We start from the raw sequence: 114116 nt of genomic DNA on the forward strand, positions 1-114116 counted from the left end.
CCTGGCCACCGGCCAGCCCGTGCCCGGCAAGGCGGACGCCGGCGACGGCTACACGCTGTACCCGCTGCGCATGGACGGCAACAACGTCATCGCGTACAAGGACGCCCCGTACAACAAGGGCACCCAGGTCGTCAGCATCGACGGCGGCAGCCTCCAGTCGACGCTGCTCCTGGAGAACCCGGCCGACCGGGCGGTCCGCGACGCGATCACCTCGTTCTCGGCGAAGTACTCCGACATCCTCTACGGCCAGGGCCGGCTGTACCTGGGCGCGCAGCTGCTGAGCAAGCCGTACTCGGCGAGCGACGCCGCGAGGAAGTTCCTGTTCATGGCGACCGGCACCGGCTGAGCCGCCCGGACAGCGGGGCCCCGGTGGCGCGTTCGTACGCGCCGCCGGGGCCTTCGTCGTTGGCCGCATACCTCCCCGCGTACTTCCTCAACCGGGCCTGAATAGCGGAGAATTCGGCATTCTGGGGGCTTCTCGCCGGTAAGGGGCGCGCGGCGTCGAACAAGCGTGTAGCTTGCCGGGGCAAGAGGGCCGGGGGCCGGGGGGTCCGCGTGGGGTGCCCTTGGCCCGGGAAGAGCTTGGGGAAGGGCCCAGGGGGATGGGGGGTAGCTCGATGGGCGTGCGGCTCATGGTGGTCGACGACCACCGGCTCCTCGCCGAGGCACTGGCCTCGGCGCTGAAACTGCGCGGGCACCGGGTGCTCGCGGCGACCGCTCCGGTGGCCGGGGCCGCCGAGCTCGTGGTGAGCCGGGCACCCGAGGTGTGCCTGCTCGGCACCGCCGCACCGGCCGAACCGGGGGTCTTCGACCCGATCGTACGGATCAAACGGGAGCGGCCGCAGGTCGCCGTGGTGGTGCTCGGGCCGGTGCCCAGCCCGCGCGGGATCGCCGCGGCGTTCGCGGCCGGGGCGTCCGGATACGTACGCCACGACGAGCGCATAGAAGGCGTGGAGCGGGCCATGGTCAAGGCCAGGGCGGGCGAGGCGGCGGTCGCCCCGCAGCTGCTCCAGGGCGCTTTCGCCGAACTCCTCAACCCGGCGGCCCAGCCCGACGACGAGGGCCAGCGGCTGCTGCAGATGCTGACCCCGCGCGAGGTGGAGGTCCTGGTCCGGGTCGCCGACGGCGAGGACACCCGGCTGATCGCGGCGGGCATGGGCATCGCCCCGTCCACCGCGCGCACCCACGTCCAGCGGGTCCTGATGAAGCTCGGCGTGGGATCGCGCCTGGAGGCGGCCGCGCTCGCCGCGCGGACCGGGCTGCTGGACCGGGCCGCCCAGCCCGTCGGCCTGCCGCCCCAGCGGGCCGCACCGCCGGCGGGCGAGGACTGAGCGCCGGTGGCTACTCGTCCGGGGTGGGCGGCGCGGTCGGCCGCAACTTCAGCCAGACCAGGAAGAACAGGCCGAGGGCCAGCATGCCCAGGCCCGTCCACAGGTTGATGTTGATGCCCTGGGCCTTTTTCAGGTCGGCGTCGGAGGCCATGATTCCGGCGCCGGTGACGATCACCCCGTACAGGGTGAACAGGCCGCCGATGATCCGGCGGATGTCGAAGAGCCGGGCCGCGGTGGCCGACTTCCGCTCCAACTCGGAGACTTCTCGCTGCAGTTCGGACATGTGAGGGCCTCCGGTCAGAGGGAGTAGGGAAGGTAGCAGAGCGCGGCCAGGACGATCGCGGCCCAGCCGAGCAGGGCGGGCCTGCGGTACCAGGCGCCGTCGCCCTCGGCGGGCGGCTCCTCGATGCCGGGCGACTTCGTCCCGTACACCAGGCCCGCGAGTTCGGCGGCCGGCTTGGGCGCGGTGAACAGCGTGACCGCGACCATCACCACGGCGCCGGCGACGAAGCCGACGATCGCGGAGACGAAGTTGGCGCCCTGGTCGGTGGGGATGGACACGACGCCCTGCTTGTAGATCCAGAAGTAGTTGACCATCGCGGCCGTGGTGCCCGCGAGCAGCCCCCAGACCCCGGACTTCACCGAGGCCCGCTTCCAGAACATGCCGATGACGAAGACCACGAACATCGGGACGTTGAAGAAGGAGAACAGGGTCTGGAGGTAGCCCATGATGTTGGAGAACGAGGAGGCGATGAACGCCGTGCCGATCGAGGCGAGCACGCCGATCGCGGTGATCAGCCGCCCGAACCGCAGGTAGTACCCGTCCGGCTGGTCCTTCTTCACGTACTTGGCCCAGATGTCGTACGTGAACACGGTGTTGAAGGACGACACGTTGGCCGCCATGCCCGCCATGAACGCGGCGAGCAGACCGGTCACCGCGATGCCGAGCACGCCGTTGGGCAGCAGCTCCTGCATGAGCATCGGGATCGCGTCGTTGTACGTCAGGTCCGAGCCCGGGGTGCCGATCTTCGGCACGAGCACGGCCGCGACCAGGCCCGGGATCATCACCAGGAAGACGATGAACATCTTCGGGAACGCGGCGATCAGCGGGGTGCGCCGGGCAGCGCTCAGGTTCTTCGCGGACAGCGCGCGCTGGACCTCGGCGAAGTTGGTCGTCCAGTAGCCGAAGGAGAGCACGAAGCCGAGGCCGAGGACGATGGTCAGCCAGTTGGCGCCCAGCGGGTTGGCCTCGCCGATGCCGGTGCCGCCCCACGCGGACAGGAAGTTGTCGCCGTGGCTCGCGCGCAGCGAGCCGGTCAGCCCGTCCCAGCCGCCGACCCGCTTCAGGCCGAGCAGGGTCAGCGGGATGAGGGCGGCCAGGATCACGAAGAACTGGAGCACCTCGTTGTAGATCGCCGAGGAGAGCCCGCCGATGGTGATGTAGGCGAGCACGAAGAGCCCGGCGACGACGATCGCCACCCACTGCGGCCAGCCGAGCAGCGCCTCCACGACGATGGAGAGCGCGTACAGGTTGACGCCCGCGATCAGCACGGCGGCGAGGGCGAACAGCACCGAGGCGAGCAGGTGCGCCGACCTGTCGAAGCGCTGGAGCAGGAACTCCGGTACGGAGCGGACCTTCGAGCCGTAGTAGAAGGGCATCATCACCAGGCCCAGGAAGACCATGGCCGGGATCGCGCCGATCCAGTACCAGTGGACGACCGCGACGCCGTACTGGGCGCCGGTGGCGGACATGCCGAGGATCTCGGTGGCGCCGAGGTTGGCGGCGACGAAGGCGAGCCCGGTGACCCAGGCGGGCAGCGAGCGGCCCGACAGGAAGAAGTCGAGGCTGGTCCTCACGCTGGCGCGGGCGGCGAAGCCGATGCCCAGGACGACGATGAAGTAGATCGCCAGAATCGTGTAGTCGAGCCCGTTGGTGGGGAGCCGGAGCCCCGCGGCCAGGTATTGCATGCGTACTCGCTTCGTCGCGCTTACTGATCCGGACCGGAACCTACGCCTCGATGTTCAGAAACTGAACAGTTTTGATGAGATTGTTTGTTTGATTGTGATCGAGCGCGGGCTTCCACCGGGCCGGGCCGTCCGTAGTAACCGCTTGCAGGCCCATTGACGGCGCCTGTTGGCTTGTGGTTTGTTGTGTTTGGTTCTGTTGGATGGTGGAGGTTGCAGGTGAAGAAGACGTCGACCCGGCTCGCCGACGGTCGTGAGCTGCTCTACTACGACGCCCGCGACGACCGCGTACGGGACGAGGTGGACCCGCGCCCGCTCGACCTCGTGTCGACCGCCTCCGAGATCCGCCGCGACCCGCTGCTCGGCGACGCGGTCGCCATCGCCTCCCACCGCCAGGGCCGCACCTACCATCCGCCCGCCGACGAGTGCCCGCTGTGCCCGTCGCGCGAGGGGCGCCACAGCGAGATCCCGGCCGCCGACTACGACGTCGTCGTCTTCGAGAACCGCTTCCCCTCGCTCGCCGGGCAGTCCGGGCGCTGCGAGGTCGTCTGCTTCACCTCCGACCACGACGCGTCCTTCGCCGACCTCACCGAGGAGCAGGCCGCGCTCGTCCTGGAGGCCTGGACCGACCGCACCGCCGAACTCGCCGAACTCCCGCAGGTTCAGCAGGTGTTCTGCTTCGAGAACCGGGGCGCCGAGATCGGTGTCACCCTCGGCCACCCGCACGGCCAGATCTACGGCTACCCCTTCACCACCCCCCGCACTGCCCTCATGCTCCGCTCGCTGGCCGAACACCGCGAGCGCACCGGCGGCCGCAACCTCTTCGAGGACGTCGTCGCCGGGGAACTCGCGGACGGCGACCGAGTGGTCCTCGAAGGCGAGCACTGGGTGGCGTTCGTGCCGTACGCCGCGCACTGGCCCTACGAGGTCCACCTGCACCCCAAGCGGCGCGTCCCGGACCTGCGGGCCCTCGGTGACGAGGCCCGCGCCGAGTTCCCGCGGATCTACCTGGAACTCCTGAGGCGCTTCGACCGGATCTTCGGCCCCGGCGAGCCGCCCACCCCGTACATCGCCGCCTGGCACCAGGCGCCGTTCCGGGGCGAGGGGGCTGCCGACCGGGCGGACTTCGGGCTCCATCTTGAGCTTTTCACCATCCGACGCACTTCCGGCAAGCTGAAGTTCCTCGCGGGCTCCGAATCCGGTATGAGCGTGTTCATCAACGACGTGCCGCCGGAGGCCGCGGCCGAGCGACTGCGAGAGGTGGCCAGCGAGTGAGCAAGTACCTGGTGACGGGCGGTGCCGGATATGTCGGCAGCGTGGTGGCGGCCCATCTGGTGGAGGCCGGGCACGACGTGACCGTCCTGGACGACCTCTCCACCGGCTTCCGCGAGGCCGTCCCGGCCGGCGCCGCGTTCATCGAGGGCCGCATCCAGGACGCCGCGACGTGGCTGTCCGCCGACTACGACGCCGTGCTCCACTTCGCCGCGTTCTCGCAGGTCGGCGAGTCGGTGTCGAAGCCGGAGAAGTACTGGTCGAACAACGTCGGCGGCACGATGGCGCTGCTCGCGGCGATGCGCGAGGCGGGAGTGCGCACCCTGGTCTTCTCCTCCACGGCCGCCACCTACGGCGAACCGGTCGCGACCCCGATCACCGAGACCGACCCGACGGCCCCGACCAGCCCGTACGGCGCCTCGAAACTCGCCGTGGACCACATGATCGCGGGGGAGTGCGCGGCCCACGGCCTGGCGGCGGTGTCGCTGCGCTACTTCAACGTGGCGGGCGCGTACGGCAGTTGCGGCGAACGCCACGCCCCCGAATCGCACCTGATCCCCCTGGTCCTGCAAGTGGCGCTGGGCGAGCGGGAGTTCATCTCCGTCTACGGGGACGACTACCCCACCCCCGACGGCACCTGTGTACGGGACTACATCCACGTGGCCGACCTGGCAGAGGCCCATCTGCTCGCCCTGGCGGCCGCGGCGGCGGGCGAGCACCTGGTCTGCAACCTGGGCAACGGCAACGGCTTCTCGGTCCGCGAGGTCATCGAGACCGTACGCAAGGTGACCGGCCACCCCGTCCCCGAGGTGGTCACCGGCCGCCGTGCCGGTGACCCGGCGGTCCTGGTGGCCTCCGCGTCGCGCGCCCACGAACGCCTGGGCTGGCAGCCGTCCCGCGCGGACCTCGCGGGGATCGTGGCGGACGCGTGGGCGTTCGCGAGGGGAGCCGGGCATGCGGGTGCGTGAAGTGACGTCTGCCTTCCGGGAGTTGTACGGATCCGAGCCGGACGGGGTGTGGGCCGCGCCCGGCCGGGTCAACCTGATCGGCGAGTACACCGACTTCAACGAGGGCTTCGTCATGCCGCTCGCGCTGCCGCACACGGCGCTCGCGGCGGTGTCCCGGCGCACGGACGGGGTGCTGAGGCTCCACTCCGCGGACATCGGGGGACCCGTGGTGGAACTGCGGGTGGACGAGCTGGAGCCGCGGTCCGGGACGGGCTGGGCGGCGTACCCGGCGGGCGTGGTGTGGGCGCTGCGCGAATCCGGCCACGAGGTGACCGGCGCCGACATCCACCTGACGTCGACGGTGCCGACGGGCGCGGGCCTGTCGTCCTCGGCGGCCCTTGAAGTGGTGACGGCGCTGGCCCTGCGCGACCTGTACCGACTCCCGCTGTCGATGGCGGAGTTGGCGGGCCTGTCCCAGCAGGCCGAGAACTCCTTCGTGGGCGTCCCCTGCGGAATCATGGACCAGACGGCGTCGGCGTGCTGCACCGAGGGCCATGTGCTGCACCTGGACGCCCGCGACCTGACCCAGCGTCAGATTCCCTTCGACCTGCCCGCGCACGGGCTGCGGCTGCTGGTCGTCGACACCCGGGTGAAGCACGCGCTGGGAGACGGCGCGTATGCCGAGCGGCGCGCCGGCTGCGAGCGGGGCGCGCGGGAGCTGGGTGTACGCACCCTGCGCGACATCTCTGGTGCGCAACTCCCGGACGCGCTGCGCGAGCTGTCCTCCCCGACGGTGCGGGACTACGTCCGGCACGTGGTGAGCGACAACGAGCGGGTCGCGCGGGTCGCGGCGCTGCTGGCGGCGGGCGACGTCCGCGCGGTGGGCCCCGTCCTCACCGAGGGCCACGCCTCCCTGCGGGACGACCTGCGGGTGTCCTGCCCGGAACTCGACGCGGCGGTGGACACGGCGGTGTCGGCGGGGGCGCTCGGGGCGCGGATGACGGGCGGCGGGTTCGGAGGATCGGCGATCGTGCTGGTGGAGGCGGGGGTTGCGGGTGTGGTCGAGAAGGCGCTGAACGGGGTGTTCGACCGGGCGGGGTGGGCGCCGCCAAGGATCTTCGAAGCGAGCCCATCGCCCGGCGCGAGCCGCCTGTCCTGACGGGGTTCCCCACCCACCCGCCCACAACGCGGGGTCGAACCCCACGGCCCCTTCCGGGGGCTGCGCCCCCAGGCCCCCAACGCCTTCGTCCGCGGACCGTGCCGGTTGTGCGTTCCGCCCCGCGGAATGCCTGCCCACAACCGAAGGGGCGAAAAAATCAAGCCCCTCCGGCGCTTGAGGAGCGGGGTCCGGGGCGGAGCCCCGAGGGGGTGCAGGGGCGCAGCCCCGAGGGGGGCCGGGGGCGGAGCCCCCGAAGGGGGTGCAGGGGCGGAGCCCCGAGGGGGTCTGGGGGCGGAGCCCCCGAAGGGGGTGCAGGGGGCAAAGCCCCCGCCGGGGTCGAGGGGCGGAGCCCCTCAGGGGGTCTGGGGCGCAGCCCCAGGGCTCAGCCTTCTCAACTCCGGGTCACGGGCGGGCGGGTGGGCAAACCCCCGGGGGTCTGGGGCGGAGCCCCAGGAGGCCCGAGCCATTCAACCCCGCGCAACGGGATGGGGGTCCCCCCTGCTCCTCAAGAGCTTGGGGGAGGGTGGGAAAACGCCCCCCCGCTCACCCCAGCCGCTTCGTCAGGGTGAACTCCGTAACCCCCGGAGGATAGTCCGGCACCACCCCCACCACTTCGTACCCCCGCTTGCGGTAGAAGCCCGGCGCCTGGAAGTCCCACGTTTCGAGGCGGGCGTGCCCGCAGCCCCGCTCGGCGCGGGCCAACTCCTCGGCGCGGGTGAGCAGCCGGGTGCCGAGCCCCGCCGTGCGCAGCGCGCCCAAGACCCACAGCAGGTCGATGTGGAGCCACCCTGCCCAGGTGCGCCCGGTCAGCCCCCCGACCAGCTCGCCGGCGTCGTCCAACGCCCAGACGTGCAGCGGGACTTCCCTCTCGCCCGGCCCGCGCAGGGCACGCAGCACGGGCGAGCGCTCGGTGTTGGTGTCGCGCAGCCGCCGCGTGAGCAGCGCCTGGCGGTCCTTGTCCACTTCCGTCTCGATACGAACCATGGAACTCACCCTAAACATCCGCACACGCCCCGTAGCGGTCCGGATGCCATCAGTTCTGCAAAGTGCCTTCCGCTCGCGGCCCACGGCCCTACGCTGATGCACAGCACCGGTGGGGGCCGGTGTTGATCAGGGGGCGAGACAGTCGGGTACGTCGCCCGGGGTGGGGTAGTACTCAGTGCACGGCGGCGGCCGTGCGACTGCGGTGACCCGGCTCCGGGCGCCGTACCCGTACCGGTCCGTCCCCCGACCCTGGGGGTGTCACTTGGTACGTGTCCGAGTTCTCGTGGTGGACGACCATCGCATCTTCGCCGAGTCGCTCGCCGCGGCCCTGGCCGCCGAGCCCGACGTGGATGTCGCCGCGGCCGGCAGCGGTCCCGCCGCGCTGCGCTGCCTGGAGCGGGGCGCCGCCGACGGCCGCAGATTCGATGTGATGCTCGTGGACGCGGACTTGGGGACATCGGCGGCGGTGCCGGTGGCCCGCGCGGTGCCCGATGGCGGCGGCGCGGAGGGCCTGGTGGACGGCATCTCGCTGGTCGCGGGCGTGCGTTCGGGCCAGCCCGCGGTGCGTACCGTCGTACTCGCCGAGAAGGACGACCCGCGCCGCGCAGCCCTCGCCCTGCAGGCCGGGGCGTGCGGCTGGGTCGCCAAGGACTGCTCGCTGCAACGGCTGCTCGCCGTCATCCGGGGCGTACTGCGCGACGAGACGCATCTGCCGCCCGCGCTGCTCACGGGCGTACTGCGGGAGCTGACCGCCGCGCGCAAGCACCGTACAGAGTCCGAGCGGCTGGTGGAGTCGCTGACGCCGCGCGAGCGCGAGGTGCTGCGCTGCATGGTGGCCGGGCTCGGCCGCAAGGCGGTCGCCGAGCGGCTGTTCCTGTCGCCGCACACGGTGCGCACCCACATGCAGAACGTGCTGGGCAAGCTGGGTGTGCACTCCACGCTCGCGGCCGTCGCGCTGGCCCGCCGGGCCGGGGTGGGGCCGGTCGACCTAGCCGGGGATGTTGTCGAACGGGGCGGTCAACTGGCGTAGCAGCGCGGCCAGTTCGCCGCGCTGGTGGCGGCTGAGCTGGGCGAGGATGGCGCGTTCCTGCTCCAGGAGCCCGGCGAGCGCCTGGTCGGCCCGGTCGCGCCCCTCGGGCGTGAGCCGGACCAGCACCCCGCGCCGGTCGCTGGGGTCGGGCAGCCGCTCGACCAGGCCCTTCTTGGCGAGCCGGTCGATGCGGTTGGTCATCGTGCCCGAGGTGACCAGGGTCTGGGTCAGGAGCTGCCCGGGGGAGAGCTGATAGGGGGCGCCCGCGCGCCGCAGCGACGTCAGTACGTCGAACTCCCAGGGCTCCAGGTTGTGCTCGGCGAACGCGATCCTGCGGGCCCGGTCGAGATGGCGGGCGAGCCTGCTGACACGGCTGAGCACCTCGAGCGGTTCCACGTCGAGGTCCGGGCGCTCGCGGCGCCATGCTGCGACCAGTCGGTCGACCTCGTCCTCCATGACGATCAGTGTAGAGGGTCTGTCGACATGAAGTCTCTTGACGTCAAGATATATATCGAGCCACCATTGGGCAGGGAGGGGCCGGGACCCTGTTCCGATTCGGCCAGCCGTACCTGCAAGGGGGCTCGAACATGTATTCCGAACCACTGTCGCCCGCACCGTCACCGGGGCCGCCGGTCTGGGACCCGCAGCAGTACCTGCGGCACGCCGGCCACCGCACCCGGCCGTTTCTCGACCTGCTCACCCGCGTACCCGAACTCCCCGCGGCCGGCGGCCTCTCGCCCCGGATCGCCGACCTCGGCTGCGGCCCCGGCAACGTCACCGTCCACCTCGCCGACCGCTGGCCCGACGCCCGCATCACCGGCTTCGACCTGTCTCCGCAGATGCTCGCCCAGGCCGAAAAGGACCACGGCGGCACCACCACGGGCGGCGGCTGGCTCGACTTCCAACTCGCCGACGCCGCGCACTGGGTGCCCACCGAGCCGTACGACCTGATCGTCTCGAACGCGGCCCTGCAATGGGTCCCCAACCATCCCGAGTCGTTCCCCGCCTGGATCGACGGCCTCGCCCCCGGCGGCACCTTCGCCTTCCAGGTGCCCGGGAATTTCACTTCGCCCAGCCACGCCATCCTCGCCGAGATCTGCGAATCCCCGCGCTGGCGCACCCGCCTCACTGACCACGGCCGCCGCTATGTCCACATCCTCGAACCCGCCGACTACCTCACCCGGCTCTCCGACCTCGGCTGCGAGACCGATGTCTGGGAGACCGTCTACTGCCAGTTGCTCACCGGCCAGGACCCGGTCCTCGACTGGGTGAAGGGCACGGCCCTGCGCCCCGTGCTCACCGCCCTCGACGGGGACCAGCCGGCCATCGCCGCCTTCCTCGCCGAATACCGCGACCGGCTCCGCGAGGCCTATCCGCCGGGCCCGCACGGCACCGTCTTCCCGTTCCGCCGCATCTTCGCCGTAGCCAGAAAGAAGGACTGACCCCATGCTCGCCACCGTCGACCATGTCCAGCTCGCCGCCCCGCCGGGCAGCGAACCGCAGTTGAGGACGTACTACGAGGACGTGCTCGGCATGACCGAGATCCCCAAGCCCCCGGCCCTCGCGGCCCGCGGCGGCTGCTGGTTCCAGTACGGTCCGGTCCAGCTCCACCTGGGCATCGAGGCCGACTTCCGCCCGGCGAAGAAGGCCCACCCGGGGCTGCGCGTCACCGAGATCGAGGCCTACGCCCGCCGCCTGGAGGAGCGCGGCGCGAAGGTCGTCTGGGACGACAACCTGCCGGGGCACCTGCGGTTCTACTCCGAGGACCCGGTCGGAAACCGGCTGGAGTTCCTGGCGCCGGTGGCGTGAAACGGCAGTGCCCTGCCCCCGCTGAGGCGGGGACAGGGCACTGGGTGCTGCCGGTGGCGGCCTAGTAGATGCCGTACTTGTACGTGTCCCAGCCGAAGCCGATCTTCACCCGGCTCTTGAAGCCGCCGTAGCCGTCGGCGTCGTAGCGCCAGAGGTCGCCGGAGGAGTCCACCGCGACCAGGTCGGAGCGGCCGTCGCCGGTCAGGTCACCGGGAGCCGCGATCTTGCCGGCGTCGTACATGTCCCAGCCGGTGCCGATCTTCACCCGGCTCTTGAACGGGGCCTTCGCGTCGCCGGTGCCGGCGTAGAGGTACAGCTCGCCGCTCGGCGTACGGGCCAGCAGGTCGGGCACGCCGTCGCCGTTGACGTCCCCGGCGCCGAAGAGCTTGTCGTAGATGTTCCAGCCACCGCCGACGTCGATGCGCGAAGCGACGCCGGTGGCCCGGCCGTCGCCCGGGTACAGGTACAGGTGGCTGTTGCCGCCCTGGCGGGCCAGCAGGTCGCCGTTGCCGTCACCGGTCAGGTCGCCGACGCCGATGACGGTGTTGTAGATGTTCCAGCCGCCGCCCAGGTCGTTCTGGTTGACGTACAGCTCACCGCCGGAGGTGACCTCCAGCATGCTGCCCCAGCGGGACGACTGGCTCAGCGAGGACGGCAGGGAGATGTAGTGCGCCCCGTCCCAGCCGCCCGGGATGCCGGCGTGGGCGGGCGACAGATAGCCGTCGCCCTGGCCCCAGTAGGACGACAGCGTCCCCGTCGCGTCAAGGCCCACCAGGTCGTTCTTGCCGTACGACGGGTTGCCGCCGGAGGGGAACAGCTGGGCGCCCTGCCAGCCCTTGCCCACCGGGGTACGGGGCTTCAGACCGCCGTGGCCGTCCGAGGCGTAGAACCAGAGCTTGCCGGAGGCGTCGCGGCCGGCGAGGTCGCCGAAGCCGTCGCCGTTCTGGTCGTCCAGCGCGACGATCTGGTTGTAGATGTTCCAGTCGGTGCCGACCTTCACACCGGCGGCCAGCGGGGCGGCGGGGTTGCCGGTGCTCGCGTAGAAGTACAGGTCGCCGTTGGGCGTACGGCCGTAGACATCGCCCAGGCCGTCGCCGTTCACGTCGTTCGCGCCGACAATCTGGTCGAACATGTTCCAGTTGGTGCCGATCTTCCGGCCCGGCGCGAACGGCGCGGACAGGTCCCCGGTGCCCGCGTACAGGTAGAGGTCGCCGCTCGGCGTACGGGCCATCAGGTCGGGCTTGCCGTCGCCGGTGACGTCGCCGACCGCGATGACCTTGTTGTACATGTTCCAGCCGGAGCCGGACCAGCTGCCGGGGCCGATGCCGGCGCTGGTGACGTCGGCGTGCAGCGTCAGAACCCCGGCCGGGGACAGGTCGAGCACCTCGGGAGCGGAGCCGCCGCCCAGGTCGCCGGGGAGGATGAGGTCCTTGTAGGCGCCCAGGCTGTTCGCGAACTCCGGGTTCTTCGTGCCGCTCCAGTCCTCCGCGTACAGCTTGTCGTTGGGCTCGCGGGCGAGCAGGTAGGAGTAGCCCTTGCCGCCCACGTCGAAGCGGGGCTTCGCCCGGACGGTGCCGCCTGCGGCCAGGGCGCGCGGCGCCTTGCGGGTGGCCGTCTGGTGCGGCAGGGTCGCCGACGCGGAGGCGGCGGGCTGGGGCGCGGCCGGGGCCGGCGCGTGCGGGGCGGGGCCGGCCGCCACGGCCGGAGCGGCGAGCAGCACGCCCGCCGACAGGACCAGGGCGGCGCAGGCCGCGAGGCGGCTCGCGCGCTGGGTGCGCACAGCGGACAAAATTCCCCCCATGGGAATGAAGCGGATGGCGCCGGAGGGAATGGGTTCGCTGCGTATTCGTCGTCGCATGGGCGCGCAGAAATAAGGCGCGGCACAGGCCGTGGCGGCACAACGGGCCGACGCGGACTCAGGCACGCGAGGAATGGCGAAAATCCCCCCCGGGATTGCCTGTGAAGACTACAGGCGATTCTTGTGCAGTTGAAGTGAAAATTAAGCCGGTGCGCGGCGGCGGTCAGCTTTTGCGATGGCCTATCAAGCGCGGTTTCGCCTCAAGACCGTCCAAACCGTGCCAGGCCAGATTCACCAGGTGCGCCGCGACTTCCGCCTTCTTGGGCTTGCGTACGTCCAGCCACCACTGGCCGGTCAGCGCCACCATGCCGACCAGCGCCTGCGCGTACAGCGGTGCCAGTTTCGCGTCGAAGCCGCGGGCCTTGAACTCCAGGCCCAGAATGTCCTCGACCTGCGTGGCGATGTCGGAGATGAGCGAGGCGAAGGTGCCGGTCGACTGGGCGACGGGGGAGTCCCGCACCAGAATGCGGAACCCGTCCGTATTCGTCTCGATGTAGTCGAGCAGGGCGAATGCCGCCTGCTCCAGGAGTTCCCGCGGATGGCCCGCGGTCAGCGCGCCCGTCACGAGGTCCAGCAGCGACCGCATTTCCCGGTCCACCACCACCGCGTACAGGCCCTCCTTGCCGCCGAAGTGCTCGTACACCACCGGCTTGGAGACGCCTGCCTTCGCCGCGATCTCCTCGACCGACGTCCCCTCGAAACCCCGCTCCGCGAACAGCGTGCGACCGATGTCCAGCAATTGCTCCCGCCGCTCGGCCCCGGTCATCCGGGTCCGGCGGGTACGCCTCGGCTTCTCGGCGGGGCCGGGCGTGCCGGCCGCGCCTGCGGAGCGGGAGGAACCAGTGGTGCTGGTGGTACGGGTGGTGCTGGAGTCGGTCGCCACGTCGTCCATCATGCCGCCTCGGCGGCCTTCTCCTTGCGCCGGGACCGGGGCCCCTCGTTCCGCTTGGATTCCAGCCGGGCCGCGCTCGGCCAGCGCACGTCGTACGCCAGACCCAGCTGCTCGCACCAGCGGATGATGCGGGCACTGGAGTCGATCTGCCCCCGCATCACACCGTGCCGGGCCGACGTCGGGTCCGCGTGGTGCAGGTTGTGCCAGGATTCCCCGCACGACAGCACCGCCAGCCACCACACATTGCCGCTGCGGTCACGGGACTTGAAGGGGCGCTTGCCCACCGCGTGGCAGATCGAGTTGATCGACCACGTCACGTGGTGCAGCAGCGCCACCCGCACCAGCGAGCCCCAGAAGAACGCCGTGAACGCCCCCCACCACGTCCAGGTCACCAGACCGCCCACCAGCGGCGGGATCGCCAGCGACAGCGCCGTCCAGTAGACGAAGTCGCGCGAGACGCGGCGGATCGCCGGATCGGCCAGGAGATCGGGCGCGTACTTCTCCTGCGAGGTCTGCTCCTCGTCGAACATCCAGGCGATGTGCGCCCACCACAGGCCCTTCATCAGGGCGGGCAGCGTCTCGCCGAAACGCCACGGCGAATGCGGATCGCCCTCGGCGTCCGAGAACTTGTGGTGCCGGCGGTGATCGGCCACCCAGCGCACCAGCGGGCCCTCCACCGCCATCGAACCCGCCACCGCGAGCGCGATCCGCAGCGGGCGCTTCGCCTTGAACGAACCATGCGTGAAATAGCGGTGGAAACCGATCGTGACGCCGTGGCAGCCCAGGTAGTACATGAAGACGAGCAGACCCAGGTCGAGCCAGCTCACCCCCCAGCCCCAGGCGAGCGGCACCGCCGCGAGCAGAGCGAGGAACGGCACGGTGATGAAGAGCAGCAGGGCGATCTGTTCGATGGAGCGTTTGCTCTCGCCGCCCAGCGTCGCGGACGGCTGGGGAGGTCCGTCCGGCGACTTGAGCAGATCGGGAGGGGTGGTCATGGGGAGTACCCCCGGCAGGGTGAGGAAAAGGAGCGGAGACGCCAGGCTACGGGTGCGTAACCTACGGCAACGTAAGTATGGCAGCGCCGTCGCGCGGGACAAGAGCCCGTGGACGGCGGGGCGTGGGCGGACACCTATCCTGGGTCTCGTCGGACAGCGCGGTCCGCAGCCTCCAGTACCCCTCCAGACGTGCTCAAACACTGCAAGGAGCCGCACCTGTGAGCAGTGCCGACCAGACTCCCGCCGCCAGCAACGAGCTGCGCGCCGACATCCGCCGACTGGGTGACCTCCTGGGCGAGACCCTCGTCCGACAGGAGGGCCCCGAGCTCCTGGAGCTCGTCGAGCGGGTCCGCGCCCTCACCCGGACCGACGGCGAAGCCGCCGCCGAACTGCTCGGCGGCACCGAAGTGGAGACCGCCGCCAAGCTGGTGCGCGCCTTCTCCACCTACTTCCACCTCGCGAACGTCACCGAGCAGGTCCACCGGGGCCGCGAACTGCGCGCCCACCGCGCCGCCGAGGGCGGGCTGCTCGCCCGCACCGCCGACATGCTCAAGGACGGCGACCCCGAACACGTCCGCCAGAGCGTCAAGAACCTCAACGTCCGGCCGGTCTTCACCGCCCACCCCACCGAGGCCGCCCGCCGCTCCGTACTCAACAAGCTGCGCCGCATCGCCGAGCTCCTGGAAACCCCGGTCATCGAGTCCGACCGGCGCCGCCACGACCTGCGGCTCGCCGAGAACATCGACCTGATCTGGCAGACCGACGAGCTGCGCGTCGTACGCCCCGAACCGGCCGACGAGGCCCGCAACGCCATCTACTACCTCGACGAGCTCCACGCGGGCGCCGTCGGCGACGTCCTCGAAGACCTCGCCGCCGAACTGGAGCGGGTCGGCATCGACCTGCCCGCCGGCACCCGCCCGCTCACCTTCGGCACCTGGATCGGCGGCGACCGCGACGGCAACCCCAACGTGACCCCGGCGGTCACCTGGGAGGTGCTGATCCTCCAGCACGAGCACGGCATCAACGACGCGCTCGAAATGATCGACTTCCTGCGCGGACTGCTCTCCAACTCCATCCGCTACGCGGGCGCCACCGACGAGCTGCTCGCCTCGCTCCAGGCCGACCTCGAAGCGCTGCCCGAGATCAGCCCCCGCTACAAGCGCCTCAACGCGGAGGAGCCCTACCGCCTCAAGGCGACCGCGATCCGCCAGAAGCTCGTCCACACCAAGGACCGCCTTGCCAGGGGCACCGGTCACCAGGTGGGCCGCGACTACCTCGGCACCGCCGAGCTCATCGCCGACCTCACCCTCATCCAGACCTCGCTGCGCGAACACCGCGGCGCGCTGTTCGCCGACGGCCGCATGGACCGCACCATTCGGACCCTGTCCGCGTTCGGCCTCCAGCTCGCCACCATGGACGTACGCGAACACGCGGACGCCCACCACCACGCGCTCGGCCAGCTCTTCGACCGGCTCGGCGAGGAGTCCTGGCGGTACACGGACATGCCGCGCGACTACCGGCAGAAGCTCCTCGCCAAGGAGCTCCGCTCCCGCCGCCCGCTCGCCCCCACCCCCGCCCCGCTGGACGCGGCCGGACACAAGACCCTCGGCGTGTTCGCCACCGTCAAGGAAGCCTTCGAGCGGTTCGGCCCCGAGGTCATCGAGTCGTACATCATCTCCATGTGCCAGGGCGCCGACGACGTCTTCGCGGCGGCCGTGCTGGCCCGCGAGGCCGGACTCGTCGACCTGCACGGCGGCTGGGCCAAGATCGGCATCGTGCCGCTCCTGGAGACCACCGACGAACTCCGCGCCGCCGACGTCATCCTCGACGACATGCTGGCCGACCCGTCCTACCGGCGCCTGGTCTCGCTGCGCGGCGACGTCCAGGAGGTCATGCTCGGCTACTCCGACTCCTCCAAGTTCGGCGGCATCACCACCAGCCAGTGGGAGATCCACCGGGCGCAGCGCCGGCTGCGCGACGTCGCCCACCGCTACGGCGTGCGCCTGCGCCTCTTCCACGGCCGCGGCGGCACCGTCGGCCGCGGCGGCGGCCCCTCCCACGACGCCATCCTCGCCCAGCCCTGGGGCACCCTGGAGGGCGAGATCAAGGTGACCGAGCAGGGCGAGGTCATCTCCGACAAGTACCTCATCCCGTCGCTGGCCAGGGAGAACCTGGAACTCACCGTCGCGGCCACCCTCCAGGCCTCCGCCCTGCACACCGCGCCCCGCCAGTCCGACGAGGCGCTGGCCCGCTGGGACGCCGCGATGGACACCGTGTCCGAGGCGGCACACGGGGCGTACCGCAAGCTGGTCGAGGACCCCGACCTGCCCGCGTACTTCTTCGCCTCCACGCCCGTCGACCAGCTCGCCGAACTGCACCTCGGCTCGCGGCCCTCGCGCCGCCCCGACTCGGGCGCGGGCCTCGACGGGCTGCGCGCGATCCCCTGGGTGTTCGGCTGGACCCAGTCCCGCCAGATCGTGCCCGGCTGGTACGGAGTCGGCTCCGGGCTTCGCGCACTGCGCGAGGCCGGGCTCGACACCGTGCTCGACGAGATGAGCGAGCACTGGCACTTCTTCCAGAACTTCATCTCCAACGTCGAGATGACGCTCGCGAAGACCGATCTGCGGATCGCCCGCCACTACGTCGACACGCTCGTCCCCGCCGAACTCCAGCACGTCTTCGCCGACATCGAGGCGGAGCACGAGCTGACGGTGCGGGAGGTCCTGCGGGTCACGGGGCGCTCCGAACTGCTCGGCGCGCATCCGGTGCTCCAGCAGACCTTCGCGATCCGCGACGCGTACCTGGACCCCATCTCCTACCTCCAGGTCGCCCTGCTGGCCCGGCAGCGCTCGGCCGCCGAGCGGGGTGAGGATCCGGATCCGCTGCTGTCGCGGGCGCTGCTCCTCACGGTGAACGGGGTGGCGGCGGGGCTGCGCAACACGGGCTGAGTCCCCGGTGCGGGCCGGTGGGTCCGGGGCTGAGCCCCGGACCCCGCTCCTCACATTCCCCCAAGGCCTCAAGGGCCAGGGAGGGACCCCCGTGAGAGGCCGGGTCTTCGCTGCCTACAGCGCGATGAACGTCGCCGCCATCAGCGCCGCGCCCGCGAACCCCACCGCCCACGCCGTGCGGGTCAGGCGCAGGCCGCCGCCGATGATCAGGGCCGCGAGCAGCAGCGCGCCGGCCAGCGGGAGCCAGGCGTACAGGATGCCCGCCGTGTCGCTGCGTACCGCCTCGTCGGTGCCCGGTTTGACGACCACCGCCAGGTGCTCGCCCCGCCGGGCCGCGACCGACTCGGTGATCGTCATGCGCGGGTGCGGCGGCGAGCCCGCCGAGGGCTGGTAGCGGCCGGTGCACACGTCGCCCGCGCACTGCGCCACCGCCAGCGTCCCGTGGTCGCGGCCCTTCGCGAGGACCACGTGCTGGGCGGTGCCCCACGACGACCAGACCCCGGCGACCAGGAGCAGCGCGGCGACCAGGGCCATCGCGGCCCGCCGCACATAGAGAAGGAAGGTTCGGCTCCGCTTCGTCATGGGGTGCGATCCTGACGCGTACGGACGCGCTCGGTCAACCTCTCCCCAGTGGTTGGGGGGGGTGTCAGGAGTTGTACGTCGACTGCGCCCGCTCCAGGCCCTCGATGACCAGAGCCTCGGCCGCATCGGCCGCCCGGTCCACGAAGTAGCCGAGCTCCTTGCGCTCCGTCGAGGAGAAATCCTTCAGGACGAAGTCCGCCACCTGCATCCGCCCCGGCGGCCGCCCGATCCCGAACCGCACCCGGTGGTAGTCCGCCCCCAGCGACTTGGTGATCGACTTCAGGCCGTTGTGCCCGTTGTCCCCACCGCCCAGCTTCAGCCTCAACACCCCGTAGTCGATGTCCAGTTCGTCGTGGACGGCCACGATGTTGGCCACCGGCACCTTGTAGAAGTCCCGCAGCGCCGTCACCGGACCGCCCGACAGGTTCATGTACGACATCGGCTTCGCCAGGACCACCCGCCGGTTGAACGGACCCGGCGGACCGATCCGCCCCTCCACCACCTGCGCCCGCGCCTTGTGCGCCTTGAACTTCCCGCCGATCCGCTCCGCGAGCAGGTCGGCCACCATGAACCCGACGTTGTGCCGGTTCGCGGCGTACTCCGGGCCGGGGTTGCCCAGGCCCACGATCAGCCAGGGTGCGTTCGCGTCGGTCGTCATGGGGGCTGCGTCTCCTCGGTCACGTACACAGTCGGTCACGTACGAAGGTCGGTTGCGTACACAGGAAAAAACGGGGCGGCGGGCCAAGTGTGGCCCGCCGCCCCGTCAAAGTCCGTGCCCGGCACGGAACTCAGGCAGAGCGCGCGGCTCAGGCCTCGGCGCCCTCGGCACCCTCGGCCTCGGCAGCCGGCTCCTCGGCCTGCGCGGCCAGGATCTGGATGACGACGGCCTCGGGGTCGGTGACCAGGGTGGTACCGGCCGGCAGCTTGACGTCCTTGGCGTGGATGGCGGCACCGGCCTCCAGGCCCGCGATGGACACGGTCACCGAGGTCGGGATGTGGGTGGCCTCGGCCTCGACGGACAGCGTGTTCAGCACGTTCTCGACCAGGAAGCTGCCCGGGGCCAGCTCGCCCTCGGTCTCCACGACAACCTCGACCGTGACCTTCTCGCCCTTCTTGACGAGCAGCAGGTCGACGTGGACCAGGTAACCCTTGATCGCGTCACGCTGGACGGCCTTCGGGATGGCGAGCTCGGTCTTGCCGTCGATGTCCAGGGACAGCAGGACGTTCGGCGTACGCAGCGCGAGCAGCAGGTCGTGGCCCGGCAGGGTCACGTGGACCGGCTCGGTGCCGTGACCGTAGATGACACCGGGAACCTTGTTCTCACGGCGGATGCTGCGGGCGGCGCCCTTGCCGAAGCTGGTACGGACGTCGGCGGCGAGCTTGACCTCGGACATGTGCACTCCTCGTAGAAAGTGATCCAGAAAACGTCGGTCACCCGGCCACGACTGGCCTGCTACGAAGAGCGCGTCGATAACGGACCGCCGTACCCCAGGTACGGCCTCCCTCGCCGAGCAACCTCCCCAGACTACCCGGCGAGCCCCCGACGGCCCAATTGGATCAACCACCGTCACCCGGGTATCGGATCCACCGCCATAGTCATTCGCCTATCCTTGCCGCTCATGGACCTGCTGCTGCACCTCAGGTACTTCCGCACCGTCGCCGAGGAACAGCACTTCGGCCGCGCCGCCGAACGCCTGCGCGTCGCCCAGCCCTCCCTCTCCCAGCGCATCCAGCGCCTGGAACGCGAACTCGGCGTCCGCCTCTTCGACCGGGGCCGCACCGGCGCCACCCTCACCCCCGCAGGCCGCCTCGTCCTCGCCGAGACCGACCCCCTCCTCGACGCCGCCGACCGGCTCCGCACCCTCGTCACCCGCGTCCAGGGCGGCGCCGCCGGCACCCTGCGCGCAGCCGTCCCGCCCCAGCTCGGCGGCGCCACCGTCGCCGCCCTCCTCACCGCCTACCGCCGGCGCAGCCCCGGCGGCGCACTCGACCTCCGCGAACTCACCACCGCCGACCAGAGAGCCGAACTCACCGCAGGCACCCTCGACGCCGGCATCGTCCGCCACCCTTGCCCCACCACCGGACTCGGCTTCGGGCCCCAACTCCACCAGCCACTCGGCGCCCTCCTCGCCGACGAAGACCCCCTCGCCCAGCACACCGAGATCGACGTACGCCAACTCGACGGCCGCGAACTCGTCCTCTTCCCCCGCCACACCGCCCCCGCCCTCCACGACGAAACCCTCACCGCCTGCGCCCGCCACGGCTGCACCCCCGCCGCCGTACGCGAAGTCGCCGGCCTCGAATTCACCCGCGCCCTCGTCCTGTCCGGCACCCACGTCGCAGCCCTCGTACCCGAGCCCCCACCCGAACCCGGCACCGTCTGGCGCCCCCTGCGCGCCAACCCCCTCACCTGGCGCACCTCCACCGCCTGGCCCGCCGGACGCGACGGACCCGCCGTCCGCCTGTTCACCGAAGCCGCCCACGAAGTACTGCGCGACCACGCAGGACTCATCCCCACCGCCACCCAGCGGCGCCTGTTCCCCCGCCCCGCATCGGAGTTCCCGCTGTGAACACCCACGTACGCAGCCGCATCACCGCAGCCTTCACCGACGCCGGAACCACCGGAGCGCTCTGCGCCACCGACATCGACACCGGCGCCCACATCACCCTCGCCGCCGACACCCCCGTCTCCACCGCCAGCGTCCACAAGCTCTGCCTCATCACCACGCTCTACCGCGAAGCCGCCGCCGGCCGCATCGACCCCACCACCCCCGTCGACATCCCCGCAGCAGCCCGCGCCCCCGGACCCACCGGCCTCGCCGTCATGCGCGACGCCGCCCGCCTCTCCCTGCGCGACCTCGCCTCCCTCGCCGTCGCCGTCAGCGACAACGCCGCCGCCGACATCCTCTGGGCCCACCTCGGCCTCGACACCGTCAACGCCACCATGACCGCCCTCGGACTGCGCCGCACCATCGCCGTCCACAACCAGGCCACCCTGTACGCCACCATGGTCACCGACACCGGCGAAACCGGCCCCGCGGCCCTCGTCGACCCCGCCGCCGTCGCCCGCCTCACCGCCCTCGACCCCGCCCGCACCAACCGCTCCACCCCCAGAGAGATCGCCGCACTGCTCACCGCCGTCTGGCGCGACGAAGCCTGCGGCGGCGCCTGGGGCGAGGAACTGCGCGCCGTCCTCGGCGTCCAGGCCTGGAGCCACCGCCTCGCCTCCGGATTCCCCTACGACGACGTACGCGTCTGCGGCAAGACCGGCACCCTGCCCACCCTGCGCCACGAAGCCGGAGTGGTCGAATACCCCGACGGCGGGCGCTACGCCGTCGCCGTGTTCACCCGCGCCGCATCCACCGCCGCCACCCTGCCCGCAGCCGACGCCGCGATCGGCCGGGCCGCCAGAATCGCCGTCGACGCACTGCGCGCACCGGCACGAACCCGGACCCGGACATGAAGAAGGGGCCGCGCCCGGTGAACACCGGACGCGGCCCCAACTCCCTGCAACTACAAGCTAGTTCTCCTCGAAGAGACTCGTCACCGAGCCGTCCTCGAAGACCTCGCGCACCGCACGCGCGATCGACGGAGCGATCGACAGCACCGTGATCTTGTCGAGCTCCAGGTCCGACGGGTCCGGCAGCGTGTTCGTGAACACGAACTCGCTCACCTTGGAGTTCTTCAGACGGTCCGCAGCAGGACCCGACAGGATGCCGTGCGTGGCCGTCACGATGACGTCCTCCGCGCCGTGCGCGAACAGCGCGTCGGCGGCGGCGCAGATCGTGCCACCCGTGTCGATCATGTCGTCGACCAGTACGCAGACGCGGCCCTTCACATCACCGACGACCTCGTGGACCGTCACCGTGTTCGCGACGTCCTTGTCACGGCGCTTGTGGACGATCGCCAGCGGCGCGTCGAGCCGGTCGCACCAGCGGTCGGCGACCCGCACCCGGCCCGCGTCCGGAGACACGATCGTCAGCTTCGAGCGGTCGACCTTCGCACCCACGTAGTCCGCCAGGACCGGCAGCGCCGTCAGGTGGTCCACCGGACCGTCGAAGAAGCCCTGGATCTGGTCCGTGTGCAGATCGACGGTCAGGATCCGGTCCGCACCCGCCGTCTTCAGCAGATCGGCCACAAGCCGCGCCGAGATCGGCTCACGGCCCTTGTGCTTCTTGTCCTGACGGGCATAGCCGTACGACGGAACGATCACAGTGATCGATCGCGCCGACGCCCGCTTCAGAGCGTCGATCATGATCAACTGCTCCATGATCCACTTATTGATCGGAGCCGTGTGGCTCTGGATCAGGAAGCAGTCCGCACCACGGGCCGACTCCTGGAAACGAACGTAGATCTCACCGTTCGCAAAGTCGAAGGCCTTCGTCGGCACGAGGCCCACACCCAACTGGTGCGCAACCTCCTCGGCCAGCTCGGGGTGGGCGCGGCCGGAGAAGAGCATCAGCTTCTTCTCGCCGGTCGTCTTGATCCCGGTCACAGCACAGTCTCCTCAGACGTGTTCGATGCTGCTGCGCCCGCGCGGTCCCTTTCGCGGCGAGCCAGCCGAATATGTGCACCTATCACGGTACGCCGTGAAAGACGCACCCGAATCCGGTCAGTTCCCGCCACCCGACTGCTCGGCCGCAGCCTGAGCAGCCTGCGCGGCAGCACTCCCCGGACGCTTGCGCTCCACCCAACCCTCAATATTCCGCTGCTGGCCACGGGCAACAGCCAGCGAACCCGGCGGCACATCCTTCGTGATCACCGACCCCGCAGCGGTGTACGCACCGTCCCCCACTGTGACAGGAGCAACAAACATGTTGTCCGAACCCGTCTTGCAGTGCGAACCGATCGTCGTGTGGTGCTTGGCCTCACCGTCATAATTCACGAACACGCTGGCCGCACCGATATTGGTGTACTCACCGATCGTCGCGTCCCCGACATACGAGAGATGCGGAACCTTCGTCCCCTCCCCGATCGTCGCGTTCTTCGTCTCCACATACGTACCGATCTTGGCCTTCACACCCAGCCGCGTACCCGGCCGCAGATAGGCGTACGGACCGACCGTCGCACCCTCACCCACCTCCGAGTCGTACGACACCGCATTGTCGACACGCGCACCCCTACCGACAACAGTGTTCGTCAGACGCGAATTGGGACCCACCTCCGCACCCGAACCCACATGCGTGGAACCCAGCAACTGCGTCCCCGGATGCACCACCGCATCCTGCTCGAACGTCACCTGCACATCCACAAACGTCGTCGCCGGGTCGACCACCGTCACACCCGCCAACATCGCCCGCTCCAGCAGCCGGTCATTCAACAACCGACGCGCCTCCGCCAACTGCACCCGGTTGTTGATCCCCAGAATCTCCCGGAAATCCCCCGCCAGCGACGCCCCGACCCGATGCCCCGCCTCCCGCAGAATCCCCAGCACATCAGTCAGATACTCCTCACCCTGACTGTTGTCCGTCCGCACCTTGCCCAGCGCATCCGCAAGCAGCGCACCATCGAACGCGAACACCCCGGAATTGATCTCCCGGATCGCCCGCTGCGCCTCGCTCGCGTCCTTGTGCTCGACGATCGCGGTCACCGCACCGGAGACGTCGTCCCGCACGATGCGGCCGTAACCCGTCGAGTCGGCCACCTCGGCGGTCAGCACGGTGACGGCGTTGCCGTCCTCGTTGTGCGCCCGGGTCAGCTCGGCCAGCGTCGCACCCGTCAGCAGCGGCGTGTCACCGCACACCACCACGACCGTGCCCTCGATGGACTGGCCCAGCTCCTCCAGCGCCATCCGGACGGCGTGCCCCGTGCCGTTCTGCTCGTACTGGACCGCGGTACGCACCCCGGCGTCGATCGCGCCGAGGTGGGCGGAGACCTGCTCGCGGGCGTGGCCCACGACCACGACGAGGTGCTCGGGGTCCAGCTCACGAGAGGCTGCCACGACGTGGCCGACGAGCGAGCGCCCGCAGATCTCGTGCAGAACCTTGGGAGTGGCCGACTTCATGCGGGTGCCCTCACCCGCGGCGAGGACGACGACGGCGGCCGGGCGGGTTGCGCTCACGGAGGTGCCCTTCGGCTTCGGGGGGTGGACAACCGAAGGATACCGGGGGGTTTCGCGGATGAAATCGGGGTGGGGGCGGGGGAAATGCGGCGGGTCCTGACTGGGACAGTCAGGACCCGAACTTTGGAGCTCCCAGGGAAGGAATCGAACCCTCATTCAATGGACCAAAACCATTTGTCCTACCATTAGACGACCTGGGATGGTCTGCCCTCTATGTCCGTTTCGCTTCTGCGGGTGAGAGGGCAGCCCCTACTATGCCGTACCAGGCGCCCTCCATGCGACGGTACAGATCGACGCTATCCCGCACATAGATCGCGAGACAGCCTCGGTATGCGTCGCCGGTGTTCTTCCGGTGCGTTTTCGGGTTGTGCCGTTTCAGTACTGGCTTGTTGAAGCTGGCCGGGCCGAGTCCTGTGAGCTCCGCCCAGAACCGCGTGGCTTCCTCGACGTCGGCGGACTCATGGATGCTGACGTGGAGGCGGAGTCGGTCCGGCGTGACATCCAGGAGCTTCAGCCACTTCAGGTAGACCTTGATGACGTTCGGGTCGCTGTTGATGAACTTCAGGGACTCTCGGCGGTCCCAGGGCTTGTCCTTGGCGCCTTCCGCCCAATAGAGCACGACGCCGGCAAGGAACAGCTCCCTGTCCGACAGCTCGCCGACCTCGCTCGCCGCATCCCGCTTGGTCTGCTGGCGCTCGGCCTCGCGGCGCTTCAGTGCCGCCTCCCAGCCGCGTTTGGCGATGGCCGAGGCCTCCTCCGGGGTGCGGGTGCGGTCCGGCTTCGGGAGGTCTCGTACCCAGAGCGATATCGAGCTCTTCGAGCAGCCGAGCTCGACCTGGATCTGGTCGTACGTCATGCCCCGCGTGCGGAGCTCTCTCGCTCGGTCGCGGAGGTCGTCCTTGGCGTTGGGGCGCTTGGTCCACTCGGGGGCGGGTTCACCGTTGAGGAGGCGGTTGAGGAGGTCGTTGTTGTCGACGAACAGGCGGTCGCGGATCTGGCGGCGGCTGAGCCCCTCGCGGCGCAAAGCGATGGCCTGCTGGCGGAGGTTTTCGAAGTCGGCGTATTTGCCGGGTGTGGTGGATGTCATACGGACACGCTCGTCCGGCATGCGGACGAGCGCTCGAATATCCGCTCGATTCACCAGATCGTGGGATCTCCGTCCATTTCTGGCGTGTTCGATGAGATTTCGTGCAGCGGAAGCCGACGGAAAATCGTTCGCGGCCGCCCGTAGTCTGGGAGCCATGACCGCAACGGGGGCTTACCAGGAAGCCACGGGGTTGACCTCCCGTGGCTGGTGGTGGTGGGAGCGCAGGCGCAGCGTGGTGCTGGATGTCTCGCTCGGGGTGATCTCCGCGCTGGAGTGCGCGGCGGAGGGCGTGAGTTTCGCGCGGGATGCGGGGTTGCCCGTGCCGGCCGGGGTGTTGCTCGGGCTGGTTTCGGGGGCTTCGCTGGTGCTGCGGCGGCGGTGGCCGATTGCCGTGGTGCTGATCTCGGTGGCGGTGACGCCCGCCAGCATGGGGTTCATTCTGAGCGTGGTGGGGCTGTACACGCTGGCCGCGTCGGAGGTGCCGCGCCGGATCACGGGTGCGCTGGCGGGGATGTCGGTGGCGGGGACGTTCATCGTGACGTTCGTGCGGATGCATCAGGGCTTGGCGCGGGGTGAGTACGCCCCGGGGCAGTGGTACGTGCCGCTGGTGTCGTCGGTGATGGCGCTGGGGATCACGGGTCCGCCGCTTCTGTACGGGCTGTATATAGGGGCGCGGCGGCGGTTGATGGAGTCGTTGCGGGAGCGGGCGGATTCGTTGGAGCGGGAGCTTTCGCTGCTCGCGGACCGGGCTGAGGAGCGGGCGGAGTGGGCGCGTACGGAGGAGCGGACGCGGATTGCCCGGGAGATGCACGATGTGGTGGCGCATCGGGTGTCGTTGATGGTGGTGCATGCTGCGGCGTTGCAGGCGGTGGCGCGCAAGGATCCGGAGAAGGCCGTCAAGAACGCGGCGCTGGTCGGTGACATGGGGCGGCAGGCGTTGACGGAGCTGCGGGAGATGCTCGGGGTGTTGCGGGCGGCGGATCAGCAGCCGGTCGCGGTTTCGGTGGTTCCGGTGCCGTTGGCGGCGGTGGGTGTTGCTGCGGCCGCGGCTGCGGCGGCTGCGGAGGAGGGTCCGTGTCTGGCGGACATCGAGGCGTTGGTGGGGCAGTCCCGGGAGGCCGGGATGGTGGTGGAGCTGTTGGTGCAGGGGGAGGCGCGGGGGTATGACGCGCTGGTGGAGCAGACGGCGTACCGGGTGGTTCAGGAGGCGCTGACCAATGTGCACAAGCATGCGGCGGGCGCGAAGGTGATGGTGCGTCTGGCGCATCGGGAGGCCGAGGTGGCGATGCAGGTGGAGAACGGGCCTGCGGACGGTGTGACGGCGGATGCGGGGTTGCCGAGTGGGGGCAATGGTCTGGTGGGGATGCGGGAGCGGGTGACGGCGTTGGGCGGGGTGTTCGTGTCGGGGGTGACGGACGCGGGTGGGTTCCGGGTGTCGGCGGTGCTGCCGGATCGGGCGTCGGTGGTTTCGTAGTCGGGCGGGGGGTTCGGGCTTACGGGGTCACCGGGGGGGGGTGTTCAGCCCGAGGTGAGGCGGATGGGCTGGGTGCCGGTGATGAGGGTGTTGAGGGCGTGGTCGATGTCGGGGCCGAGGTACCAGTCGCCGGTGTGGTCGAGGGAGTAGACGCGGCCGTGGGTGTCGATGGCGAGGACGGCTTGCTGGTCGCCTTCTTCGCCGAGGGGGGCGATGTCGGTTTCGAGGGCTCGGCCGAGGTCGGCGAGGGTGCGGGCGAGGTGGAGGCCGGCGAGGGGGTCGAAGCGGAGGGTGGCGGGGGCGTTGCGGCGGCCGGGGCCGGGGGCGGTGAGGCGCAGGCCGCCGAATTCGGCCCAGGCTTCGACGGCGGCGGGGAAGACGGTGTGGCGGTGGCCGGCGGGTGAGGTGTGGCCGCGCAGGACGTCGGCCCAGGCTTCGGCTTGTCGGATGTCCCAGCGTCCGGGTTGCCAGCCGGCGGTGCGCAGGGCGGCGTCGACGGGGACGGGGAACCGGGTGGTGGAGATGTCCGGCATCGGCGGCCTTTCCGTGCAGAGGGTGTGGGGGTTTTAGGGTTCGACGCTGCGTACGCCGAAGTGGGCGAGCAGTGCGGTGCAGGAGCGGCAGGGTGGTGCGTAGCTGCCGTGGAGGGGGTCGCCGTCTTCGCGTATGCGGCGGGCGGTGAGTTTGGCGTGTTTGAGGGCGCGGCGGGCTTCGCCGTGGGTGAGGGGTTTGCGCTGGGCGCGTTTGGAGCGGTTGGTCTCGACGCTGGTCAGGTGTCGGGAGAGCAGGATCGCTTCGGGGCAGCGGCCGGTGAAGCGTTCGCGTTGGCTGCTGGTGAGGGTGTCGAGGTAGTCCTGGACGAGGGCGTGCAGGACGGGGGGTTGTCCGCCTCTGCCTGCGGTGCAGGTGAGGGTTTCGCCGCGGACGGAGAGTGCGGCGGCGACGGCGGGGAGGATGCCGTCGCGGCGGTGGCGCAGTAAGGGCGCGGCTGTGGTGGTGGCGCTCCAGTTGAGGCGTGGATCGCCGGGTGTCGCATTTATCGCGTTTGTAGCGGATGTTTCGCCTGGTGCGGTGTGCATGGTGCTGTGTCCCTCCCACTGCCCGCGGCTTCCGTCGCGAGTGTCAGCGCCCCCGAGTTGCGGGGACAGCCTGCCAAATGCGGCCGCTGGTACGGAAGCTGGGGCGTGGAAACCCGCGCGTCGGGGGCGCAGGGTGATGCGGCTGTGACGGGTGGTGATGGATGTGCGGGGCCGGTACTCGGTATTGCCCCACCGCATAGTCTGGTCCTCACCAGCCAGACGCCAGCACGCAGCAGGGGGCAACCGCCATGACGACAGGTCGGCTCGGGCAGCATGCCGCGCCACCGAACGAGGCCTATGCCGGTCAGGTCGTGCACTTCCCGGATCCGGTCCGGGCCTCCCGGCATCCCAGAGGGGTGCGGGTGGATGAGCACGGCTTCCCGGATTTCTCGCCGTACGCCCGCGCGGCGGCGGAGATCGCGGAGCCGCCGGAGGGTTTCGGGGTGGACGAGCTCCGGTTGACCGACTACGTGTCGGCGAACGCGGCGCTGGCCGCCGCGGGCCATGAGCTGTGGGACACGATTGCGGCGGTGGCGACGCCGCACGGCTGGACCTGGCACCACGTGCCGGGTGGCCGGCGGCTGGAGTTGGTGCCGGTCGAGGTGAAGGCGCTGTTGCGTCATTACGGCGGTCTGGCGACGGCGCGGGTCGAGCACGACAAGCGCGGTACGCGTCCGTTGCAGGAGACGCGGCCGGCGCACTTCGGTCTGCCGAAGGGCTCGGTGTCGGTGTCGGAGTCCCAACTCCTGGGTGTGGAGGAGGACTTGGGGTACCGGCTGCCGGGTGCCTACCGTTCGTTCCTGAAGGCGGCGGGTGGGTGTGCCCCGGTCGGGGCGGCGCTCGACGCCGAGCTGGGGCTCCTGGTCGACCAGCCGTTCTTCACGGTGCGCGACGAGGCCGCGGTCAATGACCTGGTGTATGTCAACAAGTGTCTGCGCGACCATCTCACCAAGGACTATCTGGGGGTCGCCTTCGTGCAGGGCGGTCTGCTCGCGGTGAAGGTGAAGGGCTCGGCGGTCGGTTCGGTGTGGTTCTGCGCGTACGACGACGCGCGGGACCGGGACGGGCTGAGTGTGAACGAGCGGGTGGAGCGGCTGCTGCTGCCCTGCGGGGACGACTTCGACGGGTTCCTGGCCCGGCTTGCGGGCAATCCGCCGGAGTTGGAGACCGTGGCGAATCTGATGGTGGACGGCGGCTTCGCGCGCGCCGTCGGGACGACCTCGGTAGGGGAGTGAGCCGGCCGATGGTGACTTTCGCTCAGGCGCAGGAGCGCGCGGAAGAGTGGATCAATGGCGATGTGCCCGCGTATCAGCACCGGGAGGTGCGGGTGCGGGAGTTCGAGCTGGGTTTCGTGGTGTGGGCCGAGGACCGCGAGAACGGTCCTTCGGGCGCGGGCGGTGCGCAGCGTCTGGTGATCGCCCGGGACAGCGGTGAGGCGACGCTGTGGCCGGGGCTGCCGGTGGGTGAGGTGATCCGCCGGTACGAGGAGGAGTACGGGGTGCCGGAGGATGTGCCGCCGGTGGCCGAGGCTCCGGCGCGGATCGATCTGAATCAGACGTCGTTCCTGCTGAGTCCGCCGGAGTGGCTTCAGGAGGCGGCGGACAAGCTGGGGATTCCGGACCGGCGGGGCGAGAGCGCCGCCGGGTCCGGTGGGCCGGGGGTCGGGGCGCCGGCTGCGCCTTCCGCTCCCGCTCCCGCTCCCGCTCCCGCTCCCGCTCCCGCTTCCGGTGGGGGTGGGGCGGCGTGGCCCGCGCCCGCCGCTGCCGCGCAGGGGACGCCCGCTGGGGGTACGCCCTGGGCGGGTACGGACACCAACGCCGGTTCGGAGGACGGTTCGGTGCCGCTGCCCGCGACGGTGTTCGCGCCGTCGCTGTCCGGTTCGGACGATGACGATGCCGCGCCGCCGAAGGCGCCGCCGGAGGCCAAGACCGCGTTGATCGCGGGCGGCAGTCAGCTTCCGCCGACGGCGCTCGCGCCCGCGATCGACCCGGACGCGCCGGTGCCGGGTGTGCCGGCGGTGGCTCCGGGTGCTCCGGCCGCTGCTGTTCCGCCCGCCCGGCCGGCGGGTCCTGGTGCGCCTTCGGCTGCGGGGGACATCGCGGATGCCGCGACCAGGAAGGCGGTCGGGCCGCCGCAGGGTGTGCGGGCGGCGCGGGGCGAGGGTTCTGCGACTCCGCCGCCGCCGGGCGCGCCGGGTACGCCCGGTGCGCGGCCGCCCGCCGCGCCGGTGCCGGGTTCGACTCCGCCGCCGGGTGCGCCGGCCGGTGGTTATCTGCCGACGCAGCTGGTGTCGCAGCTCGGTCCCGAGGGCCCGCAGCCGCCCGGCCCGCCGACGCCGCCTCCGCCCTCGCAGGGCGGTGTGCACCAGGCGGCGACGATGCTGGCGGACCCGAGCCAGCTGGGCCCGGGTGGCCCCGGTGGTCCGGGTGCGCCGATGCCTCCGGGTCCGCCCGGTCCTCCTGGTGTGCCCGGTACGCCCCCTGGCGGGGTGCACCATGCCGCGACGATGCTGGCCGACCCGAGCCAGCTGGGCCCCGGTGGTCCGGGTGCGCCGATGCCTCCGGGTCCGCCCGGTGCTCCGGGTGCGCCGGGGGCTCCGCTGCCGCCCGGTCGTCCCGGTGTGCCCGGTACGCCTCCCGGCGGGGTGCACCAGGCGGCCACGATGCTGGCGGGGCCCGCGCAGATGGGTCCCGGTGGCCCGGGTGCGCCGATGCCTCCTGGCCCGCCCGGAGCTCCTGGTGCGCCCGGCGCCCCGATGCCGCCCGGTCCGCCCGGGATGCCGCCGGGTGGGCCCGTACCGCAGACGCCGCCGCCCGCGTACGGCTATCCGCAGCAGCCCCCGACCGGGCTGCCGACGGTCGGCCCCGGCTATCAGGCCGTGCTGCGCTACCGCGCGCCCGACGGTTCCGAGCAGCAGCTCATCCGCCGTTCGGCGCCCGGCATTCCGCATCCGGAGTGGCAGATCTTCCATGAGCTGCGGGCGATGAACGTGCCCGCGGACCATGTGCTCGAACTGCACACCGAGCTGGAGTCGTGCGAGCTGCCGGGCGGTTACTGCGCGCGGATGATCCGCGAGCAGTGGCCGCAGGTGCGGATCACGAACGTGGCTCCGTACGGCAAGGACCATGCCTCGCGCCGTCAGGGTGTCCAGCATCTGCTCACCCACCAGGGCGAGTTGGCGCAGGTCGCGGACGGTCCGGCCAGGCCGCAGCCGGTGCGGGCGCCGTTGGTGCCGGTGCAGCCGCTGCCGCCGCTGCCGCCGGAGGGCGTGGCGCACGAGCTGGCGGGTGCGTTCGGCCCGCAGGGTGTCTTCCGCTTCGACCAGCGGGCGGTGTCGCGGCAGGGTGTGCCGGAGGCCGTGGCGGTGACGCTGGTGTGGGCGGGTCTGCCGGTGGACTTCGGGCCGTTCTTCTGGGCGCAGGCCGTGCCCGGTCAGCCGGTGCCGACGCTGGCCGAGCTGGCGCAGCAGCGCGGAGTGCAGCCGGCCGCGGACGCGGGTTCGTACCTGGTGATGGGTTCGGACTTCGGGCGGGCGATCTGTGTCCAGTACGGGACCGCGAACATCGTGGCGGTGCCGGTGGAGGCGGGATCCCCAACGGGAGGGCACAGCCAGTCGGTGCCGCCGCAGTTCGTGAACTCGGGGCTGCCCGAGTTCGTACGGTGTCTGGCGCTGCTCGGCCGGATGTGGCGGCTGCGGTTCGGGCTCAACCCCGAGCAGGCGGGCCGCTGGACGGTCGACTTCCAGGCGCAGCTGGCGGCGCTCGACCCGGCGGCGCTCGCTTCGCCGGAGAGCTGGTGGTCGGTGCTGCTTGAGCAGATGTGGGACGGGCTGCTCTGACCGTGCCGTGTTGAGGTGCCGAGGCGCTCGCCGTGTGGTCGCGGTGGGCGCCTCGGTCGTGCGGGCCGCCCGCGATTGCGCCTTCTGTCGCCCTGGGGCGCATCCTTGTGCGGGGGGTGCGGGTGGAGTGTCGCGTTATGACCACTTCGCTTCGGTCGCCGGAACGTCAGTGGGTGCGGGAGAGGAGCGTCAGGGATGAGCGCAGCATCGATGCCGCCGTCGGCGCAGCCGTTCGGGGCCGGCCGGGGCCGCGGTTACCGTCCCGAGCAGGTCGACCGGGCGCTGGCCGGGCTCGCCGGGGAGCGGGCGGCGGCGCGGGAGCGGGCGGACCGGCTCGCCGCGCTCGCCGAGGAACTGGAGGCGCGGGCGGCCGCGCTGCGCGAGCAGGTCGCCGTGCTCGCCCCGCAGACGTACGAGGCGCTCGGCGGCCGCGCCGGGACGCTGTTCGCGCTGGCCGTCGAGGAGGGCGACGAGGTGCGGGCCGCGGCCGTGGAGGCGGCGGCCGCCGGGGCGCAGGCCGCTGAGGAGGCGGGGCGGGCGGCCAGGGACGCGGCGCGGGCGCACGCGGATGAGGTGCTCGCGGCCGCCGAGGCGCGGGCCGAGCGGATCCTGCTCGCGGCCCGCACCGAGGCGGACGACACCCGGGGCGCGGCGCGTGCCGAGGCCGAGCAGCGGCGGGCCGACGCGGCGGCCGTGCTGGCCGATACGCGGCGGCGCTGCGCGGCGACGCTGGCCGGGCAGGACCGGGAGCAGGCGGAGGTGCTGGAGGCGGCCGAGCGTGAACTGGCCGCCGCCGAGGCCGAGTTGAGCGCCCGCCACACCGAGCTGACCGCCGCCGCGCAGGCCCGCCTGGACGAGGCGCGTCGCGCGTATGCGCGGACCGAGGAGAGCGCCCGGCACGGCCAGGAGGACGCCGAGGCGCGCGGCGCGGAACTGGTGGCCCAGGCGCGGGCCGGCGAGGAGCGGATCGTACGGGAGACGGAGCGGGTGCTGCGGGAGCATGCCGAGACCGGCGAGGAGGTGCGGGCGCATCTGGCGCACGTACGCGTCGGCTTGGCGGCGCTGACGGGGCGGGGTGTGGCCGAGGACTGAGTGGTTCGGGGGCGGAGCGCGGCCCGTCGATTCGCGGAGTCCGGCCGCGGGCTGGGCGGCGCTTTCACGCTCGCCTCCTCAGCCGCGCGCTCGGCCCCCTCAGTCGTCGGTCTGGTCCGGTGTCAGGACGGGGAAGCGGCGCGGGGCCAGGAAGAGCAGGACCAGCAGGGCCAGTACGGCCGCGATGGCGGCGCCGATGTAGACGTGGTCCACGGCGCTCGCCACCGCCCGGCGCAGATAGTCGGCGGCCCCGGCCGTCAGGTCCGCCGGGTGTTGCAGGGCGCGCGAGGCCGAGTCGAGGTCGCCGGGCAGTCCGGGCAGGGGGGCGTGGGCGAGGCGGGCGGCGATGGTGGTGTTGGCGACCGCGCCGAACAGGGCCGCGCCGAGCGACTGGCCGACCTGGCGGCAGAACAGTACGGACGCGGTCGTGGTGCCGCGCTCGGACCAGCCGACCGTCGACTGCACGCCGACGATCAGGGGGAGTTGGAACAGGCCGAGCGCTGCGCCGAGCAGCAGCATGATCAGCGCGGGCTGCCAGGCCCGGCCGGGGAAGGGCAGCAGCGGGAAGGCCAGCAGGATCAGCGCGGCCAGCGCGATGCCGGTGATCGCGGAGTTGCGGAAGCCGATGCGGGTGTAGACGCGGCTGGAGAGCGCGGCGGAGATGGGCCAGCTCAGGGTCATCACGGACAGGACGAAGCCGGCGGCGGTCGGGTTGAGGCCGAGGACGGACTGGGCGTAGGTGGGCAGGAAGACGGTCGGGGCGACCATGAGCAGGCCGAGCGCGCCGAGTGCCAGGTTGACGGCGGCGATGGTGCGCCGGCGCCAGACCCAGCCGGGTATGACGGGTTCGGCGGCCCGGCGCTCCACGTACACGGTCAGCGCGGCGAGCGCGGCGCTGGCGGCGAGCAGCGCGAGTGAGGGGGCCGACAGCCAGGGCCAGGCGACTGAGCCCTGGACCAGTGCGGTGAGCAGCAGGGCGCCGGTGGCGAAGACGCACAGGGCGCCGGCCCAGTCGATGCGGGGCCGGGTGGCGGGTCTTGGGCGGGCGGGCTCGACGAGGTGCCGGGCGACCAGCCACAGGGCGGCCGCGCCCACCGGCACGTTGACGAGGAAGATCCAGCGCCAGTCGGCGTAGGTGGCCAGCAGCCCGCCGAGTGCGGGCCCGGCGACCGCGGAGACGGCCCAGACCGTCGACAACTTGGCCTGGATCTTGGGGCGTTCCTTGAGCGGGTACAGGTCGGCGGCGATCGTCTGGACGGTGCCCTGGAGGGCGCCGCCGCCGAGGCCCTGCACGATGCGGAAGGCGATGAGCGCGGCCATGTTCCAGGCGATGGCGCACAGGACGGATCCGGCGAGGAAGACGATGATGCCGACGATCAGTACGGGTTTGCGGCCGAAGGTGTCGGAGAGCTTGCCGTAGACGGGCAGGGTGACGGTCACGGCGAGCAGATAGCCGGAGAACAGCCAGGAGAAGACGGCGAATCCGCCGAGGTCGCCGACGATCTGGGGGACGGCGGTCGACACGATGGTGCCGTCGAGGGCGGCCAGTGCCATGCCCATCATGAGGGCCGCGACGACCGGGCCGCGCCCGCGTGCGGGTGCCGCGTCCGGTGCCGCGCCGGGTATCGCTTCGGTGCCGGGGCTGTGGTCGGAGACGCTCACCAAGATCCTTTCACTGTGCACGCATCTGCTCGGGCACACCTTCTCACTCCTCCCCCGAGCTCTGAAGGAGCAGGGGGGACCCCCATCCCCCCGACGGCAGGGGTGGAGGCTGCCCTGAGACGGGCTCGTCCCGCAGACGTAGACCCCTAAGGGGTGCTCCCTACTTCGGGGCAGGGGCCTGTCGTCCCGGCGGAGGACGTGGAGGCGGGGGCTTGTTCCTTACGGTGGTCTTACGTCGCAACCGCGGCCGCGGGGTGGGGATAACCCCACCTCGAAGACGGTGCCGGGCACCAATGCGCCCGCGCCGTCCGGCCCGGACACTCAAGACGTACGTCGGCACGACTGGCTGAAACACGACCAAGGAGAATTACCGTGACAACGGCTGTGACCATTCCCAGGCACGGGGACACTGGAGGGCGTACGGCGGTCGCGGCACGGGCGCGCCAGGTCGTGAAGGCGTACGGGTCGGGTGAGACCCGGGTGGTGGCCCTCGACCACGTCGATGTCGACATAGCCCGCGGCCAGTTCACCGCGATCATGGGCCCGTCCGGTTCCGGCAAGTCCACCCTGATGCACTGCCTGGCCGGGCTCGACACGGTGACCAGCGGCCAGATCTACCTGGACGAGACCGAGATCACCGGTCTGAAGGACAAGAAGCTCACGCAGCTGCGCCGGGACCGGATCGGGTTCATCTTCCAGGCGTTCAACCTGCTGCCGACGCTGAACGCGCTGGAGAACATCACGCTGCCGATGGACATCGCCGGGCGCAGGCCCGATGCCCAGTGGCTGGAGCGCGTGGTGGAGACCGTGGGTCTGGCCGGGCGGCTCAAGCACCGGCCGACCCAGCTGTCGGGCGGTCAGCAGCAGCGCGTCGCCGTGGCGCGGGCGCTGGCGGCCCGGCCGGAGATCATCTTCGGTGACGAGCCGACCGGAAACCTGGACTCGCGGGCGGGCGCCGAAGTCCTCGGCTTCCTGCGCCAGTCCGTGGACGAGCTGGGCCAGACCATCGTGATGGTCACCCACGACCCGGTGGCCGCCTCCTACGCGGACCGGGTGCTCTACCTCGCCGACGGCCGGATCGTGGACGAGATGTTCCGGCCGACCGCGGACGCCGTGCTCGACCGCATGAAGGACTTCGACGCGCGGGGGCGGACGTCGTGACCGTGCTCAAGACCTCGATGCGCAACTTCCTCGCGCACAAGGGACGGATGGCGCTCTCCGCCGTCGCGGTCCTGCTGTCGGTGGCGTTCGTGTGCGGCACGCTCGTCTTCACCGACACCATGAACACCACCTTCGACAAGCTGTTCGCGGCGACCGCCTCCAACGTGACCGTCAGCCCCAAGTCGGGCGACGCGAGCCAGGGCGCCCGCTCCCAGACCGGCCGGCCCGAGGCGCTGCCCGCCTCGGTGGTCGAGCGGGTCAAGAAGGCGTCCGGCGTGCAGAAGGCCGAGGGCGCCGTCAGCAGCCCCAACGTCACGGTCGTCAACGCCAAGAACGAGAACATGGGCTCCTCCACCGGCGCCCCCACCATCGCCGGCAACTGGACCGACAACGACCTCAAGGCGATGGAGATCACCTCCGGCCGCGCCCCGCGCGGGCCGACCGAGATGATGGTCGACGCCGACACCGCCGCCAAGCACCACCTGAAGCTCGGTGACGAACTGCGCACCATCGCCGTCACCGGCGACTTCACCGCGAAGATCACCGGCATCACCACCTTCAAGGTCACCAACCCCGGTGCCGCGATCGTCTACTTCGACACCGCGACCGCGCAGCGCGAACTCCTGGGCACCACCGGCCAGTTCACCGACGTCAACGTCACCGCCGCGAGCGGGGTGAGCGACGAGCAGCTCAAGCAGAACGTGGCGGCCGCGCTCGGCGCCGGCCCGTACAAGCTGCAGACCGCGAAGGAGGCCGCGGACGCCAACCGCTCCGACGTCGGCTCCTTCCTCGACGTGATGAAGTACGCGATGCTCGGCTTCGCCGGGATCGCCTTCCTCGTCGGCATCTTCCTGATCATCAACACGTTCTCGATGCTGGTCGCCCAGCGCACCCGCGAGATCGGCCTGATGCGGGCCATCGGCTCCAGCCGCAAGCAGGTCAACCGCTCGGTCCTGCTGGAGGCGCTGCTGCTCGGCGTGTTCGGCTCGATCCTCGGGGTGGGCGCGGGAGTCGGTCTCGCGGTCGGCCTGATGAAGCTGATGGGCTCCATGGGGATGGAGCTGTCCACCCGTGACCTCACGGTCGCGTGGACGACGCCCGTGATCGGCCTGGTGCTCGGCGTCGTGGTGACGGTCGTCGCCGCCTATGTGCCGGCCCGGCGGGCCGGGAAGATCTCCCCGATGGCCGCGCTGCGCGACGCGGGCACCCCGGCCGACGGCAAGGCCGGTGTGGTCCGGGCCGTCATCGGTCTGGTCCTGACCGGTGCGGGCGGCGCGGCACTGCTCGGCGCCGCCAACTCCTCAAAGGCGTCGGCCGGTTCGGGCCTGCTCGGCCTCGGCGTCGTCCTCACCCTGATCGGTTTCGTGGTCATCGGGCCGCTGCTCGCGGGCGGTGTGGTCCGGGTCATCGGCGCGCTGGTGCTGCGGATCTTCGGCCCGGTCGGGCGGATGGCCGAGCGCAACGCGCTGCGCAACCCGCGGCGCACCGGCGCGACCGGCGCGGCCCTGATGATCGGTCTCGCGCTGGTGGCCTGCCTCTCGGTGGTCGGCTCCTCGATGGTCGCCTCCGCCACCGACGAGCTCGACAAGTCGGTCGGCGCGGACTTCATCGTGTCCTCCGGCACCGGCCAGCCCATCGTGCCGCAGGCCGCCGACGCGCTGAAGCGGACCCCGGGCATCGAGCACGTCACCAACTACAAGTCGCTCGAAGCCAAGCTGACCACCCCCGACGGCAAGACCGAGGACAAGCACGTCACCGCCGCCGACCCGACGTACCAGCAGGACCTGCGGCGCAAGACCGTCGACGGCGACCTCGCGGCGGCGTACGGCACGAACGCCATGTCGGTCGGTGACACCTACGCCAAGGCGCACGGCGTCAAGGTCGGCGACTCGCTGAGCGTCGCCTTCAAGGACGGCCGCACGGCGAAGCTGAAGGTCGCGGCGATCACCTCGGACGACACCAATGTCGACAAGGGCGCGATGTACACCGACGTCACGACCGCCGCCCAGTACATGCCGGCCGACAAGATGCCCAAGAACATGCTGATGTTCGCCAAGGCGCAGAACGGCAAGGCGAAGGACGCCTACGCCGCGCTGAAGGAGTCGCTGAAGGCGTATCCGCAGTACAAGGTGCAGAACCAGGCCGACTTCAAGCAGACGCTGAAGGACCAGATCGGCCAGCTCCTGAACATCGTGTACGGACTGCTCGCCCTCGCGATCATCGTCGCGGTGCTCGGTGTGGTGAACACCCTGGCCCTGTCGGTGGTCGAGCGGACCAGGGAGATCGGCCTGATGCGCGCGATCGGCCTCTCGCGCCGCCAGCTGCGCCGGATGATCCGTCTGGAGTCGGTGGTGATCGCCCTGTTCGGCGCGCTGCTCGGCCTCGGGCTCGGCATGGGCTGGGGCACCACCGCCCAGAAGCTGCTCGCGCTTCAGGGCATGGGAGTCCTGGAGATTCCCTGGCCGACCATCCTCACCGTGTTCGTCGCCTCGGCGTTCGTGGGCCTGTTCGCCGCGCTGATACCCGCCTTCCGGGCGGGGCGGATGAACGTCCTGAACGCGATCGCCAGCGACTAGTCAGGCCTCCAGGCGCAGCACCACATATCCCGCTGCCACCCCGGTGACCGTGTAACGGGCACCGGGGTGCAGCGTTTTGGCGTACTCCACGGGGTCGCCCGCCCAGTTGTCGCCGTTGTCGATCGCGATGTAGCGCGGGGTCACCGGGCGGGCGTCGCCCACCCAGAAGACCCGGCAGCGGGAGGTGAGCCTGGCGATCGGCCCGACGTTCGCCTCCACCGTCGCCCCGTCCGGTATCCGCTCCAACAGGCGCTCCACGGCGGCCACTTGGGGGCTCTTGCGGTACGTGTCCGGCTCGGTCAGCTCCGCCAGCGGCAGCGAGGGCGTCAGGGCCAGGGCCGCGGCCGCCGCGCAGAACGGCAGGTTGCGGGCGTACGAGCGCAGCCAGGGGCGCGGGCTGTGGCGGGCGGTGGCCGCCGCGTCGGCGAGGGCGAGCGCGAGAACGGGCATCAGGACCGCGCTGTAGTGCCAGTCGGTGGACCAGTAGTGGTCGTCCGACGACACGAAGCGCCAGCCGATGGTGGGCAGCGCGGCGAGCAGCAGCGGGGAGCGCAGCGCGAGCAGGCCGGTGGTGGGGAGCAGGATCCAGATCAGGGTGCGCAGCTTGGTGTCCCCGGCGGCCAGCGGCCCCGCGCCGCCCATCTTGCTCCAGTAGTCGTACGCGTCCGAGGAGTTGAAGGCGGGGATGACGGCGGTGAAGGTGACCAGGGCGGCCACCGTGCCGAAGGCGGCCACGGCGGCGGCCCACCGCACGGCGCGCGGCGAGACGCGGCGGGCCCGCACCGCGACGACGACGGCGAGCGCGCTGGTCGTCAGACCCAGGTCCTCCTTCACCAGGACCAGCGGCAGCGCGTACAGGAGCGCGGCGCGCCAGCGTTCGCGCAGCAGCGCCTCCAGGGAGAAGGCGATCAGCGGGACGGCGAAGCAGATCTCGTGGAAGTCGAAGTCGGCCGCGCGCTGCATCCCCCACGACAGGCCGAACGCGGCCCCGACCGCGAGCCCGGGGCCTCGGCCCAGCAGCCGGGCCGAGGCGCGGGCCACCGGGACGGCGGCCAGCGCGAACAGCGCGGACTGGGCGACGAGCAGGGTGACGGGGGTGGGGAACAGCCGGTAGGCGGGGGCGAGCAGCGCGGTCACCGGACTGAAGTGGTCGCCGAGGATGTTGGTGCCGGGCCCCTTCAGATCGGCGACCGGCGCCTGGAAGTGGGCGTAGGCGCGGACCACCTGCTCGAAGATGCCCAGGTCCCAGGAGAGCGTCTCCATCCGCCGGTAGCGGAGCACGGAGAGCGCGGTGTACGCGGTGAAGAGCACGGCGGCGAGCAGATACGGGTCGGCTGCCCGCCGCTGGAGTATTCGGCCGGGCAGCCGGGCCCGCCGCGAGGCCTCCCCGCTGGTCTGCTGCGTGGATGGGGGCGCGGCGAGCAGCACTCCGGACAACGTGGGGCTCCTTGGCTTCAATGGCTGGGGGTGGTCGGGGTGGCGGTGAGGGTGCCGGAGGGGGACGGGTCCGCGAAGGAGGGGTCGGGGAACGGGGAGGCGGGGTCGGGGGACGAGGAGGAGGGGACCGGCGAGGGGGAGCCGAAGGACGGCACGGAGCTCCGCGGGGCGGGCGAGCCGCCGGTCGGGGTGGACGCGGGCAGCGCCGGCGCGCCCTGCTGGAGGCGCAGCCCGGCGGCGGCGCCGGACCCGGCGAGCAGGCACACCGCGCACGCGGCGAGGGCGGCGAGGTTGCGGCGGCGGCGCCGCAGCCCGCGCGCCGCGACCCGCTCGGCGGGTTCGGGCACGATGCACCGGCCGCCCGCGTCGGCGGCCCGCTTCAGCGCGCGGGCCAGGGACTCCTCGTCCGGGTGGAAGTCAGACACCGTGTTCCTCCTCCAAGAGGCGGGGCGCGAGGGCGGCCCGTGCGCGCGAAAGGTGGGTCTTGACGGTGCCGGCGGAGATGCCCGTCTCGTGGGCGACCTGGTCCACGCTCAGATCGCACACGTAGTGCAGTACGGCGACGCGGCGCTGGCGGTCGGAGAGGCCGCGCAGGGCGTCGACCAGGGCGACGGTGCCCGGGTCCGGTTCGGGGGCGGCGGGGGCTGCCTCGCTGTGCCTGCGCCAGGCCTCGGCGGCCCTGCGGCCGCGCCGCCACCGGCTCACGGCGAGCCGCCACGCCACGGTGCGCACCCATGCCTCGGGCCCGGCCCCCGCGTCGAGCCGGCCCCGGCGGCCCCAGGCCCGCACGAATGCCTCCTGGACCACGTCCTGGGCCTCGTGCAGGTCGCCGGTCATCAGGTACACCTGGCCGACCAGCGGTTTCACGGAGTGAGCGTAGAACTCCTCGAACTCCTCGTCGGTCAATGCGGCTCCCGTGACTGGACAGATCTCACGGGGTATACGCCCCCGCGGCCGCATCCGGTTGACACCGCACGTCAAGTTTTAACGTTGATCGGCGAAAACCAGCCTCTCCGGCGTGTGGGGAGCGGGGTTCGGGGCGGAGCCCCGAGGGGGTGCGGGCGATCAGGACGGCGGGTGTCGGCGGGGCGTCGTACGCTGGAAGCCCCCCGGCCCGTCAGACGTGTCGGGCGGTTCGCGTTGCCCACTTCCCGGGATGGATGCCCTTCATGAGCCTGCACGGTCTGCTGGACGCCGTTGTACGAGACCCCGCGCTCGCCGAAGCGGTGAAGGCCGCCACCGACGGACACCGGATGCACGTCGACCTGGTCGGCCCGCCCGCCGCCCGCCCCTTCGCGGTGGCGGCCCTGGCGCGCGGGGCCGGGCGCCCGGTGCTCGCGGTGACCGCGACGGGCCGGGAGGCCGAGGACCTCGCCGCCGCGCTGCGGTCCCTGCTCCCCCCGGACGCCGTGGCCGAGTACCCCTCGTGGGAGACGCTGCCGCACGAACGGCTCTCGCCGCGCAGCGACACCGTGGGCCGCAGGCTCGCCGTGCTGCGCCGTCTCGCGCACCCGAGCACGGACGACCCGTCGGCGGGCCCGGTCAACGTGGTGGTCGCGCCGATCCGTTCGGTGCTGCAACCGCAGGTGAAGGGGCTCGGCGACCTGGAGCCGGTGGCGCTGCGCACCGGGCAGTCCGCCGATCTGAACGACATCGTGGAGGGGCTCGCGGCAGCGGCGTACGCGCGGGTCGAACTCGTCGAGAAGCGCGGCGAGTTCGCGGTCCGCGGCGGCATCCTGGACGTGTTCCCGCCGACCGAGGAGCACCCGCTGCGCGTGGAGTTCTGGGGCGACGACGTCGAGGAGATCCGGTACTTCAAGGTCGCCGACCAGCGCTCCCTGGAGGTCGCCGAGCACGGCCTGTGGGCGCCGCCCTGCCGCGAGCTGCTGCTCACCGAGGACGTGCGCACCCGGGCCGCGGCCCTCGCCGAGGAGCACCCGGAGCTCGGCGAGCTCCTCGGCAAGATCGCCGAGGGGATCGCGGTGGAGGGCATGGAGTCCCTCGCGCCGGTCCTGGTGGACGACATGGAGCTTCTGATCGACGTGCTGCCGAAGGGTTCGATGGCCGTCGTCTGCGACCCGGAGCGGGTGCGGACCAGAGCCGCCGACCTGGTGGCGACCAGCCAGGAGTTCCTGCAGGCGTCGTGGGCGGCGAGCGCCGGCGGGGGCCAGGCGCCCATCGACGTGGACGCGGCCTCCCTGTGGGGCATCGCGGACGTCCGCGACCGGGCCCGCGAGCTCGGCATGATGTGGTGGTCGGTGTCGCCGTTCGCCGCCGATGACGCCGACCTGGACGACGACACCGTCAAGCTCGGCATGCACGCCCCCGAGACGTACCGCGGCGACACCCAGCGCGCGCTCGCCGACACCAAGCAGTGGCTCGCCGACGGCTGGCGCACGGTGTACGTGACGGAGGGCCACGGCCCGGCGTCCCGCACGGTCGAGGTCCTCGGCGGCGAAGGCATCCCGGCTCGACTGGACGTGGAACTGGCCCAGTTGACGCCCTCCGTCGTCCAAGTGGCCTGCGGGGCCATCGACTTCGGGTTCATCGACCCGGCGCTCAAGCTCGCGGTCCTGACCGAGACCGACCTCACCGGCCAGCGCACCGCCAGCAAGGACCTGGGCCGCATGCCGGCCCGGCGCCGCAAGACCATCGACCCGCTCACCCTGGAGGTGGGTGACTACATCGTGCACGAGCAGCACGGTGTGGGCCGCTATCTGGAGATGGTGCAGCGCACCGTGCAGGGCGCGACCCGCGAGTACCTCCTGGTCGAGTACGCGCCCGCCAAGCGCGGCCAGCCCGGCGACCGGCTGTACATCCCGACCGACCAGCTGGAGCAGGTCACCAAGTACGTCGGCGGCGAGGCCCCCACTCTGCACCGGCTCGGCGGCGCCGACTGGACCAAGACCAAGGCGCGGGCGAAGAAGGCCGTCAAGGAGATCGCCGCCGACCTCATCAAGCTGTACAGCGCGCGCATGGCGGCGCCCGGCCACGCCTTCGGCGCGGACACCCCCTGGCAGCGCGAGCTGGAGGACGCCTTCCCGTACGCGGAGACCCCCGACCAGCTCTCCACGATCGCCGAGGTCAAGGAGGACATGGAGAAGACGGTCCCGATGGACCGGCTGATCTGCGGCGACGTCGGCTACGGAAAGACGGAGATCGCGGTGCGGGCCGCGTTCAAGGCCGTCCAGGACGGCAAGCAGGTCGCCGTGCTCGTCCCGACCACGCTCCTCGTCCAGCAGCACTTCGGCACGTTCACCGAGCGGTACGCCCAATTCCCGGTCGTGGTACGGGCGTTGAGCCGGTTCCAGTCCGACAGCGAGGCGAAGGCGACCCTGGAAGGGCTCCGGGACGGCTCTGTCGACCTGGTCATCGGCACGCACCGGCTGTTCTCCTCCGAGACCAAGTTCAAGGACCTGGGCCTGGTCATCGTCGACGAGGAGCAGCGCTTCGGCGTCGAGCACAAGGAGCAGCTGAAGAAGCTCCGTGCCAATGTGGACGTGCTGACGATGTCGGCGACGCCCATTCCCCGCACGCTCGAAATGGCCGTGACCGGCATCCGCGAGATGTCCACGATCACCACCCCGCCGGAGGAGCGCCACCCGGTGCTCACCTTCGTCGGACCGTACGAGCAGAAGCAGATCGGCGCCGCGATCCGGCGTGAACTGCTGCGCGAGGGCCAGGTCTTCTACATCCACAACCGGGTCGAGTCCATCGACCGGGCGGCCGCCCGGCTGCGCGAGATCGTGCCCGAGGCGCGCATCCAGACCGCGCACGGGCAGATGGGCGAGAGTGCCCTGGAGCAGGTCGTGGTCGACTTCTGGGAGAAGAAGTTCGACGTGCTCGTCTCGACCACGATCGTGGAGTCGGGCATCGACATCTCGAACGCGAACACGCTGATCGTGGAGCGCGGCGACAACTTCGGCCTGTCCCAGCTCCACCAGCTGCGCGGCCGGGTCGGCCGTGGCCGCGAGCGGGGGTACTCCTACTTCCTGTATCCGCCGGAGAAGCCGCTGACCGAGACCGCGCACGAGCGGCTCGCCACCATCGCCCAGCACACCGAGATGGGCGCGGGCATGTACGTGGCGATGAAGGACCTGGAGATCCGCGGCGCGGGCAATCTGCTCGGCGGCGAGCAGTCCGGGCACATCGCGGGCGTCGGCTTCGACCTGTACGTCCGCATGGTCGGCGAGGCCGTCGCCGACTACCGGGCGCAGATGGAGGGCGGCGAGCAGGAGGAGGCGCCGCTGGAGGTCAAGATCGAGCTGCCGGTCGACGCGCACGTCCCGCACGACTACGCGCCGGGCGAGCGGCTGCGCCTCCAGGCCTACCGGGCGATCGCCTCGGCCAACTCCGAGGACGACGTCAAGGCCGTACGCGAAGAGCTCACCGACCGGTACGGCAAGCTGCCCGAGCCGGTCGAGAACCTGCTCCTGGTGGCGGGCCTTCGCATGCTGGCCCGCGCCTGCGGGGTCGGTGAGATCGTGCTCCAGGGCGCCAACATCCGTTTTGCCCTCCCGTCACCCGACCGCCACCCCTCAACGAGCGCTGACGCGCGCCCCTCTCCATTGGAGTTGAGGGAGTCGCAGGAGCTGCGCCTCAAGCGCCTCTACCCGCGTACGGTCATCAAGGCGCCCACCCGGCAGATCCTGGTGCCCCGGCCGACCGCCGGGAAGATCGGCGGGAAGCCGGTGGTGGGGCGGGAACTGCTCGCGTGGACGGGCGAGTTCCTGACCACGATCCTGGGGTCCTGAGAGCCTGCCGCTGACACGGCGGGAAAGGGCGGGCGGTGCCACCGGGCGCCGCCCGCCCTTTTTGGTGCCGGGCCGACACGGGCGCCTCCTGGAGCGCGGCCCGCGCCCGGCGGCGGGGGCCGCGCCCGGTCCCGTACGCCGGTCGCGCCGTGGTGATCAAGGCCGGACGGCTGTCCCTTTCGGGACCATTGGTCCATGGCCCGCCGGGTAGGACTGTCTAGGATTGCGAGGTTCCGCCAACTCCTGCCAGGACGGCCCGCCTTGATGCGTACCTACCGAATCGCCCTCCCCGCAACCGTCCTCGCGGCGTCGCTCGTCCTCGCCGGATGCGGTGGTGACGATGCCAAAAAGGGGGCGGGCGCCGCTCCCGGACCCAAGGGCGCGGCGGGCTCCGCGCTCGCCGCCGTCGACTCGCTCACCGTCAAGGGGCGGGCGCCGAAGACCGGTTACAGCCGCGACCAGTTCGGCAAGGGCTGGACCGACACCGACCACAACGGCTGCGCGACCCGCGAGGACATACTCAAGCGGGACCTCAAGGACGTGACGTTCAAGGACAAGTGCGACGTGGCGTCCGGGACGCTCGTCCGCGACCCGTACACCGGGGAGTCCATCCAGTTCCAGCGCGGCGCCAGCAAGATCGACATCGATCATGTGGTGGCGCTGTCGGACGCCTGGCAGAAGGGCGCCCAGCAGTGGGACAAGCAGAAGCGGACCGAGTTCGCCAACGATCCGCTCAATCTGATCGCCGTGGACGCGAGCGCCAACCGCCGCAAGAGCGACGGTGACGCGGCGACCTGGCTGCCGCCCTACCAGGCGTACCGCTGTACATATGTGGCGGACCAGGTGGCCGTGAAGAAGAAGTACGGGGTGTGGGTGACGGACGCCGAGAAGACCGCCATGAAGACGGTCCTGGACGCCTGCCCCGCCCAGCGGCTCCCGACGGGCTGATCCGCCCACCCGTTCCCGCTCAGACCGCCGTCCGGCGGGCGCGCACCCTGCGCCGCAGCGGCCCCCACGACGCCACCCCCACCAGCGCGAGCAGCGCGCCCCCTCCCACCATGGAGCCCGAACGCAGGCCCGGTGGGCGGAAGGCGCAGTCCACCGACTGCGCCGCGCCGGTCAGCGGGACGGCCACCAGGCCCAGGTAGTCGCCCGCCGGGGCAGCGGCGGAACCGTTCACGCGGCAGGTCCAGCCCGCGATGCGAGGCATCGCGAACACCGCCGTGCCCTTCGCTCCGGCGGGGAGTTCGGCGCGTACGCCGCTGTCCGAGACGTCGACCTTCGTGGCGCCCGTCGTGCGCAGCCGGTCCACCGCCCGGTTCAGGGCCGCCCGGTCCAGGCAGCCGAGTTCCGTGTTGCGGTCGGCGGGGGTCAGGGTGATGTGCGAGGCGCGGCCCGGTCCCGCCGAGGTGCCGAAGGGGATCAGCGGGGCCCGGCGGCTGGGGGCGCCGCCGCGCATCTCGACGGCCGGCCCGTCGCCCAGGCGGGCGCTGCCGAAGTGCTCCGGGGCCCACAGGAAGATGTCGGTCCCGGCGGGGCAGCCCTGCGCGAGGGTGCGCGTCGTGTACACCCGGGCGCCGAGCAGGAGTTCCTGGTTGCGGAACGGGTTGGTGCCGTACGCCGGTTGGGGTGCGGGCGGCCGGACCGTGACGAGCGGCGGGGTCGCGGCGGCCCGGATCAGCGAGGGGGCGCCGCCCTTCTCCGTCACCCGCACCCGCGCGCCCACCGAGAAGATCGCGTCGGTCACCGGGTTGTCCAGGCTCTGCACCGCCCGCCCGCGCGAGGTCCAGCCGCCGCCGAGCGCGGTCATCGTACGGTTCAGCACCTCGGGGGTGAGGCTGGAGTAGTAGGCGCCGCCCTCGCCGCCGAGCAGCAGCGGGTCGTTGTTGGTGATCTGCCGCTGCCCCGGATCGGTGCGGTGGCCGGGCCAGCCGGACGCGTCCGCCTCCAGGGCGGCCCGCGCCGCGTGCTCGGCGCCCCAGGCGGGGTAGCCGTCCATCCGGGCCGCCCGCTGCTGGTCCCCGTACGCCGCCGTCACGCCCGCCTGCGCGATCTGCGCGCCCGCCAGCAGGGCGAGCGCCGTGATCACCAGCCCGCGCCGGCCCCGGCGCATCAGGAGCAGGGCGCCGGCCACTGCCGCCAGGCCCAGCGCGAACAGCGGGTACGTCCACGCCGAGATCAGCTCGCTGAAGGCCGCGCCCGCCGCGATCAGGGCCAGCACGCCGCCGCCGCCGAGCAGCGCGCGGCGCCCGGGGATCCCGTACGACAGGGAGATCCAGGCGGCGATCACGAGGATGCCGCACAGCACGAAGGTCTGCCGGTAGGGGCTGCCGTTGGGGGTGACGAAGGCGTGCCAGGCCAGGTGGGTGGGCTTCCACTGGAAGGACACCGCGACGGCCAGGGCGAGGCCGCTCCAGGCGTAGCGCTCGCGGCGCGGGACGGCGCGGTGGAAGCCGAGGGTGCAGGCGAGCAGGAGCGCGCCGGTGCCGAGGAAGACGGCGGGGGAGGAGAAGGAGTACGTGCCGGGCAGGGTGCGGGCCAGGTAGTCCGGCCAGGAGACCGGCTGGAACTCCCGCACCCAGCCCGGATGCGCGTGCCGGGTGCCCAGATAGATGGTGAACAGTACGGGCGCCGAGAGCCCGATGCCGATCGCGACCGACCGCGCGGCCCGCAGCACGGCCCGCACCCGGCCCCGCGCATCCGTCCCGCGGTCCACGAACAGCAGCAGGAGCAGGACGAGACCCGCGCCGATCGTCGCCATGTACGCGGTGTAGAAGTTGGCGATCCAGGCGAGCGCCACGACCAGCGCTCCGGCCACCGGCCGCCGCCCCGCCCTCGCCCACTCGACGACCAGACACAGCAGCGGGAAGGCGATCAGGCCGTCCAGCCACATCGGGTTGTACGTCGACTCCAGGATCGACCAGCCGCACAGCGCGTACGAGGCGCCGAGCACCCCCGCCGCCCAGCAGTGCCGGGCCGCCGGGCGCAGCGCGAGCAGCAGCACCGTCATGGCGACGGCCGCCGCCGCCATCTTCAGCACGGTGATCACATACACCGCGAGGTCGATCCGGTCGCGCGGGAAGACCCCGACGAGCAGCGCGAAGGGGCTGCTCAGATACGTACCGAGGTCGGGCAGGAACGAAGTGCCGTACCCGGACTGCCAGTTGAGGAGCAGACCGCCGTCGGCGCGGCCGTGCAGCAGGTCCCACAGGTGCTCGTGGAAGGGGATGAACTGGTTGCCCAGGTCGTTGATGCTGCGGGTGTGGCGCTGGAGGGGGCCGAGCGGGATCACCCCGGCGACCGCGTCCGCGCCGCACACCGCCAGGAACGTGATCAGTGCGGAGAGGGCGGCGGCCCGGGTGCGGGGCCGGCGGGCGGCTGCGATCCGCACCGGGGCCACCGGCGGGGCGGGGGCGGCTTCGAGGGTCGGCATCGAGGTCCTTTGCTGTGCGCTGCCGTCGAATATGCCGGACCCCCGGGAACAGCGCAGCGGGCCGGGGCTTCAGTTCACGCAATGGACGGCGCGGCTTCATCCCGCTTCACCCCCGCGACCGACAAGGGTCGCGAATCGTTGGGCGAATCAGTGGCCCCGGCCACGGCGACTGCCTACCATCGATCACCGCAAGGTCTTAAGCAAGGTTCGTCGCTCAGTCGCACGCATCTGCTCCGCCGGGAGGCTCCTTTGCACCGCCGCCGTCGCACCGCGCTCTCCGTCTCTGTCGCCCTGCTCGCCGCGGGCCCGCTGCTCACCGCCTGCGGCAGTACGGCCCACCCGGGGGCCGCGGCCGTCGTCGGGGGCCACCGGATCGAGGTCTCCGCGCTCCAGGCCGAGGTCAAGGACGTACGGACGGCGCAGCAGGGCTCGCCGCAGTCCGCCCAGCTCATCAAGGACTCGGGGCAGCTCGGCCGTGTGAAGCTCAGCAACATGATCTTCGACAGGGTGCTCGCGCACGCGGCCGAGCAGGCCGGGGTGAGCGTCAGCCGCAAGGAGATCCAGGACGCGCGGGACGCGATGGTCCGCCAGGCCGGCGGCGAGGACCAGCTGCGCCAGCAGGCGCTCAGCAACGGCGGGCTCGCCCCCGACCAGATCGACGGCTACGTCCAGCGCCAGGTCACCGAGCAGAAGCTGGCCGCCGCGATCGGCGCCCGCACCCAGCAGGACCTGCTGCCCGCCCTGGTCAAGGCCTCCAAGGACCTCGCCGTGGACGTGAACCCGCGCTACGGCAGCTGGAACGCGAGCCAGATCCAGCTCGCCGACTACCAGGCCCCCTGGATCGCGAAGACCAAACAGGCCGCCGCGCCGCAGGCCGCCCCCGAGGACCAGCAGGGCGCCCCGCAGGACTCGGCGTCGACGGGCTGAGCCGGTGGCGCCTCGGGGCCCGCGGCCGGTGGGCCAGCGGGTAGGTTCGACGGGTGACTGCTGCCCAAGAACCCGGCCGAATCGTTTTGCTCACCGCGAGCCACCGGGTCGCCCCCGGACTCCTGTCGTGGCCCGCGTGGCAGACCCTGCGCGCCGCCGACCTCGTGCTGTGCCCCGACGCCGGGCACCCGCAGCTGCCGTATCTGCGCGAGGCCGGCATCGAGGCCGAGCTCCTGGCGCCGGACGCGCAGGAACTGGTGGCGGCCTGCGCGGGGGGCCGCACCGTCGTCGTGCTGCCCTCCGGCGAGGGCGACCGGCGGCTGACCGACGGGCTCGCCCGGCTGGCCGGCTCCGGGCGGGTGCAGATGCCGGACCTGGAGCTGCTGCCCGGCTCGTACGATCTGCCGGGCGCCCGCCTGCTCGACCTCGTCCAGGTCATGGACCGCATCCGCCGCGAATGCCCCTGGTCCTCGCAGCAGACCCACAAGGGACTCGCCAAGTACGCCCTTGAGGAGGCGTACGAACTGGTCGAGGCGGTGGAGGAGGGCGACCGCGACGAGTTGCGCGAGGAGCTCGGCGACGTGCTGCTCCAGGTCGTCTTCCACGCGCGGATCGCCGAGGAGGACGGCGAGGCGCCGTTCTCCATCGACGATGTCGCGGGCGGCATCGTGGAGAAGCTGATCCACCGGCATCCGCACGTCTTCGGCGACGAGAGCGCCGAGACGCCCCAGGAGGTCAAGGAGCACTGGCTGCGGATGAAGGCGGTCGAGAAGCAGCGGGCGTCGGTGACGGACGGGGTCCCGCTGGGCCAGCCCGCGCTGGCGCTGGCCGCGAAGCTGTCCGCCCGGACCAGGACCGCGGGCCTGGCGGTCCCGCTCCCCGCCGGGGAGGGTGTGGGCTACCGCCTCCTGGCGCTGGCGACCGAGGCGGAGGCGTCCGGCGTCGACCCGGAGGCGGCGCTGCGCGCGGCGGCTCGGGCCTACCGGGCGGCGATCCGGGCGGCGGAGACGACGTAGCCCCGCCGCCAGGGGCCCCGGGCACCGAACTCGCCGAGCCCACCGGGCTGTTGCGGGCCGGACCCGCCCTCACCGCGGGGCGGTTGCCGGACGACTGAGGAAGTCCGTCCCGTCCGGCCGGTTACTGTCGAGGACATGCCCGACCAGTCGCCCACCCCGCCCGCCCCCGAACTCTTCACCTGGGAGTTCGCCACCGATCCGTACCCGGCCTACGCCTGGCTGCGCGAGCACGCCCCCGTGCACCGCACCAAGCTGCCGAGCGGCGTCGAGGCCTGGCTGGTGACGCGGTACGGGGACGCCAAGCAGGCCCTCGCCGACCAGCGGCTCTCCAAGAACCCCGCGCACCACGACGAGTCGGCCCACGCCAAAAACAAGACGGGCATTCCGGGCGAGCGCAAGGCCGAGCTGATGACGCATCTACTCAACATCGACCCGCCGGACCACACCCGGCTGCGGCGCCTGGTGTCGAAGGCGTTCACCCCGCGCACCGTGGCCCAATTCGCGCCGCGTGTGCAGGAGTTGACGGATCAGCTCATCGACGCGTTCGCGGCGAAGGGCGAGGCCGACCTCATCCACGACTTCGCCTTCCCGCTCCCCATCTACGCCATCTGCGATCTGCTCGGCGTACCGCGCGAGGACCAGGACGACTTCCGCGACTGGGCGGGCATGATGATCCGACACGGCGGCGGACCCCGCGGCGGGGTCGCCCGGTCGGTGAAGAAGATGCGCAACTACCTCGCCGAGCTCATCCACAGGAAGCGCGAGAACCCGGGCGACGACCTCATCTCGGGGCTCATCCGGGCCAGCGACCACGGCGAGCACCTGACGGAGAACGAGGCCGCCGCGATGGCCTTCATCCTGCTGTTCGCCGGATTCGAGACGACGGTCAATCTGATCGGCAACGGGGTGTACGCCCTGCTGCGCAACCCGGAGCAGCGCGAGCGGCTCCAGGTCTCGATCGGCGCGGGGGAGAGCGGTCTCCTGGAGACCGGCATCGAGGAACTGCTGCGCTACGACGGACCCGTCGAGCTGGCGACCTGGCGGTTCGCCACCGAACCGCTGACGATCGGCGGCCGGGACATCGCGGCGGGCGACCCGGTGCTCGTGGTGCTCGCGGCGGCCGACCGCGACCCCGAGCGCTTCGCCGACCCCGACACGCTCGACCTCGGCCGCCGGGACAACCAGCACCTCGGATACGGCCACGGCATCCACTACTGCATCGGCGCGCCGCTGGCCCGGCTCGAAGGCCGGACCGCGCTCGCGACCCTGCTGCAGCGCCTCCCTGACCTGCGGCTAGCGGTGGAACCTGCCGATTTGCGCTGGCGCGGCGGGCTCATCATGCGAGGACTGCGCACCCTGCCGGTCGAGTTCACGCCGCCGAACGGAACGGCCTCACCTGACGGACCGTCAAGACTGTGACTTTTATGTGATCTCGGGTGCATCGACTTGTGACAGGCGTTCGAGTACGGCTACGTTCACCGTTCATTCGGCTCAGCAGTCACACGGAAGGCCTCATCCATGCGCTCCGGGAATGGACGGCATCGTCGACCCCGCCAGGTACCCGCTCTCGTCGTCGCGGCAGGGGTGACCGGTTCGGCCATCGCGCTTCCGCTGCTCGCCGCGACCGGCGCGAACGCCGCGGACGCGAACTCCTGGAACCAGGTGGCCGCCTGCGAGTCCGGCGGAATGTGGAGCGCCGACTTCGGCAACGGCCTGTACGGCGGGCTCCAGCTCTCGCAGGACACCTGGGAGGCCTTCGGCGGTACGGACTACGCCCAGCGCGCCGACCTCGCCAGCCGCGCCCAGCAGATAGCCATCGCCGAGAAGGTGCTCGCGGCCCAGGGCACCAAGGCCTTCGCCAGCTGCTCCGGCGGGCTCACCAAGGGCGGCCGCGCGGCCGATGTCGACCCGGGCCTGCCCGCGACGCCGGACCCGGCCGGGGCGCCCGCGTCCACCGCGCCGACCGCTCCGGCGACCAAGGCGCCCGACGTCGCCCCGACGCCCGCGGCCTCCACCGCCCCGGCCGCGCCCTCGACGGGCGCCACGAAGCCCGCGGGTCCCGCCAAGCCGCCGACGCCCTCCGCGTCCACCCCGGCGAGCCCCGGCAAGCACCGCGGGGCGCCCTCGCCGGAGGAGGGCTCGGGCGCGACGCCGGGCGGCACCACCGGCTCCGCTACCGGCGCCCCGGCCGGACAGCCCGCCCCGGCCGGCTCCGGCGGTCCGGGCGGCTCGACCGACAGCCGCGACGCGGGGCGGCACGCCTCGCGAGGTGACGGCGGATCACGTGATGTCGGCAACACCCCCGCCGCGAACGGCGAGTACACCGTCCGCCCCGGCGACAACCTCTCGGTCATCGCCGACGCGAACAAGATCCACGGCGGCTGGCCCGCGCTCTACCACGCCAACGAGAAGCTGATCGGCACCGACCCGAACCTCATCCTGCCTGGCCAGAGCCTGGACCTGAAGGCCGCGGCGGCCGCTGCCACGGCCCCGAACTCGGTGCCGAAGCAGGGGTAGTTCGAGGGCGTATGTCCGTTCTGTGCAAGTGAGACATGGGTCTCTTCGCCTCAACTGGCGTGTCCCGTCTGCCCGGTCCGTCCGTCCCGCCCCCGACCTGCGGAAACGCCCCTTCTGTTGCGACAAGGAGGGGGGATTTTCCCCCGATGGGCGCCTTTGAACATTGGCGGGGCGTGTGTTTTCGTCGGACTCGCTCGTCACCACGAGCCCCGTCGACCGAGCACGCCGAATCCTGCCGTCGGCCGACGGGAACAGTCGACGCTTATGCGCCGTAGGCAGGAGCGGGGGACCCAAGGTACGTGCCGGGCCCGGCAGTTGAAGCAACTGCCGACCGGCTTGGGGTGAAGACGGGCGCCACAGCGCTCGGCCGGGCAGCTCACGCCCGAACCCGACAGCTCACCTCGCAGGCGTCGGTGAGGAGAAACTCCATGCTGCTTTCCGGCAAGGGCAAGCACCGCCGCCCGTCCAAGGCCGTCCGTGTCGCCACGCTGGCCGGCGTCACCGGCGCCGCTGTCGCCGCCCCGCTGATGGCGGCCGGCTCGGCCTCCGCCGCCTCCGTCCAGACCTGGGACGCGGTCGCCCAGTGCGAGTCCGGCGGCAACTGGTCCATCAACACCGGCAACGGCTACTACGGCGGCCTGCAGTTCTCGCAGTCCTCCTGGGCCGCCGCCGGCGGCACCCAGTACGCCGCCCGCGCCGACCTGGCCACCAAGGGCCAGCAGATAGCCGCCGCCGAGAAGCTGCTCGCCATCCAGGGTCCGGGCGCCTGGTCCTGCGCCGGCGCCGGCAACCTGACCTCCGGCGGCAGCAAGGCCAACGTCGACACCTCCGGCTCCTCGTCGTCCTCCTCTTCTTCGTCTTCTTCTTCGTCCCCCTCGAAGTCGCAGTCCGCGAAGCCGAAGGCCAAGCCGCAGCAGAAGACCCAGCGCGCCCAGCCCGCGCCGGAGGCCGCCCGCGGCGAGCAGCGCACCGAGCCGGTCAAGCAGGGCAACGGCGAGTACACCGTCAAGGCCGGCGACACCCTCGGCCAGATCGCTTCCGCCAACGGCACCAAGGGCGGCTGGCAGAAGCTGTTCGAGCTGAACAAGGACGTCGTCAAGGACGCCAACCTGATCTACCCGGGCCAGAAGCTCCACCTGAGCTGAGTCCGCCCCGCCCCAAGTCCCCCCGGTCCGGCGCGCATTCCCCCGTACGCGCCGGGCCGGGGTTTCGGCTGTTACCCGGCAGTAGTTCTGCGGACCTTTGGCAGGGAATCAGGGTCCTTGGGCCCTTTTTCGTCCCAGGAGGCGGGCACTCGGCTGGCCGGAGCCCCGGAGCCGGTTAGGCTCTTGTCGCAAGGCCGCAGCGACCCCTGCGCGGCCCCGCACTGCTTGCGTCACATCTAGCGTCACATCCCAGAAGGAGATGCTCGTGCCGTCCATCGACGTCGTCGTAGCCCGGGAAATCCTGGACTCCCGAGGCAACCCCACGGTCGAGGTCGAGGTCGGCCTCGACGACGGCAGCACCGGCCGTGCTGCAGTTCCGTCCGGCGCCTCCACCGGTGCCTTCGAGGCCATCGAGCTCCGCGACGGTGACCCCAACCGCTACGGCGGCAAGGGTGTCGAGAAGGCCGTCCTCGCCGTCATCGAGCAGATCGGCCCGGAGCTCGTCGGCTACGACGCCACCGAGCAGCGCCTGATCGACCAGGCCATGTTCGACCTGGACGCCACCGACAACAAGGGCTCGCTCGGCGCCAACGCCATCCTCGGCGTCTCGCTCGCCGTCGCGCACGCCGCCTCCGAGGCCAGCGACCTGCCGCTGTTCCGCTACCTGGGCGGCCCGAACGCGCACCTGCTGCCCGTTCCGATGATGAACATCCTCAACGGCGGATCCCACGCGGACTCCAACGTCGACATCCAGGAGTTCATGATCGCTCCGATCGGCGCGGAGTCCTTCTCCGAGGCCCTTCGCTGGGGCGCCGAGGTCTACCACACGCTCAAGGGCGTCCTGAAGCGCAAGGGCCTGTCGACCGGCCTCGGCGACGAGGGCGGCTTCGCGCCGAACCTGGAGTCCAACCGCGCGGCCCTGGACCTCATCCTTGAGGCCATCAAGGAAGCCGGCTACGCCCCGGGCAAGGACATCGCGCTCGCGCTCGACGTCGCCGCGTCCGAGTTCTACAAGGACGGCAAGTACGAGTTCGAGGGCAAGTCCCGCTCGGCCGCCGAGATGACCGAGTACTACGAGGAGCTCGTCTCCGCGTACCCGCTGGTCTCCATCGAGGACCCGCTGTTCGAGGACGACTGGGCCGGCTGGAACACCATCACCTCGCGCCTGGGCTCCAAGGTCCAGATCGTCGGCGACGACCTCTTCGTCACCAACCCCGAGCGCCTGGCCCGCGGCATCGAGGAGGGCTCCGCCAACGCCCTGCTCGTCAAGGTCAACCAGATCGGTTCGCTGACCGAGACCCTGGACGCCGTCGAGATGGCCCAGCGCAACGGCTTCAAGTGCATGATGTCCCACCGCTCCGGCGAGACCGAGGACGTCACCATCGCCGACCTCGCCGTCGCGGTGAACTGCGGTCAGATCAAGACCGGCGCCCCGGCCCGCTCGGACCGCGTCGCCAAGTACAACCAGCTGCTGCGCATCGAGGAGATCCTCGACGACGCCGCGGTGTACGCGGGCCGCTCCGCCTTCCCGCGCTTCAAGGGCTGAGGGTCAAACCCCTAGCCAGTCGTACGTACGTCCCCGCACTCGGTCCCGTACCGTGTCCGGGGACGTACGTATGTGACGGGGAGGCGGGAGAGCGATGGCCAAGGGCGCCAAGGTGAAGGACCGCGACCGGTTCTCCACCGCCGCCAGGATCAAGGTGCTCGGCGAGCAGACCGCCGCCCGCGTCTACCGCTCGCAGACCAAGCGGCAGGCCCGCCGCTCCCGGCTCACCGGCCGTGCGGCGCTGCTCGCCCTCGTGATGTGCTCGCTGGTCGTGGCGCTCGCCTACCCCATGCGGCAGTACGTCTCCCAGCGCGCCGACATCTCCGACCAGCAGCGCAAGGCCGCCGATGCCAAGAAGGCGGTCGAGCAACTGCGCGACGAGAAGGCGCGGCTCCAGGACGACGCGTACATCAAGCGCCTCGCCCGCGAGCATCTGCACATGCAGTTCCCGGGGGAGACCGGCTTCACCGTCGTCGACCCGGACGCGGCGAAGAACCGCCGCGACGGCAAGGGCGCGACCGGCCGCGCCTGGCATGCGAACCTCTGGGACGGCGTCGACAAGGCCGACCGTTCCGCCAACTGATCACTGCTAGCGATAGAGACTGACCCAGGCATGGAAACGCCCCCGCCCCAGACCGAACGCACCGAGCCCACCGACGCGGACATCGCCGCCTTCAAGCAGCAGCTCGGCCGTCCGCCGCGCGGTCTGCGCGCGATCGCGCACCGCTGCCCCTGCGGCAACCCGGACGTGGTCGAGACGGCCCCTCGTCTGGAGGACGGCACGCCGTTCCCGACGACGTACTACCTGACGTGCCCGCGCGCCGCGTCGGCGATCGGGACCCTTGAGGCGAACGGCGTCATGAAGGAGATGACCGAGCGCCTCGCGAGCGACCCGGAGCTGGCCGCCGCCTACCGCGCCGCCCACGAGGACTACATCGCGCGCCGCGACGCCATCGAGGTCCTGGAGGGCTTCCCGAGCGCGGGCGGCATGCCGGACCGGGTCAAGTGCCTGCACGTGCTGGTCGGCCACTCGCTGGCGGCCGGCCCGGGGGTGAACCCGCTCGGCGACGAGGCCATCGCGATGCTCCCCGAGTGGTGGGCCAAGGGCCCGTGCGTGACCCCGTGCGGCGGGGAGGACGAGAAGTGACGCGCGTCGCCGCGATCGACTGCGGTACGAACTCGATCCGGCTGCTCGTCGCCGACGCCGACCCGGCCACCGGGCAGATCACCGACCTGGACCGGCGGATGACCATCGTCCGGCTCGGCCAGGGCGTGGACCGGACCGGGCGGCTCGCCCCCGAGGCGCTTGAGCGGACCTTCGCGGCCTGCCGCGAGTACGCCGAGGTGATCAAGGAGCTCGGCGTGGAGCGCGTCCGCTTCGTGGCGACCTCCGCCTCCCGCGACGCCGAGAACCGGGACGAGTTCATGCGCGGGGTCCTCGACATCCTCGGCGTGGAGCCGGAGGTGATCTCCGGCGACCAGGAGGCCGCGTTCTCCTTCACCGGCGCCACCAAGGAACTGAGCGGCGACGGGGAGTATCTCGTGGTCGACATCGGCGGCGGCTCCACCGAGTTCGTGGTCGGCTCCGAACGCGTCGAGGCCGCCCGCTCGGTGGACGTCGGCTGTGTGCGGATGACCGAGCGCCACCACCCCGGCGACCCGGCGACGCCCGAGCAGATCGCCGCGATACGGGCCGACATCGAGGCCGCGCTCGACCTCGCCGAGCAGAGCGTGCCGCTGCGCGAGCCGCGCACCCTGGTCGGTCTCGCGGGCTCGGTGACCACCATCGCCGGGATCGCGCTGGGTCTGGCGGAGTACGAGTCGGCGGCCATCCACCACGCGCGGATCTCCTACGAGCAGGTCGCCGAGATCACCGCAAACCTGCTCGCCTCCACCCACGAGGAGCGGACCCGCATCCCCGTGCTGCACCCGGGCCGGATCGATGTGATCGCCGCCGGGGCGCTCGTTCTGCTGGCCGTCATGGAGCGGACCGGGGCCCGCGAGGTCGTGGTCAGCGAACACGACATTCTGGACGGAATCGCCTGGTCGGTCGCCTGATCGCGACCCGCGGGGGTCCTTGGGGCGGCGCCGTGCGAGAAAGTTCGTGAAGTTCTTCACAAGGAAAAGGGGTCCAGGGGCCCAGGTTTGTGGTCCAGGGACCGCTTTCCGAGGCCCAGGGACCCCTTCCGCGCGTAATCCAGACGGTGGTTGACGCGTTACGCCTGCGTTTCGTACGGCAGTGGTCCACCGGTCCCGGGGCCGTGCGGGCCAGTTCAGGGCGGGTGAACAACGTTCTCCCCTACACCGTGGTTCCCCGCGCGCGCCATGACCTCGGTCACGTGGGCCGCGCAGTGTAGCAGAGCCCTTGGTGAACCTTGTGAAGGGGCGCACGAGCAGGGGTGTCCGGGCAGGTGGATACTCGATGGCATGAGCACCACGGAGCGTCCCAGGATCCTCGTAGTAGGTGGCGGGTACGTAGGCCTGTACGCAGCGCGACGCATTCTGAAGAAGATGCGTTACGCGGAAGCGACCGTCACGGTCGTCGACCCGCGCTCGTACATGACGTACCAGCCCTTCCTCCCCGAAGCCGCCGCAGGCAGCATCTCGCCGCGCCACGTCGTCGTCCCGCTGCGGCGCGTCGTGCGCGGAGCCGAGGTGCTCACCGGCCGGGTCACCAGCATCGACCAGGACCGCAAGGTCGCCACGGTCGCGCCGCTCGTCGGCGAGGCCTACGAGCTGCCCTTCGACTACCTGGTCATCGCGATGGGTGCGGTCTCCCGCACCTTCCCGATCCCCGGTCTCGCCGAGCAGGGCATCGGCATGAAGGGCGTGGAGGAGGCCATCGGCCTGCGCAACCACGTTCTGGAGCAGCTCGACAAGGCCGACTCCACCACCGACGAGGACGTCCGCCGCAAGGCGCTGACCTTCGTCTTCGTGGGCGGCGGCTTCGCCGGTGCGGAGACCATAGGCGAGGTGGAGGACATGGCCCGCGACGCGGCCAAGTACTACACCAACGTCAAGCGCGAGGACATGCGCTTCGTCCTGGTCGACGCCGCCGACAAGATCCTTCCCGAGGTCGGCCCGGAGCTCGGCCGCTGGGGCAAGGAGCACCTGGAGAGCCGCGGCATCGAGATCTACCTCTCGACGTCGATGGACTCCTGCGTGGACGGCCACGTCGTGCTGAAGAACGGCCTGGAGGTCGACTCCAACACGATCGTGTGGACCGCGGGCGTCAAGCCCAACCCGGCGCTCTCCCGCTTCGGCCTCCCGCTCGGCCCGCGCGGTCACGTGGACGCCCAGCCGACCCTCCAGGTCACCGGCACCGACTACATCTGGGCCGCGGGCGACAACGCCCAGGTCCCGGACCTCGCCGCCCGCAAGGCCGGCGTGGAGAACGCCTGGTGCCCGCCGAACGCCCAGCACGCGCTGCGCCAGGCCAAGGTCCTCGGCGACAACGTGGTCTCCGGCATGCGGGGCTTCCCGCAGAAGGAGTACGCGCACGCCAACAAGGGCGCGGTGGCCGGTCTCGGCCTCCACAAGGGCGTCGCGATGATCGTCATGGGCAAGATGAAGATCAAGCTCAAGGGCCGGCTGGCCTGGTACATGCACCGTGGCTACCACGGTCTGGCCGTGCCGACCTGGAACCGCAAGATCCGCGTCATGGCCGACTGGACGCTCGCGATGTTCCTCAAGCGCGAGGTCGTCTCCCTCGGTGCGATGGAGACCCCGCGTGAGGAGTTCTACGAGGCGGCCAAGCCCGCCCCGGCTCCTGCGGCCAAGTCCGAGGACAAGGCAGGGGAGAAGGCCAAGGCCTCCTGACGCCTCGTCAGTAAGCAGTCCCGAAGGGGCCGTCCGCCATCCGTGGTGCGGACGGCCCCTTCGGCGTACCCGGCGTGCGACCGTCCTTCCATGATCGGTTCTCGGCCAGGAAGATGGCGGATACAGCCACTCTGCTGCTCCTGGGCGCGCTAGCGGGATTGCCGCGCGTCCGGGCAGTGTTGACCGGGGTGCTGGGACATTTCTGCGAGGTACGGAGGTGTGCACCATGGCCGATGCCGCGCTGCGGCTGACCGCTCTTGCCGAGGAACTGCTGGGAGAGGCCCTCCCGGTACGGATCCGCGCCTGGGACGGCAGCGAGGCGGGCCCGCCCGGCGCTCCGGTTCTCGTCGTACGCCACCGGCGCGCCCTGCGCCGCCTGCTGTGGAAGCCGGGTGAACTCGGGCTCGCCCGCGCCTGGGTGGCCGGCGAGATCGACGTCGAGGGAGACCTGTACCAGGCCCTCGGCCTGCTCGCCGGGCTGATCTGGGAGCGGGGCGGCGACCCGAAGGACGCCGTGCATCCGGTGCGCGACCCGAGGCTGCGGGCCGCCGCCAAGGCGCTGCTCAAGCTGGGCGGCGCGCTGCCCCCGCCGGCCCCGCCCGCCGAGGAGATGCGGCGCCGCAGCGGACCGCTGCACACCAAGCGCCGCGACAAGGAGGCGATCAGCCACCACTACGACGTCGGCAACGACTTCTACGAGCTGGTCCTCGGCCCGTCGATGGTCTACTCGTGCGCGTACTGGGAGAGCCCCGAGGCCACCCTGGAGGACGCGCAGCGCGACAAACTCGACCTGATCTGCCGCAAGCTGGCCCTCAAGGAGGACGAGCGGCTGCTGGACGTCGGCTGCGGCTGGGGGTCGATGGCCATCCACGCGGCCCGCGAGTACGGCGTCCGCGTCGTCGGCATCACGCTCTCGCGCGAGCAGGCGGCGTACGCCCGCAAGCGGATCGCCGAGGAGGGGCTCACCGACCGGATCGAGATCCGCGTCCAGGACTACCGGGACGTCAGGGACGGCCCGTTCGACGCGATCTCCTCCATCGGCATGGCCGAACACGTCGGCTCGGTGCGCTACCGGGAGTACGCGGACACCCTGCACGGGCTGCTCAAGGAGGGCGGCCGGCTGCTCAACCACCAGATCGCCCGGCGCCCCGAACGGGACGAATCGGAGTACCGCGTGGATGAGTTCATCGATGCGTACGTCTTCCCCGACGGCGAGCTCGCCCCGCTCGGCCGCACGCTGGCCACCCTGGAGGAGGCCGGCTTCGAGGCCCGCGATGTCGAACCGATCCGGGAGCACTACGCCCTGACGCTGCGTCACTGGGTGGCGAACCTGGAGTCCGACTGGGCGCGCGCCGTGCGGTACACCAGCGCCGGGCGGGCCCGGATCTGGCGGCTGTACATGGCGGCCTCCGCGCTCTCCTTCGAGCGCAACCGGATCGGCGTCAACCAGATCCTCGCCGTGAAGACCCCGGTGGGCGGCGCCTCGGGGATGCCGCTGCGGGCCCGCACCTGGGGCGCGCCGCAGGCGTGAGGACGTGCCCCGCGACGCGAAAGGGCCCCCGGGAGATCTCCCGGGGGCCCTGCACCGTCCGTACCGCTACTCGGTCTTGATCGCGGTCAGCATGTTCAGCTTCGCGGCGCTGCGGGCCGGCCACATCGCGGCGAGCACGCCCACCAGGCCGGCGAGGAGCAGGAAGATGCCGATCCGGTCCCACGGGATGACCAGGGCGTAGTTCGGGATCGAGCCCTTGATGGTCTGGCCGATGGCCCAGGCGAGGAAGGAACCGAGGCCGACGCCGATCACCGCGCCGAACACCGAGATGACGACGGCCTCCAGCCGGATCATGCGCTTGACCTTGCGGCGGTCCAGGCCGATCGCGCGCAGCATGCCGATCTCCTGCTGGCGCTCGAACACCGACATCGCGAGGGTGTTGACGACACCGAGGACCGCGATGATCAGGGCCATCGCGAGCAGGCCGTACATGATGTTCAGCAGCGTGTTGATCATGCCGCCGAACTCGTTGCGGATGTCCTGCTGGTCCATGATGCTGATCGCCGGGTTGTCACCGAGCGCGCTGACCAGGGCCTTCTCATGGGCGCTGGTGGCGCCGCCGTTCATCTTGACGAAGACCTGCGGGATGTACGGCTTGGTCTCGTGCCCGTCGAACAGCGCGGTCGAGCCCATGATCGGCGACAGGAACTCGTTCGCCTTGTACGTCGCGCCGATCGTCAGCTCGGCCTTCTTCTTGTCGTCGAACTCGACGGCGATCTTGGAGCCCGGCTTCCAGCCGTGCTTCGCGGCCGTCTTGTCGTCCACGGCCAGCTGCCCCTGGCCGAGCGTGGCCAGCGAACCGGTCAGCGGCTCGATGGTGACGACCTTCTCGATGTCACCCGGGGTCACCGCGGACACCGACTGGCTGTCGCCGTCGATCTTCAGGTACGAGGACTGCTGCGGGGAGACCGCCGAGACGCCCGGCGCGTTGCGCAGCGCCGTCACCGCTTCCTGGTCCAGGGCGGAGCCACGGGCCGCCATCTGGACCATGTAGTCGGCCTTGATGTTGTCCGTGGTCATCTTGTCGATCGCGGTGCCGAGCGTGACGCCGAGCACCGAGAGGCCGGTGACCAGGGTCAGGCCGATGGCGAGCGCGGAGGCGGTGGCGCCGGTGCGGCGCGGGTTGCGCACCGCGTTCTGGCTGGCCAGCTTGCCGGAGACACCGAACACCTTGCCGAGCGCGGGACGCACCAGCGCGATGACCGGGCGGGAGAGCAGCGGGATCAGGATGATGACGCCGACCAGGGCCAGGAAGGCGCCGAACCCGATGAGCCCCTTGCCGTCCTTGCCCGCCGCGGCACCCCCCATGATCGCGGCTGCACCGCCGAGGGTGATGACGCCGCCGATGGAGTTCCGTACCACCAGGGACTTGGTGGTGGCCACGCCGTGCACGCTGTTCATCGCCGCCACCGGCGGGATCTTCGCGGCCCGCCAGGCCGGCAGCAGGGCGGCGATCAGCGTGACGAACACGCCGACGGCCAGCGCGGAGATCACCGGGGTCGCCGAGATGATCAGCGGGCCGTCCGGCAGCTTGGCGCCGAAGGCGCTCATCGCGGAGCGCAGTCCGGTCGCGAGACCGAGGCCGAGCGCGAAGCCGATCGCGGAGGCGATCGTGCCGACCACCAGCGCCTCGGCCAGCACCGAGCGGCGGACCTGGCCGCGCGAGGCGCCGACGGCGCGCATCAGGGCCAGCTCACGGGTGCGCTGGGCGACCAGCATGGTGAACGTGTTGGAGATCAGGAAGATGCCGACGAACAGAGCGATGGCGGCGAAGGCGAGCAGCGTCTGGTTGAGGCCGCTGAGGCCCTGCTCGATGTCCTTGGCGTCCTGGGCGGCGAGCTCCTGGCCGGTCTTGGCGTGGGCGTCCTTGGGGAGCAGCGGCTTGACCTCGGTGAGGATCTTCTGCGCGTCGGCGCCGGGGGTGGCGGCCACGCTCACGCTCTGGAAGAAGCCCGGCTTGAGGTAGAGCTGCTGGGCGACGGGGGTGTCGAACAGGACGAGGCTGCCGCCCGCGTTGACCGCGCCGTCCTCGGTGGTGAAGATGCCGCTGAGCTTGTACTTCTTCACCGGCCCGTTGGTGGCGACCCGCACGGTGTCGCCCACCGAGTACTCGCCCTTCTTGGCGGTGTCCTTGTCGAGGGCGATCTGGCCGTCCTGCACCGGGCCCGAGCCCTCGGCGAAGGTGTACGCCGGGTCCTTGCCGTCCTTGCCGGGGGCGAAGTTGCCGCCCTTGTTGGCCCAGCCCTGGCCGATCAGCTTGCCGTCGGTGCCGGCCACACCGGCGAAGCCCTCCACCCGGCCGGTGGCGGAGGCCACCCCGTCGAGCTGCCCGATCCGCTGCAGGGTCTGCTTGCTGACCCCGGGGTCGCGCGCGGCGTCGTCGCGGCTGCCGTACGAGGTGATGGCGACGGCCACCTTGTCGTAGCTCTTGGACGACTGCTTGCGGAAGGCGTTGCCGAGGGTGTCGGTGAAGACGAGGGTGCCGGACACGAAGGCGACGCCGAGCATGACGGCAAGCACCGTCATCAGCAGCCGTGCCTTGTGCGCGAGCACATTGCGCAGGGCGGTTTTGAACATGGGGTTTCTCAGTCCTGGGAGATCGTGGGCCCGGCAGCGGGAAATCCGGGGGCCGAAAATTCGGGTAGCCGGAAAATCAGCCCCTCATGGGGGTCCCCCTGGCCCTTGAGGCCTTGGGGGAGTTCGAGGAGCGGGGGTCTGGGGGCGGAGCCCCCAGCGGTACCGGGTGCGGGCACGGGGGCCCGGGGCGAAGGAAGCGGGAAGGCCAAGGGGCGAAGCGGCCAGGGGGCCCGGGGGCCAAGCCCCCAGCGGCTCGGGGTCAGCTGGTGCGGCCCTTGGCGTCGAAGGCCTTCATCCGGTCCAGCACCCCGTCCGCCGTCGGCTGGAGCATCTCGTCCACGATCCGCCCGTCGGCGAGGAATATGACGCGGTCGGCGTAGGACGCGGCGACCGGGTCGTGGGTCACCATGACGACGGTCTGCCCGAGCTCCCGTACCGAATTGCGCAGGAAGCCGAGCACCTCCGCGCCGGAGCGCGAGTCCAGGTTTCCGGTCGGCTCGTCACCGAAGATGATCTCCGGCTGGGAGGCGAGCGCGCGGGCCACGGCGACGCGCTGCTGCTGGCCGCCGGAGAGCTGGGTGGGGCGGTGGCCGAGCCGGTCGGCCAGGCCCACCATCGAGATGACCTGGTCCAGCCACTGCTTGTCCGGCTTGCGCCCGGCGATATCCATCGGCAGCGTGATGTTTTCGAGGGCGGTCAGCGTCGGCAGCAGGTTGAACGCCTGGAAGATGAAGCCGATCTTGTCGCGGCGCAACTGCGTGAGCTGCTTGTCCTTGAGCGAGCTCAGCTCGGTCTCACCGATGCGGACCGAGCCGGAGCTGAACGAGTCGAGGCCCGCGACGCAGTGCATCAGCGTCGACTTGCCGGAGCCGGACGGGCCCATGATCGCGGTGAACTCGCCCTGGCGGAAGTCGACCGTGACCCGCTCCAGGGCGACCACCTGGGTCTCGCCCGTGCCGTAGACCTTCGACAGCTCGACGGCGCGGGCGGCCACCGCGGTTGCGCGGTGGGCGATGGGGGTGGTGGTCACGGAGGTACTCCTGTCGAAGCAGCGTGCGGGGACTTCTCCATCCTCTCCGCCGCCGGGCGCCGGATCGTCAGTCCCTGTGCCCGTTCACCGGCCCTCTTGAGTCGGACGGAAGACCCCCCTCCGTCCTCCTGAGGTATGACGGCGTCCCTGAGACGCAAGCGGGCTCCAGCCGGGCTCCGGCGGTGCTCCGGCGGGAGTCCGTTCCGGCTCGACCGGCGTCTGGCAGTGTGCGGTGCGGGGTGGTTCGGGCATCGAATTTCCGTCATTCCGGACCCGGACACCCAGATGCCCGGGACGCCCTGCCAACCGCCTCCGGCATGTGCCAACACTGCCCCGAGCTGTGCTGACGCACCCTCAGGCGTCAATAAAATAAGACAACATCGGGTGGTTGTTCCGCTGTTCGGGGGATGCGTCGGGCTAGGCTCGTCCCGCGAAACGCGGAGCCGCGCGCCCTGGCCCGGATGGTGGAATGCAGACACGGCGAGCTTAAACCTCGCTGGCCTTCGGGCCGTGCCGGTTCGAGTCCGGCTCCGGGCACATCAGCAGTTTGCGGACCCCCGCGCGTCGGGGCGCCGGACCCTTGCACCCCCCTCTTCCACCCGCGAAGATCCTCCCTGAGCAGTACGACGGTTTCTTTGCGTGCCTATTACCCTTGACGGCAAGGCCGCGCCCGGCGGCCATGGAGGAGTGAGATGAGGAGCAGCAACCCGGTCTTCTCGCGACGGGGGTTCAGCCGCGACAGCGGTTACGCGGGTTTCAACACCGCGCCGCAGGCCGGGGGCAACCCGTACGCGACGAATCCGTACGCGCAGCAGGACACGCAGTACGGCGCCCCGCAGGCGCCGACCCGCTCCAACGTGATGACCATCGACGACGTCGTCACGCGGACCGCGATGACGCTCGGCACGGTCGTCGTGGGCGCCGTTCTCGCGTGGCTCGCGCTGCCCGTCGACCACGCCAACATCAACAAGTCGTACGGCATCGCGGGCGGTGCGGCGCTGGTCGCGTTCGTCCTGGCGATGATCCAGTCCTTCAAGCGCAAGCCGGTTCCCGCGCTGATCCTCGGGTACGCCGCCCTGGAGGGCGTCTTCCTCGGCGTGATCAGCTCCGCCGTCACGACCTATGTGTCGGCGGGCGCGGTTCCGCAGGCGGTGCTCGGCACCATGGCGGTCTTCGCCGGCGTGCTCATCGCGTACAAGACGCGGCTGATCCGGGTCAACCGCCGCTTCGTCGGCTTCGTCATGGCGGCCGCCATCGGCTTCGTGCTGCTGATGCTGGTCAACATGCTGTTCTCGGTCTTCGGCGGCGGTGACGGCCTCGGCTTCCGCAGCGGCGGTCTCGGCATCGTCTTCGGAATCATCGGCATCATCCTCGGCGCCTGCTTCCTGGCCATCGACTTCAAGCAGGTCGAGGACGGGATCACCTACGGCGCCCCGCGCGAGGAGTCCTGGCTGGCGGCCTTCGGCCTCACCATGACCCTGGTGTGGATCTACCTGGAGGCGCTGCGGCTGATCTCCATCCTGCAGGGCAACGACTGACAGGACTGAGCATCAGGAGGGGCCCGTCCGGCAGCCGCCGGGCGGGCCCCTTGCTGCGTGCCGGGGTCGTCAGTGGCCGAAGCCGAACCAGTTGACGTTCACGAAGTCGGCGCTCTGGCCGCTGCTGAAGGTCAGGTAGACGTCGTGGGTGCCGGTGATGCCGCTGATGTTGGCCGGGACCGTCCGCCAGCTCTGCCAGCCGCCCGTGTTGCCGACGGCGAGACTGCCGACCGGCGCGCTGCTCAGGCTGTCCAGGCGTACCTCCACCAGACCGCTGACCCCGCCGGCCGCGCCGCTCGCGACCCGGGCGTAGAACTGCCTGGCCGCCGTCGTGCCGAAGTCGACGCCCTTGTAGAGCGCCCAGTCGCCGTTGGCGGCGCTCCCGATGTCCTGGCCGCCGCCGGTGTCGGTGGTGGCCTCCGTCGTCAGACCGGACTGCTGGTCGTAGGACTCGGCCTGGACGGTGCTGTACGCGTCGCGGCCGCCGGACGGCGGGGTGCTGGTGGGCGGGGTCGAGCCGGAGCCCGCCGACTGCAGGACGGTGACGTAGTCGACCAGCAGGGAGTGGCCCGGCTCGGTGTTGCCGTCGGGGCCGCCGCCGAAGGCGCCCGGGAATCCGCCGCCCATCGCCACGTTCAGGATGACGAAGTAGCCATGGTTGGTGGCGTTGGCCCAGGTCGTGGCGTCGACCTGGTTCTGGCTCACGGTGTGGAAGTTGACGCCGTCGAGGTAGAAGCGCATCTGCTCGACGGCGGTGGAGCGGTCCCACTCCACCGCGTACGTGTGGAAGCCGCCCTGGCAGGTGGTGCCGGAGCAGGCCTGCTGGCCGCCGATGCCGGTGGTCTCGTTGCAGGGGCCGCCGGGGCTGGTGCCGCAGTGCATGGTCGACCAGTTGTTGTTGAGGCCCTGGACGTTCTCCATGATGTCGAGCTCGCCTATGCCCGGCCAGTTCCAGTAGTTGCCGCGGAACGGCGCGCCCAGCATCCAGAACGCCGGCCAGTAGCCCTTGGCTGCGGCGCCCGTCACGTCCGGCATCTGCAGGCGCGCCTCGACGCGGAGCTTGCCGCCCGCCGGGGGCTGGAAGTCGGTGCGCCTGGTCTCGATGCGGCCCGAGGTCCAGTGGCCCGCGGCGTCGCGCTGCGGGGTGATGCGCAGGTGCCCGGCGCCGTCGAGCGCGACGTTGCTGGTGGACGAGGTCATGGTCTCGACCTCGCCGGTGCCGAACCCGGCCGGGCCGCCGGGATAGCTGGTGCCGGTCGTGTACTGCCAGTTCGCGGTGTCCACCCCCGAGCCCGCCGGGCCGTTGAAGTCGTCGGTGAAGACGGTGGACCAGCCCGCGGGGGGCGCCGGGGCGGAGGCGCTGGCGGGCAGCGTGACGACCGCGGCGGCGGCCGCCGCGAGGCCGAGCGTGGAGAGCACGGCGATCACGGCTCGCCTGGCGGGGTGGCGTCTGCGGGGTGTCGGGCGCATGTGGGGGTGCCTCTCTCGGAAAGAGGGCGCTCTGAGAGCGCTCTCAGCGACGGGCTGCGCGGTCACTGTGCTCCCCGTCATCCGGAGCGTCAAGAGGTAAAGCAGTGAAAGCCCTTACAGGGAAGGCGAGTTCACCTACTGAAGGCGTACGGAGTGAGTGCGGGGTGCCGCGCGGGTCCGGGCAGCACTTCGCCCCGCCGACCGGTCACCGGCGGGGCGAAGAGGCTGAGCACTTCCTTTCGGAAGCGGAGCACTTCCTCCCGGAAGTGGATTTCCTCCCGGACTAGAGCAGGCGGCGTGCGGCCCGCCTCAGGTCGTACTCATGGATGATCGCCTTGGCGTGCCCATAGGCGAGATCGTGCTCGCTCCGGAGCCAGCTGACCTTCTCCTCGAAACGGAAGAGGGAGGGGCCTTCCTCGACGGTGCGGAGCCAGTCGGACACTTCACGACCGGTGCAATGGGGGATGCGGGAGAGCAGGTTGCGATGGGTCTCTTCGGAGAAGACTTGGGACATCGGCGCCTCCGGAGGCATTGCGCTTACTGGTCCTTCACTGCACCGTGCCTGAGGGTTCGCGTATTGGCAACAGTGCGGGGGAGGCGCGTAGGGTCGCGGCGTGCTTGATGTGAACCCCTTGATCTTGGCCGTCGACCGTTTCGCCGACCGGCTGCGCGCCGCTCCCGAGAGCCGGCTGCGGCGCGGTGCCGCGGCCGAAGGGCTGGCGCTGGCAAGGGAGTTGGCCGTGCGCGCGCAGCGCGTCGAGGACCCGGAGCGCGAGCCGCTGGTCATGCCGGACGCCGGAGTGTTCGCGGTCGCCGATCAAGTGGCCGTCGCCGGACGGGATTTGGCGGAGGCGCTGCGCACGGCGACGGCCCCGCCCGGCGGGGAGCCGGACGGGGCCGTGGAACTGGTGGAAGCCGCGGGGGAGCGGGCCTTCGGCTAGGGGGTGCCCCCTCGGCCGGGCTCAGAGCGAGGCGATGACCCGGTCGGCGAGGATGTAGACGCTCTCCTCGCCGCACGAGAACGTCAGCGCGTACGCGCCGGACACTCCGGAGCCGCCGAGCAGGACGGGGGCGTCGCCCGCGTCCAGGGCCTCGGCGAGGCGGTCCGCGGTCTCGCGGTGGCCCGGGGTCATGCAGAGCGTGGTGCCGTCGGTGAAGACGTACACGTCGAGCGTGCCCAGCGGTCCCGGGCGTACCTCCGCGAGCGCGGTACGGGCCTCGGCGAGCTCCTCCAGGCGGGAGACGGTGGCCTCGTGGTCCGCGACGACCGGCGTCTGGACGGGTACGAAGTCGGGGTGCGAGGGGTGGCGGCGGCGGGCCGCGGCGAGCTCGGGGGAGTCCTCGGGGAACTCCTCGACCGTTTCGAGGGCCTCGGCCTCCAGGCCCACGAAGTCCGCCTGGCGGGGCATGAAGAAGGCGGCGTCCTCGCCGAGGCCGCCCAGTCCGCCGAGCATCGAGGAGGGGGCGTCGGCGGCGTCCCTGGCCTCCTGGGCCGCCCAGAAGGCGCGCGCCTCGGCCAGCTCCCGCTCCCGCTCCTCGGCCAGCGCCTCGGCCACGGCGGCGCGTATTTCGGCGGCCGGGGTGGCACCGGCGCGGGACTGCTGGGGCACGGTGACGCTGCGATCGGTACGGCGTTCGGTACGGGCGGCTGCCAGGTCTTCGCGCAGAGCCACGACCTGCTTGCGCAGCCCGTGGGCAGCGTGCAGGGCAGCGGCGCCCACGGCCGTGGCAGCGGCCGTGGTCAGCAGCAGGGCAAGAGGCATGGCGCTCACTGACTTACTCCCGGATTCAAACGATTCCCCGACTTCCTACATCAGCTTGTCGTGAGCCCGCTCCTGCTGTCAGTGCATTACGTCACGAAATGGACAGGTCTTTTGGCCCGGTGTATCTGGCCATACTGGTCCTGACCTGCGGAAATCAATCTCCCCCAGGAGATACGTCACATCCTGGGGGAGATTCGGTCACGGTTAGGACGCGGCACGGTTGCCTGTGCGTGGCCTGTGGGACGCGTGCGCCCAGGTCAGCGGGGCCCTGTTCGTTCAACCTGTGGTGGGCGGAGCGTCAACCGGCGGGCGGGGAGCGGTCAACCCGACGGGCCGATGGGCAGCCGGACGGGTCGACGGGCAATCGGGACGCTGCGTCAGCTGAGGCGCTCGATGACCATGGCCATGCCCTGGCCGCCGCCCACGCACATCGTCTCCAGGCCGAACTGCTTGTCGTGGAACTGGAGGCTGTTGATCAGCGTGCCGGTGATGCGGGCGCCGGTCATGCCGAAGGGGTGGCCCACCGCGATGGCGCCGCCGTTGACGTTCAGCTTGTCCAGCGGGATGCCGAGGTCCTGGTAGGACGGGATCACCTGGGCGGCGAAGGCCTCGTTGATCTCGAACAGGTCGATGTCGTCGACGGTGAGCCCGGCGCGCTTGAGGGCCTGGCGGCTGGCCTCGACCGGGCCGAGGCCCATGATCTCGGGGGAGAGCCCGGTGACGCCGGTGGAGACGATCCGGGCCAGCGGGGTCAGGCCGAGCTCCCGCGCCTTGGTGTCGCTCATGATCACGAGGGCGGCGGCGCCGTCGTTCAGCGGGCAGCAGTTGCCGGCGGTGACGAGCCCGTCCGGGCGGAAGACCGGCTTGAGGCCCTGTACGCCCTCGACGGTGACGCCCGCGCGCGGACCGTCGTCCTTGCTGACGACGGTGCCGTCCGGGGTGGTGACCGGGGTGATCTCCCGCTCCCAGAAGCCGTTCTTGATGGCTTCCTCGGCGAGGTTCTGCGACCGCACGCCGAACTCGTCCATCTCCTGGCGCGAGACGCCCTTGAGGCGGGCGAGGTTCTCGGCGGTCTGGCCCATCGCGATGTACGCGTCCGGGACCAGGCCCGCGGCGGAGCCGCTATCAGACACAGTCTCGCGCGGGTCGTGCCAGTCGGCGCCCTCGGACTGTGCGACGGCGGCGGTGCGGGCCTCGGCGTCGGCGAAGAACGGGTTGTGGGTGTCGGGGAGGCCGTCGCTGCTGCCCTTGACGGACCGGGACACCATCTCGACACCCGCCGAGATGAACACGTCGCCCTCTCCCGCCTTGATGGCGTGCAGGGCCATGCGGGAGGTCTGGAGCGAGGAGGAGCAGTACCGGGTGATCGTGCATCCCGGGAGGTGGTCCATGCCCATCTGCACGGCCACGATCCGGCCCAGGTTGTGCCCCTGCTCGCCACCGGGCAGGCCGCAGCCGAGCATGAGGTCGTCGATGTCGCGCGGGTCGAGACCGGGGACCTTGGCGAGGGCGGCCTCGATGATCGTGGCGGTCAGGTCGTCCGGGCGCAGGTCCTTGAGGGAACCCTTGAAGGCGCGGCCGATGGGGGAACGGGCGGCAGAGACGATCACGGCTTCGGGCATCACGGCTCCAGGGGGCTGAGAAGGCAGGACTCTCTGGGAAGTTACCCGTACGTAGTGGATTGGTCATCCGGGGTGGCGTGTGATGCGGGACTCTTTTCTAAGCGGTTGCTCAGGTCGAGGGAGGCGCGCTCTCCGTACCCGCCCGCCTATTGCGCGGAATTGAATCGCCCGGCCCCCTCAAGAACCGGGGGCTGCGCCCCCAGACCCCCGTGCCCTTGGTCTGCGGCCCGGTGGTCGGTTGTGCTACCTGTTCTGCCCTTCGGAACGATTGCCCACAACCTGAGGGGCGAAAAAATCAAGCCCCTCCGGCGCTTGAGGAGCGGGGTCCGGGGCGCAGCCCCGAGGGGTGCAGGGGCGCAGCCCCGAGGGGGGGGCCGGGGGCGGAGCCCCGAGGGGGGCCGGGGCGCAGCCCCCGAAGGGGGTGCAGGGGGCGGAGCCCCCGCTGGGGTTCGAGGGGCGGAGCCCCTCAGGGGGTCTGGGGCGCAGCCCCAGGGGTCAGCCTTCTCAACTCCGAGTCACGGGCGGGCGGGTGGGCAAACCCCCAGCGCGCCCCTACGGCTCTGCCGGGGAGCTGTGGGGGGTCGGTTCGGCCGGGGCGGGGAGGCGGCGGCGCCGGCGGTGCTTCAGGAGGGCCCAGGGGGCGCGGGCCGCCGCGACCTCCGTACCCGCCTGCGCCGCCGCCGCGGACGCCGCCCTGGCCACCGGCAGAATGTCCTCGTTCCGCGACGCGTCGGGGTGGTCGGACTCCGGCCACAGCCCGAGCGAGGCGCACAGCGTGGGCAGCACCGCCATCGCCGCAGTCGCGTACCCCTCGGCCGAGGGGTGGTAGTTGTCGGGCCCGAACAGCTCCCGGGGGTTCGCCTCGAACTCCGGGCCGAGCAGGTGGCCGAGCGACACCGTGCGGCCCCCCTGCTCCACCACCACGATCGTCTGCGCCGCCGCGAGCTGCCGCGAGACCCGCCGGGCCAGCCAGCGCAGCGGCTGGTAGACGGGTTCGATGGTGCCGAGGTCGGGGCAGGTGCCGACGACCACCTCGGCCCCGGCGGTACGCAGCCGGCGTACGGCGGTGGACAGGTAGCGCACCGATGCCGTCGGCGCCATCCGTGTGGTGACGTCGTTCGCGCCGATCATGATCACGCAGACGTCCGGGGTGCGGTCGGGGTCTTCGAGCAGGAGGGAGACCTGGCGTTCCAGGTCGTCCGAGCGGGCCCCGGGCAGCGCCACGTTCCGCAGGGTGACCATGCGCTCGGCGACCGCCGCGAGCCCCGAGGCCAGCAGCGCGGCCGGGGTCTGCCCCGCTCTGCGCACACCCTGGCCGGCCGCCGTCGAGTCGCCCAGCATGCCGAGCCTGATCGGCGGCGTACCGTCGGCGAAGGCGGTTCCGTAGAGGCCGTCCGCGGTGGGGGCGTGCGGGGATCCGCCGCCCACCAGGCGCTTGGCGAGAGCCACCTCGGCCAGGACGACGCCGACGGTGGCCCCGGCGAGCAGCCCGATGCTGCCGCCGCCGAACGCCGCGCCCGTCGCGATCCGCCGTGCCACCCTGGCTCTCGACAGAGTCCCCGACACCGCCACCTCCTAGCGTCGCAGTCGTACACCACCTAACTGCCCGGTGGCGGGTGTCGCTCAATCCAGCGGCAAGGTGAACAGCCCCGTCGTACTCCGCATACGCTGGCAGAACCTAATCGGAGACCCGGAGACAACGGTGCGATTCCACGACTCGATGATCAGCCTCGTAGGCAACACCCCGCTGGTGAGGCTCAACAGTGTGACCCAGGGCATTCAGGCGACGGTCCTGGCCAAGGTCGAGTACTTCAACCCGGGCGGCTCGGTGAAGGACCGGATCGCCGTCCGCATGATCGAGGCGGCCGAGCAGTCCGGCGCGCTCAAGCCAGGCGGCACGATCGTCGAGCCGACCAGTGGCAACACGGGTGTCGGCCTCGCCATCGTGGCCCAGCAGAAGGGCTACAAGTGCATCTTCGTCTGCCCTGACAAGGTCTCCACGGACAAGATCAACGTGCTGCGGGCGTACGGCGCCGAGGTCGTGGTCTGCCCGACGGCGGTCGACCCGGAGCACCCGGACTCGTACTACAACGTCTCGGACCGCCTGGTGCGCGAGACGCCGGGGGCCTGGAAGCCGGACCAGTACAGCAACCCGAACAACCCCCGTTCGCACTACGAGACCACCGGTCCCGAGCTGTGGGAGCAGACCGAGGGGAAGATCACCCACTTCGTCGCGGGCGTCGGCACCGGCGGCACCATCTCCGGCACCGGCCGCTACCTCAAGGAGGCCAGCGACGGCAAGGTGAAGATCATCGGCGCCGACCCGGAGGGCTCCGTCTACAGCGGCGGCTCCGGCCGTCCGTACCTGGTGGAGGGCGTCGGCGAGGACTTCTGGCCGACCGCGTACGACCGGACCGTCACCGACGAGATCGTCGCGGTGTCCGACAAGGACTCCTTCCAGATGACCCGGCGCCTGGCCAAGGAGGAGGGCCTGCTCGTCGGCGGCTCCTGCGGCATGGCCGTGGTGGCCGCGCTGAAGGTCGCCGAGGGCCTCGGCCCGGACGACGTGGTGGTCGTGCTCCTTCCGGACTCCGGCCGCGGCTACCTCTCGAAGATCTTCAACGACGAGTGGATGGCGGACTACGGCTTCCTGGAGGAGGCCGGTCCCTCGGCGCGCGTCTCCGACGTGCTCGGCTTCAAGGAGGCCGGTCACCTGCCCTCGCTCGTGCACATGCACCCCGAGGAGACGGTCGGCGAGGCCATCGAGGTGCTGCGGGAGTACGGCGTCTCGCAGATGCCGATCGTGAAGCCGGGCGCCGGTCACCCCGACGTCATGGCCGCCGAGGTCATCGGCTCGGTCGTCGAACGCGAGCTGCTTGACGCCCTGTTCACCCAGCGCGCCTCGCTCGGCGACGCGCTGGAGAAGCACATGAGCTCGCCGCTGCCGCAGGTCGGCTCGGGCGAGCCGGTCGGCGACCTGATGTCCGTGCTCGGCAAGGCGGATGCGGCGATCGTGCTGGTCGAGGGCAAGCCGACGGGTGTCGTCAGCCGTCAGGACCTGCTGGCCTTCCTGGCCCGCACCGCGCAGTAACTCCGCCGCGCGCGGCCCGAGTCGGTGAAGTCGCACAACTGGTACGAGCGCGACATGTGCGCGCAGCACCGGCTTAACACGGCTCGGGCACATTGGTGGATGTCGGCAGGGGAACCCGGGCAGGGCGACCCGGCCGGCGCACCAGCGGCGTCAAGGAACTTCCGGAGCGGCTCCCGGACTTCCCCCGACGCCCAAGGACGCGGAGACCGGCCCTGACCCGGGACCGTGTCCCTCGCGGGGACCGCCGTCGTCCCGCCCCCCGGGCAACCGGGGGTGTGGCGGTCCCCGCGATCACCTTTTCCCGGCTGCCCGCCGATTGCCGAACTGCCGCTTGCCGATGGGCGATTGCGGCTTGCCGCCCGGCACTCCCGCTCAGTCGATCTCGGCCGTGCGGCGCCTGCGCTGCAGCCACGGCCAGGCCTGCGCGGCGTGCACCCCGTTCACGGCGACTATGCCGAGCCAGGTGACGACCAGCCCCTCGAAGCCCGCGTTGACCACGCCGATCGCGGAGAGCGGTATCGCGAGGATCAGCGAGACCATGGCGAAGCCGAAGCGCTCGCCGAAGCGGCTCTCCGAACCGTCCGGGGACGGGCGGCCGCCGCGGGCCACGACCATCTGCTGCTCGGCGAGCTGGCGCCGTATCCGCCGGTCAACCGAGCCGTCGACCCGCTGCTCGACCTTCTCCAGGAAGGAGTCGACGAGCGCGGACTCGTACTCGGGGCCGAGCTCCCGGCGGGCGTGCAGGGTGGCGTCGAGTTCCTTCTTGAGCTCGGCGTCCCTCAGGGGGCCGGGCCTGAGCTCAGTGTCACGGGCGTCCATGCTGTTCAAGGTACGGAGCCGAGGGCGCGTGTGCAGTGGGGCTAGCCCCCGTATTCCTTCCTCGTGCCAGCACGAAGAAGAGCGCCGCCGGGACGGCGAGACCCACGATCCAGGAGACGTCGGCGCCGCCGAGCCGCTCGACCAGCGGGCCGGTGTAGAAACTGCTGGCCAGGAAGGGCAGTTGGGCGAGCACGCCGATCCCGTACACCAGCAGCGCGTCCCAGCGCCAGGCCCCGTAGCGGCCCCCGCTGTCGAAGAGGGCCGGGATGTCGTAGCGCCCGCGGGAGATCAGGTAGTAGTCGACCAGGTTGATCGCGGACCACGGGGTGAAGAAGGTCAGCAGGAAGAGCAGGAAGTCCTTGAACGAGGTCAGGAACGAGTCCTTGCCGGCGAGGGCCACCGCCGTGCCGGCCAGCATGATGCCCGTCATGTAGAGGGCGCGGGCGCGCGGGCCGACGGTCTTCTGGGCGCGGAAGCCGCTGACGCCGGTCACCAGCGACATGAAGCCGCCGTAGGTGTTGAGCACGTTGATGGTGAGCTTGCCGAGCGCGATCGTGAAGTACAGGAACGAGGCGATCAGACCGGTGCCGCCGAGCCCGACGACGTAACCGACCTGGTTGGCGAGGAAGGCGTCGCCCGCGGTCGCGGCGACCAGCACGCCGAAGGTCATCGACCACTGCGACCCCAGCGCCGACCCCGCCAGCGTCCACCAGAAGGTGGCGCGGGTGCTGGTCGTGCGGGGCAGATAGCGCGAGTAGTCCGCGACGTACGGGCCGAACGCGAGCTGCCAGGACGCGGAGAGCGAGACCGCGAGCAGGAACATCGGCAGGTCGAAGGCGCGGTCGTGCAGGACCGCCGTCAGGTCGGTGCGATCGAGCAGGCGGATGCCCAGGTAGACGAAGGCCAGGGCGCAGATCACGCTCGCCACCCGGCCGAGCGCGTGGATCACCCGGTAGCCGATCGTGGCCGTCACCGCGGTGACCAGCGCGAAGATGACGATGCCGGGGGTCGCGCCGAGGTGGGTGAGCTCGCCGACCGCCTGGCCCGCGAGCACGCTTCCGCTCGCGAAGAATCCGACGTACATCACGATCACCAGGAGCAGCGGGACCACGGCGCCCTTCACGCCGAACTGGGCCCGCGAGGAGATCATCTGCGGCAGTCCCAGGCGCGGCCCCTGCGCCGAGTGCAGTGCCATCACGGTGCCGCCGGCCAGATTGCCGACGACCAGGCCGATCAGCGACCAGAAGGCACCGCCGCCGAAGACCACCGCGAGGGCGCCCGTCACGACGGCGGTGATCTGGAGGTTCGCGCCGAGCCAGAGCGTGAACTGGTCGAAGGCCCGGCCGTGGCGCTCGTCGTCCGGCACGACGTCGATGGAGCGGCGCTCGACGAGGGACGCGGCCGGTGCGGCGGGTTCGGTCATGGGAAGGGGTGCTCCTTCGCGGCGAAGGGCGGTGCAGGCTTGCCCGGCTGTATATCGTCATGCAGAGTTCTGGGTGACTGAATAGCTTGTCAATGGCCCGTACCCGAGTCGTTGGCCCGGTGCCCGGGAATGGTGGTGTTCGCGCATGTTGTCGTCCCACCCCCTGGACGCCTCGGGGGATTCGCCGACCGGTCCGGCCGCGGTCGGTCACGCTGTACCTTCCCGGGCGGCCGCACCGCTCGACCAGCTCACGGACTTGACGGATTTGTACGTACGAAGGGGGACGGCATGAGCGACAGCCCTGCCGCACGGCTGCACCTGCTCTTCGAGGGGCGCCGGCTGACCCCGACCCAGCGGCGCATCGCCCACTGCATGGTGCGCCGCGCCGCCGACGTGCCGTTCCTGTCCAGCGTCGAACTCGCCGAACTCGCCGGAGTCAGCCAGCCGTCGGTGACCCGGTTCGCGGTCGCCCTCGGCTTCGACGGCTACCCGGCGCTCCGCCGCCACCTGCGCGAGGTGGCCCCGGCCGCGGCCGGCGAGCCCGCGCAGACCACGTACAACGAGTACCAGCAGGCGGTGCGGGCCGAGATCGAGAACCTCCAGCACCTGGCCGGGCTGCTCGCCGATCCGCGCCCGGTGGAGGAGGCGGGCCGGCTGCTCGCCGCGTCCCGGCCGCTGCCCGTGCTCGGCCTGCGCGCGGCCTCCTCGCAGGCCCGCGGCTTCGCCTACTTCGCGGCCAAGGTCCACCCCGACGTACGCCTCCTGGACGAGGGCGGCACGATGCTGGCCGACCGGATCGACGCGGCGCTGCGGGCCGGGGCCTCTGCGCTGCTGTGCTTCGCGCTGCCGCGGCATCCCAAGGAGGTCGTCGAGGCGCTCGGGTACGCGCAGTCCGTCGGGCTGACCGTGGTCACGGTCGCCGACTCGGCCTTCGCGCCAGTCGCCAAGTACAGCGATCTCCTGATCCCGGCGGCCGTGGGGACCGGGCTCGCCTTCGACACGGCGTGCGCGCCGATGCTGCTCGGCCGGGTCCTTCTGGAGGCCATGTGCGACGACCTCCCGGACGCGCAGGCGCGCTTGGAGGAGTTCGACGCGAAGGCCGCCGCGCGCGGCCTGTTCGTGGAGTAGCCGCCCCGGCCTCTCGCGGCGCACGCCCGCTCTCGCGGACGCGCCGCTCTCACGAACCGCTCAGATTTTCCCGCTAACCTCCGCGCCAGGACGTCGACGGCACGGAGGTGGAGCGTGGGTCGCGGAGCGCAGGCGCTGGCGCGCGTGGCGGTGATCGTACGGGCCGGGGCGGGCCCGCTGTGGTGGCTCGGCCTGCTGGCCGCCGGCATCGGCGGGGCGCTGCCCGTCAGTCTCACCGGCCGCAGGATCGGGCTGCTCGCGGGCGCGGCGCTGGGTGTCGTCGCGGCGGCCGTGGTGTTCCTCGCCCGGCGCCGCCGCTACACGCACTTCGCCGGGGCCGCCTCCCGCGCCGCCAAGGCGGACTTCCTGCAGGCCCGTTCCGTGACCGTACGCACCTGGCGCCGGGCCTGGCGCTGGTGGCTGCTGCTCGCCTTCCTCGCGGCGGTCGGCTCCGCCTTCGCGCTGCCCGGCGCGGGCGGCCTACTGATGGCGGGCGCCGGGGCGGGACTGTGGCTGAAGGCCGCCTGGCTCGGCCGGCGCGAGCGCGCCGCCGACGCGCTGCTGTGGGTCCGCACGGACTGGGTGCCCCAGGGGCGGCCGGTCGGCAAGCGGGTACGGGGCTTCAGGACGACCGGCCTGAGCGCGGGCGACGCCGCACCCGGCGGAGCCCGGCGCCGCTGAATTCGCGGGCGCTCAGGTCCGGTCGGCGAGCAGGGCGTCCGCGTGGGCGCCGCCCGCCTCGGCGACCAGGTCCGCGATCGGCTGCGGACTGCGCACGGTCGCGAACCGGACGCCGTCGGGCTCCGCCGTGAAGCCGTAAATCCCGGGCCGGGCAAGGGAGTTGTAGGAGTAGTGGTGGGCGAAGTAGTACGCCCCCGTGTCCAGCACTCCCGCGTAGTCGCCCTGTTCGAGCAGCGGCAGCGGGCGGTTCTCGGCGAGCAGGTCCCCGGCGAAGCAGGCGGGTCCCGCGATGTCCTGCGCCACGGCCGGGCCCGCCTTGGGGCGGCCCTTGGCGTCGTACGCCTCGATGCGCAGCGGCCAGGAGGCCGGCGCGTACACGGTGCGGGCGGCGATCTGCACCCCGGCGTGGGTGACCGCGATGGGGCGGCCGCCCGAGGTCTTCGCGTACTCGACCCGGGCGAGGACCGTGCCGTGCTTGGCCAGCAGCGACCGGCCGAACTCCGTCACCAGCGCGTACCGCCCGTCGAACAGGCCCGGCACCGCGTCCTTCAGGAGCCGTGCGTAGGCGGCGTACGTCGGCGTCTCCTCGTCCGAGGTGAAGTTGACCGGAAGCCCCCCGCCGATGTCGAGCGTGTCGACCTGCCGCCGGCCGGCCGCCGCGTTGATCTCCTCGGCGAGTTCGTACACCGCCCGGACGCCCTGCGCCATGAGGGGGAGCGCCACGCCCTGCGAGCCGGAGTGCGTGTGCAGCCGGGTCAGCCAGGGGCGCTCCAGATAGGCCCGCACGACCCACTCCCGGGCGCCCTCGTCGAGCAGCGCCACCCCGAACTTGGAGGTGGCCGTCGCCGTGGACAGCGCCTCGATGGACCCCGCTCCCAGCTGCGGGTTGACGCGCAGCCCGATCGGTGAGGAGGTCGGCGCCGACCCCACGAGCGCGTCGAGGCGGGCCAGTTCCTGGGGGTTGTCCGCGTTGACGGCGATGCCCAGGGCGAGCGCCTCGCGCAGCTCGGCCGGGGTCTTGGCGGGGGAGTCGAGCACGGTGGCGGCGGGCGGCACCCCGGCGGCCGTGGCCAGCGCCAGCTCGCCGGGGCTCGCGACCTCGGCGCCCAGGCCCTCGGAGTGCAGCAGCCGCAGTACGGGGACCAGCGGGCAGGCCTTCACGGCGAAGGCGTGCAGCACGGGCGCGTCGGTCACGGCGGCGAAGGCGTCCCGCAGCGCGGCCGCGCCGGCGCGGATGCCGGTGATGTCGAGGAGGGCGACGATGGGGGCGTCGGGCCCGGCGAGACCCTGCCCCACCGCCGCCCGTACGGCCTGCTCGCGGCGCTCGGCCGCCGCTGTCCCGGCCGCTGCGGACCGTGCCTGGGAAGTCATGCGATCAAGCCAATCACCGGGTGGGCGGATGTGCAGAGCCATCGTTCTATTGACTAGTTCTATTCAGTGACCCAGGATGTGAATATCTGGATCAGGTCACGAGGAGGCATCGCCATGTCAGGACCCCGCCCCGTACGGGCACCGCGCGGTACGGAACTGAGCGCCCTGGGATGGCAGCAGGAAGCCGCGCTGCGCATGCTCCAGAACAACCTCGACCCCGAGGTCGCCGAGCACCCCGACAAGCTCGTCGTCTACGGCGGCACCGGCAAGGCCGCCCGCGACTGGCGCTCCTTCGATGCCATGGTGCGCACGCTGCGGACCCTCAAGCAGGACGAGACGATGCTCGTCCAGTCCGGCCGCCCGGTCGGCGTGATGCAGACCCACGAGTGGGCCCCGCGCGTCCTGATCGCCAACTCCAACCTGGTCGGCGACTGGGCGAACTGGGAGGAGTTCCGCCGCCTGGAGCAGCTGGGTCTGACCATGTACGGCCAGATGACGGCCGGATCCTGGATCTACATCGGCACCCAGGGCATCCTCCAGGGCACCTACGAGACCTTCGCCGCCGTCGCCGCGAAGAAGTTTGACGGGACGCTCGCCGGCACCATCACCCTGACCGCCGGCCTCGGCGGCATGGGCGGCGCCCAGCCGCTCGCGGTCACCATGAACGACGGCGTCGCCATCTGCATCGACGTCGATCCGCGCGCCATCGAGCGCCGCATCGAGCACCGCTACCTCGACGTCCGCGCCAACTCCCTTGAGCACGCGCTCCAGTTGGCGGTCGAGGCGCGCGACGCCCGCAAGCCGCTCTCCATCGGCCTGCTCGGCAACGCGGCCGAGCTGCTCCCGCGCATGCTCGCCGAGGGCGCCCCGATCGACATCGTGACCGACCAGACCTCGGCCCACGACCCGCTCTCCTACCTTCCGGTGGGCGTCGACTTCGACGACATGGCGACGTACGCGGCCAAGGACCCGGCGGGCTTCACCACCCGCGCCCGCGAGTCGATGGCCCGGCACGTCGAGGCCATGGTCGGCTTCATGGACGCGGGCTCCGAGGTCTTCGACTACGGCAACTCCATTCGTGGCGAGGCCCAACTCGCAGGGTATGAGCGGGCGTTCGCGTTCCCCGGCTTCGTGCCCGCCTACATCCGCCCGCTCTTCTGCGAGGGCAAGGGCCCGTTCCGCTGGGCCGCGCTGTCCGGCGAGGCCTCGGACATCCACAAGACCGACCGGGCGATGCTCGAACTCTTCCCCGAGAACGAGTCCCTGCACCGCTGGATCAAGATGGCGGGGGAGCGGGTCCACTTCCAGGGCCTTCCCGCACGCATCTGCTGGCTCGGCTACGGCGAGCGCGACAAGGCCGGCGAGCGCTTCAACGACATGGTGGCGAGCGGGGAGCTGGCGGCTCCGCTGGCCATCGGCCGTGACCACCTCGACTGCGGTTCGGTGGCCTCGCCCTACCGCGAGACCGAGGCGATGCTCGACGGCTCCGACGCGATCGCCGACTGGCCGCTGCTGAACGCCATGGTCAACGTGGCCTCCGGTGCCTCCTGGGTCTCCATCCACCACGGTGGCGGGGTCGGCATGGGCCGTTCCATCCACGCCGGGCAGGTGTCGGTGGCCGACGGCACGAAGCTGGCGGGCGAGAAGATCCGGCGCGTCCTCACCAATGACCCCGGGATGGGCGTCATCCGGCATGTCGACGCCGGGTACGACATCGCGGAGTCCGTCGCCGACGAGCGCGGCGTCCGCATCCCGATGCGGGAGGGCGAGTGACCCCGCCCGCCCAGGGGGTCGCCCCGGGGGCTCCGTCCCCGGACCCCCGTTCGCGCCTTGAGGGCGCTCGCCCTCAGGCCCCGGACGGGCCGGGCATGCCGAGCTCGGCAGCCTCCTTCCAGGAGATGTGGCGCGAGCTCGCCCCCATCGGGCGGCACCCTGAATCCAGCGGCTACCGGCGGTTCGCCTGGACCGAAGCCGACTCCGAGTGCCGGGAGTGGTTCCAGGCGCAGGCCACCGCGCGCGGGCTCGGCTACGAGGTCGACCGCAACGGCAACCAGTGGGCCTGGCTCGGCGACCGCGAGGCCGGGGACGCCGTCGTCACCGGGTCGCATCTCGACTCCGTGCCCGACGGCGGCGCCTTCGACGGGCCGCTCGGTGTCGTGTCCTCCTTCGCCGCGCTCGATGAACTCCGGCGCAGAGGAGCGGAGTTCAGCAGGCCGCTCGCCATCACCAACTTCGGCGACGAGGAGGGCGCCCGGTTCGGGCTCGCCTGCGTCGGGTCGCGGCTCGCCGCCGGGCAGCTCACCGTCGAGGCCGCGCACCGGCTGCGCGACGCCGACGGGATCAGCCTCCCGCAGGCCATGGAGCGGGCCGGGTACGACCCGGACGCCATCGGTCCGGACCCGGAACGCCTCGCCCGCATCGGCGCGTTCGTGGAGCTGCACGTCGAGCAGGGCCGGGCGCTCGACCTGAGCGGGGACGCCGTCGGCATCGCCTCGGCCATCTGGCCGCACGGGCGGTGGCGGTTCGACTTCGCGGGTGAGGCCAACCACGCCGGCACCACCCGCCTCGTCGACCGGCGCGACCCGATGCTCACGTACGCCGAGACCGTCCTCGCCGCCCGTCGTGAGGCCGAACTCGCGGGCGCCGTCGCCACCTTCGGCAAGATCTCCTGCGAGCCCAACGGCGTCAACGCCATTCCCTCCCTGGTGCGCGGCTGGCTCGATTCGCGGGCCGCGGACCAGTCCACCCTGGACACCGTGGTCGCCGCGATCGAGCGGGCGGCGAAGGAGCGGGCCGAGCGGGACGGGGTCGACCTGAGCGTGGTGCGGGAGTCCTTCACCCCCGTGGTGGAGTTCGAGCACGCGCTGCGGGACGAGATCGGCAAGATCCTCGGTGGTCACACCCCGGTCCTGGGAACCGGCGCCGGACACGACGCCGGAATCCTGTCCGGATCGATCCCGACCGCCATGCTGTTCGTGCGCAACCCCACCGGCGTCTCGCACTCCCCGGCCGAGTCCGCCGGCGAGGACGACTGCGTGGCCGGGGTGCTCGCACTCGCCGATGTACTGGAGGGCCTGGCGTGCAGGTGACGTACTGGCTTGAGCACGCCTGGCTCGACCCCGTGGTCGAGCCGGGCGTGGTGGTCGACGTGGCGGACGGCGGCCGGATCGCCGCTGTGCGCACGGGAGCCGGGACGCCGCCGCCCGGTGCCGTGGTGCTGCGCGGGTTCACCGTTCCCGGGCTCGCCAACGCCCATTCGCACGCCTTCCACCGGGCCCTGCGAGGCACCGTGCAGGTCGGCTCCGGGACCTTCTGGACCTGGCGCGAGACCATGTACCAGGTCGCGTCCCGGCTCACCCCGGACTCCTACCACGCGCTCGCCCGCGCCGTGTACGCGGAGATGGCGCTCGCGGGGATCACCGCCGTCGGCGAGTTCCACTACCTCCACCACGCGCCGGGCGGCACCCCCTACGACGACCCCAACGCGATGGGCGAGGCGCTGATCGCCGCGGCCGCCGAGGCGGGCATCCGCATCACCCTCCTCGACACCGCCTACCTCTCCTCCGGCATCACCGAGGACCACCGGGGGGCCGCCCCCAACACCCACCAGCTCCGCTTCTGCGACGGCACGGCCGAGGCCTGGGCCGAACGCTGTTCAGTTCTCAAGGACCGCGACCACGCCAGGATCGGCGCGGCCATCCACTCCGTACGGGCCGTTCCCGGCAGCCAGTTGGGCACGGTGGCGCAGTGGGCCCAGGCGCGGCGGGCCCCGCTCCATGTGCACCTCTCCGAGCAGACCGCCGAGAACGACGCCTGTCTCGACGCGTACGGCATGACGCCCACGCAGCTGCTCGCCGAGCACGGGGTGCTCGGGCCGCGCACCACCGGCGTCCACAACACCCACCTCACCGACGCGGACATCTCCCTGCTCGGCTCCACCGCCACCGGCACCTGCATGTGCCCCACCACCGAACGCGACCTCGCCGACGGCATCGGCCCCGCCCCCGCGCTCCAGCGGGCCGGCTCCCCGCTCTCGCTCGGCAGCGACAGCCATGCCGTGATCGACATCCTCGAAGAGGCGCGCGCGATGGAACTGGACGAGCGGCTGCGCACCCGCACCCGGGGCCACTGGACGGCCGCCTCGCTGCTGCGCGCCGCCACCGCCGACGGGCAGGCCGCCCTCGGCTGGCACGAGGCGGGCCGGATCGAGGCGGGCGCCCTCGCCGACCTCACCACCATCGCGCTGGACTCCGTCAGAACAGCGGGCCCGGTGCCCCGGCTGGCCGCCGAGACGGCCGTATTCGCGGCCACCGCCGCCGATGTGCGGCACACCGTCGTGGGCGGGCGGCACGTCGTACGGGACGGTGCGCACGCGCTCGTGCCGGACGTCCCGCGCGCACTGGCCGAGTCCGTCGCAGCCTTGAGGGGCTGACCCCCAACCCGTGCCGTCCGCTGCCCCCGAACCCGTTGGAGAACACCCCCGCGATGACCACCACAGCCATCACCAACATCGCAAGCCTGGTCACCAACGACCCCTCCCTCGGATGGGGGTCCCCCCGCTCGAGCAAATTCGAGAGTGGGGGAAGAACTCCCCTCGGTCTGATCCAGGACGCGGCCGTCGTCATCGACGGCGACCGCGTCGCCTGGGTCGGTGAATCAAGCAAAGCACCCGCCACTGACAACGGCGTCGACGCGGGCGGCCGGGCCGTGATCCCGGGCTTCGTGGACTCCCACTCCCACCTCGTCTTCGCGGGCGACCGCACCCAGGAGTTCAACGCCCGGATGTCGGGCCAGGCCTATGCGGCGGGCGGCATCCGCACCACCGTCGCCGCCACCCGGGCCGCCTCCGACGAGCAGCTGAGCGCGAATGTCGCCCGGTACATCGCCGAGGCGCTGCGCCAGGGCACCACCACCCAGGAGACCAAGTCCGGCTACGGCCTCACCGTCGCCGACGAGGCCCGCGCGCTGCGCATCGCGGCCGGGCACACCGACGAGGTCACCTACCTCGGCGCGCACATCCTCGCCCCCGAGTACGCCGACGACCCGGCCGGATACGTCGCCCTGGTCACCGGCGAGATGCTCAACGCCTGTGCCCCGTACGCCCGTTGGGTCGACGTGTTCTGCGAGAAGGGCGCCTTCGACGGCGACCAGGCGCGCGCGATCCTCACCGCGGGCAAGGCAAGGGGGCTGCTGCCGCGCGTCCACGCCAACCAGCTGACGTACGGGCCCGGCGTGCAGCTCGCCGTCGAGCTGGAGGCCGCGTCCGCCGACCACTGCACCCACCTCACGGACGCCGACGTCGACGCCCTCGCCAACAGCGCGACGGTCGCGACCCTGCTGCCCGGCGCCGAGTTCTCCACCCGGGCCCAATGGCCGGACGCCAGACGGCTGTTGGACGCCGGGGCGACCGTCGCGCTGTCCACCGACTGCAACCCGGGCTCGTCCTTCACGTCCTCGATGCCGTTCTGCATCGCGCTCGCGGTACGGGACATGAGGATGACCCCCGACGAGGCGCTCTGGTCGGCGACCGCCGGCGGCGCGGCCGCGCTGCGCCGCACCGACATCGGCCGCATCGCCCCGGGCGCCCGCGCCGACCTGGCGTTCCTGGACGCGCCCTCGCACGTCCACCTCGCCTACCGCCCCGGCGTCCCGCTGGTCGGCGAGGTCTGGCGCCGGGGCCGCAAGGTCTGAACCGGGCAGGGCGGCCGCGCCGCCGCCCCCGCCCGGGGCGCTCAGGAGGCCAGTCGCTCGATCTCCGCCGTCTCGCCCGCCGCGAGCAGCGCGAAGAGCCGCAGCACCTCGTCCTCGGTCACGCCCGACAGCTGGCGCGGCGCCGTGTCGGGGTCGTCCAGGTTCTCCCACAGCAGCCACAGCAGCTCGCCGCTCGGGAAGACGCTCAGCGACCACCCGTTCTCATGGGTCAGCGAGACGTCGGGGTGCTCGGTGTCGGCGTCGGCGAGGCCGTCCAGGATGGTGCGCATGGTCGCTTCGTCGGGCTCGTCGACGGAGGCGCCCGTCAGGTCGGTCATGAAGTAGCTCATACCGTGCATTAGCTCATGCCGGACCCCTCACGCGTACGCCCGGCCCCGCCCGTCCCGCCCGCCGTCAAGCCCAAGGAGCGGCCACATCGACGCCGCTGTACCAACCTTCACCGTATGGTCACAAACTCCGGGACAGTACCTACCGTCGGGTGAAATCGACCGGTACCGTCCAGGTTCAGCGTGGCTCGGGCGGAGACCGGGGGGTCGAGTTGAGCAGTCAGCGCGGGAGCGGCGCCGCCCAGGGCGCACGGGGACGCATACGAGTGGCCAGGCCCGGCGATCTGAGCGCCGGGGAGCTGGAGATCTGGCGGGAGCTGCGGGCCAAGTCGGGTGCGCCGGCGAATCCCTTCATGGAGCCCGAGTTCACCCTGGCCGTGGGCCGGGTCCGGTCCTCGGCGCGCGTGGCCGTGGTGTACGAGGGGGGCGAACCCGCGGCCTTCTTCCCGTACGAGAAGGGAAAAGTGGGGCAGGGACGGGCCGTCGGGTTCGGGGTCTCGGACTGCCAGGGCCTGATCGCACGGCCTGAACTCGCCCTGGAACGCGACGAGTTGATGCGTTCCTGCGGTCTGTCGTCCTGGGTGTTCGACAACCTGGAGGCGGGCCAGCCGCACTTCGCGCCGGACGCGGCCGCCGAGTACGCCTCCTTCGTGATCGACGTGGGGGCCGGTTACGAGGCGTACGAAACGATCCTGCGGCAGCGGTCGCCGAAGTTCTTCAGGACGACGACCGCCAAGGAGCGCAGGCTGGGGCGGCAGGCGGGGGAGGTCCGGTTCGTCTTCGACGAGCGGGATCCGGCGGTGCTCGCCCAGCTCATGGAGTGGAAGTCCGCGCAGTACCGCCGCACCGGGCGCCGCGACCGGTTCGCCCAGGAGTGGATCAACACCCTGGTGCGACAGCTCGCCCACACCCGCGCGCCCGGCTGCTCGGGGGTGCTCTCGGTCCTGTACGCCGGCGGCAAGCCGGTCGCCGCCCACTTCGGGCTGCGCTCGGCCACCGTCCTGGCCTGCTGGTTCCCGGCGTACGACCCGGAGTTCGCGAAGTACTCGCCGGGTCTCGTGCTCCATCTGCGGATGGCCGAGGCCGCGGCGGCCGAGGGCATCGGGATGCTGGACCTCGGGCGGGGCGCCGCCGAGTACAAGGACGCGCTGAAGACCGGCGAGATACCGGTGTACGAGGGGGCCTCCACCAGGCCCGGCGCGGGCGCGGTGCTGCACTGGATCGGCCGCGAGCCGTCCCGCCGGGCGCACGGATTCGTACGGAAGCGGCCGCGGCTCGCCGAGTTCGCGCAGCGCGGCCTGAGGCAGGCCGGGCGGCTGCGCGGCGCCGGAAGGTAGCCCCCGACGGGGCACGGTCATCGGGACACCCGGAGCTCGGGGGGAAACGCAGTGTCGGACAGGTCGCAGTCGTCGCACGGCCCGGAGGCCCAGAACCTCGTGAGACAGCAGGGCATCAGTCAGGGGATCAGCGTGGGGGAGCTGGACCTCGACGGCCTGGACGGGGACGTCCTGTCGCTGACGCCCGCGCCGGGCGGGCCGCCGGTCGGCCCCGGTGAGGTGTACGTCCTGGTGCGGCTGCGGGGGCGGCCGGTCGGGACGGTGCTCGGACAGGTCAGGGAGGGCGACGACGCGGCCGAGGTGCTCGCGGGGGCGGCCCGCAAGCAGCTCACCGGATACGTGCCCGAGGAGCGGCCCGCGCCCGCCGTGGCGCTGCCGCGCGCCAGCGTCGTCGTCGCCACCCGGGAGCGCGCCAGCCAACTGGCCCGCGCCCTGGACTCGTTGCTCGGTCAGGACCACCCCGACTACGAGATCCTCGTGGTCGACAACAACCCCGCCACCGACCAGACCCGCGAGCTGATCGGGCGGCGCTACGCCGCGCTCGGCGTGCGCTACGCGGCCGAACCCGTGCCGGGCCTGGCCGCCGCCCACAACCGGGGCGTCGCGTGCGCGCACGGCGAGATCATCGCGTTCACCGACGACGACGTGATCGCCGACCGGCGCTGGCTCTCCTCGCTGGCCGCGCCCTTCGCGGGCGATCCCCGGCTCGGCTGCGCCACCGGGCTCATCCTGCCCGCCCGGCTGACCACCCCCGCCCAGATCCTCCTTGAAAGCCACGGCGGCTTCACCAAGGGCTTCGCGCCCCGGCACTTCGACCCGCGCAGGCCCCCCGCCGACGAGCCGCTGTTCCCGTTCACGGCGGGCAGATTCGGCTCCGGCGCCAACATGGCCTTCCGGGCCCGCGTACTGCGCGCCGTCGGCGGCTTCGACCCGGCCACCGGCACCGGAACCCCGGCCCGGGGCGGCGACGACCTGTACGCCTTCGCGCGGGTCGTCGTCGCGGGCCACCGGCTCAGCTACACGCCCGAGGCGCTCGTCTGGCACCACCACCGCGAGACCTGGCAGGACCTGGAGAACCAGGCGTACGGATACGGCGCCGGGCTCACCGCCTACCTCACCGCGATCATCGTGCGCCGCCCGGCGCTGCTGCCCGCGCTGCTCGCCCGGGTGCCGCGCGGCGTCGCGCACGCGCTCGCCATCAGCGCCCACCGCGACGCCGGCGAGCAGTCCGTACCCGGCGAGCACGGCTCGCAGAGCTACCCGTGGCCGCGCTCGCTGTCCCGCCTGGAGCGCAGGGGCATGCTGTACGGGCCAATCGGCTACCTCCGCGCCCGGCGCCGGGTGCGCGGCCACCGGCTGCCCTGGGAGGCGGCCCGATGAGCGGCGCGGCGCCCCGCATCCCGGTGCTCCTGTACCACGCGGTGATGGACGACCCGCCGGACTGGATCGCCGAATTCACCGTCACACCACGGCAGTTCACGGCGCAGCTCGACGTCATCCGCGACAGCGGACGCACGCCGGTGACCATCGCCGCGCTCGCCGCGCACTTCGCGGGCCGGGCCCCGCTGCCGCCCCGGCCCGTCGCGCTCACCTTCGACGACGGGTTCGCCGACCTGCCGGGGCGCACCGCCGAGGCGCTCGCCGAGCGCGGTCTGCCCGCCACCGCCTACCTCACCACCGGTGCGATCACGCCCGGCCGCCGCAGCCTGCTGCCGCCCGCCCCGATGATGACCCTCGACCAGGCGAAGCTCCTGGAGGAGTACGGCCTCGAAGTCGGCGGCCACACCGTCTCGCACCCCCAGCTCGACACCCTCACGCCGAGGGCTCTCAAGCGCGAACTCGTGGAATCCAAAGCGGTGTTGGAGGACGCGCTCGGCCACCGGATCGACCATCTCGCCTATCCGCACGGCTACAACAGCCGCGCCGTGCGCACGGCCGCGCGCGCCGCCGGGTACCAGACGGCCGTGGCGGTACGGCACGCGCTCAGCTCGGAGCGCGACGAGGCCTTCCGCATCGCCCGGCTCATCCTGCGCCGCGGCCACACCCTCGCCGACGTCGAGGCGTGGATGCGCGGCGAGGGGGCACGGGCGGCCCCGTACAACGACTCGCTGCGGACGGTCGGCTGGCGGCTCTACCGCAGGGCCAGGGCCGCCGTGAAGGGGCCCGTCTTCGCGGGGTGAGACGAGGAGAGGAGCGGTCTGCGGTGTATCGGTGTAGCCACACAAACGCGAAGAGTGTTCCTATACTTCGCTGAAGGGGACAGCCAGGGGACAGCGGCGTGACGGCCGCGACCACATCTGTGGGGGGAGTCGCACTGTGCAGCAACGTGTGCCCACGCCGGTCCAGGGGAGCGGGCAGCCGCCCCCCGGCGGGACGGCCGAGGAGCAGGCGGCGGACGGACCCGCGAAGGGCGCCCCGCGCTGGTCGAGACCGGATCTGATACAGCCTCAACTACTGTTCACCTGGCTGCCGTTGGTGGTCGCGGCCGCCTTGTGGGTGTACGCGCTGGGGCACATCGACTACCGCCACATGGGCGACTGGGGCCTGCTCGACAAGCTGCCCGCCGCCTTCTGCCTCTCCCTCGCGGTCCTCACCGCAGGGTTCGTCGTCAGCCTGCGGCGGGCGGGCACGGCGCCCTGGTGGCCGGGGCTCTACAGCGTCGCCCTGCTCTTCGCCCTCAAGGCGCCCACCGCGATCCTCTACGACTCGGTGCGCTACCCCTGGTCGTCCAAGCACGACGCGGTGGTCAACCACCTCCTGGCCAACCAGGAGTTGCGGCCGGGCGTGCCGCTCTCCGGCAACATGGCGGCGTACGACCAGTGGCCCGGCTTCTTCACCCTCAACGCCGGTCTGGTGCGCGCCTTCGGCGTGGACACCGCGGCCTCGTACCTCAACTGGGCCTCGCTGTTCTACGGCGTCGTCCTCATCCCGGTGCTCGTCCTGATCTACCGCACCTTCGCAGAGGACTGGCGTCTGGTGTGGACCGGTGTGTGGATCTTCGAGGTCGCCAACTGGGTCGGCCAGGACTACTTCTCGCCCCAGGGCATGGCGCTGATCCTGCACCTGGCCGTGCTCGCCGTGGTGTTCCGGCACTTCGTACGCCCCGGGGCCGCGGGCGAGCTGAGGTCGCGGGCCAACCTCGACCCGGCCGCGGCCAGCGTTCCGCCGCCCACCACGAAGCGCCAGCGCGCCGTCTGCGTCGCGATCCTCGCCCCGATGATCGCCGCCATCAACTTCACCCACCAGCTCACCCCGGTGATGCTGTGCGTCGCTCTGATCGCCCTCAACCTCACCCGGCGCTACCGCAACCCCGGGCTGCTCGTCGTCACGGCCGTCATCATGCTGATCTGGGACGTCACGATGGGCCGTCCGCTGTTCGTGGAGACGCTCGCCTCGCTGAAGGAGTCCGTCGGCAACCTGCTCAACAACTCGCGGGCCGGATACGCGGGTCAACTCACCGGCCCCGGGCCGGTGTTGCAGGGCCGGGCCGACGTCGTCATGGTCCTGGTGATCGCCGGGCTCGCGGTGGTCGCCGTGGTCCAGCGGCGCAAGCTGGTCAGGAGCGCGCTGCCGCTGCTGCTGGTGTCGGTGGCGCCGGTGCCGCTGTTCGCCGTCAACGACTACGGCGGCGAAATGCTCTTCCGCGTCTACCTGTTCGGGCTGCCCGGCGCCGCGTTCTTCGCGGCCGCGGCGCTGGTGCCGGCGCCTGCGGCCGGGCCGGGCAAGGCGCGGATCAGCCCCGTGGTGCGCAGGCGCGTCGCGGCCGTCGCCCTGCCGGTGGTGCTCGTCCTGCTCGTGGCCGGGTTCATCCCCGCCTACTACGGCAAGGAGCGGATGTACTACACGCCGCCCGCGGAGACGGCGATGGTGACCAAGGTGCTCGACAACGCGCCCAAGGGCTCGATGATCCTCGCCGTCACCGGCTCCTTCCCGCAGTCGCTGCACCGCTACGACCAACTGGAACACTGGTACGTCGCCGAACAGCAACTGCCCCAGAACGAGGTCATGCTGAGGGATCCGGTGGGCTATCTGGAACCCCAGCTGCCGAAGGACGGGCGGCCGGTGTACTTCATCCTCACGCGCACGCAGGACATCTACACGGCGGGGGAGGGACTGCTGCCGGCCGGCGGCTTCCAGGAGCTCAAGACCAAGCTGGAGGCTTCGCCGAAGTTCCGGATCATCGATCAGACCGCGTACGGAACGGTGCTGGAGTACCAGGCGCCTCGGTCCTGACCCCGCCTTCCGGTCACCCGGCACGTGGTCCTCAAACGCCGGGCGGGCTTGGGTGCTGCGGTGCCGCACCCCATAGTCCCGCGGGGAACTGCGCGACAACGTGTCGGCGGCCCGCGGTCGAGCAGCAACGTACGTGAAGGATCGGCCCTCAATGACCCGGAGGTCGTCACAATGACCCTCAAGCAGACGCACATCAGAGCCACTGTCGCCCTCTCCGGGTGGCTGGCGCTGGCCGCCACCGCGCTGCCGGCAGCGACACCGGCCCGCTGGATCCCCGTACTGCTCTTCGTAGCCCTCGGCCCCGGCTTCGCGCTGTTGTACCCGCAGCCCGACACCCTGCGACCCGGGGCCCGCCTGGAGGCACTCGCGCTCGCCGCGCCGCTCAGCCTGTCGTTCGGGGCGCTCGTGTCCACCTGCCTCTTTCTCGTGCACGGCTTCTCGGGGACGGCGTTCCTGATCTGCCTGGCCGCCTTCTCGACCGTGGCCTGCGCCTTCCCGGGGCTGCCGCTTCCGGCCGCGACCCGGGGTGCCGCGGAGCGCACCCGCGCCAAACCCGGGGCCGGACGGTGATCAGGTCACCCGGGCGCCGGGCGCCGGGCGTTCACCCCGGTCGCTGAACCAGCGGTGGACCAGCGCGGCCGCCGTGGTCGCGCACAGCCCGGTGAAGACGGGCAGGGCGATCGCGGCGAACGTCTGCTGCGCCGCCCAGCCCGCCACCGCGAGCACCCACACCACGACCGAGGTGATCCGCCAGTGCGTACCCAGGGCGCGCAGGGTCACCGTCGCCAGCGCCAGGCACAGCAGTTGCAGCGCCGTCGGCAGCCAGCGCTCGACGCCGCTCCGGTCGGCGAACCCGGCGGTCTCGGCGAGGAAGCGGGCGAGCTGGGCGTGCCAGGGGCCGGACACCGCAACCGGCTGCACGCCGAGGATGACCGGCGCGGTGTGCAGGCCCGCGACCGTCACCCACAGACCGGCCGCGAGCAGCCCCGGGCGCGGCCGGTACAGCGACACCGCCGCGCTGCACACCACGATGAGCAGCACCCCCGCGGTCAGGCTGACCGGCGGCAGCGCGTGCAGGAGGCCGGTGCCGTTGAGGCGGGCGCCGGGGGTGTCCGCGGCCCGCGACAGCGGCACCCAGAACAGTCCCGCCGCAAGTCCCAGCAGCAGCCACAGCGCGGTCGTGAGCAGCGACTCGTCGCCCTCGCGGGGCTCCGGCAGGATGCGCAGGTGCAGGGTGGTCGCGGAGCCCTGTTCGGGGTGGGCGCCGGGTACGTACACGGGGATGCCGAGCGCGGGCGTGGCGGTGTCCATGCCGCCGCGCAGATACGCGGTCTGGGTGCTCCAGCGGGTGCCGTACTCCAGAGCCTCCTCGGTCCGGGCGGCCTGCGCCCGACGGGCCCAACTGGTGCCGTACTCCTCCGACTTGGGCCTGCCCGGGGTGTGGATGGTGGCGCGGCCGGCGAGTGCGCCGCGCAGTCCGGGCACGCAGCACAGCGCCATCAGGGTCATCGCGCACAGCTGCGCCCAGCCGGCGCCGGAGATGCCGAACACGCCGAGCAGCACCGCCGCGCTGCCGAGGACCAGGGTGCACATGGCGCCCTGGAGGATCGCCAGCATGCCGGTGCGCCCCTGCACGCGCAGCACGCCGATGTACAGCTCGACGGCGACCCGGGGGATCGCGGCGGCGGCCAGCAACTGAAGGACCAGCGTGCCGTGCTGGGCGTAGCTGCCGCCGAACGGGGCGAGGATCTGGCGGGCGAACAGGACCAGGAAGAGCACGACCGGGATCAGCAGGAGGGCCATCCGGCGCAGCGCGCCGCGCACCCCGTCGGCGAGCTTGTCCGGGCTGTGCGAGGAGTGCGCGGTGAGCGAGGAGGCCATGTTGATGGCCATGAACTCCATGGTCCCGCCGACCGTGTACGCGATGAAGAAGAAGCCGTTCTGCGCGGCCGGGAAGCGCACCGCGACCATCACCGGAAGCAGGTTGATCATCGCGAGCGAGAACAGCGCCCCGACCGAGTCGCCGGCCAGGAAGCGGCCGATCTCGCGCAGTTCCGGGACCGGCCGGTCGCGGTCGGCGGCGGCCTGCGCGGGGATCAGTCTGCGGAAGACGAGCCAGCCGAGCGGCAGGATGGAGCACACCATCGCCGCCGCCCAGGAGACGAAGACGCCGAGGGCGAGGGTCGCGCAGGCGGCGAGGAGCAGCAGCTTGGTGAGCGAGAACACTGCGTTGCCGACCGGCACCCAGATCGCCTTGCGCAGCCCCGTCAGGACGCCGTCCTGAAGGGTCAGGATCGACCAGGCCACGGACGACACCGTGAAGATCACCCCGGCGGTGAGCCCGGACAGCGGCTCGTACGAGGGTCCCCACAGCGGCAGCGTGAACAGGAAGACGACGGAGGCCACCGCCACCACGACGGCGCTGGCCACATAGGCGCGCAGGACCAGCGTCCCGGTCGCGCGGCCGGCCCGCGGTATGTAGCGGACCACCGCGCCGATCATGGTGGTGGCGGTGATCGAGGCGAGCAGCTTCATCGCGGCGATCGCGGCCGAGCCCTGCCCGACCGCCTCCTCGCTGTAGTAGCGGGCCGCGACCAGCCAGAAGCCGAGGCCGAGCGCGGCCGATACGGCGGTGGAGAGCATCAGGGCGTAGGCGTTGCGGAACATCGAGTCGCCGCTGCCCTGGGCGGAGGGCGGGCCGGGGTTGTCGGCGACGGCCCGGTCGGACGACACGGCGGCGATGTCCTCGATCCCGGTTCTGGCCGTGTCAGACACCGGCGGGGCCGCCCCTCGCGGGCCGGATGCCCGCCTTCCGCAGCACTGCGATGGCGCGCTCGGCCCGCAACGGGTCGACGGGCAGGGCGTGTCGGGCGAACCAGCGCCCGGCCTCCGGCGCGGGGGAGGGGTCGGTGAAGGCCTCGCCCGCGTAGTCGTCCAGCGGCGGGTCGTACAGATAGCCCACGGTGATCCGCTCCCGGGCGAGCGCGGCGCGAGCCGCGTCCCGGTCCTCGACGAGCAGCGGCACCCGGAACAGCGGCTGTACGGGCCCCGGCTTCGGCGGCGCCCATTCGGTGGCGAGCAGCTTGACGGCACCCCGGCGGTGGGCGTCGAGCACGGCGTCGAGTCGCGCCAACTTCCGTTCCATCCGGGCGAGTCGGCGCCTGCCCGCGCTCGCCCGGTAGTCGTGCATGTCGACCCGTACCCAGGAGTGGAAGGCGGCCAGGTCCGGCGCCGCGTCGAGGGCGCGGATCAGCTCTTCGGGGCGCAGCGCCATCCGGATGTCCTCGCGCTCCTGCTGTCCGAGCATCCTGAGCACCGCCCAGGCGGCGGGCGCCAGGCGCAGTCCGCGGACCGTCGCCTCCGCGTACGGCCGGGCCCAGTAGGCGAGTTCGGTGCTCGTCCGGGGCGGGGTGAGCAGTTCGTCGCGGGTCTTGGTGAGGGCGTCGCGCAGGCCCGGGTCGGCGATCGCGAGGAAGCCGCCCGCCTTGGCCGCGGTGTGCTTGGAGAGGCTGAAGACGGACGCGTCCCCGTAACCGCCGACCGGGCGCCCGGCCGTCTCGCTGCCGATGGCGTGCGCCGCGTCCTCGATGAGCGCGATGCCCAACTGGTCGCACGTGAGGCGCAGTTCGGGCGCGGGGTCGGGATTCCCGTACAGATTGGTGGTGAGGACGGCGGACAACTGCGGCCAGAGGGACTCCGGTACGGCGGCCGCGTCGATGGATCCGTCGTGCGGATCGAGGGGCGCCTGCACCGGCCGCAGTCCGGCCGCGAGGACCACGAAGAAGATGACGTCGTCGTTGACCGGCGACATCAGCACCCGGCCGCCGGGCGGGCACCAGTGCCGCAGCGCCACATACAGACCGAGCCGGCAGGACGGCACATAGAGGCACTCGCGCCCCAGCCGTTCGCGCATCAGCCCTTCGAGCTTCTCGTACGCCGTGAAGTACGCCATGAAGTCCCCCCAGACCCCCGCATCCCCAGCGCTCAATGTGACCCAGTGCGCACCGCTTCGTCAACAATGCGGAAGGGCCCGTCCCTTGACGGAACGGGCCCTTCGCACAAGGGTGCGTCACTCCACGACGGTCAGTCCCTTGCGGAGCTTGCGCAGGGTGCGCGAGAGCAGCCGTGAGACGTGCATCTGGGAGATGCCGAGCTCGTCGCCGATCTCGGACTGCGTCATGTTGGCGACGAAGCGCAGGGAGAGGATCTTCCGGTCCCTGGTGGGGAGTTCGGCGATCAAGGGCTTCAGCGACTCGATGTACTCGACGCCTTCGAGGTCGTGGTCCTCGTAGCCGATGCGGTCGGTGAGCGCTCCCTCGGAGTCGTCCTCCTCGGGCTGGGCGTCGAGCGAGCTCGCGGTGTACGCGTTGCTCGCCGCCATGCCCTCGACGACCTCTTCCTTGGTGATGCCGAGGCGTTCGGCGAGCTCGCCCACCGTGGCCGAGCGGTCCAGCTGCTGGGCGAGCTCGTCGCCCGCCTTGGCCAGGTCGAGGCGGAGTTCCTGCAGTCTGCGCGGGACCCGTACGGACCAGGAGGTGTCACGGAAGAAGCGCTTGATCTCACCGACGATGGTCGGCATCGCGAAGGTGGGGAACTCCACGCCGCGGTCGCACTCGAAGCGGTCGATCGCCTTGATCAGGCCGATGGTGCCGACCTGGATGATGTCCTCCATCGGCTCGCTGCGGGAGCGGAAGCGCGATGCGGCGAACTTGACCAGGGCCAGGTTCAGTTCGACCAGGGTGTTGCGTACGTACGCGTACTCGTGGGTGCCCTCTTCGAGGGTGTCGAGACGGGCGAAGAGCGTCTTCGACAGGGCCCGCGCGTCGACGGGGCCGACCTCGGCGAAGGGCGGGATCTCGGGAAGCCCCTCAAGTCCCTCGGGTTCGTACGGTCGTTCCTGCGGGGGGTGGTCGTGCGGTTCTTGCTTGATCGACGTATCGTGCGATTCGTCGAGCCGGGGTGACATGGGTCTCCTCCATCGTTCTCGGCATATGGCTGCCGATGCCCATACGTGTTCCGCGGTGTGCGGCGCCTCCGTGGCCGGTCGTGCTGAATAGCTGTCCCTACTACCCCTACCCGCTTTGCACAGCCCATCGCAAGGCTTCTTTGTCCGCATATGCCCGGTTTAGTGCGATGTTTGGCTTCCGGATGGCGTAGGGAAGGCGTAGTGTTCTTGGGAACTTACGACGATTCGGCGAAGAGGGACGGCATGGACCGCGGCACGGTCGGCAGCACCAACAGGGGCCGGCTCAGGGTCGGAGTCCGCACCGAGGGGCGCAGCGAGGTGGTGACCCCGGCGGGTGAGCTCGATCACCACACCGCGGACCTGCTCAGGGAGCCGCTGGAAGCCGCGATCGCCGAGGGGCGCACCCGACTCGTCGTGGACTGCTCACACCTGGAATTCTGCGACTCGACCGGACTGAACGTCCTGCTCGGCGCCCGGCTGAAGGCCGAGGAGCGGGGCGGCGGGGTCCACCTCGTGGCCATGCAGCCCGTGGTGGCGCGCGTATTCGAGATCACGGGGGCGGAAGCGGTCTTCACCGTGCATGATTCGCTCGATGCCGCTCTGTGCGACTGACCCCGATACGTCCGGGCAGGAGAGCACACTGAAGACGTTGGCGAATCGGTGAGGTGAAGCGCTGATGAGCACCACCCGGGAGCAGACGCCCGGCGACCGTGGCCCCGAGCCGCACGGCGCCGGGCCCGCTGCCATACCGCCAGAAGCCGATGGCGCGGGCGCCGTGGCGCCCGCGCGCGTCCTCGCGCTCACCGGGGCGAGCGGCATCGTCCCGCTCGCCCGCGACTTCACCCGCCAGGCCCTCTACGACTGGGGCTGGCTTCCGGCGGTGACCGCCGAAGGCCGGGCCGCCGCCGAGGACGTCCTGCTCGTCGTCTCCGAACTGGTCACCAACGCCTGTCTGCACGCCGAGGGCCCCGAAGGGCTGAGGGTCTCGCGCACCGCGAAGGTGCTGCGCCTGGAGGTCAGCGACCTCGGCGCGGGCCAGCCCGCACCCCGCACCCCGCACCGCGCGGGGCGGCCCGGCGGGCACGGCATGTTCATCGTGCAGCGGCTGTGCCTCGACTGGGGCGTGGTGCGCACGCCGGGGGTGGCCGGCAAGACGGTCTGGGCGGAACTCGCGGCACCCGCGTAACTCCTGTTCACGGTTACCGGCGGTTCGGACCGTCGGTCCAGCGGCGTGTCCGCAGATCGATCCGCCCTGTTCTTTGTCTTCCCTCGACAAGGTCCCCGGCGTACCTTGAGCGCCAAATCTGATGTGCCGTCAGTAACTTGGCGGCCTCCGGCATGAGGGGAATTCGAGGTGTCGTACCAGAAGAGGACAGCCCTCGCGCTGGCGACGGCGGCGGCGGGCTCGGTGGTGCTGATCACCGCCCCGGCGGCCCAGGCCTCCGTCGTGGACGTCAACTACAACTGCCAGACGCCGATCGGCGCGAAGAGCGCCGTGTCGCCCATCGACATCCAGGCGGTCAAGAGCGGCAGTTCCTACAAAGTCACCATGTCCTTCCAGAAGGGCGTCTCCTCCAGCCCGGTCGCGCTCGGCGCGGGCGCGATGAACCCGAGCGCCGTGATCAATCTGGGCGGCGCCGGCAAGGGCACGGTCGCGGTCTCGGGCCCGGCCAACTCCGCGGAGATCCCCGCCAACACCCCCATCAAGATCAGCGACCTGTCGGGCACCTACTCGCCGAAGGCCAACGGCAAGGTCACCTTCACCGCCGGCGTCCTTACCATCAAGGCGCTGGGCACCACCACGACCTGCACCCCCGGCAACAGCCCCGGCCCCTCCCTGGAGCTGGACGCCGGCGGCGCGAGCGCGTCCGCCGGCGGTTCGGGCGCCCCGGACAGCCTTCCCAAGACCGGCCCCCTCGACTCGGCCGTCGCGCTCGGCACCCTCGGCGGCACGGTCGTCCTGGTGGGCGCGGCCGGAGTGCTGTGGCTGACCCGGCGCAACCAGCGGGCCTGACCCCGTACGCCCCCGACCGGGAACCCCCTCGCACCCGAGGAGCCGCCGATGCGTCCGATCCGCCTGGCCCTGCCGGCCACGGCCCTGCTGCTGTGCGCGCTCTCGGCGCCCGCCGCGCAGGCCGCACCGGCCGCGGACGGGGACTGGACCGCCGCACCCGCATCCGGCGGCGGGACCCGCCCGAGCATCGACGGGAGGCCCTGCTTCTATCTGGAGGGCGCCCCCGGCACGGTCCTTCAGGACAAGGTCTCGCTGAGCAACCCGTCCGGCACGCCCCTGACCCTGAGACTGCGCGGCGCCGCCGCGTACAACACCGCGAACGGGTCGTTCGCCGTGCGCGAGGCGCCCGATCCCTGGATCGCGCTCGCCGCGCCCGAGGTGAGGATCCCGCCGCACACCCGCGCCGACGTGCCGTTCGCGGTCACTGTCCCGGCCGGAGCGGAACCCGGCGACCACCCCGCGGCCCTGGTCGCCGCAGCGTCCGGCCGCGAGTTGGGCGTACGCGTCCAACTCCGCGTCGCGGGGCCCACGTTGTCCGCCCTGACCGTCGAGTCCGTACGCATCGACAAGGGCCGGAACCTCATCCGCTACGCCCTGGTCAACCGGGGCAACGCCACCCTGGCGCCGCGTCTCGCGGTGCGCGCCGACGGAGTGTCCGGCCGGGTGCTCGACCGCCCCGCCAAGGCCCTGCCCGTCGAGCTCCTGCCCGGTCAGCGCGTCGAGCTGACCGAACCCTGGCCGCATCCGCCCGCCCTCGACCGGGTCACCGTCCGCCTAGATGTCACCGCGGAGGGCGGCGCCCACTCCGCCGCCGGGGCGAGTGCCACGTTCGTGCCGTGGGGCGCGGTCGCCGGGGCCGGTCTGGTGCTGCTCGCGGGCGGGGCCGCGGCCTTCCGGCTCGTGCGACGCCGGCGCAGTGCCGAGAACCCCCAATTCCCCGAGCCGGAACGCGAGTTGGCGCGGACAGGAGCCCTCCAGTGAAGCCACACCTGCGGGGCGCGGCCCTCGCCCTGCTGCTGCTCGCCCTCGCGCTGCCGATGGCCGGGCCCTCGTACGCCGACGACGCCAAGCCGACCGTCGCGCTCTCCACGCCCGAGGCCGCCAAGGGTGCCGACGTCACCGTCACCGGCGGCGGCTGGCGGCCCGGCGCGCTGCTCATGCTGCTCGTCTGCGGACAGTCCGACCCCACCAGGGGCGTCATCGGCGGCACCAACTCCTGCTCCAACGCCGACGGCCAGGCCGTCACGACCGACGCCAAGGGCGCCTTCAGCAAAGTGCTCCCGGCCGCCCCGCCGCCCAAACCGTGCCCCTGTGTCGTCCACGTGGCGACCGTGCAGGGCGAACAGGCCGTCGTGGACACCGAGTTGAAGATCACCGGGCAGCCGGTGGCGCCGCTGCCCGACCAGAGCGGCGACGGAAGGCTCGCGGTGCTCGCCGAACCCCGCCTCGACGGCAGCAGTTCCCTGTTGACCTGGTTCGGCGCACCGCCCGGCCGCACGCTGGTCTTCACCGTCGGCAACCTCGGCTCGGCCCCCGTCAAGGACCCCGTCTTCCAGCTCGGCACCGCCCACGGCGTGTTCGCCCCGCAGTGGGAGGACCACCAGTGGAAGGGGATCATCCAGCCCGGCCAGAAAGCCGAGATCAGGCTGGGCTTCGAGCTGTCGGCGGGCGCCCACGGCGACTACCAGATCTCGCTCCAGTACGCGAAGAAGCTGCTGGTCACCCAGCCGTGGGGGGTGGACCGGCCCTGGGGCGTCACCTTCTTCTGGATCCTGCTCTGCCTGGTGGTGCCCGCCGCGGTCTTCCGCATCGGCATGGCCGTGGTGGACCGGCTGCGTCCGCGCGAGGGCGCACGCGTCGGCCCCGGCCGGCACCGTGGCCTACAGCTGCCCGAAATCACCCTGAAAATCCCCAAGTCGGGGCGACCGTCCGGTGACCGGAGGGCGGCATCCGCCGAGCCGGAGCCCGCCGCGCCCGATCCGCCCGCGACCACGGCCGCGCTGCCGTGGTTCACCCCCGACTCCGCACCGTCCGAGAACCGCCCCAACCGTCCGTACCGTCCCACGACGAAGGGAAATTCGTGACCACGCAACGGAGGATGAGCGCGGCCGGTCTCGCGCTGATGCTCGGCGGCGCGGGGATCATGCTGGCCGCAGGCCCCGCACAAGCAGCCGAAGTCTCGTACGCCACCGAGTGCATACCGCCGTCCATCTCCGGCCTGCCGCCGGTCGAGGGAACGACGAAGGTGCAGATCACCGCGCCCGCCACGGCCAAGGTGGGCGACGTGGTCGACGTCGTCTGGAAGTTCACCCAGGCCGCGTCGAACAACCCGAACGTCCTCGACCTCAACAAGGACGTCGTCCAGCCGACCGGCACCCTCAAGGCGGGCGGCGCGCAGAGTGCCGACATCCCCATGAAGGGCCCCCGGCAGAACCCGCCGATCCCCAAGAACAGCCCGATGATCCTGCCGGACATGACGGCCAAGCTGAAGCTGACCAAGACGGGCGACGTCACGCTGACGCCGGACGCGTACAACATCAACGTCAACCAGATCATGTCGACGGACACCAAGTGCACCCCGAAGGAGAAGGTCGCGGTCGGCGCCACGATCAAGGTGACGGACGGCGGCGGGACGACCTCGGGCGGCGCCTCCGGAGGTTCGACGACCGGTGGCAGCTCCGGGGGCTCGACTACCGGTGGCACCTCCGGCGGTTCCACGGCGGGCGGCACCACGACCTCGGGCGGCACGACCGGGGGCTCCGCGAGCGGGGGCTCCGCGACCGGTGGGTCCAGCACCGGTGGGTCCACCACGGGTGGCTCGGCGTCCGGTGGGGACACCGGCTCCGGCGGTACGACCGGCGGCAGCGGCGGCCAGAGCGACTTCCCCGGCAAGGAAGTCGCCGTCGACTTCGCCTGCCAGTCGCCGGGACCGGCCGGCATCCAGTCCAAGGTGACCATCAACGCCAAGAAGAACGGCGGCAGTTACGACCTCACCGTCAAGACTGCCAAGGGCGTCATGAACAGCCCGGCCGACCTTCCGGCGGGCGCCCTCAAACCGTCGATGCAGGTCGCGGTGGGCGGCGCGGACAAGGGCTCGGTGGCGGTCGCGGGCCCCGCGAACCCGGACCCGATCAAGGCGGGCGCCCCGGTCAGCCTCACCGACATGACGGGCACCTACAAGCCGGGCGCCTCCGGCAAGTCGACGCTGAGCCCCGGTGATCTGTCCATCGACGTCACCCTGGGCGGCGCGCCGATCCACATCCCGTGCAAGGTCTCGGGCTCGGCGCCGGTCTCGCTCGAACTCGACACGGCGGCCCAGCCCGGCGGCGCGGCCGGCGGCAGCGGCTCGGCGGGCACCTCGGGCGCGGCGACCTCGGCGGGCACCGCGGGCTCCTCCGGCGGCCTGGCCCAGACCGGCGCGAGCGACAACGGCGCCCTGCGCGCGCTCGGCCTGGTGGCCGGCACGGTGATCCTGCTGGGCGGGGCGATCTTCACCTTCACCCCGTGGCGACGGCTGCGGGGAACCGGCACCCGCTAGCCGCAACGCCGAAGGGCCGCCGCACCGGATCGGTGCGGCGGCCCTTCAACTGCTGTGCGGCTTACGTCAGTTGACGCTTCCCATCAGCTGCTTGACCTTCTTGCGGTACATCCAGATGCCGAATCCGGCGACGACCGCGAGGGCCGCCTCGATGGCCACCGCACCCGAGGTGTCCAGGTTGACGCCCAGCTGCTTCGAGGTGAGCAGGCTGGTCACCGAGTCGCCCGCGGTGACCGCGAGGAACCAGACGCCCATCATCTGGGAGCTGTACTTCGCCGGGGCCATCTTGGTCGTGACCGACAGGCCGACCGGGGAGAGGCAGAGCTCGCCGATGGTCTGGACGAAGTAGATCGCCACCAGCCACATCGGGCTGACCTTGCCGCCGTTGTTGGCGGTGTCGATCAGCGGGATGAGGAACACGACGAAGGAGATGCCGATCAGCGCGAGGCTGGAGGCGAACTTGACCGCGGTGCTCGGCTCCTTGGCGCGCTTGTTCAGCCACAGCCAGGCGGAGGCGACCACAGGGGCCAGCGCCATGATGAAGACCGGGTTCAGCGACTGGTACCAGGAGGTCGGGAAGTCGAACCCGAGCAGGCTGTTGGTCGTCGAGTTCTTGCCGAAGATCGACAGCGTCGAGCCGTTCTGGTCGTAGATCATCCAGAAGACGGCGGCGACCACGAAGAACCAGATGTAGCCCGAGAGCTTGGACTGCTCGACCTCGCTGAGGTCCTTGTCGCGCTTCATGCGGGTGAGCACCGCGACCGGGATGACCAGGCCGGCGATGGTGATCGGCATCAGCGCCCAGTCGGCGAAGTTGCCGGTCACGGCGAGCGCGATGTAGAAGACCGCCGCGACGATCAGCCAGATCAGGCCCTTGCGCAGGACGGACTGCTTCTCCTGGGCCGTCGCCGGCTTCGCGACGACGCTGCTCTCCGCGCTCAGGTGACGGGTGCCGAGCATGAACTGGGCCAGACCCAGGGCCATGCCGACGGCGGCGAGCGTGAAGCCGAAGTGCCAGTTGACCTTCTCGCCGACGGTGCCGATGGTCAGCGGGGCCAGGAAGGCGCCGAGGTTGATCCCGATGTAGAAGATCGTGAAGCCACCGTCACGACGCGGGTCCTCGGGACCCTTGTAGAGGTGGCCGACCATCGTGGAGATGTTGGCCTTCAGCAGGCCGGAGCCGAGCGCGACGAGGATGAGGCCCGCGAAGAAGGACGCCTCGGTGGGCAGCGCCAGCGTGATGTGGCCGACGATGACGACACCGGCTCCGATGGCGACGGTCTTGCGCGGCCCCCAGAAGCGGTCGGCCATCCAGCCGCCCGGCATGGCGAGCAGGTAGACCATCGCCATGTAGACGGAGTAGATCGCCGTGGCCGTGGTGGCGTTCATGTGAAGGCCGCCGGGCGCGATCAAGTACAGCGGGAGCAGGGCCTTCATGCCGTAGAAGCTGTAACGCTCCCACATCTCGGTCATGAACAGAGTGGCCAGGCCGCGGGGGTGGCCGAAGAAGGTCTTCTCGGTACCAGTGGTGCTGGCCGAGTCCTTCGTCAGGCTTGACGCCATGGTCGATCCTTGCTTGCTCGGGACGCGCGCTTCGTGAGCGTTGAGTCGCGCCCGGTGGGGGAAGGCCGGCACCGGCAGGGGAGCTGTCCTCCCAACGCCCATGGGGTCCGCTCCGTAGGGGGAGGCGGTAAGGACAGGCCACACCGGGATCCACGCCCCGGCGCTTCTTCGCGCTGGGGCCCGGCCCGTAGGTCATTCACTGGTCTCAAGACCGGCAAAACCGGTCTTGTGCAGAAAAGAGACCCTTGGCGCGCCAAGCAGGCCAAAGGTCCTTGAGTAGTGCTATAGGCGTTGGCACACCATACGTCACCAGAGTGCGGCATATGGAAGGACTTGAGAGATGGATCACAGGCATCCCTGGAACCACTGACCCTGATTCGAAGGTGTCAAACAAGATCGCAGCACAGACCCCCAGGGTGGGTGGATCACCTCACGCGTTGTCGCCGCCGCGGACTACCATCACCCCCATGACCCGTGTACTGCTCGCCGAGGACGACGCGTCCATCTCGGAGCCACTGGCCCGCGCCCTGCGCAGGGAGGGTTACGAGGTCGAGGTGCGCGAGGACGGCCCGACCGCCCTCGACGCCGGACTGCAGGGGGGCGCCGACCTGGTCGTGCTCGACCTGGGGCTCCCCGGCATGGACGGCCTCGAAGTCGCCCGGAGGCTGCGTTCCGAGGGACACACCGTCCCCATCCTCGTGCTCACCGCCCGCGCCGACGAGGTGGACACCGTGGTCGGCCTCGACGCCGGCGCCGACGACTACGTCACCAAGCCCTTCCGCCTCGCCGAACTGCTCGCCAGGGTCCGGGCGCTGCTGCGGCGCGGCGCCACCGAGCCGGTGCCCCAGCCCGCCACCCACGGCGTGCGGATCGACGTCGAGTCGCACCGCGCGTGGATGGGCGACGAGGAGCTCCAGCTCACCGCCAAGGAGTTCGACCTGCTGCGGGTCCTGGTGCGGGACGCGGGCCGGGTCGTCACCCGCGACCAGCTGATGCGCGAGGTCTGGGACACCACCTGGTGGTCCTCGACCAAGACGCTCGACATGCACATCTCGTGGCTGCGCAAGAAGCTCGGCGACGACGCGGCCAACCCGCGCTACATCGCCACCGTGCGCGGTGTCGGTTTCCGCTTCGAGAAGAGCTAGAGCCCAGCCGAGCATGCGCCGTCGACTGATCAACTCCACCCTCGCGGTCGTGCTCGTGGTGATCGCGGTCTTCGGCGTCTCCCTCGTCATCGTCGAGACGCGGACCATCAGCAGCAGCGCCCAGGAGAGCGTGAACTCCGAGGCGCTGCGGCTGGTCTCCGTGGTCGACAGCCGCACCCTGGCGAACGAGACGGTCAACGCGCAGGTCCTGAACGAGCAGATCGACCCCAAGCGGTACGCCCGCATCTCCATCCCCGGCCGCCCGGTGATCGAGCTCGGCCAAAAGCCCGAGGACTCCGTCATCAGGGGCACCGCCGAGGGCGAGCGCGGCGAGTCCGTCCTGGTCGAGGAGTCGCGCTCCACGGTCACCAAGGAGGTCGGCCGGACCCTGCTGATCATCGGCGCGGTGGCCCTGCTCGCCATCGTCTCCGCGGTGCTCCTCGCCGTACGCCAGGCGAACAGGCTGACCTCCCCGCTCACCGACCTCGCCGAGACCGCCGAGCGGCTCGGCTCGGGCGACCCGCGGCCGCGCCACAAGAGGTACGGCGTGGCCGAGCTGGACCGGGTCGCCGATGTGCTCGACTCCTCGGCCGACCGGATCGGCCGGATGCTCACCGCCGAACGCAGGCTCGCCGCGGACGCCTCGCACCAGCTGCGTACGCCGCTGACCGCGCTCTCCATGCGGCTTGAGGAGATCGCCCTCACCGACGACCTCGACACGGTCAAGGAGGAGGCCACGATCGCGCTCACCCAGGTCGAGCGGCTCACCGACGTGGTGGAGCGCCTCCTCACCAACAACCGTGACCCGCGCACCGGTTCGGCCGTGGTCTTCTCGCTCGACGAGGTCGTCAAGCAGCAGCTGGAGGAGTGGCGCCCGGCCTACCGCAGCGCGGGCCGCGCGATCGTGCGCTCGGGGAAGACGGGTCTCAAAGCGGTCGGCACGCCGGGCGCGGTAGCCCAGGTGCTCGCCGCGCTGATCGAGAACTCGCTGATGCACGGCGGCGGCACGGTCGCGGTGCGGTCCCGCGTCACCGGCAACCAGGCCGTGGTCGAGGTCACCGACGAGGGCCCCGGTGTGCCGCCCGACCTCGGGGCGCGGATCTTCGAGCGGACCATCAGCGGCCGCAACTCCACGGGCATCGGCCTGGCGGTCGCCCGCGATCTGGCGGAGGCCGACGGCGGCCGGCTCGAAATGCTCCAGCAGCAGCCGGCGGTCTTCGCGCTGTTCCTCAGCCGGGAGGCGCGGGGGCGCCGGGAGCCGCCGGAGCGGACGACGATCCGCTGAGCACCCCGCACCCGCTCCGAGCCCCGGCGTCGGGGCTCAGCGGACGTGCTCAGCGCTTGGCGGGGACGGCGGGCCTGGGGGAGTCGAGAAACGATTCCGCCGTCTGCACGGCCTCCCTGGCGGGCAGCGCGCGGAAGACCCAGGTGCGGTAGGACCAGAACCGGAACAGCGTGCCGAGGCCGATGCCGAGGAACTTGAAGAAGTTGTTCTGCCACGGGCTGTTCCAGCCGAAGCCGTACGTCGCCGCGTACAGGATGCCGTTCTCGATCACCGCGCCGACCACGCTGAACAGCAGGAACAGGGTCAGCTCACGGGCCCGCCCGCTGTTCTCGCGGTCGCGGTAGGCGAAGTAGCGGAAGCCCACGTAGTTGAAGGCGATCGCGATCGCGGTGGCCAGCAGGCTGGCCCGGACCACCTGGAGGTCGGTGGCGTGCCGCAGCAGGTTGAAGGCGCCCATGTTCACGAGCACCCCGAGCCCGCCGACCGCGCCGAACTTGGCGACCTCGCGGACGAGCAGTCGCAGTCGCGTGGGAAACGCGTCCTGTGCACTCATGGTGATCGCCCAGCCCCGTCCGAGTCGGTGTGCTTGTCGTGCCAGTCAACCCGCCCATGCTAACCACCACCCCTGTGCGACGCCTGTGGGCACCCGTGAACGCCCGGCGGACCCGGCCCGACGGGCCCCGCACGGGCGGCGGATACCCTGGAGGTGTGACGTTCCCGGTAGTCGGCATGGTCGGCGGCGGTCAGCTCGCCCGCATGACCCACGAGGCGGGCATCCCCCTCGGCATCAGATTCAAGCTCCTCAGTGACACCCCCCAGGACTCGGCGGCCCAGGTGGTGAGCGACGTCGTCATCGGCGACTATCGCGACCTGGACACGCTGCGTGACTTCGCGCGCGGCTGCGACGTGATCACCTTCGATCACGAGCACGTACCCACCGAGCACCTGCGGGCCCTGGAAGCGGACGGCGTCGTCGTCCGGCCGGGGCCCGACGCGTTGGTGCACGCCCACGACAAGGGGGTGATGCGCGCGAAGCTCTCGGAGATCGGCGCGCCCTGTCCCCGCCACCGCACGGTGGCCGACCCCGCGGACGTGTCCGCGTTCGCCGCGGAGGGCGCCGGATTCCCGGTCATCCTCAAGACGGTCGTCGGCGGCTACGACGGCAAGGGCGTGTGGTTCGTACGCTCCGAGGCGGACGCGGCGGACGCCTTCAAGGCGGGCGTCGCGGTCCTCGCCGAGGAGAAGGTGGACTTCGTACGGGAGCTGGCGGCCAACGTCGTGCGCTCACCGCACGGCCAGGCGGTGGCGTACCCCGTCGTGGAGTCCGTCCAGGTCGACGGGGTCTGCGACACCGTCATCGCGCCCGCGCCGGGTCTGAGTGAGGAACTCGCGGGCCAGGCACAGCAGTTGGCGCTCCGCATCGCCTCGGAACTCGGCGTCGTCGGCCACCTCGCGGTCGAGCTCTTCGAGACCCGCGACGGGCGCATCCTCGTCAACGAGCTGGCGATGCGCCCGCACAACTCGGGCCACTGGACCCAGGACGGCGCGATCACCTCGCAGTTCGCCAACCACGTCCGGGCCGTCCTCGACCTCCCCCTGGGCGACCCGCGCCCGAGGTCGAAGTGGACCGTCATGTGCAACGTGCTCGGCGGCGACTACCCGGACATGTACTACGCGTACCTGCACTGCATGGCCCGCGACCCCCAGCTCAAGATCCACATGTACGGCAAGGACGTGAAGCCCGGCCGCAAGGTGGGCCACGTCAACACCTACGGCGACGATCTCGCGGAGGTCCGCGAGCGGGCCCGCCACGCGGCCGACTACCTCAGAGGAACGATCACCGAATGAGCAGCGCACCCGTCAATGGCCCCCTCGTCGGCATCGTGATGGGCTCGGACTCCGACTGGCCGGTCATGGAGGCCGCGGCCCAGGCGCTGGACGAGTTCGAGATCCCGTACGAGGTCGACGTCGTCTCCGCGCACCGGATGCCGCGCGAGATGATCGCGTACGGCGAGGAGGCCGCGGGCCGCGGCCTGAAGGCGATCATCGCGGGCGCGGGCGGCGCCGCCCACCTGCCCGGCATGCTGGCCTCGGTCACCCCGCTGCCCGTCATCGGCGTGCCCGTCCCGCTGAAGTACCTGGACGGCATGGACTCGCTGCTCTCCATCGTGCAGATGCCCGCGGGCGTCCCGGTGGCGACGGTCTCGGTCGGCGGCGCGCGCAACGCGGGCCTGCTCGCGGCCCGCATCCTGGCCACGCACGACGCCGAACTCCTCGCGCGCATGCGGGAGTTCCAGCAGGAACTCAACGACCAGGCGACGGAGAAGGGCAAGCGGCTCCGTACGAAGGTCGAGGGTTCGGGCGCGTTCGGATTCGGAAAGTGAGTGCCATGACTCATCTCGAAGAAGCCCGCGCGCTGCTCGCCCGCCACCCCGTCGTGGACGGCCACAACGACCTGCCCTGGGCGCTGCGCAAGAAGGCCGGGTACGACCTCGACCGCTGCGACATCGCGACCGACCTGACCGGCCGCACCCACACCGACCTGGGGCGGCTGCGGGCCGGCGGGGTCGGCGCGCAGTTCTGGTCGGTGTACGTCCGTACCGACCTGGCGGGCGACGAGGCGGTCAGCGCGACCCTGGAGCAGATCGACTGCGTCGACCAGCTGCTCGCCCGCTACCCCGGCGACCTGGCGCCCGCGCTCACCGCGGACGACATGGAGGCGGCGCGCGCCGAGGGCCGCATCGCCTCCCTCAAGGGCGCCGAGGGCGGCCACTCCATCAACAACTCCCTCGCCACGCTGCGGGCGTTGTACGCGCTCGGCGTTCGCTACCTGACGCTGACCCACAACGACAACCTCGCCTGGGCGGACTCGGCGACGGACGAGCCGGGCGTGGGCGGCCTCTCGCCGTTCGGCCACGAGGTGGTCCGCGAGATGAACCGCACCGGCATGCTGGTCGACCTCTCGCACGTGGCGGCGACGACGATGCGGGCGGCGCTGTCCACGTCCGTGGCGCCGGTGATCTTCTCGCACTCCTCGGCGCGGGCGATCTGCGACCACCCGCGCAACATCCCGGACGACGTGCTCGCCCAGCTGCCGTCCAACGGCGGGGTGGCGATGGTGACCTTCGTGCCGAAGTTCATCCTGCCCGCGGCGGTGGCCTGGACCCGGGCGGCCGACGAGAACCTGCGCGCGCACGGCCTGCACCACCTCGACACCTCGCCGGAGGCGATGAAGCTCCACGAGGCCTTCGAGGCGGCGAACCCGCGCCCCGTCGCCACGGCCGCGACGGTCGCGGACCACCTGGACCACATGCGCGAGCTGGCCGGCGTCGACCACATCGGCATCGGCGGCGACTACGACGGCACGGCGTTCACCCCGTCCGGGCTTGACGACGTGTCCGGCTACCCGAACCTGATCGCCGAACTCCTCGCCCGGGGCTGGTCCCCCACCGACCTGGCGAAGCTGACGTGGCAGAACGCGGTACGGGTGCTGCGGGACGCGGAGTCGGTGTCGAGGGAACTGCGCGCGCAGCGGGGTCCGTCGAACGCGACGCTGTCCCAGCTGGACGGCTGACCAGGGGCTCGGGAAGGGGCGGGGCGGGGCAGTCCCCCGAACGCCCCGCCCGCCGCGACCGCCGTCGCCCGGCGTGACACGGTGATGACTACCTGCCGTCACCGCCGATACCGGGAGCCCGTCATGGCAGATCTGCAGGACGACCCCCAGGACACCCCGGCGGTCGGCGGACTCGACGAGCCCACCCCGGCCGTGCCGGAGCAGGAGATGGACCCCGTCCCGGCCCCGGCCGACGGCGGTTACGACCTCGACCGGGCCCGCACACTGCTCGCCGCGCACCCCGTGGCCGACGGCCACAACACCCTGGCGAGTGCGCTCGCGCTGCTCCCCTGGCACGATCTGGAGGCCGGCGAGAGCTCCCTCGACACGGACATCCCGCGGCTGCGGGCCGGTGGCGTCGGCGCGCAGTTCTGGGCGCTGACCGCCGAGGGCGACCGCCCCGACCCGGTCGGCAACACCACCGACCGCCTCGACCGGATCCGCTCCCTGATCGCCTCCTACCCGCAGGGCCTGCGGCTCGCGCTGACCGCGGGGGACCTGGCCGACGCCCGCAACTGCGGCCGCATCGCCTCGTTCCTCGGCCCGGTCTCCGCGCACGCGCTCGGTGATTCGCTGGGTACGCTGCGGTGCTTCCACCTTCTGGGGGTGCGGGCCCTGTCGCTCACCCCGGGCACCCGCTGGACCGAGCCGGGGCTCAGCCGCTTCGGGCTCGAAGTGGTGCGGGAGGCGAACCGGCTCGGGATGCTCCTCGACCTCTGCGGCGCCACCCCCGGCACCTGGCGCCGGACGCTGGCCACCTCCCGGGCCCCCGCGCTGCTCTCGCGCTCGGCGGCGTCCTCCCTCACCGCGCACCCGCTGAACGCCTCTGACGACCTGCTCGCCGAGATCGGCGTGCAGGGCGGCGTGTGCCTGGTGAGCTTCGCCCCGGAGCAGATCGAACGGGTCGGCCGGACCGTCTCCGTACGCGATGTGGCCGACCACATCGAGCGGGTGCGCGATGTGGCCGGGCCCGACCACGTGGGCCTCTCGGGAACGTACGGGATGATCACGGGCGCACCGCGCACCCCCGGCCTCGAAGACGCCTCCTGCTATCCCACCCTGATCGCGGAGCTCCTCGGCCGCGGCTGGACCGAAGCCGAAATCGCGGCCCTGACCTGGCAGAACCTGGCCCGGGTCGTACGGGACGCGGAGTTCGCCGCCCGGGGCACCCGCACCGGCCCGTCGAGCGCCACCATCGAAGATCTGGACGGACCCGGATAGACGCGGGTTCTCAGGCGCGCGGGCGGCCCATCGCGCGGTAGGTCCAGCCGGCGTCCCGCCACTTGGCCGGGTCGAGCGCGTTGCGTCCGTCCAGGATGATCCGGCCGGCCGGGGCCGGGGCGAGCCCGGCGGGGTCGAGGTCGCGGAACTCGCGCCATTCGGTCAGGTGCAGCACGACATCGGCGCCGCGCACCGCCGCCGCCGCGGAGTCGGCGTAGCCGAGCGTGGGGAAGAGGCGGCGGGCGTTGTCCATGCCCTTCGGGTCGTACACCGTGACCTGGCCGCCCTGGAGGTGGATCTGCCCGGCGACGTTCAGCGCGGGGGAGTCGCGTACGTCGTCGGAGTCGGGCTTGAAGGTGGCGCCGAGGACGGCGACCCGCTTGCCGAGGAAGGTCTCGCCGCCCACCGCCTCGCGGGCCAGCTCCACCATGTGGCCGCGGCGCCGCATGTTGACCGAGTCGACCTCGCGCAGGAAGGTCAGCGCCTGGTCGGCGCCGAGCTCGCCGGCCCGCGCCATGAACGCCCGGATGTCCTTGGGCAGGCAGCCCCCGCCGAAGCCGATGCCGGCCCGCAGGAACTTGCTCCCGATGCGCTCGTCGTGCCCGATGGCCTCGGCCAGCTTCACCACGTCGCCGTCGGCGGCCTCGCACACCTCGGCCATGGCGTTGATGAACGAGATCTTGGTGGCGAGGAAGGAGTTCGCGGCGGTCTTGACCAGTTCGGCGGTCGGGAAGTCGGTGACCACGAACGGCGACCCCTCGCCGACCGGCCCCGCGTAGACCTCGCGAAGGAGCTTCTCGGCCCGCTCGCTCTCCACGCCGACCACGATCCGGTCCGGGTGCAGGGTGTCCCGGACGGCGAAGCCCTCGCGCAGGAACTCGGGGTTCCACGCCAGCTCCACGCCCTCGGGCAGGCCCGCGGCTAGCCGGGCCGCCGAGCCGACCGGCACCGTCGACTTGCCCACGACCAGCGCGCCGTCCCGCAGATGCGGTGCCAGCGAGCCGAAGGCGGTGTCGACGTACGACATGTCACAGGCGTACTCACCGTGCTTCTGCGGCGTGTTCACGCACACGAAGTGCACGTCGCCGAAGGCGCCGACCTCCTCCCAGGAGGTGGTGAACCGCAGCCGCCCGCTGGAGCCCTCAAGGCCCGCGACGTGCTGGGACAGCAGTTCCTCAAGACCTGGCTCGTACATGGGGACGCGCCCGCCCGCCAGCATCTCGATCTTCTCCGGCACCACGTCGAGGCCCAGCACCTCGAACCCCAGCTCCGCCATGGCCGCGGCATGGGTTGCTCCGAGGTATCCGGTGCCGATCACAGTGATCTTGAGGGCCATGCGGTGCTCCTGGAAGTGCGGCTCGGGGAGGCGGGCTCGGGCGTACGGGCGACAAACGCGCTGCCCGAGCATAGTCGGGCCCCGGCGGGCTCCCCTTTTCGGGCTGTCGCCAAGCTCACGTATGCCAGTGGCGGCCCGGCCCCCTAAAATTAGGTTACTTAACGGTAGTTAGCGTCCCTTGGGGAGTGAGAGACCTTGGCCGGAACGGCTGGCAACTCGGATTTCGACCTGTACCGCCCGTCCGAGGAGCACGACATGCTCCGCGACGCCATCCGCTCGCTCGCTGAGGCCAAGATCGGCCCGTACGCGGCCGAGGTCGACGAGCAGGCCCGCTTCCCGCGGGAGGCGCATGACGCGCTGGTCGCGAACGACCTGCACGCCGTGCACGTGCCGGAGGAGTACGGCGGCGCCGGCGCCGACGCGCTCGCGACCGTCATCGTGATCGAAGAGGTCGCGCGGGTCTGCGCCTCCTCCTCCCTCATCCCCGCGGTGAACAAGCTCGGCTCGCTCCCGGTGATCCTCTCCGGCTCCGAGGAGCTGAAGAAGAAGTACCTGGGCCCGCTGGCCAAGGGCGACGGCATGTTCTCGTACTGCCTCTCCGAGCCCGACGCGGGCTCGGACGCGGCCGGCATGAAGACCAGGGCCGTGCGCGACGGAGACTTCTGGGTCCTCAACGGCGTGAAGCGCTGGATCACCAACGCGGGCGAATCCGAGTACTACACGGTGATGGCCGTGACGGACCCGGAGAAGCGCTCGCGCGGGATCTCCGCCTTCGTCGTCGAGAAGTCGGACGAGGGCGTCTCCTTCGGCGCCCCCGAGAAGAAGCTCGGCATCAAGGGCTCGCCGACCCGCGAGGTCTACCTCGACAACGTCCGCATCCCGGCGGACCGCATGATCGGCGAAGAGGGCACCGGCTTCGCCACGGCGATGAAGACCCTGGACCACACCCGCATCACCATCGCGGCCCAGGCCCTCGGCATCGCGCAGGGCGCCCTCGACTACGCGAAGGGCTACGTCCAGGAGCGCAAGCAGTTCGGCAAGGCGATCGCCGACTTCCAGGGCGTCCAGTTCATGCTGGCCGACATGGCCATGAAGCTGGAGGCGGCCCGCCAGCTGACCTACGCCGCCGCCGCCAAGTCCGAGCGCCTCGACGGCGACCTCACGTTCTTCGGCGCCGCCGCCAAGTGCTTCGCCTCCGACGTGGCGATGGAGATCACCACCGACGCCGTCCAGCTCCTCGGCGGCTACGGCTACACCCGCGACTACCCGGTCGAGCGGATGATGCGCGACGCGAAGATCACGCAGATTTATGAAGGCACGAACCAGGTCCAGCGGATCGTGATGTCCCGCAACCTGCCGTAACGGCAGGCGAGTTGAGAAGGGCCCGCCCCCGGTCGTACCGGGGGCGGGCCCTTCTTCGCTGTGCCGGGGCGGCTACTTGACCGTGACCTTCTCGTCGTTCTTCAGCTCGTTCACCAGCTGCGTGACCTTCGGCTTGTCCCAGAGCAGGGAGGTCTGGGGGCCGTCGCCCGCGACCGGCATGTTCATGGAGAGGCCGCTGCCGCTCGTGATGCCCTTCATCGCCCAGAACATGTCGGCCAGGTCGAACAGGCCCATGTCCTTGTCGACGATCAGGGTGTCCAGGCCCGCGCCCATCACCGGGTACAGCTTGAAGGGGTTCAGGAGGGTCGTCGGGGTCGCCGTCTGGCTGGCGATGGCGGCCAGGAACTTCTGCTGGTTCTTGGTGCGCTGCAGGTCACCGGCGGCGTAACCGTGCCGGTTGCGGACGAACGCGAGGGCCTGCTGGCCGTTGAGGGTCTGCTTGCCCTTCTTGAAGTCCGCGCCGGAGTCCTTGTCCTTGATGTCCTGCGGAATGTCGAGCTCCACGCCGCCGACCGCGTCCACGATGTTCGCGAATCCCGCGAAGCCGATCTCCGCGTAGTGGTCGATGTGCAGTCCGGTGTTCGCTTCGACGGTACGGACCAGCAGCTCCGGGCCGTCGATGGAGAACGCCGCGTTCAGCTTGTTCTTGCCCGGGGACGGGAACTGCTTTCCGGACTGGGAGCCCTTGAAACTCGGGATCGTCACCCAGGAGTCGCGCGGCAGCGAGAGCATCGTGTTCCCGTTGTCGCCGACGTGCAGCAGGATCATCGAGTCGGTCCGCTTGCCCTCGGCCGAGCCGGTGTGCAGCTTCTGCTTCTCCGCCGCGGACATGCCGTCGCGGGAGTCGGAGCCGACGATCAGGTAGTTGGTGCCCTTGCCGCCGGCGGGCCGGTCGATGACCTTGGAGAGGTCGACCTCGCGGCGCATCTTGGAGTCGGCCCAGAAGTAGGTGCCGACCGAGGCGGCCACCACGGCGACCACCAGGACCAGCGCGCCGATGGTGATGCGCTTGCGCCAGTTCGGCGCCGCCCCGGGCCGCCGGCCGCCGCCGCGGCGCGGCCCCTCGGGTCCACCGGGCCCGCCCGGCCCGCGCCCCGCCGGGCTGCCGTAGACCTGGCCCTCGCTGTAGCCGTCGTACTGCCCCGGCGCGGGCCCCCGGGGGGCGCCGCTGCCGTGCTGCTGCCCGTAGCCTTCGGCGTACGCGGGCTGCTGCTGGGGGACGGGACGCTGCGGCGGCTGGGTGGGGGCGGGCTGCTGGACGTGCCGCATCCGGCGCGCACCCTCGGGCTGCGCGGCAGAGCTGCCGCGGCCGTAGGCGTCGCGGTCACCGTTTCCGGGGGCATTGCCGTCGAGGGAGTCGGGCCATTCGTTCATGCCGTCCAGCATGCACGGCCGCGCCGGGCGCCCGGCAGGTCGGGTGGGAATTCGGGGCAGGGCTGTTGCAAGGCTGATGCAATGAGCGGCTGTGCGTACGCCGCATAAAGTGGAACGCATGACTGATCTTCCGGGCAAGCCGACCTCGGCCTCCCGAACCACCCTGAGCCACATCATGACCAGCCACGACACCAACCTCCTCGGCACGGTGCACGGTGGCGTGATCATGAAGCTGGTGGACGATGCGGCGGGCGCGGTCGCCGGGCGCCACTCGGGCGGCCCGGCCGTCACCGCGTCGATGGACGAGATGGCGTTCCTGCTGCCGGTCAGGGTCGGCGACCTGGTGCATGTGAAGGCGCAGGTCAACTGGACCGGCCGGTCCTCGATGGAGGTCGGCGTGCGGGTCCTGGCCGAGCGCTGGAACGAGTCGACCCCGGCGCAGCAGGTGGGCTCCGCCTACCTCGTCTTCGCGGCCGTCGACGCCGACGGCAAGCCCCGCCGGGTGCCGCCGGTGGTCCCGGAGACCGAGCGCGACGAGCGCCGCTACCAGGAGGCCCAGATCCGCCGCACCCACCGGCTCGCCCGGCGCCGCGCGATCATGGACCTGCG

96 protein-coding genes, 2 tRNA genes and 1 riboswitch (2 of these 99 only partly in view) are annotated in these 114116 nt (G+C 71.5%); of the genes, 59 read left to right on the forward strand and 39 right to left on the reverse strand.

Translation table 11 applies throughout. The annotated features are described in order from the left end of the window. Both ACIQ8J_RS16490 and ACIQ8J_RS16495 read left to right on the forward strand, forming a co-directional pair. Positions 1-346, forward strand: the 3' portion of a protein-coding gene (locus tag ACIQ8J_RS16490; RefSeq protein WP_403271443.1) for a PQQ-binding-like beta-propeller repeat protein. Its footprint begins 1514 nt before the window's first position; only the last 346 of its 1860 coding nucleotides appear in the window; its start codon lies beyond the left edge, outside the window; its stop codon occupies positions 344-346. Positions 347-617: 271 nt separating this feature from the next. Next, positions 618-1331, forward strand: coding sequence for a LuxR C-terminal-related transcriptional regulator (locus ACIQ8J_RS16495; protein WP_403271658.1), 714 nt, complete (start codon positions 618-620; stop codon positions 1329-1331). 10 nt (positions 1332-1341) lie between these two features. Here the strand turns inward: ACIQ8J_RS16495 and ACIQ8J_RS16500 are convergent, their stop codons facing one another. Next, complete coding sequence (locus ACIQ8J_RS16500; protein ID WP_403271445.1) at positions 1342-1614, reverse strand: hypothetical protein; 273 nt, start codon at positions 1612-1614, stop codon at positions 1342-1344. Between the two features lie 14 nt (positions 1615-1628). Continuing rightward, positions 1629-3299, reverse strand: coding sequence for a sodium:solute symporter family protein (locus tag ACIQ8J_RS16505; RefSeq protein WP_403271447.1), 1671 nt, complete (start codon positions 3297-3299; stop codon positions 1629-1631). A 216-nt stretch (positions 3300-3515) separates the two neighbouring features. Between ACIQ8J_RS16505 and galT the strand changes: the two genes are divergently transcribed. From galT to galK, 3 genes are read left to right on the forward strand one after another with little or no spacing between them, the layout of a single operon-like run. Next, positions 3516-4571, forward strand: a complete 1056-nt coding sequence (galT, locus tag ACIQ8J_RS16510) for a galactose-1-phosphate uridylyltransferase (protein ID WP_403271449.1) — start codon at positions 3516-3518, stop codon at positions 4569-4571. Further along, complete coding sequence (galE, locus tag ACIQ8J_RS16515; RefSeq protein WP_403271451.1) at positions 4568-5536, forward strand: UDP-glucose 4-epimerase GalE; 969 nt, start codon at positions 4568-4570, stop codon at positions 5534-5536. The genes galT and galE overlap by 4 nt, the downstream gene beginning before the upstream one ends. Next, a complete protein-coding gene (galK, locus tag ACIQ8J_RS16520) occupies positions 5523-6674 on the forward strand; it encodes a galactokinase (protein ID WP_403271453.1) in 1152 nt (383 codons plus the stop codon). The genes galE and galK overlap by 14 nt, the downstream gene beginning before the upstream one ends. Positions 6675-7217: 543 nt before the next feature. Here the strand turns inward: galK and ACIQ8J_RS16525 are convergent. Then, a complete protein-coding gene (locus tag ACIQ8J_RS16525) occupies positions 7218-7658 on the reverse strand; it encodes a GNAT family N-acetyltransferase (protein WP_403271455.1) in 441 nt (146 codons plus the stop codon). A 262-nt stretch (positions 7659-7920) separates the two neighbouring features. Between ACIQ8J_RS16525 and ACIQ8J_RS16530 the strand changes: the two genes are divergently transcribed. Next, entirely contained in the window at positions 7921-8688 is a 768-nt protein-coding gene (locus tag ACIQ8J_RS16530; protein ID WP_403271457.1) for a LuxR C-terminal-related transcriptional regulator, read from the forward strand. On the opposite strand, the gene ACIQ8J_RS16535 is transcribed toward ACIQ8J_RS16530, so the two are convergent. After that, positions 8647-9144 (reverse strand): MarR family winged helix-turn-helix transcriptional regulator, encoded by a 498-nt coding sequence (locus ACIQ8J_RS16535; protein ID WP_403271459.1) that lies wholly within the window; start codon positions 9142-9144, stop codon positions 8647-8649. The two genes, ACIQ8J_RS16530 and ACIQ8J_RS16535, sit on opposite strands and share 42 nt — an antisense overlap. A 131-nt stretch (positions 9145-9275) precedes the next feature. Here ACIQ8J_RS16535 and ACIQ8J_RS16540 point away from each other — a divergent pair, with 131 nt between their 5' ends. Both ACIQ8J_RS16540 and ACIQ8J_RS16545 read left to right on the forward strand, forming a co-directional pair. After that, positions 9276-10130 carry a trans-aconitate 2-methyltransferase gene (locus ACIQ8J_RS16540; protein ID WP_403271461.1) on the forward strand — a complete coding sequence of 285 codons (855 nt, stop codon included), beginning with the start codon at positions 9276-9278 and terminating at the stop codon, positions 10128-10130. Positions 10131-10134: 4 nt separating this feature from the next. Continuing rightward, positions 10135-10497, forward strand: coding sequence for a VOC family protein (locus ACIQ8J_RS16545; protein ID WP_403271463.1), 363 nt, complete (start codon positions 10135-10137; stop codon positions 10495-10497). Positions 10498-10558: 61 nt separating this feature from the next. On the opposite strand, the gene ACIQ8J_RS16550 is transcribed toward ACIQ8J_RS16545, so the two are convergent. The 3 genes from ACIQ8J_RS16550 to ACIQ8J_RS16560 all read right to left on the reverse strand — a co-directional run bounded on the left by ACIQ8J_RS16550 (position 10559) and on the right by ACIQ8J_RS16560 (position 14242). Beyond that, on the reverse strand, positions 10559-12277 hold the full coding sequence (locus tag ACIQ8J_RS16550) for an FG-GAP repeat domain-containing protein (RefSeq protein WP_403271465.1): 1719 nt from the start codon (positions 12275-12277) through the stop codon (positions 10559-10561). Between the two features lie 241 nt (positions 12278-12518). After that, a complete protein-coding gene (locus ACIQ8J_RS16555; protein ID WP_403271467.1) occupies positions 12519-13250 on the reverse strand; it encodes a TetR family transcriptional regulator in 732 nt (243 codons plus the stop codon). Further along, positions 13247-14242, reverse strand: coding sequence for an acyl-CoA desaturase (locus tag ACIQ8J_RS16560; RefSeq protein WP_403271469.1), 996 nt, complete (start codon positions 14240-14242; stop codon positions 13247-13249). The genes ACIQ8J_RS16555 and ACIQ8J_RS16560 overlap by 4 nt, the downstream gene beginning before the upstream one ends. Before the next feature lie 218 nt (positions 14243-14460). On the opposite strand from ACIQ8J_RS16560, the gene ppc reads away from it, so the two are divergent. Continuing rightward, positions 14461-17190: a phosphoenolpyruvate carboxylase gene (gene ppc / locus ACIQ8J_RS16565; RefSeq protein ID WP_403271471.1), complete on the forward strand. Its 2730-nt coding sequence runs from the start codon at positions 14461-14463 to the stop codon at positions 17188-17190. A 114-nt stretch (positions 17191-17304) separates the two neighbouring features. Here the strand turns inward: ppc and ACIQ8J_RS16570 are convergent, their stop codons facing one another. From ACIQ8J_RS16570 to ACIQ8J_RS16580, 3 genes are all read right to left on the reverse strand, one after another. Further along, positions 17305-17772: a hypothetical protein gene (locus ACIQ8J_RS16570; protein WP_403271473.1), complete on the reverse strand. Its 468-nt coding sequence runs from the start codon at positions 17770-17772 to the stop codon at positions 17305-17307. Positions 17773-17836: 64 nt separating this feature from the next. Further along, a complete protein-coding gene (gene pth / locus ACIQ8J_RS16575) occupies positions 17837-18430 on the reverse strand; it encodes an aminoacyl-tRNA hydrolase (protein WP_403271475.1) in 594 nt (197 codons plus the stop codon). Positions 18431-18578: 148 nt separating this feature from the next. Continuing rightward, the gene (locus tag ACIQ8J_RS16580) at positions 18579-19166 is read right to left on the reverse strand and encodes a 50S ribosomal protein L25/general stress protein Ctc (protein ID WP_403271477.1); all 588 of its coding nucleotides are present in this window, start codon (positions 19164-19166) and stop codon (positions 18579-18581) included. 225 nt (positions 19167-19391) lie between these two features. Here ACIQ8J_RS16580 and ACIQ8J_RS16585 point away from each other — a divergent pair, with 225 nt between their 5' ends. Continuing rightward, positions 19392-20342, forward strand: a complete 951-nt coding sequence (locus tag ACIQ8J_RS16585) for a LysR family transcriptional regulator (protein WP_403271479.1) — start codon at positions 19392-19394, stop codon at positions 20340-20342. After that, positions 20339-21235 (forward strand): serine hydrolase, encoded by an 897-nt coding sequence (locus tag ACIQ8J_RS16590; protein ID WP_403271481.1) that lies wholly within the window; start codon positions 20339-20341, stop codon positions 21233-21235. The genes ACIQ8J_RS16585 and ACIQ8J_RS16590 overlap by 4 nt, the downstream gene beginning before the upstream one ends. Positions 21236-21292: 57 nt before the next feature. Here the strand turns inward: ACIQ8J_RS16590 and ACIQ8J_RS16595 are convergent, their stop codons facing one another. From ACIQ8J_RS16595 to ACIQ8J_RS16610, 4 genes are all read right to left on the reverse strand, one after another. Further along, entirely contained in the window at positions 21293-22267 is a 975-nt protein-coding gene (locus tag ACIQ8J_RS16595; protein ID WP_053725021.1) for a ribose-phosphate diphosphokinase, read from the reverse strand. A gap of 117 nt (positions 22268-22384) precedes the next feature. Further along, a complete protein-coding gene (gene glmU, locus ACIQ8J_RS16600; RefSeq protein ID WP_403271483.1) occupies positions 22385-23833 on the reverse strand; it encodes a bifunctional UDP-N-acetylglucosamine diphosphorylase/glucosamine-1-phosphate N-acetyltransferase GlmU in 1449 nt (482 codons plus the stop codon). A gap of 129 nt (positions 23834-23962) precedes the next feature. Next, positions 23963-24033, reverse strand: a tRNA-Gln gene (locus ACIQ8J_RS16605). Between the two features lie 11 nt (positions 24034-24044). Beyond that, the gene (locus ACIQ8J_RS16610) at positions 24045-24920 is read right to left on the reverse strand and encodes a hypothetical protein (protein ID WP_403271485.1); all 876 of its coding nucleotides are present in this window, start codon (positions 24918-24920) and stop codon (positions 24045-24047) included. 154 nt (positions 24921-25074) lie between these two features. Here ACIQ8J_RS16610 and ACIQ8J_RS16615 point away from each other — a divergent pair, with 154 nt between their 5' ends. Continuing rightward, entirely contained in the window at positions 25075-26394 is a 1320-nt protein-coding gene (locus ACIQ8J_RS16615; RefSeq protein ID WP_403271487.1) for a sensor histidine kinase, read from the forward strand. 44 nt (positions 26395-26438) lie between these two features. Here ACIQ8J_RS16615 and ACIQ8J_RS16620 read toward each other — a convergent pair whose 3' ends face one another. Together ACIQ8J_RS16620 and ACIQ8J_RS16625 are read right to left on the reverse strand one after the other, a co-directional pair. Continuing rightward, positions 26439-26927, reverse strand: coding sequence for an SUKH-3 domain-containing protein (locus ACIQ8J_RS16620; RefSeq protein WP_399058207.1), 489 nt, complete (start codon positions 26925-26927; stop codon positions 26439-26441). A 33-nt stretch (positions 26928-26960) separates the two neighbouring features. Continuing rightward, positions 26961-27473: a YwqJ-related putative deaminase gene (locus ACIQ8J_RS16625; RefSeq protein ID WP_403271489.1), complete on the reverse strand. Its 513-nt coding sequence runs from the start codon at positions 27471-27473 to the stop codon at positions 26961-26963. A gap of 248 nt (positions 27474-27721) precedes the next feature. On the opposite strand from ACIQ8J_RS16625, the gene ACIQ8J_RS16630 reads away from it, so the two are divergent. From ACIQ8J_RS16630 to ACIQ8J_RS16640, 3 genes are all read left to right on the forward strand, one after another. Continuing rightward, the gene (locus tag ACIQ8J_RS16630) at positions 27722-28708 is read left to right on the forward strand and encodes an SMI1/KNR4 family protein (protein WP_403271491.1); all 987 of its coding nucleotides are present in this window, start codon (positions 27722-27724) and stop codon (positions 28706-28708) included. 8 nt (positions 28709-28716) lie between these two features. Then, positions 28717-31311 (forward strand): SUKH-4 family immunity protein, encoded by a 2595-nt coding sequence (locus ACIQ8J_RS16635; RefSeq protein ID WP_403271492.1) that lies wholly within the window; start codon positions 28717-28719, stop codon positions 31309-31311. A gap of 195 nt (positions 31312-31506) precedes the next feature. After that, a complete protein-coding gene (locus ACIQ8J_RS16640; RefSeq protein ID WP_403271494.1) occupies positions 31507-32403 on the forward strand; it encodes a cellulose-binding protein in 897 nt (298 codons plus the stop codon). 99 nt (positions 32404-32502) lie between these two features. On the opposite strand, the gene ACIQ8J_RS16645 is transcribed toward ACIQ8J_RS16640, so the two are convergent. Next, the gene (locus tag ACIQ8J_RS16645; RefSeq protein ID WP_403271660.1) at positions 32503-34029 is read right to left on the reverse strand and encodes an MFS transporter; all 1527 of its coding nucleotides are present in this window, start codon (positions 34027-34029) and stop codon (positions 32503-32505) included. Between the two features lie 408 nt (positions 34030-34437). Here ACIQ8J_RS16645 and ACIQ8J_RS16650 point away from each other — a divergent pair, with 408 nt between their 5' ends. Both ACIQ8J_RS16650 and ACIQ8J_RS16655 read left to right on the forward strand, forming a co-directional pair. Beyond that, positions 34438-35226, forward strand: a complete 789-nt coding sequence (locus tag ACIQ8J_RS16650; protein ID WP_403271496.1) for an ABC transporter ATP-binding protein — start codon at positions 34438-34440, stop codon at positions 35224-35226. Further along, positions 35223-37802 carry an ABC transporter permease gene (locus ACIQ8J_RS16655; RefSeq protein ID WP_403271498.1) on the forward strand — a complete coding sequence of 860 codons (2580 nt, stop codon included), beginning with the start codon at positions 35223-35225 and terminating at the stop codon, positions 37800-37802. The genes ACIQ8J_RS16650 and ACIQ8J_RS16655 overlap by 4 nt, the downstream gene beginning before the upstream one ends. On the opposite strand, the gene ACIQ8J_RS16660 is transcribed toward ACIQ8J_RS16655, so the two are convergent. Genes ACIQ8J_RS16660 through ACIQ8J_RS16670 form a run of 3 tightly spaced genes read right to left on the reverse strand, consistent with a single transcriptional unit; the run spans position 37803 to position 40145 of the window. Then, positions 37803-39239, reverse strand: coding sequence for a DUF2079 domain-containing protein (locus tag ACIQ8J_RS16660; protein WP_403271500.1), 1437 nt, complete (start codon positions 39237-39239; stop codon positions 37803-37805). Positions 39240-39256: 17 nt separating this feature from the next. After that, positions 39257-39664, reverse strand: coding sequence for a hypothetical protein (locus ACIQ8J_RS16665; RefSeq protein ID WP_403271502.1), 408 nt, complete (start codon positions 39662-39664; stop codon positions 39257-39259). Then, a complete protein-coding gene (locus ACIQ8J_RS16670; RefSeq protein ID WP_403271504.1) occupies positions 39657-40145 on the reverse strand; it encodes a SigE family RNA polymerase sigma factor in 489 nt (162 codons plus the stop codon). Before ACIQ8J_RS16670 ends, ACIQ8J_RS16665 begins: the two co-directional genes overlap by 8 nt. Before the next feature lie 263 nt (positions 40146-40408). Between ACIQ8J_RS16670 and mfd the strand changes: the two genes are divergently transcribed. After that, on the forward strand, positions 40409-43993 hold the full coding sequence (mfd, locus tag ACIQ8J_RS16675) for a transcription-repair coupling factor (RefSeq protein WP_403271506.1): 3585 nt from the start codon (positions 40409-40411) through the stop codon (positions 43991-43993). Positions 43994-44257: 264 nt separating this feature from the next. Beyond that, the gene (locus ACIQ8J_RS16680) at positions 44258-44941 is read left to right on the forward strand and encodes an HNH endonuclease family protein (protein WP_403271508.1); all 684 of its coding nucleotides are present in this window, start codon (positions 44258-44260) and stop codon (positions 44939-44941) included. A gap of 19 nt (positions 44942-44960) precedes the next feature. Here the strand turns inward: ACIQ8J_RS16680 and ACIQ8J_RS16685 are convergent, their stop codons facing one another. Next, positions 44961-47426, reverse strand: a complete 2466-nt coding sequence (locus ACIQ8J_RS16685; protein WP_403271510.1) for a YfhO family protein — start codon at positions 47424-47426, stop codon at positions 44961-44963. Positions 47427-47675: 249 nt separating this feature from the next. Here ACIQ8J_RS16685 and ACIQ8J_RS16690 point away from each other — a divergent pair, with 249 nt between their 5' ends. The 11 genes from ACIQ8J_RS16690 to ACIQ8J_RS16740 all read left to right on the forward strand — a co-directional run bounded on the left by ACIQ8J_RS16690 (position 47676) and on the right by ACIQ8J_RS16740 (position 59927). Further along, positions 47676-48353 carry a SurA N-terminal domain-containing protein gene (locus ACIQ8J_RS16690; RefSeq protein WP_403271512.1) on the forward strand — a complete coding sequence of 226 codons (678 nt, stop codon included), beginning with the start codon at positions 47676-47678 and terminating at the stop codon, positions 48351-48353. A 53-nt stretch (positions 48354-48406) separates the two neighbouring features. Next, positions 48407-49369, forward strand: a complete 963-nt coding sequence (locus ACIQ8J_RS16695) for a nucleoside triphosphate pyrophosphohydrolase (RefSeq protein ID WP_403271514.1) — start codon at positions 48407-48409, stop codon at positions 49367-49369. A gap of 135 nt (positions 49370-49504) precedes the next feature. Then, positions 49505-50788, forward strand: a complete 1284-nt coding sequence (locus tag ACIQ8J_RS16700; protein WP_403271516.1) for a cytochrome P450 — start codon at positions 49505-49507, stop codon at positions 50786-50788. 165 nt (positions 50789-50953) lie between these two features. Continuing rightward, positions 50954-51886: a transglycosylase family protein gene (locus ACIQ8J_RS16705; protein WP_403607844.1), complete on the forward strand. Its 933-nt coding sequence runs from the start codon at positions 50954-50956 to the stop codon at positions 51884-51886. A gap of 257 nt (positions 51887-52143) precedes the next feature. Continuing rightward, positions 52144-52311, forward strand: a riboswitch (cyclic di-AMP (ydaO/yuaA leader). 3 nt (positions 52312-52314) lie between these two features. Continuing rightward, on the forward strand, positions 52315-53031 hold the full coding sequence (locus ACIQ8J_RS16710) for a transglycosylase family protein (protein WP_403271520.1): 717 nt from the start codon (positions 52315-52317) through the stop codon (positions 53029-53031). A gap of 259 nt (positions 53032-53290) precedes the next feature. Then, a complete protein-coding gene (gene eno, locus ACIQ8J_RS16715; protein WP_362729167.1) occupies positions 53291-54577 on the forward strand; it encodes a phosphopyruvate hydratase in 1287 nt (428 codons plus the stop codon). A 94-nt stretch (positions 54578-54671) separates the two neighbouring features. Beyond that, positions 54672-55160, forward strand: a complete 489-nt coding sequence (locus tag ACIQ8J_RS16720; RefSeq protein WP_403271522.1) for a septum formation initiator family protein — start codon at positions 54672-54674, stop codon at positions 55158-55160. 30 nt (positions 55161-55190) lie between these two features. Then, the gene (locus ACIQ8J_RS16725) at positions 55191-55724 is read left to right on the forward strand and encodes a DUF501 domain-containing protein (RefSeq protein ID WP_403271524.1); all 534 of its coding nucleotides are present in this window, start codon (positions 55191-55193) and stop codon (positions 55722-55724) included. Further along, positions 55721-56635, forward strand: a complete 915-nt coding sequence (locus ACIQ8J_RS16730; RefSeq protein ID WP_403271526.1) for an exopolyphosphatase — start codon at positions 55721-55723, stop codon at positions 56633-56635. The genes ACIQ8J_RS16725 and ACIQ8J_RS16730 overlap by 4 nt, the downstream gene beginning before the upstream one ends. Before the next feature lie 369 nt (positions 56636-57004). Beyond that, positions 57005-58396 (forward strand): NAD(P)/FAD-dependent oxidoreductase, encoded by a 1392-nt coding sequence (locus ACIQ8J_RS16735; RefSeq protein WP_403271528.1) that lies wholly within the window; start codon positions 57005-57007, stop codon positions 58394-58396. Between the two features lie 226 nt (positions 58397-58622). Continuing rightward, entirely contained in the window at positions 58623-59927 is a 1305-nt protein-coding gene (locus tag ACIQ8J_RS16740; RefSeq protein ID WP_403271530.1) for a class I SAM-dependent methyltransferase, read from the forward strand. 66 nt (positions 59928-59993) lie between these two features. Here ACIQ8J_RS16740 and ACIQ8J_RS16745 read toward each other — a convergent pair whose 3' ends face one another. Together ACIQ8J_RS16745 and ACIQ8J_RS16750 are read right to left on the reverse strand one after the other, a co-directional pair. After that, positions 59994-62525 carry an ABC transporter permease gene (locus ACIQ8J_RS16745; protein ID WP_403271531.1) on the reverse strand — a complete coding sequence of 844 codons (2532 nt, stop codon included), beginning with the start codon at positions 62523-62525 and terminating at the stop codon, positions 59994-59996. A gap of 259 nt (positions 62526-62784) precedes the next feature. After that, entirely contained in the window at positions 62785-63555 is a 771-nt protein-coding gene (locus ACIQ8J_RS16750; protein ID WP_403271533.1) for an ABC transporter ATP-binding protein, read from the reverse strand. Between the two features lie 455 nt (positions 63556-64010). Here ACIQ8J_RS16750 and ACIQ8J_RS16755 point away from each other — a divergent pair. Both ACIQ8J_RS16755 and ACIQ8J_RS16760 read left to right on the forward strand, forming a co-directional pair. Further along, positions 64011-64092: transfer RNA gene (locus tag ACIQ8J_RS16755), tRNA-Leu, on the forward strand. Between the two features lie 155 nt (positions 64093-64247). Next, complete coding sequence (locus ACIQ8J_RS16760) at positions 64248-65093, forward strand: Bax inhibitor-1/YccA family protein (RefSeq protein WP_403271535.1); 846 nt, start codon at positions 64248-64250, stop codon at positions 65091-65093. Positions 65094-65162: 69 nt separating this feature from the next. Here the strand turns inward: ACIQ8J_RS16760 and ACIQ8J_RS16765 are convergent, their stop codons facing one another. Both ACIQ8J_RS16765 and ACIQ8J_RS16770 read right to left on the reverse strand, forming a co-directional pair. After that, positions 65163-66563 (reverse strand): glycoside hydrolase family 16 protein, encoded by a 1401-nt coding sequence (locus ACIQ8J_RS16765; RefSeq protein WP_403271537.1) that lies wholly within the window; start codon positions 66561-66563, stop codon positions 65163-65165. Between the two features lie 283 nt (positions 66564-66846). Then, positions 66847-67077: a DUF4287 domain-containing protein gene (locus ACIQ8J_RS16770; RefSeq protein ID WP_053725101.1), complete on the reverse strand. Its 231-nt coding sequence runs from the start codon at positions 67075-67077 to the stop codon at positions 66847-66849. A gap of 100 nt (positions 67078-67177) precedes the next feature. Here ACIQ8J_RS16770 and ACIQ8J_RS16775 point away from each other — a divergent pair, with 100 nt between their 5' ends. Then, entirely contained in the window at positions 67178-67504 is a 327-nt protein-coding gene (locus tag ACIQ8J_RS16775) for a hypothetical protein (RefSeq protein ID WP_399056353.1), read from the forward strand. 21 nt (positions 67505-67525) lie between these two features. On the opposite strand, the gene ACIQ8J_RS16780 is transcribed toward ACIQ8J_RS16775, so the two are convergent. From ACIQ8J_RS16780 to ACIQ8J_RS16790, 3 genes are all read right to left on the reverse strand, one after another. After that, on the reverse strand, positions 67526-68326 hold the full coding sequence (locus ACIQ8J_RS16780) for a hypothetical protein (RefSeq protein ID WP_403271662.1): 801 nt from the start codon (positions 68324-68326) through the stop codon (positions 67526-67528). A gap of 377 nt (positions 68327-68703) precedes the next feature. Beyond that, entirely contained in the window at positions 68704-69948 is a 1245-nt protein-coding gene (locus ACIQ8J_RS16785; RefSeq protein ID WP_403271539.1) for an acetyl-CoA C-acetyltransferase, read from the reverse strand. Positions 69949-70500: 552 nt separating this feature from the next. Further along, positions 70501-71487 (reverse strand): SGNH/GDSL hydrolase family protein, encoded by a 987-nt coding sequence (locus tag ACIQ8J_RS16790; RefSeq protein WP_403271664.1) that lies wholly within the window; start codon positions 71485-71487, stop codon positions 70501-70503. Positions 71488-71650: 163 nt separating this feature from the next. Between ACIQ8J_RS16790 and ACIQ8J_RS16795 the strand changes: the two genes are divergently transcribed. Then, the gene (locus ACIQ8J_RS16795) at positions 71651-73039 is read left to right on the forward strand and encodes a cystathionine beta-synthase (protein WP_403271541.1); all 1389 of its coding nucleotides are present in this window, start codon (positions 71651-71653) and stop codon (positions 73037-73039) included. Between the two features lie 372 nt (positions 73040-73411). On the opposite strand, the gene ACIQ8J_RS16800 is transcribed toward ACIQ8J_RS16795, so the two are convergent. Beyond that, the gene (locus ACIQ8J_RS16800) at positions 73412-73858 is read right to left on the reverse strand and encodes a hypothetical protein (protein WP_403271543.1); all 447 of its coding nucleotides are present in this window, start codon (positions 73856-73858) and stop codon (positions 73412-73414) included. After that, positions 73845-75281: a purine-cytosine permease family protein gene (locus ACIQ8J_RS16805; protein ID WP_403271545.1), complete on the reverse strand. Its 1437-nt coding sequence runs from the start codon at positions 75279-75281 to the stop codon at positions 73845-73847. The genes ACIQ8J_RS16800 and ACIQ8J_RS16805 overlap by 14 nt, the downstream gene beginning before the upstream one ends. A 288-nt stretch (positions 75282-75569) precedes the next feature. Here ACIQ8J_RS16805 and ACIQ8J_RS16810 point away from each other — a divergent pair, with 288 nt between their 5' ends. Together ACIQ8J_RS16810 and ACIQ8J_RS16815 are read left to right on the forward strand one after the other, a co-directional pair. Beyond that, a complete protein-coding gene (locus ACIQ8J_RS16810) occupies positions 75570-76409 on the forward strand; it encodes a MurR/RpiR family transcriptional regulator (RefSeq protein ID WP_403271547.1) in 840 nt (279 codons plus the stop codon). 114 nt (positions 76410-76523) lie between these two features. Continuing rightward, positions 76524-77090, forward strand: coding sequence for a hypothetical protein (locus ACIQ8J_RS16815; RefSeq protein WP_403271549.1), 567 nt, complete (start codon positions 76524-76526; stop codon positions 77088-77090). A 12-nt stretch (positions 77091-77102) separates the two neighbouring features. Here ACIQ8J_RS16815 and ACIQ8J_RS16820 read toward each other — a convergent pair whose 3' ends face one another. After that, positions 77103-78461, reverse strand: a complete 1359-nt coding sequence (locus tag ACIQ8J_RS16820) for a diaminopimelate decarboxylase (protein ID WP_403271551.1) — start codon at positions 78459-78461, stop codon at positions 77103-77105. A gap of 114 nt (positions 78462-78575) precedes the next feature. Between ACIQ8J_RS16820 and hutU the strand changes: the two genes are divergently transcribed. The 4 genes from hutU (at position 78576) to hutI (ending at position 84152) form a co-directional block, all read left to right on the forward strand. Continuing rightward, complete coding sequence (hutU, locus tag ACIQ8J_RS16825) at positions 78576-80234, forward strand: urocanate hydratase (RefSeq protein WP_403271553.1); 1659 nt, start codon at positions 78576-78578, stop codon at positions 80232-80234. Positions 80235-80329: 95 nt separating this feature from the next. After that, a complete protein-coding gene (locus ACIQ8J_RS16830) occupies positions 80330-81550 on the forward strand; it encodes an allantoate amidohydrolase (protein WP_403271555.1) in 1221 nt (406 codons plus the stop codon). Beyond that, positions 81541-82893, forward strand: coding sequence for a formimidoylglutamate deiminase (locus tag ACIQ8J_RS16835; protein ID WP_403271557.1), 1353 nt, complete (start codon positions 81541-81543; stop codon positions 82891-82893). Before ACIQ8J_RS16830 ends, ACIQ8J_RS16835 begins: the two co-directional genes overlap by 10 nt. Positions 82894-82946: 53 nt before the next feature. After that, the gene (gene hutI, locus ACIQ8J_RS16840; RefSeq protein WP_403271558.1) at positions 82947-84152 is read left to right on the forward strand and encodes an imidazolonepropionase; all 1206 of its coding nucleotides are present in this window, start codon (positions 82947-82949) and stop codon (positions 84150-84152) included. 41 nt (positions 84153-84193) lie between these two features. Here the strand turns inward: hutI and ACIQ8J_RS16845 are convergent, their stop codons facing one another. Beyond that, on the reverse strand, positions 84194-84490 hold the full coding sequence (locus tag ACIQ8J_RS16845) for a hypothetical protein (protein WP_403271560.1): 297 nt from the start codon (positions 84488-84490) through the stop codon (positions 84194-84196). Positions 84491-84765: 275 nt separating this feature from the next. Here ACIQ8J_RS16845 and ACIQ8J_RS16850 point away from each other — a divergent pair, with 275 nt between their 5' ends. The 5 genes from ACIQ8J_RS16850 (at position 84766) to ACIQ8J_RS16870 (ending at position 90639) form a co-directional block, all read left to right on the forward strand. Continuing rightward, entirely contained in the window at positions 84766-85836 is a 1071-nt protein-coding gene (locus ACIQ8J_RS16850; protein ID WP_403271562.1) for a GNAT family N-acetyltransferase, read from the forward strand. A 126-nt stretch (positions 85837-85962) separates the two neighbouring features. After that, positions 85963-87216, forward strand: a complete 1254-nt coding sequence (locus ACIQ8J_RS16855; protein WP_403271666.1) for a glycosyltransferase — start codon at positions 85963-85965, stop codon at positions 87214-87216. Further along, complete coding sequence (locus ACIQ8J_RS16860; protein WP_403271564.1) at positions 87213-88016, forward strand: polysaccharide deacetylase family protein; 804 nt, start codon at positions 87213-87215, stop codon at positions 88014-88016. The genes ACIQ8J_RS16855 and ACIQ8J_RS16860 overlap by 4 nt, the downstream gene beginning before the upstream one ends. Before the next feature lie 136 nt (positions 88017-88152). After that, entirely contained in the window at positions 88153-90069 is a 1917-nt protein-coding gene (locus ACIQ8J_RS16865; RefSeq protein WP_403271565.1) for a hypothetical protein, read from the forward strand. A gap of 171 nt (positions 90070-90240) precedes the next feature. Further along, complete coding sequence (locus tag ACIQ8J_RS16870; RefSeq protein ID WP_403271567.1) at positions 90241-90639, forward strand: hypothetical protein; 399 nt, start codon at positions 90241-90243, stop codon at positions 90637-90639. Here the strand turns inward: ACIQ8J_RS16870 and ACIQ8J_RS16875 are convergent, their stop codons facing one another. From ACIQ8J_RS16875 to ACIQ8J_RS16885, 3 genes are all read right to left on the reverse strand, one after another. After that, the gene (locus tag ACIQ8J_RS16875) at positions 90640-92736 is read right to left on the reverse strand and encodes a lipopolysaccharide biosynthesis protein (RefSeq protein ID WP_403271668.1); all 2097 of its coding nucleotides are present in this window, start codon (positions 92734-92736) and stop codon (positions 90640-90642) included. It abuts the gene before it with no gap. 100 nt (positions 92737-92836) lie between these two features. Continuing rightward, positions 92837-93982 carry a DegT/DnrJ/EryC1/StrS family aminotransferase gene (locus ACIQ8J_RS16880; RefSeq protein ID WP_403271670.1) on the reverse strand — a complete coding sequence of 382 codons (1146 nt, stop codon included), beginning with the start codon at positions 93980-93982 and terminating at the stop codon, positions 92837-92839. A gap of 156 nt (positions 93983-94138) precedes the next feature. After that, positions 94139-95035: an RNA polymerase sigma factor SigF gene (locus tag ACIQ8J_RS16885; protein ID WP_403271569.1), complete on the reverse strand. Its 897-nt coding sequence runs from the start codon at positions 95033-95035 to the stop codon at positions 94139-94141. Positions 95036-95278: 243 nt separating this feature from the next. Here ACIQ8J_RS16885 and ACIQ8J_RS16890 point away from each other — a divergent pair, with 243 nt between their 5' ends. The 6 genes from ACIQ8J_RS16890 to ACIQ8J_RS16915 all read left to right on the forward strand — a co-directional run bounded on the left by ACIQ8J_RS16890 (position 95279) and on the right by ACIQ8J_RS16915 (position 100587). Next, on the forward strand, positions 95279-95647 hold the full coding sequence (locus ACIQ8J_RS16890) for an STAS domain-containing protein (protein ID WP_403271672.1): 369 nt from the start codon (positions 95279-95281) through the stop codon (positions 95645-95647). Between the two features lie 64 nt (positions 95648-95711). Further along, a complete protein-coding gene (locus ACIQ8J_RS16895) occupies positions 95712-96221 on the forward strand; it encodes an ATP-binding protein (RefSeq protein WP_403271571.1) in 510 nt (169 codons plus the stop codon). Positions 96222-96389: 168 nt separating this feature from the next. Next, entirely contained in the window at positions 96390-97049 is a 660-nt protein-coding gene (locus tag ACIQ8J_RS16900; RefSeq protein WP_403271573.1) for a peptidase, read from the forward strand. A gap of 48 nt (positions 97050-97097) precedes the next feature. Continuing rightward, positions 97098-98030 (forward strand): hypothetical protein, encoded by a 933-nt coding sequence (locus ACIQ8J_RS16905; protein WP_403271575.1) that lies wholly within the window; start codon positions 97098-97100, stop codon positions 98028-98030. Then, positions 98027-99133 (forward strand): hypothetical protein, encoded by a 1107-nt coding sequence (locus ACIQ8J_RS16910; protein ID WP_403271577.1) that lies wholly within the window; start codon positions 98027-98029, stop codon positions 99131-99133. Before ACIQ8J_RS16905 ends, ACIQ8J_RS16910 begins: the two co-directional genes overlap by 4 nt. Before the next feature lie 14 nt (positions 99134-99147). After that, complete coding sequence (locus tag ACIQ8J_RS16915; RefSeq protein ID WP_403271674.1) at positions 99148-100587, forward strand: hypothetical protein; 1440 nt, start codon at positions 99148-99150, stop codon at positions 100585-100587. 66 nt (positions 100588-100653) lie between these two features. Here the strand turns inward: ACIQ8J_RS16915 and ACIQ8J_RS16920 are convergent, their stop codons facing one another. After that, positions 100654-102150: a peptide MFS transporter gene (locus tag ACIQ8J_RS16920; RefSeq protein WP_403271579.1), complete on the reverse strand. Its 1497-nt coding sequence runs from the start codon at positions 102148-102150 to the stop codon at positions 100654-100656. A 467-nt stretch (positions 102151-102617) separates the two neighbouring features. On the opposite strand from ACIQ8J_RS16920, the gene ACIQ8J_RS16925 reads away from it, so the two are divergent. Continuing rightward, positions 102618-103295, forward strand: a complete 678-nt coding sequence (locus tag ACIQ8J_RS16925) for a response regulator transcription factor (protein ID WP_053725082.1) — start codon at positions 102618-102620, stop codon at positions 103293-103295. Between the two features lie 13 nt (positions 103296-103308). Further along, positions 103309-104580: an ATP-binding protein gene (locus ACIQ8J_RS16930; RefSeq protein ID WP_403271581.1), complete on the forward strand. Its 1272-nt coding sequence runs from the start codon at positions 103309-103311 to the stop codon at positions 104578-104580. Positions 104581-104629: 49 nt separating this feature from the next. Here the strand turns inward: ACIQ8J_RS16930 and ACIQ8J_RS16935 are convergent, their stop codons facing one another. Then, entirely contained in the window at positions 104630-105133 is a 504-nt protein-coding gene (locus ACIQ8J_RS16935; RefSeq protein ID WP_403271583.1) for a GtrA family protein, read from the reverse strand. A gap of 155 nt (positions 105134-105288) precedes the next feature. Between ACIQ8J_RS16935 and ACIQ8J_RS16940 the strand changes: the two genes are divergently transcribed. The 4 genes from ACIQ8J_RS16940 (at position 105289) to ACIQ8J_RS16955 (ending at position 109414) form a co-directional block, all read left to right on the forward strand. Beyond that, entirely contained in the window at positions 105289-106428 is a 1140-nt protein-coding gene (locus tag ACIQ8J_RS16940) for a 5-(carboxyamino)imidazole ribonucleotide synthase (RefSeq protein WP_403271585.1), read from the forward strand. After that, a complete protein-coding gene (gene purE, locus ACIQ8J_RS16945; RefSeq protein ID WP_403271587.1) occupies positions 106425-106964 on the forward strand; it encodes a 5-(carboxyamino)imidazole ribonucleotide mutase in 540 nt (179 codons plus the stop codon). Before ACIQ8J_RS16940 ends, purE begins: the two co-directional genes overlap by 4 nt. Positions 106965-106969: 5 nt before the next feature. Next, positions 106970-108154 (forward strand): dipeptidase, encoded by a 1185-nt coding sequence (locus ACIQ8J_RS16950; protein ID WP_403271588.1) that lies wholly within the window; start codon positions 106970-106972, stop codon positions 108152-108154. A gap of 123 nt (positions 108155-108277) precedes the next feature. After that, positions 108278-109414: a dipeptidase gene (locus ACIQ8J_RS16955; protein WP_403271590.1), complete on the forward strand. Its 1137-nt coding sequence runs from the start codon at positions 108278-108280 to the stop codon at positions 109412-109414. A 10-nt stretch (positions 109415-109424) separates the two neighbouring features. Here the strand turns inward: ACIQ8J_RS16955 and ACIQ8J_RS16960 are convergent, their stop codons facing one another. Beyond that, entirely contained in the window at positions 109425-110750 is a 1326-nt protein-coding gene (locus tag ACIQ8J_RS16960; RefSeq protein ID WP_403271592.1) for a UDP-glucose dehydrogenase family protein, read from the reverse strand. A gap of 195 nt (positions 110751-110945) precedes the next feature. On the opposite strand from ACIQ8J_RS16960, the gene ACIQ8J_RS16965 reads away from it, so the two are divergent. Next, positions 110946-112112, forward strand: a complete 1167-nt coding sequence (locus tag ACIQ8J_RS16965; protein WP_403271594.1) for an acyl-CoA dehydrogenase family protein — start codon at positions 110946-110948, stop codon at positions 112110-112112. Between the two features lie 72 nt (positions 112113-112184). Here ACIQ8J_RS16965 and ACIQ8J_RS16970 read toward each other — a convergent pair whose 3' ends face one another. Continuing rightward, complete coding sequence (locus tag ACIQ8J_RS16970; protein WP_403271596.1) at positions 112185-113507, reverse strand: LCP family protein; 1323 nt, start codon at positions 113505-113507, stop codon at positions 112185-112187. A 118-nt stretch (positions 113508-113625) separates the two neighbouring features. Between ACIQ8J_RS16970 and ACIQ8J_RS16975 the strand changes: the two genes are divergently transcribed. Beyond that, on the forward strand, positions 113626-114116 hold the 5' portion of the coding sequence (locus ACIQ8J_RS16975; protein WP_403271598.1) for an acyl-CoA thioesterase. The gene runs 34 nt beyond the window's last position; the window shows 491 of its 525 coding nt (coding positions 1-491); its start codon is at positions 113626-113628; its stop codon lies off the right edge, out of view.

It is taken from the genome of Streptomyces sp. NPDC094147 (assembly GCF_044764265.1).
In the GTDB taxonomy this organism is placed as follows: domain Bacteria; phylum Actinomycetota; class Actinomycetes; order Streptomycetales; family Streptomycetaceae; genus Streptomyces.

Excerpts from the sequence above, each read along its gene's own strand:
- ACIQ8J_RS16495 (WP_403271658.1), top strand. The coding sequence starts at position 618 with ATGGGCGTGCGGCTCATGGTGGTCGACGACCACCGGCTCCTCGCCGAG.
- ACIQ8J_RS16500 (WP_403271445.1), bottom strand. The coding sequence starts at position 1,614 with ATGTCCGAACTGCAGCGAGAAGTCTCCGAGTTGGAGCGGAAGTCGGCC.
- ACIQ8J_RS16505 (WP_403271447.1), bottom strand. The coding sequence starts at position 3,299 with ATGCAATACCTGGCCGCGGGGCTCCGGCTCCCCACCAACGGGCTCGAC.
- galK (WP_403271453.1), top strand. The coding sequence starts at position 5,523 with ATGCGGGTGCGTGAAGTGACGTCTGCCTTCCGGGAGTTGTACGGATCC.
- ACIQ8J_RS16525 (WP_403271455.1), bottom strand. The coding sequence starts at position 7,658 with ATGGTTCGTATCGAGACGGAAGTGGACAAGGACCGCCAGGCGCTGCTC.
- ACIQ8J_RS16535 (WP_403271459.1), bottom strand. The coding sequence starts at position 9,144 with ATGGAGGACGAGGTCGACCGACTGGTCGCAGCATGGCGCCGCGAGCGC.
- ACIQ8J_RS16540 (WP_403271461.1), top strand. The coding sequence starts at position 9,276 with ATGTATTCCGAACCACTGTCGCCCGCACCGTCACCGGGGCCGCCGGTC.
- ACIQ8J_RS16545 (WP_403271463.1), top strand. The coding sequence starts at position 10,135 with ATGCTCGCCACCGTCGACCATGTCCAGCTCGCCGCCCCGCCGGGCAGC.
- ACIQ8J_RS16555 (WP_403271467.1), bottom strand. The coding sequence starts at position 13,250 with ATGATGGACGACGTGGCGACCGACTCCAGCACCACCCGTACCACCAGC.
- ACIQ8J_RS16560 (WP_403271469.1), bottom strand. The coding sequence starts at position 14,242 with ATGACCACCCCTCCCGATCTGCTCAAGTCGCCGGACGGACCTCCCCAG.
- ACIQ8J_RS16570 (WP_403271473.1), bottom strand. The coding sequence starts at position 17,772 with ATGACGAAGCGGAGCCGAACCTTCCTTCTCTATGTGCGGCGGGCCGCG.
- pth (WP_403271475.1), bottom strand. The coding sequence starts at position 18,430 with ATGACGACCGACGCGAACGCACCCTGGCTGATCGTGGGCCTGGGCAAC.
- ACIQ8J_RS16580 (WP_403271477.1), bottom strand. The coding sequence starts at position 19,166 with ATGTCCGAGGTCAAGCTCGCCGCCGACGTCCGTACCAGCTTCGGCAAG.
- ACIQ8J_RS16585 (WP_403271479.1), top strand. The coding sequence starts at position 19,392 with ATGGACCTGCTGCTGCACCTCAGGTACTTCCGCACCGTCGCCGAGGAA.
- ACIQ8J_RS16610 (WP_403271485.1), bottom strand. The coding sequence starts at position 24,920 with ATGACATCCACCACACCCGGCAAATACGCCGACTTCGAAAACCTCCGC.
- ACIQ8J_RS16615 (WP_403271487.1), top strand. The coding sequence starts at position 25,075 with ATGACCGCAACGGGGGCTTACCAGGAAGCCACGGGGTTGACCTCCCGT.
- ACIQ8J_RS16620 (WP_399058207.1), bottom strand. The coding sequence starts at position 26,927 with ATGCCGGACATCTCCACCACCCGGTTCCCCGTCCCCGTCGACGCCGCC.
- ACIQ8J_RS16625 (WP_403271489.1), bottom strand. The coding sequence starts at position 27,473 with ATGCACACCGCACCAGGCGAAACATCCGCTACAAACGCGATAAATGCG.
- ACIQ8J_RS16630 (WP_403271491.1), top strand. The coding sequence starts at position 27,722 with ATGACGACAGGTCGGCTCGGGCAGCATGCCGCGCCACCGAACGAGGCC.
- ACIQ8J_RS16635 (WP_403271492.1), top strand. The coding sequence starts at position 28,717 with ATGGTGACTTTCGCTCAGGCGCAGGAGCGCGCGGAAGAGTGGATCAAT.
- ACIQ8J_RS16640 (WP_403271494.1), top strand. The coding sequence starts at position 31,507 with ATGAGCGCAGCATCGATGCCGCCGTCGGCGCAGCCGTTCGGGGCCGGC.
- mfd (WP_403271506.1), top strand. The coding sequence starts at position 40,409 with ATGAGCCTGCACGGTCTGCTGGACGCCGTTGTACGAGACCCCGCGCTC.
- ACIQ8J_RS16680 (WP_403271508.1), top strand. The coding sequence starts at position 44,258 with ATGCGTACCTACCGAATCGCCCTCCCCGCAACCGTCCTCGCGGCGTCG.
- ACIQ8J_RS16685 (WP_403271510.1), bottom strand. The coding sequence starts at position 47,426 with ATGCCGACCCTCGAAGCCGCCCCCGCCCCGCCGGTGGCCCCGGTGCGG.
- ACIQ8J_RS16700 (WP_403271516.1), top strand. The coding sequence starts at position 49,505 with ATGCCCGACCAGTCGCCCACCCCGCCCGCCCCCGAACTCTTCACCTGG.
- ACIQ8J_RS16710 (WP_403271520.1), top strand. The coding sequence starts at position 52,315 with ATGCTGCTTTCCGGCAAGGGCAAGCACCGCCGCCCGTCCAAGGCCGTC.
- eno (WP_362729167.1), top strand. The coding sequence starts at position 53,291 with ATGCTCGTGCCGTCCATCGACGTCGTCGTAGCCCGGGAAATCCTGGAC.
- ACIQ8J_RS16720 (WP_403271522.1), top strand. The coding sequence starts at position 54,672 with ATGGCCAAGGGCGCCAAGGTGAAGGACCGCGACCGGTTCTCCACCGCC.
- ACIQ8J_RS16725 (WP_403271524.1), top strand. The coding sequence starts at position 55,191 with ATGGAAACGCCCCCGCCCCAGACCGAACGCACCGAGCCCACCGACGCG.
- ACIQ8J_RS16735 (WP_403271528.1), top strand. The coding sequence starts at position 57,005 with ATGAGCACCACGGAGCGTCCCAGGATCCTCGTAGTAGGTGGCGGGTAC.
- ACIQ8J_RS16740 (WP_403271530.1), top strand. The coding sequence starts at position 58,623 with ATGGCCGATGCCGCGCTGCGGCTGACCGCTCTTGCCGAGGAACTGCTG.
- ACIQ8J_RS16745 (WP_403271531.1), bottom strand. The coding sequence starts at position 62,525 with ATGTTCAAAACCGCCCTGCGCAATGTGCTCGCGCACAAGGCACGGCTG.
- ACIQ8J_RS16760 (WP_403271535.1), top strand. The coding sequence starts at position 64,248 with ATGAGGAGCAGCAACCCGGTCTTCTCGCGACGGGGGTTCAGCCGCGAC.
- ACIQ8J_RS16765 (WP_403271537.1), bottom strand. The coding sequence starts at position 66,563 with ATGCGCCCGACACCCCGCAGACGCCACCCCGCCAGGCGAGCCGTGATC.
- ACIQ8J_RS16770 (WP_053725101.1), bottom strand. The coding sequence starts at position 67,077 with ATGTCCCAAGTCTTCTCCGAAGAGACCCATCGCAACCTGCTCTCCCGC.
- ACIQ8J_RS16780 (WP_403271662.1), bottom strand. The coding sequence starts at position 68,326 with ATGCCTCTTGCCCTGCTGCTGACCACGGCCGCTGCCACGGCCGTGGGC.
- ACIQ8J_RS16785 (WP_403271539.1), bottom strand. The coding sequence starts at position 69,948 with ATGCCCGAAGCCGTGATCGTCTCTGCCGCCCGTTCCCCCATCGGCCGC.
- ACIQ8J_RS16800 (WP_403271543.1), bottom strand. The coding sequence starts at position 73,858 with ATGGACGCCCGTGACACTGAGCTCAGGCCCGGCCCCCTGAGGGACGCC.
- ACIQ8J_RS16805 (WP_403271545.1), bottom strand. The coding sequence starts at position 75,281 with ATGACCGAACCCGCCGCACCGGCCGCGTCCCTCGTCGAGCGCCGCTCC.
- ACIQ8J_RS16810 (WP_403271547.1), top strand. The coding sequence starts at position 75,570 with ATGAGCGACAGCCCTGCCGCACGGCTGCACCTGCTCTTCGAGGGGCGC.
- ACIQ8J_RS16820 (WP_403271551.1), bottom strand. The coding sequence starts at position 78,461 with ATGACTTCCCAGGCACGGTCCGCAGCGGCCGGGACAGCGGCGGCCGAG.
- hutU (WP_403271553.1), top strand. The coding sequence starts at position 78,576 with ATGTCAGGACCCCGCCCCGTACGGGCACCGCGCGGTACGGAACTGAGC.
- ACIQ8J_RS16830 (WP_403271555.1), top strand. The coding sequence starts at position 80,330 with ATGCCGAGCTCGGCAGCCTCCTTCCAGGAGATGTGGCGCGAGCTCGCC.
- hutI (WP_403271558.1), top strand. The coding sequence starts at position 82,947 with ATGACCACCACAGCCATCACCAACATCGCAAGCCTGGTCACCAACGAC.
- ACIQ8J_RS16845 (WP_403271560.1), bottom strand. The coding sequence starts at position 84,490 with ATGACCGACCTGACGGGCGCCTCCGTCGACGAGCCCGACGAAGCGACC.
- ACIQ8J_RS16860 (WP_403271564.1), top strand. The coding sequence starts at position 87,213 with ATGAGCGGCGCGGCGCCCCGCATCCCGGTGCTCCTGTACCACGCGGTG.
- ACIQ8J_RS16870 (WP_403271567.1), top strand. The coding sequence starts at position 90,241 with ATGACCCTCAAGCAGACGCACATCAGAGCCACTGTCGCCCTCTCCGGG.
- ACIQ8J_RS16875 (WP_403271668.1), bottom strand. The coding sequence starts at position 92,736 with ATGTTCCGCAACGCCTACGCCCTGATGCTCTCCACCGCCGTATCGGCC.
- ACIQ8J_RS16880 (WP_403271670.1), bottom strand. The coding sequence starts at position 93,982 with ATGCGCGAACGGCTGGGGCGCGAGTGCCTCTATGTGCCGTCCTGCCGG.
- ACIQ8J_RS16885 (WP_403271569.1), bottom strand. The coding sequence starts at position 95,035 with ATGTCACCCCGGCTCGACGAATCGCACGATACGTCGATCAAGCAAGAA.
- ACIQ8J_RS16890 (WP_403271672.1), top strand. The coding sequence starts at position 95,279 with ATGGACCGCGGCACGGTCGGCAGCACCAACAGGGGCCGGCTCAGGGTC.
- ACIQ8J_RS16895 (WP_403271571.1), top strand. The coding sequence starts at position 95,712 with ATGAGCACCACCCGGGAGCAGACGCCCGGCGACCGTGGCCCCGAGCCG.
- ACIQ8J_RS16905 (WP_403271575.1), top strand. The coding sequence starts at position 97,098 with ATGCGTCCGATCCGCCTGGCCCTGCCGGCCACGGCCCTGCTGCTGTGC.
- ACIQ8J_RS16915 (WP_403271674.1), top strand. The coding sequence starts at position 99,148 with ATGAGCGCGGCCGGTCTCGCGCTGATGCTCGGCGGCGCGGGGATCATG.
- ACIQ8J_RS16920 (WP_403271579.1), bottom strand. The coding sequence starts at position 102,150 with ATGGCGTCAAGCCTGACGAAGGACTCGGCCAGCACCACTGGTACCGAG.
- ACIQ8J_RS16925 (WP_053725082.1), top strand. The coding sequence starts at position 102,618 with ATGACCCGTGTACTGCTCGCCGAGGACGACGCGTCCATCTCGGAGCCA.
- ACIQ8J_RS16930 (WP_403271581.1), top strand. The coding sequence starts at position 103,309 with ATGCGCCGTCGACTGATCAACTCCACCCTCGCGGTCGTGCTCGTGGTG.
- ACIQ8J_RS16935 (WP_403271583.1), bottom strand. The coding sequence starts at position 105,133 with ATGAGTGCACAGGACGCGTTTCCCACGCGACTGCGACTGCTCGTCCGC.
- purE (WP_403271587.1), top strand. The coding sequence starts at position 106,425 with ATGAGCAGCGCACCCGTCAATGGCCCCCTCGTCGGCATCGTGATGGGC.
- ACIQ8J_RS16950 (WP_403271588.1), top strand. The coding sequence starts at position 106,970 with ATGACTCATCTCGAAGAAGCCCGCGCGCTGCTCGCCCGCCACCCCGTC.
- ACIQ8J_RS16955 (WP_403271590.1), top strand. The coding sequence starts at position 108,278 with ATGGCAGATCTGCAGGACGACCCCCAGGACACCCCGGCGGTCGGCGGA.
- ACIQ8J_RS16960 (WP_403271592.1), bottom strand. The coding sequence starts at position 110,750 with ATGGCCCTCAAGATCACTGTGATCGGCACCGGATACCTCGGAGCAACC.
- ACIQ8J_RS16970 (WP_403271596.1), bottom strand. The coding sequence starts at position 113,507 with ATGAACGAATGGCCCGACTCCCTCGACGGCAATGCCCCCGGAAACGGT.